This is a genomic window from Leifsonia sp. NPDC056665, from assembly GCF_042791795.1.
Classification (GTDB): domain Bacteria; phylum Actinomycetota; class Actinomycetes; order Actinomycetales; family Microbacteriaceae; genus Leifsonia.
In genome coordinates this window covers 1-107,842 of sequence record NZ_JBHTXK010000013.1, presented here as the reverse complement: position 1 = coordinate 107,842, position 107,842 = coordinate 1, and the positions used below count along the sequence as shown (strand labels likewise).

General features: G+C 66.4%; 102 protein-coding genes and 1 tRNA gene. 79 read left to right on the top strand and 24 right to left on the bottom strand.

The annotated features are described in order from the left end of the window. Positions 1 to 1,317: gamma-glutamyltransferase family protein (locus tag ACFQ9V_RS13615; protein ID WP_382459666.1), on the bottom strand; the 1,317-nt coding region annotated here is incomplete at its 3' end. 55 nt (positions 1,318 to 1,372) lie between these two features. On the opposite strand from ACFQ9V_RS13615, the gene ACFQ9V_RS13610 reads away from it, so the two are divergent. Beyond that, positions 1,373 to 2,077 carry a YoaK family protein gene (locus ACFQ9V_RS13610; RefSeq protein WP_382459665.1) on the top strand — a complete coding sequence of 235 codons (705 nt, stop codon included), beginning with the start codon at positions 1,373 to 1,375 and terminating at the stop codon, positions 2,075 to 2,077. 109 nt (positions 2,078 to 2,186) lie between these two features. Here the strand turns inward: ACFQ9V_RS13610 and ACFQ9V_RS13605 are convergent, their stop codons facing one another. Together ACFQ9V_RS13605 and ACFQ9V_RS13600 are read right to left on the bottom strand one after the other, a co-directional pair. Continuing rightward, entirely contained in the window at positions 2,187 to 2,519 is a 333-nt protein-coding gene (locus ACFQ9V_RS13605; protein WP_370056665.1) for an MmcQ/YjbR family DNA-binding protein, read from the bottom strand. Continuing rightward, positions 2,519 to 2,893: a DUF1844 domain-containing protein gene (locus ACFQ9V_RS13600; RefSeq protein WP_382459664.1), complete on the bottom strand. Its 375-nt coding sequence runs from the start codon at positions 2,891 to 2,893 to the stop codon at positions 2,519 to 2,521. Before ACFQ9V_RS13600 ends, ACFQ9V_RS13605 begins: the two co-directional genes overlap by 1 nt. Before the next feature lie 284 nt (positions 2,894 to 3,177). Here ACFQ9V_RS13600 and infC point away from each other — a divergent pair, with 284 nt between their 5' ends. The 14 genes from infC (at position 3,178) to ACFQ9V_RS13530 (ending at position 17,920) form a co-directional block, all read left to right on the top strand. After that, entirely contained in the window at positions 3,178 to 3,834 is a 657-nt protein-coding gene (gene infC, locus ACFQ9V_RS13595) for a translation initiation factor IF-3 (protein ID WP_382459670.1), read from the top strand. Continuing rightward, the gene (gene rpmI, locus ACFQ9V_RS13590) at positions 3,834 to 4,028 is read left to right on the top strand and encodes a 50S ribosomal protein L35 (RefSeq protein WP_185278178.1); all 195 of its coding nucleotides are present in this window, start codon (positions 3,834 to 3,836) and stop codon (positions 4,026 to 4,028) included. The genes infC and rpmI overlap by 1 nt, the downstream gene beginning before the upstream one ends. A 37-nt stretch (positions 4,029 to 4,065) precedes the next feature. Next, positions 4,066 to 4,449 carry a 50S ribosomal protein L20 gene (gene rplT, locus ACFQ9V_RS13585; RefSeq protein WP_185278177.1) on the top strand — a complete coding sequence of 128 codons (384 nt, stop codon included), beginning with the start codon at positions 4,066 to 4,068 and terminating at the stop codon, positions 4,447 to 4,449. A gap of 83 nt (positions 4,450 to 4,532) precedes the next feature. After that, positions 4,533 to 5,336, top strand: coding sequence for a TrmH family RNA methyltransferase (locus ACFQ9V_RS13580; protein ID WP_382459663.1), 804 nt, complete (start codon positions 4,533 to 4,535; stop codon positions 5,334 to 5,336). A gap of 37 nt (positions 5,337 to 5,373) precedes the next feature. After that, entirely contained in the window at positions 5,374 to 6,408 is a 1,035-nt protein-coding gene (locus ACFQ9V_RS13575; RefSeq protein WP_382459662.1) for an SRPBCC domain-containing protein, read from the top strand. Between the two features lie 53 nt (positions 6,409 to 6,461). Continuing rightward, positions 6,462 to 7,502 carry a phenylalanine--tRNA ligase subunit alpha gene (gene pheS, locus ACFQ9V_RS13570; protein WP_382459661.1) on the top strand — a complete coding sequence of 347 codons (1,041 nt, stop codon included), beginning with the start codon at positions 6,462 to 6,464 and terminating at the stop codon, positions 7,500 to 7,502. Then, positions 7,502 to 10,045 carry a phenylalanine--tRNA ligase subunit beta gene (gene pheT / locus ACFQ9V_RS13565; RefSeq protein ID WP_382459660.1) on the top strand — a complete coding sequence of 848 codons (2,544 nt, stop codon included), beginning with the start codon at positions 7,502 to 7,504 and terminating at the stop codon, positions 10,043 to 10,045. The genes pheS and pheT overlap by 1 nt, the downstream gene beginning before the upstream one ends. 301 nt (positions 10,046 to 10,346) lie before the next feature. Further along, positions 10,347 to 11,396 (top strand): N-acetyl-gamma-glutamyl-phosphate reductase, encoded by a 1,050-nt coding sequence (argC, locus tag ACFQ9V_RS13560; protein ID WP_382459659.1) that lies wholly within the window; start codon positions 10,347 to 10,349, stop codon positions 11,394 to 11,396. Continuing rightward, on the top strand, positions 11,393 to 12,547 hold the full coding sequence (gene argJ, locus ACFQ9V_RS13555; RefSeq protein WP_382459658.1) for a bifunctional glutamate N-acetyltransferase/amino-acid acetyltransferase ArgJ: 1,155 nt from the start codon (positions 11,393 to 11,395) through the stop codon (positions 12,545 to 12,547). The genes argC and argJ overlap by 4 nt, the downstream gene beginning before the upstream one ends. 1 nt (position 12,548) lies before the next feature. Beyond that, complete coding sequence (gene argB, locus ACFQ9V_RS13550) at positions 12,549 to 13,469, top strand: acetylglutamate kinase (RefSeq protein WP_382459657.1); 921 nt, start codon at positions 12,549 to 12,551, stop codon at positions 13,467 to 13,469. After that, positions 13,466 to 14,695, top strand: coding sequence for an acetylornithine transaminase (locus ACFQ9V_RS13545; RefSeq protein WP_382459656.1), 1,230 nt, complete (start codon positions 13,466 to 13,468; stop codon positions 14,693 to 14,695). Before argB ends, ACFQ9V_RS13545 begins: the two co-directional genes overlap by 4 nt. Before the next feature lie 66 nt (positions 14,696 to 14,761). Further along, the gene (argF, locus tag ACFQ9V_RS13540; RefSeq protein ID WP_382459655.1) at positions 14,762 to 15,715 is read left to right on the top strand and encodes an ornithine carbamoyltransferase; all 954 of its coding nucleotides are present in this window, start codon (positions 14,762 to 14,764) and stop codon (positions 15,713 to 15,715) included. Further along, positions 15,712 to 17,169, top strand: a complete 1,458-nt coding sequence (argH, locus tag ACFQ9V_RS13535; RefSeq protein ID WP_382459654.1) for an argininosuccinate lyase — start codon at positions 15,712 to 15,714, stop codon at positions 17,167 to 17,169. Before argF ends, argH begins: the two co-directional genes overlap by 4 nt. Positions 17,170 to 17,290: 121 nt before the next feature. Further along, positions 17,291 to 17,920, top strand: coding sequence for a DNA-3-methyladenine glycosylase (locus ACFQ9V_RS13530; RefSeq protein ID WP_382459653.1), 630 nt, complete (start codon positions 17,291 to 17,293; stop codon positions 17,918 to 17,920). A 109-nt stretch (positions 17,921 to 18,029) separates the two neighbouring features. Here ACFQ9V_RS13530 and ACFQ9V_RS13525 read toward each other — a convergent pair whose 3' ends face one another. Together ACFQ9V_RS13525 and ACFQ9V_RS13520 are read right to left on the bottom strand one after the other, a co-directional pair. Then, on the bottom strand, positions 18,030 to 18,629 hold the full coding sequence (locus ACFQ9V_RS13525) for a hypothetical protein (protein WP_382459652.1): 600 nt from the start codon (positions 18,627 to 18,629) through the stop codon (positions 18,030 to 18,032). Further along, positions 18,626 to 19,303, bottom strand: coding sequence for a DNA-binding protein (locus tag ACFQ9V_RS13520; RefSeq protein ID WP_382459651.1), 678 nt, complete (start codon positions 19,301 to 19,303; stop codon positions 18,626 to 18,628). The genes ACFQ9V_RS13525 and ACFQ9V_RS13520 overlap by 4 nt, the downstream gene beginning before the upstream one ends. 118 nt (positions 19,304 to 19,421) lie before the next feature. On the opposite strand from ACFQ9V_RS13520, the gene tyrS reads away from it, so the two are divergent. Further along, complete coding sequence (gene tyrS / locus ACFQ9V_RS13515; RefSeq protein WP_382459650.1) at positions 19,422 to 20,753, top strand: tyrosine--tRNA ligase; 1,332 nt, start codon at positions 19,422 to 19,424, stop codon at positions 20,751 to 20,753. Here tyrS and ACFQ9V_RS13510 read toward each other — a convergent pair. Both ACFQ9V_RS13510 and ACFQ9V_RS13505 read right to left on the bottom strand, forming a co-directional pair. Next, the gene (locus tag ACFQ9V_RS13510) at positions 20,731 to 21,807 is read right to left on the bottom strand and encodes a glycosyltransferase (protein ID WP_382459649.1); all 1,077 of its coding nucleotides are present in this window, start codon (positions 21,805 to 21,807) and stop codon (positions 20,731 to 20,733) included. The two genes, tyrS and ACFQ9V_RS13510, sit on opposite strands and share 23 nt — an antisense overlap. Before the next feature lie 13 nt (positions 21,808 to 21,820). Then, complete coding sequence (locus tag ACFQ9V_RS13505; protein ID WP_382459648.1) at positions 21,821 to 22,861, bottom strand: glycosyltransferase family 2 protein; 1,041 nt, start codon at positions 22,859 to 22,861, stop codon at positions 21,821 to 21,823. A gap of 111 nt (positions 22,862 to 22,972) precedes the next feature. On the opposite strand from ACFQ9V_RS13505, the gene ACFQ9V_RS13500 reads away from it, so the two are divergent. The 8 genes from ACFQ9V_RS13500 to xerD all read left to right on the top strand — a co-directional run bounded on the left by ACFQ9V_RS13500 (position 22,973) and on the right by xerD (position 31,487). Next, on the top strand, positions 22,973 to 24,328 hold the full coding sequence (locus tag ACFQ9V_RS13500; protein WP_382459647.1) for a hypothetical protein: 1,356 nt from the start codon (positions 22,973 to 22,975) through the stop codon (positions 24,326 to 24,328). 9 nt (positions 24,329 to 24,337) lie between these two features. Then, positions 24,338 to 24,505 carry a hypothetical protein gene (locus ACFQ9V_RS13495; RefSeq protein WP_370056687.1) on the top strand — a complete coding sequence of 56 codons (168 nt, stop codon included), beginning with the start codon at positions 24,338 to 24,340 and terminating at the stop codon, positions 24,503 to 24,505. Then, entirely contained in the window at positions 24,492 to 25,289 is a 798-nt protein-coding gene (locus ACFQ9V_RS13490; protein ID WP_382459646.1) for a TlyA family RNA methyltransferase, read from the top strand. The genes ACFQ9V_RS13495 and ACFQ9V_RS13490 overlap by 14 nt, the downstream gene beginning before the upstream one ends. Positions 25,290 to 25,391: 102 nt before the next feature. Beyond that, positions 25,392 to 26,318, top strand: coding sequence for an NAD kinase (locus ACFQ9V_RS13485; protein ID WP_382459645.1), 927 nt, complete (start codon positions 25,392 to 25,394; stop codon positions 26,316 to 26,318). Between the two features lie 58 nt (positions 26,319 to 26,376). Further along, positions 26,377 to 28,095: a DNA repair protein RecN gene (gene recN / locus ACFQ9V_RS13480; protein ID WP_382459669.1), complete on the top strand. Its 1,719-nt coding sequence runs from the start codon at positions 26,377 to 26,379 to the stop codon at positions 28,093 to 28,095. Between the two features lie 52 nt (positions 28,096 to 28,147). Next, entirely contained in the window at positions 28,148 to 29,920 is a 1,773-nt protein-coding gene (locus ACFQ9V_RS13475; RefSeq protein ID WP_382459668.1) for a CTP synthase, read from the top strand. After that, positions 29,920 to 30,585, top strand: a complete 666-nt coding sequence (locus ACFQ9V_RS13470; RefSeq protein WP_382459644.1) for an NUDIX domain-containing protein — start codon at positions 29,920 to 29,922, stop codon at positions 30,583 to 30,585. The genes ACFQ9V_RS13475 and ACFQ9V_RS13470 overlap by 1 nt, the downstream gene beginning before the upstream one ends. Continuing rightward, the gene (xerD, locus tag ACFQ9V_RS13465) at positions 30,582 to 31,487 is read left to right on the top strand and encodes a site-specific tyrosine recombinase XerD (RefSeq protein WP_382459643.1); all 906 of its coding nucleotides are present in this window, start codon (positions 30,582 to 30,584) and stop codon (positions 31,485 to 31,487) included. The genes ACFQ9V_RS13470 and xerD overlap by 4 nt, the downstream gene beginning before the upstream one ends. On the opposite strand, the gene ACFQ9V_RS13460 is transcribed toward xerD, so the two are convergent. After that, entirely contained in the window at positions 31,469 to 31,990 is a 522-nt protein-coding gene (locus tag ACFQ9V_RS13460) for a GNAT family N-acetyltransferase (RefSeq protein ID WP_382459642.1), read from the bottom strand. The genes xerD and ACFQ9V_RS13460 overlap by 19 nt on opposite strands. A 136-nt stretch (positions 31,991 to 32,126) precedes the next feature. On the opposite strand from ACFQ9V_RS13460, the gene ACFQ9V_RS13455 reads away from it, so the two are divergent. From ACFQ9V_RS13455 to ACFQ9V_RS13410, 10 genes are all read left to right on the top strand, one after another. Next, entirely contained in the window at positions 32,127 to 33,026 is a 900-nt protein-coding gene (locus ACFQ9V_RS13455) for a ParA family protein (protein WP_382459641.1), read from the top strand. A gap of 37 nt (positions 33,027 to 33,063) precedes the next feature. Then, a complete protein-coding gene (locus ACFQ9V_RS13450) occupies positions 33,064 to 33,897 on the top strand; it encodes a segregation and condensation protein A (protein ID WP_382459667.1) in 834 nt (277 codons plus the stop codon). Beyond that, complete coding sequence (locus ACFQ9V_RS13445) at positions 33,887 to 34,501, top strand: SMC-Scp complex subunit ScpB (RefSeq protein WP_382459640.1); 615 nt, start codon at positions 33,887 to 33,889, stop codon at positions 34,499 to 34,501. Before ACFQ9V_RS13450 ends, ACFQ9V_RS13445 begins: the two co-directional genes overlap by 11 nt. Further along, the gene (locus ACFQ9V_RS13440; RefSeq protein WP_382459639.1) at positions 34,491 to 35,237 is read left to right on the top strand and encodes a pseudouridine synthase; all 747 of its coding nucleotides are present in this window, start codon (positions 34,491 to 34,493) and stop codon (positions 35,235 to 35,237) included. The genes ACFQ9V_RS13445 and ACFQ9V_RS13440 overlap by 11 nt, the downstream gene beginning before the upstream one ends. A gap of 30 nt (positions 35,238 to 35,267) precedes the next feature. Beyond that, a complete protein-coding gene (locus ACFQ9V_RS13435; RefSeq protein WP_382459638.1) occupies positions 35,268 to 36,356 on the top strand; it encodes a prephenate dehydrogenase in 1,089 nt (362 codons plus the stop codon). Beyond that, positions 36,353 to 37,030 (top strand): (d)CMP kinase, encoded by a 678-nt coding sequence (gene cmk / locus ACFQ9V_RS13430; RefSeq protein WP_382459637.1) that lies wholly within the window; start codon positions 36,353 to 36,355, stop codon positions 37,028 to 37,030. Before ACFQ9V_RS13435 ends, cmk begins: the two co-directional genes overlap by 4 nt. Beyond that, on the top strand, positions 37,023 to 38,528 hold the full coding sequence (gene der, locus ACFQ9V_RS13425) for a ribosome biogenesis GTPase Der (RefSeq protein ID WP_382459636.1): 1,506 nt from the start codon (positions 37,023 to 37,025) through the stop codon (positions 38,526 to 38,528). Before cmk ends, der begins: the two co-directional genes overlap by 8 nt. A 210-nt stretch (positions 38,529 to 38,738) precedes the next feature. Then, on the top strand, positions 38,739 to 41,060 hold the full coding sequence (locus tag ACFQ9V_RS13420; RefSeq protein WP_382459635.1) for a glycosyltransferase family 2 protein: 2,322 nt from the start codon (positions 38,739 to 38,741) through the stop codon (positions 41,058 to 41,060). Next, positions 41,060 to 42,685, top strand: a complete 1,626-nt coding sequence (locus ACFQ9V_RS13415; RefSeq protein WP_382459634.1) for a chitinase — start codon at positions 41,060 to 41,062, stop codon at positions 42,683 to 42,685. The genes ACFQ9V_RS13420 and ACFQ9V_RS13415 overlap by 1 nt, the downstream gene beginning before the upstream one ends. A gap of 236 nt (positions 42,686 to 42,921) precedes the next feature. Beyond that, positions 42,922 to 42,995 (top strand) — tRNA-Pro (locus tag ACFQ9V_RS13410). A 233-nt stretch (positions 42,996 to 43,228) separates the two neighbouring features. Here ACFQ9V_RS13410 and ACFQ9V_RS13405 read toward each other — a convergent pair. The 3 genes from ACFQ9V_RS13405 to ACFQ9V_RS13395 all read right to left on the bottom strand — a co-directional run bounded on the left by ACFQ9V_RS13405 (position 43,229) and on the right by ACFQ9V_RS13395 (position 47,171). Then, positions 43,229 to 45,178 (bottom strand): hypothetical protein, encoded by a 1,950-nt coding sequence (locus tag ACFQ9V_RS13405; RefSeq protein ID WP_382459633.1) that lies wholly within the window; start codon positions 45,176 to 45,178, stop codon positions 43,229 to 43,231. Beyond that, positions 45,178 to 46,176, bottom strand: a complete 999-nt coding sequence (locus tag ACFQ9V_RS13400; RefSeq protein WP_382459632.1) for a hypothetical protein — start codon at positions 46,174 to 46,176, stop codon at positions 45,178 to 45,180. The genes ACFQ9V_RS13405 and ACFQ9V_RS13400 overlap by 1 nt, the downstream gene beginning before the upstream one ends. A 119-nt stretch (positions 46,177 to 46,295) precedes the next feature. Beyond that, the gene (locus ACFQ9V_RS13395) at positions 46,296 to 47,171 is read right to left on the bottom strand and encodes a hypothetical protein (RefSeq protein ID WP_382459631.1); all 876 of its coding nucleotides are present in this window, start codon (positions 47,169 to 47,171) and stop codon (positions 46,296 to 46,298) included. Positions 47,172 to 47,326: 155 nt separating this feature from the next. On the opposite strand from ACFQ9V_RS13395, the gene ACFQ9V_RS13390 reads away from it, so the two are divergent. The 16 genes from ACFQ9V_RS13390 (at position 47,327) to ACFQ9V_RS13315 (ending at position 65,730) form a co-directional block, all read left to right on the top strand. Next, positions 47,327 to 47,908 carry a hypothetical protein gene (locus ACFQ9V_RS13390; RefSeq protein WP_382459630.1) on the top strand — a complete coding sequence of 194 codons (582 nt, stop codon included), beginning with the start codon at positions 47,327 to 47,329 and terminating at the stop codon, positions 47,906 to 47,908. A 149-nt stretch (positions 47,909 to 48,057) separates the two neighbouring features. Next, on the top strand, positions 48,058 to 49,065 hold the full coding sequence (locus tag ACFQ9V_RS13385) for an ADP-ribosylglycohydrolase family protein (protein ID WP_382459629.1): 1,008 nt from the start codon (positions 48,058 to 48,060) through the stop codon (positions 49,063 to 49,065). Further along, positions 49,062 to 49,841: an NAD-dependent epimerase/dehydratase family protein gene (locus tag ACFQ9V_RS13380; protein ID WP_382459628.1), complete on the top strand. Its 780-nt coding sequence runs from the start codon at positions 49,062 to 49,064 to the stop codon at positions 49,839 to 49,841. Before ACFQ9V_RS13385 ends, ACFQ9V_RS13380 begins: the two co-directional genes overlap by 4 nt. A 174-nt stretch (positions 49,842 to 50,015) precedes the next feature. Next, positions 50,016 to 51,041 carry a LacI family DNA-binding transcriptional regulator gene (locus ACFQ9V_RS13375; protein ID WP_382459627.1) on the top strand — a complete coding sequence of 342 codons (1,026 nt, stop codon included), beginning with the start codon at positions 50,016 to 50,018 and terminating at the stop codon, positions 51,039 to 51,041. A 29-nt stretch (positions 51,042 to 51,070) separates the two neighbouring features. After that, the gene (locus ACFQ9V_RS13370; RefSeq protein ID WP_382459626.1) at positions 51,071 to 52,438 is read left to right on the top strand and encodes an ADP-ribosylglycohydrolase family protein; all 1,368 of its coding nucleotides are present in this window, start codon (positions 51,071 to 51,073) and stop codon (positions 52,436 to 52,438) included. A 28-nt stretch (positions 52,439 to 52,466) separates the two neighbouring features. Beyond that, positions 52,467 to 53,879, top strand: coding sequence for an ABC transporter substrate-binding protein (locus ACFQ9V_RS13365; protein ID WP_382459625.1), 1,413 nt, complete (start codon positions 52,467 to 52,469; stop codon positions 53,877 to 53,879). Positions 53,880 to 53,893: 14 nt separating this feature from the next. After that, positions 53,894 to 54,829: a carbohydrate ABC transporter permease gene (locus ACFQ9V_RS13360; RefSeq protein ID WP_382459624.1), complete on the top strand. Its 936-nt coding sequence runs from the start codon at positions 53,894 to 53,896 to the stop codon at positions 54,827 to 54,829. Continuing rightward, the gene (locus ACFQ9V_RS13355; protein WP_382459623.1) at positions 54,826 to 55,740 is read left to right on the top strand and encodes a carbohydrate ABC transporter permease; all 915 of its coding nucleotides are present in this window, start codon (positions 54,826 to 54,828) and stop codon (positions 55,738 to 55,740) included. Before ACFQ9V_RS13360 ends, ACFQ9V_RS13355 begins: the two co-directional genes overlap by 4 nt. Next, a complete protein-coding gene (locus ACFQ9V_RS13350) occupies positions 55,737 to 56,618 on the top strand; it encodes a ribokinase (protein WP_382459622.1) in 882 nt (293 codons plus the stop codon). Before ACFQ9V_RS13355 ends, ACFQ9V_RS13350 begins: the two co-directional genes overlap by 4 nt. Then, a complete protein-coding gene (locus ACFQ9V_RS13345; RefSeq protein WP_382459621.1) occupies positions 56,618 to 57,619 on the top strand; it encodes an ADP-ribosylglycohydrolase family protein in 1,002 nt (333 codons plus the stop codon). Before ACFQ9V_RS13350 ends, ACFQ9V_RS13345 begins: the two co-directional genes overlap by 1 nt. Then, positions 57,612 to 58,679 (top strand): ADP-ribosylglycohydrolase family protein, encoded by a 1,068-nt coding sequence (locus ACFQ9V_RS13340; RefSeq protein ID WP_382459620.1) that lies wholly within the window; start codon positions 57,612 to 57,614, stop codon positions 58,677 to 58,679. Before ACFQ9V_RS13345 ends, ACFQ9V_RS13340 begins: the two co-directional genes overlap by 8 nt. Before the next feature lie 528 nt (positions 58,680 to 59,207). Next, positions 59,208 to 60,620 carry an ABC transporter substrate-binding protein gene (locus ACFQ9V_RS13335; RefSeq protein ID WP_382459619.1) on the top strand — a complete coding sequence of 471 codons (1,413 nt, stop codon included), beginning with the start codon at positions 59,208 to 59,210 and terminating at the stop codon, positions 60,618 to 60,620. Between the two features lie 373 nt (positions 60,621 to 60,993). Then, the gene (locus ACFQ9V_RS13330) at positions 60,994 to 62,322 is read left to right on the top strand and encodes an alpha-amylase family glycosyl hydrolase (protein WP_382459618.1); all 1,329 of its coding nucleotides are present in this window, start codon (positions 60,994 to 60,996) and stop codon (positions 62,320 to 62,322) included. Positions 62,323 to 62,688: 366 nt separating this feature from the next. Then, entirely contained in the window at positions 62,689 to 64,266 is a 1,578-nt protein-coding gene (locus tag ACFQ9V_RS13325; protein WP_382459617.1) for a CocE/NonD family hydrolase, read from the top strand. A 64-nt stretch (positions 64,267 to 64,330) separates the two neighbouring features. Next, positions 64,331 to 65,104 (top strand): CoA transferase subunit A, encoded by a 774-nt coding sequence (locus ACFQ9V_RS13320; protein WP_382459616.1) that lies wholly within the window; start codon positions 64,331 to 64,333, stop codon positions 65,102 to 65,104. Continuing rightward, entirely contained in the window at positions 65,101 to 65,730 is a 630-nt protein-coding gene (locus ACFQ9V_RS13315; RefSeq protein WP_382459615.1) for a 3-oxoacid CoA-transferase subunit B, read from the top strand. The genes ACFQ9V_RS13320 and ACFQ9V_RS13315 overlap by 4 nt, the downstream gene beginning before the upstream one ends. Here the strand turns inward: ACFQ9V_RS13315 and ACFQ9V_RS13310 are convergent. Then, complete coding sequence (locus ACFQ9V_RS13310; protein WP_382459614.1) at positions 65,720 to 66,640, bottom strand: LysR substrate-binding domain-containing protein; 921 nt, start codon at positions 66,638 to 66,640, stop codon at positions 65,720 to 65,722. The two genes, ACFQ9V_RS13315 and ACFQ9V_RS13310, sit on opposite strands and share 11 nt — an antisense overlap. Positions 66,641 to 66,709: 69 nt before the next feature. On the opposite strand from ACFQ9V_RS13310, the gene ACFQ9V_RS13305 reads away from it, so the two are divergent. Genes ACFQ9V_RS13305 through ACFQ9V_RS13295 form a run of 3 tightly spaced genes read left to right on the top strand, consistent with a single transcriptional unit; the run spans position 66,710 to position 69,185 of the window. Continuing rightward, positions 66,710 to 67,891 (top strand): CaiB/BaiF CoA transferase family protein, encoded by a 1,182-nt coding sequence (locus tag ACFQ9V_RS13305; protein ID WP_382459613.1) that lies wholly within the window; start codon positions 66,710 to 66,712, stop codon positions 67,889 to 67,891. Then, the gene (locus ACFQ9V_RS13300) at positions 67,888 to 68,367 is read left to right on the top strand and encodes a MaoC family dehydratase (RefSeq protein WP_382459612.1); all 480 of its coding nucleotides are present in this window, start codon (positions 67,888 to 67,890) and stop codon (positions 68,365 to 68,367) included. The genes ACFQ9V_RS13305 and ACFQ9V_RS13300 overlap by 4 nt, the downstream gene beginning before the upstream one ends. Continuing rightward, positions 68,364 to 69,185 carry an HpcH/HpaI aldolase/citrate lyase family protein gene (locus ACFQ9V_RS13295; protein WP_382459611.1) on the top strand — a complete coding sequence of 274 codons (822 nt, stop codon included), beginning with the start codon at positions 68,364 to 68,366 and terminating at the stop codon, positions 69,183 to 69,185. The genes ACFQ9V_RS13300 and ACFQ9V_RS13295 overlap by 4 nt, the downstream gene beginning before the upstream one ends. A gap of 20 nt (positions 69,186 to 69,205) precedes the next feature. Here the strand turns inward: ACFQ9V_RS13295 and ACFQ9V_RS13290 are convergent, their stop codons facing one another. From ACFQ9V_RS13290 to ACFQ9V_RS13265, 6 genes are all read right to left on the bottom strand, one after another. After that, positions 69,206 to 69,481 carry a cupin domain-containing protein gene (locus ACFQ9V_RS13290; RefSeq protein WP_382459610.1) on the bottom strand — a complete coding sequence of 92 codons (276 nt, stop codon included), beginning with the start codon at positions 69,479 to 69,481 and terminating at the stop codon, positions 69,206 to 69,208. Positions 69,482 to 69,602: 121 nt separating this feature from the next. Continuing rightward, positions 69,603 to 70,061, bottom strand: a complete 459-nt coding sequence (locus ACFQ9V_RS13285; RefSeq protein WP_382459609.1) for an RbsD/FucU family protein — start codon at positions 70,059 to 70,061, stop codon at positions 69,603 to 69,605. Between the two features lie 222 nt (positions 70,062 to 70,283). Then, a complete protein-coding gene (locus ACFQ9V_RS13280) occupies positions 70,284 to 70,910 on the bottom strand; it encodes a hypothetical protein (protein WP_382459608.1) in 627 nt (208 codons plus the stop codon). A 498-nt stretch (positions 70,911 to 71,408) separates the two neighbouring features. Continuing rightward, on the bottom strand, positions 71,409 to 72,167 hold the full coding sequence (locus ACFQ9V_RS13275; RefSeq protein WP_382459607.1) for a hypothetical protein: 759 nt from the start codon (positions 72,165 to 72,167) through the stop codon (positions 71,409 to 71,411). A 228-nt stretch (positions 72,168 to 72,395) separates the two neighbouring features. Further along, positions 72,396 to 73,079, bottom strand: coding sequence for a hypothetical protein (locus tag ACFQ9V_RS13270; protein ID WP_382459606.1), 684 nt, complete (start codon positions 73,077 to 73,079; stop codon positions 72,396 to 72,398). Further along, positions 73,079 to 73,849, bottom strand: coding sequence for a hypothetical protein (locus ACFQ9V_RS13265; protein WP_382459605.1), 771 nt, complete (start codon positions 73,847 to 73,849; stop codon positions 73,079 to 73,081). The genes ACFQ9V_RS13270 and ACFQ9V_RS13265 overlap by 1 nt, the downstream gene beginning before the upstream one ends. Before the next feature lie 175 nt (positions 73,850 to 74,024). On the opposite strand from ACFQ9V_RS13265, the gene ACFQ9V_RS13260 reads away from it, so the two are divergent. The 4 genes from ACFQ9V_RS13260 (at position 74,025) to ACFQ9V_RS13245 (ending at position 76,123) form a co-directional block, all read left to right on the top strand. Further along, the gene (locus tag ACFQ9V_RS13260; protein ID WP_382459604.1) at positions 74,025 to 74,408 is read left to right on the top strand and encodes a hypothetical protein; all 384 of its coding nucleotides are present in this window, start codon (positions 74,025 to 74,027) and stop codon (positions 74,406 to 74,408) included. Beyond that, positions 74,405 to 74,737, top strand: coding sequence for a hypothetical protein (locus ACFQ9V_RS13255; RefSeq protein ID WP_382459603.1), 333 nt, complete (start codon positions 74,405 to 74,407; stop codon positions 74,735 to 74,737). Before ACFQ9V_RS13260 ends, ACFQ9V_RS13255 begins: the two co-directional genes overlap by 4 nt. 2 nt (positions 74,738 to 74,739) lie before the next feature. Then, complete coding sequence (locus ACFQ9V_RS13250) at positions 74,740 to 75,279, top strand: hypothetical protein (RefSeq protein WP_382459602.1); 540 nt, start codon at positions 74,740 to 74,742, stop codon at positions 75,277 to 75,279. A 565-nt stretch (positions 75,280 to 75,844) separates the two neighbouring features. After that, positions 75,845 to 76,123 (top strand): hypothetical protein, encoded by a 279-nt coding sequence (locus ACFQ9V_RS13245; RefSeq protein WP_382459601.1) that lies wholly within the window; start codon positions 75,845 to 75,847, stop codon positions 76,121 to 76,123. 141 nt (positions 76,124 to 76,264) lie between these two features. Here the strand turns inward: ACFQ9V_RS13245 and ACFQ9V_RS13240 are convergent, their stop codons facing one another. Beyond that, positions 76,265 to 76,663, bottom strand: a complete 399-nt coding sequence (locus tag ACFQ9V_RS13240; protein WP_382459600.1) for a hypothetical protein — start codon at positions 76,661 to 76,663, stop codon at positions 76,265 to 76,267. A gap of 159 nt (positions 76,664 to 76,822) precedes the next feature. On the opposite strand from ACFQ9V_RS13240, the gene ACFQ9V_RS13235 reads away from it, so the two are divergent. Together ACFQ9V_RS13235 and ACFQ9V_RS13230 are read left to right on the top strand one after the other, a co-directional pair. Then, a complete protein-coding gene (locus ACFQ9V_RS13235) occupies positions 76,823 to 77,833 on the top strand; it encodes a hypothetical protein (RefSeq protein WP_382459599.1) in 1,011 nt (336 codons plus the stop codon). 77 nt (positions 77,834 to 77,910) lie between these two features. Beyond that, entirely contained in the window at positions 77,911 to 79,077 is a 1,167-nt protein-coding gene (locus ACFQ9V_RS13230) for a YaaC family protein (RefSeq protein ID WP_382459598.1), read from the top strand. Positions 79,078 to 79,157: 80 nt separating this feature from the next. Here the strand turns inward: ACFQ9V_RS13230 and ACFQ9V_RS13225 are convergent, their stop codons facing one another. After that, the gene (locus ACFQ9V_RS13225) at positions 79,158 to 79,709 is read right to left on the bottom strand and encodes a HEPN domain-containing protein (protein ID WP_382459597.1); all 552 of its coding nucleotides are present in this window, start codon (positions 79,707 to 79,709) and stop codon (positions 79,158 to 79,160) included. Then, entirely contained in the window at positions 79,649 to 80,443 is a 795-nt protein-coding gene (locus ACFQ9V_RS13220) for a GIY-YIG nuclease family protein (protein ID WP_382459596.1), read from the bottom strand. The genes ACFQ9V_RS13225 and ACFQ9V_RS13220 overlap by 61 nt, the downstream gene beginning before the upstream one ends. Positions 80,444 to 80,762: 319 nt before the next feature. On the opposite strand from ACFQ9V_RS13220, the gene ACFQ9V_RS13215 reads away from it, so the two are divergent. The 6 genes from ACFQ9V_RS13215 (at position 80,763) to ACFQ9V_RS13190 (ending at position 88,166) form a co-directional block, all read left to right on the top strand. Beyond that, positions 80,763 to 81,539, top strand: a complete 777-nt coding sequence (locus ACFQ9V_RS13215; RefSeq protein WP_382459595.1) for a hypothetical protein — start codon at positions 80,763 to 80,765, stop codon at positions 81,537 to 81,539. Between the two features lie 146 nt (positions 81,540 to 81,685). Further along, positions 81,686 to 84,502 (top strand): DUF4365 domain-containing protein, encoded by a 2,817-nt coding sequence (locus ACFQ9V_RS13210; protein ID WP_382459594.1) that lies wholly within the window; start codon positions 81,686 to 81,688, stop codon positions 84,500 to 84,502. Positions 84,503 to 84,555: 53 nt separating this feature from the next. Beyond that, complete coding sequence (locus tag ACFQ9V_RS13205) at positions 84,556 to 85,287, top strand: hypothetical protein (RefSeq protein ID WP_382459593.1); 732 nt, start codon at positions 84,556 to 84,558, stop codon at positions 85,285 to 85,287. Between the two features lie 121 nt (positions 85,288 to 85,408). After that, entirely contained in the window at positions 85,409 to 85,930 is a 522-nt protein-coding gene (locus ACFQ9V_RS13200) for a hypothetical protein (protein WP_382459592.1), read from the top strand. An 861-nt stretch (positions 85,931 to 86,791) separates the two neighbouring features. Continuing rightward, the gene (locus ACFQ9V_RS13195) at positions 86,792 to 87,397 is read left to right on the top strand and encodes a DUF1326 domain-containing protein (protein ID WP_382459591.1); all 606 of its coding nucleotides are present in this window, start codon (positions 86,792 to 86,794) and stop codon (positions 87,395 to 87,397) included. Position 87,398: 1 nt separating this feature from the next. Continuing rightward, positions 87,399 to 88,166: a DUF2182 domain-containing protein gene (locus ACFQ9V_RS13190; protein WP_382459590.1), complete on the top strand. Its 768-nt coding sequence runs from the start codon at positions 87,399 to 87,401 to the stop codon at positions 88,164 to 88,166. Positions 88,167 to 88,305: 139 nt separating this feature from the next. Here the strand turns inward: ACFQ9V_RS13190 and ACFQ9V_RS13185 are convergent, their stop codons facing one another. Further along, on the bottom strand, positions 88,306 to 89,499 hold the full coding sequence (locus ACFQ9V_RS13185; protein WP_382459589.1) for an ROK family protein: 1,194 nt from the start codon (positions 89,497 to 89,499) through the stop codon (positions 88,306 to 88,308). A gap of 226 nt (positions 89,500 to 89,725) precedes the next feature. On the opposite strand from ACFQ9V_RS13185, the gene ACFQ9V_RS13180 reads away from it, so the two are divergent. From ACFQ9V_RS13180 to ACFQ9V_RS13140, 9 genes are all read left to right on the top strand, one after another. Next, positions 89,726 to 90,853: a substrate-binding domain-containing protein gene (locus ACFQ9V_RS13180; protein ID WP_382459588.1), complete on the top strand. Its 1,128-nt coding sequence runs from the start codon at positions 89,726 to 89,728 to the stop codon at positions 90,851 to 90,853. Positions 90,854 to 90,870: 17 nt separating this feature from the next. After that, a complete protein-coding gene (locus ACFQ9V_RS13175; RefSeq protein WP_382459587.1) occupies positions 90,871 to 91,959 on the top strand; it encodes a phosphotriesterase in 1,089 nt (362 codons plus the stop codon). Between the two features lie 8 nt (positions 91,960 to 91,967). Then, on the top strand, positions 91,968 to 92,909 hold the full coding sequence (locus ACFQ9V_RS13170) for an ROK family protein (protein WP_382459586.1): 942 nt from the start codon (positions 91,968 to 91,970) through the stop codon (positions 92,907 to 92,909). Beyond that, positions 92,906 to 93,886: an ABC transporter permease gene (locus ACFQ9V_RS13165; RefSeq protein ID WP_382459585.1), complete on the top strand. Its 981-nt coding sequence runs from the start codon at positions 92,906 to 92,908 to the stop codon at positions 93,884 to 93,886. Before ACFQ9V_RS13170 ends, ACFQ9V_RS13165 begins: the two co-directional genes overlap by 4 nt. Before the next feature lie 10 nt (positions 93,887 to 93,896). After that, a complete protein-coding gene (locus tag ACFQ9V_RS13160; protein WP_382459584.1) occupies positions 93,897 to 95,123 on the top strand; it encodes an alanine racemase in 1,227 nt (408 codons plus the stop codon). Beyond that, positions 95,120 to 95,899: an ATP-binding cassette domain-containing protein gene (locus ACFQ9V_RS13155; protein ID WP_382459583.1), complete on the top strand. Its 780-nt coding sequence runs from the start codon at positions 95,120 to 95,122 to the stop codon at positions 95,897 to 95,899. Before ACFQ9V_RS13160 ends, ACFQ9V_RS13155 begins: the two co-directional genes overlap by 4 nt. Further along, on the top strand, positions 95,896 to 96,966 hold the full coding sequence (locus ACFQ9V_RS13150) for an SIS domain-containing protein (RefSeq protein ID WP_382459582.1): 1,071 nt from the start codon (positions 95,896 to 95,898) through the stop codon (positions 96,964 to 96,966). Before ACFQ9V_RS13155 ends, ACFQ9V_RS13150 begins: the two co-directional genes overlap by 4 nt. Before the next feature lie 86 nt (positions 96,967 to 97,052). Then, positions 97,053 to 98,525 (top strand): APC family permease, encoded by a 1,473-nt coding sequence (locus ACFQ9V_RS13145; RefSeq protein WP_382459581.1) that lies wholly within the window; start codon positions 97,053 to 97,055, stop codon positions 98,523 to 98,525. Between the two features lie 492 nt (positions 98,526 to 99,017). Next, positions 99,018 to 99,773: a hypothetical protein gene (locus ACFQ9V_RS13140; RefSeq protein WP_382459580.1), complete on the top strand. Its 756-nt coding sequence runs from the start codon at positions 99,018 to 99,020 to the stop codon at positions 99,771 to 99,773. A gap of 333 nt (positions 99,774 to 100,106) precedes the next feature. Here ACFQ9V_RS13140 and ACFQ9V_RS13135 read toward each other — a convergent pair whose 3' ends face one another. Next, entirely contained in the window at positions 100,107 to 100,355 is a 249-nt protein-coding gene (locus tag ACFQ9V_RS13135; RefSeq protein ID WP_382459579.1) for a tyrosine-type recombinase/integrase, read from the bottom strand. 924 nt (positions 100,356 to 101,279) lie between these two features. On the opposite strand from ACFQ9V_RS13135, the gene ACFQ9V_RS13130 reads away from it, so the two are divergent. After that, entirely contained in the window at positions 101,280 to 103,475 is a 2,196-nt protein-coding gene (locus ACFQ9V_RS13130) for a cell wall-binding repeat-containing protein (RefSeq protein ID WP_382459578.1), read from the top strand. Positions 103,476 to 103,614: 139 nt separating this feature from the next. Here the strand turns inward: ACFQ9V_RS13130 and ACFQ9V_RS13125 are convergent, their stop codons facing one another. Then, positions 103,615 to 104,436: a DUF2690 domain-containing protein gene (locus ACFQ9V_RS13125; RefSeq protein ID WP_382459577.1), complete on the bottom strand. Its 822-nt coding sequence runs from the start codon at positions 104,434 to 104,436 to the stop codon at positions 103,615 to 103,617. A gap of 276 nt (positions 104,437 to 104,712) precedes the next feature. Between ACFQ9V_RS13125 and ACFQ9V_RS13120 the strand changes: the two genes are divergently transcribed. From ACFQ9V_RS13120 to ACFQ9V_RS13105, 4 genes are all read left to right on the top strand, one after another. Beyond that, on the top strand, positions 104,713 to 104,913 hold the full coding sequence (locus ACFQ9V_RS13120) for a hypothetical protein (RefSeq protein ID WP_382459576.1): 201 nt from the start codon (positions 104,713 to 104,715) through the stop codon (positions 104,911 to 104,913). 5 nt (positions 104,914 to 104,918) lie between these two features. Beyond that, positions 104,919 to 105,431, top strand: coding sequence for a hypothetical protein (locus ACFQ9V_RS13115; protein WP_382459575.1), 513 nt, complete (start codon positions 104,919 to 104,921; stop codon positions 105,429 to 105,431). Positions 105,432 to 105,442: 11 nt separating this feature from the next. Beyond that, complete coding sequence (locus tag ACFQ9V_RS13110; protein ID WP_382459574.1) at positions 105,443 to 106,723, top strand: hypothetical protein; 1,281 nt, start codon at positions 105,443 to 105,445, stop codon at positions 106,721 to 106,723. 67 nt (positions 106,724 to 106,790) lie between these two features. Further along, on the top strand, positions 106,791 to 107,435 hold the full coding sequence (locus ACFQ9V_RS13105; RefSeq protein ID WP_382459573.1) for a hypothetical protein: 645 nt from the start codon (positions 106,791 to 106,793) through the stop codon (positions 107,433 to 107,435). The last annotated feature ends 407 nt before the right edge of the window (positions 107,436 to 107,842 follow it).

Sequence of the window (107,842 nt, the reverse complement as noted above, 5' to 3'; positions counted from 1 at the left end):
GCCGAGCGCCGGGATGGTCGGCGACGACTGCAGCCAGCCGCCGGACGGCGTCGCCGAGACGATGTTGCCCCAGCGGTCGACGACGTCGAGGTGGCAGGTGTCGCCACGGGTGGTCCCGTCGCGCGCGACGGTCGGCTCGCCGACGCCGGCGATGGCCTCCGCCAGCGGCGGCTCGTACGCAGTGCGCAGCGGCGGGAGGAACGGCTCGGCCCCGGCCACGCGGCCGGGCCGGAACTCGGCGGACGCCCGGTCGCCGATCAGGGCGCGACGCTCGGCGATGTAGCCGGGCGCCAGCAACTCCGCCACGGGCACGCGCGCGTCACCGAAGTAGGCGTCGCGATCGGCGTAGGCGAGCTTCTGCGCCTCCAGGATCGTGTGCGCGCCCAGCTCCGTGGACGGGTCGAGGCGCTCGTCGCCGAAGCCGTCGAGGATGGCCAGCGTCTCCAGCAATGCGGGACCCTGGCCCCACGCTCCGGTCTTCGCGATCGTGTTCCCGCGGAACTCCAGCGTCGTCGCCGGCTCGTACGTGGCGCGGAACGCGGCGAAGTCGGACTCCGCGATCACGCCCGCGTGGTCGGTGCCGGGGGAGTGCCGGTGCGGGATGCGCGCGAACGCGGACGCCTCCCGCGCGACCAGGCCGGTCGCCCACTCGGTGCGGGCGGTTTCGATGCGATCCTCGCGCGAGGAGGCTGCGTCGCCGGCCGCGATCAGCCCGCGCAGGACACGCGCATACGCAGCGTTGCGGATCAGCTCGCCGGCCTCCGGGACGCGGCCGCCGGGCATCCAGTGCTCGGCCGACGAGGGCCAGTGCTCGGCGAACAACCCGGACACGGTGCGGATCGTGGTGCACACCCGCTCCAGCACGGGATGGCCGTCCTCCGCGTAGCCGATCGCGAACGCGAGGACGTCGGCGAGCTCCCAGGTGCCGTGGTCCTTCAGCAGCAGCAGCCACGCGTCGACCGCGCCGGGCACCGCCGCCGCGAGGGCGCCGGCGCCGGGGACGAGCTCCAGCCCCTCGGCCAGGTAGTGCTCGCGCGTCGCCCCGGCCGGCGCTGGACCCTGCCCGGCGAGCACGACCGGGGTCGGGTCGTCCGCCGTTGCGAACAGTGCAACCAGGTCGCCGCCCGGCCCGTTGAGGTGCGGCTCCACCACGTGCAGCACGAACGCGCCGGCGACCGCGGCGTCGAACGCGTTGCCGCCGCGCTCCAGGACGGCCTGCGCGCTCGCCGTCGCCAGCCAGTGGGTGGAGGCGGACATGCCGAACGTGCCGGTCAGGGTCGGGCGGGACGTGACGGCGGGCGGCGGGGTGAAGGTCATGGTCCCAGTCTGCACCGCGTCCGGCGCCGGCCCGTCTCGCATAGGGTGGACCTCCGTGTCCGTCACTCACCGCCTGGGCCGCGCCGACGCCGATCGGCTGCACCTGGCCCTCATGCTCGCCCTCACGTTCTCGACCGGCGTCGTCGACGCCACCGGCTACCTCGGCCTCGACCGGGTCTTCACCGGCAACATGACCGGCAACGTCGTGCTGCTCGGGATGGCGCTGACCGGGACCACGAACCTCCCGATCCTCCGGCCGCTGCTGGCGCTGGGCGCGTTCCTCGCGGGCGCCGTCGTCGGCAGCAGGCTCGTGCGCCGCGACGACGGCTGGTCGGGGCGCGTCACGGCGACGCTGTGGGTGATCGCCGGTCTGCTGACCGCGATCGCCGTGCTGCTGGCGTTCGCGCTGCACCTCGACCCGGAGCTGGTGGGCACCATCGCCACCTCGGCGCTGGGCTTCGCGATGGGGATGCAGGCAGCGCTCGCCCGCCGCGTCAAGGTCGCCGACGTCACCACCGTGGTCGTGACCTCCACGCTGACCGGACTGGCCGCCGACAGCCGCCTCGCCGGCGGGAACGGCTCGCTCTGGGTGCGGCGCGCGCTCGCCGTTCTGCTGATCACGGCGGGGGCGGCGGCCGGCGCGCTCGCACTGCTCGTGCACGTGTCGCTGGGGGTGCTGCTCTCGGCCGCGATCACGATCGCGGTCGCATCGCTCGGCCACACCGGCCACCGCGCCCGCGCTGCCGTCGCCGAAGCCTGAGCCGTCGCCAACGGAGGACTCCCGGCCCGCCACGCCGCACCAAGTCGGCTACCGGAGGACTTCGGGCCGGGTTAGGCCCGGATGTCCTCCGATGGCGACGCGGTGCGCGTCAGTCCAGCAGGCGGCGGAGGGACACCGGCGCCCGGTTGCGCCACGCGTCGGTGACCAGCTCGCGCAGCAGGCCCGGCTCGATGTCCGAGAAGTCGACGTGCGCCGACGACAGCCGGCCCGCGTACCACTGCTCGGAGCAGTGCTCGGGCCAGGCGGCCGCGGCCTCCCGGATGCCGGCCTCGCCGAGCATCAGGTTGACCGTCAGGGTCTCCGGGTCCAGCATCGTGGCGAACCGCTGGCCGCGGACGCGGAACGCCGGGAGGCCGCCGTGCTCGTACTCCTCGACCTCCGGGAGCCCCAGGGCGAGCGCGTGCACGGCGGCGGCGTCCATCAGTTCACCGGGCCGGTGTACTTCTCGCCGGGGCCCTTGCCGATCTCGTCCGGGAACGGCGATGCCTCGCGGAACGCGAGCTGCAGCGAGCGGAGGCCGTCGCGCAGGCTGCGCGCGTGCTGGTCGCCGAGGTGCGCGGCGCTCGCCGTCACCAGTCCGGCGAGAGCGTCGATCAGCTTGCGGGCCTCGTCCAGGTCGGTCTGGTGCTCCGGGTCGTCGGCCAGCCCGACCTTCACCGCGGCGGCGCTCATCAGGTGCACGGCGGTGGTCGTGATGACCTCCACCGCTGGCACCTCGGCGATGTCGCGGGTGGCGCCGGCGACGGCCTCCTCCTCGTGCGTGTGGCCGTCATGGATCGGGGATGTGTCGCTCACTGCTTTCCTCTGTTAGAATCGTTCGGGCTCCGGGGCATCTGCCTCGGGACGAAAGTGGAGATTCCTCCCACCCGCGCTTGACCGCTTTACAGGTTACCGGGTCGTTGCACTCCGCCGACGTGCGTCAGCACGGAGGTAGCCAGGGTGCTGCACCAGCCCCGCGAAATGAATCCTTCGGGAAAATCGGCTCGTGGGGCTGCGCTGGTGCGTGGAATCCTCACTTTCTCCGAACCGTCCCCGCGACGGCCGAGCACTCGAAGCATCGCTCATCAGAGGAGACTGACATCAGCGAACCCCGTACGAATGACCGTATCCGCGTCCCCGAAGTTCGACTCGTCGGCCCCAGCGGAGAGCAGGTCGGCGTCGTCAAGATCGAGGTCGCCATCCGACTCGCGCAGGAGGCGGATCTCGACCTGGTCGAGGTCGCGCCCAATTCCAAGCCGCCGGTCGCGAAGATCATGGACTACGGCAAGTTCAAGTACGAGGCTGCGCAGAAGGCCAAGGAGGCCCGGCGCAACCAGGCGAACACCATCCTCAAAGAGGTGCGGTTCCGCCTCAAGATCGACAAGCACGACTACGAGACCAAGCGCAAGCGCGCCGAGGGTTTCCTGAAGGCCGGCGACAAGGTCAAGGCCATGATCCTCTTCCGCGGTCGCGAGCAGTCGCGTCCGGAGCAGGGCGTCCGCCTCCTGCAGCGCTTCGCGGAGGACGTCGCCGAGCTCGGTCAGGTCGAGTCCAACCCGACCATCGACGGCCGCAACATGGTGATGATCATCAGCCCGCTCAAGAACAAGGCCGAGGCCAAGGCCGAGGCCAACGCACAACGTGCCGCTACCAAGGCGCGCGCCCAGGGGCGCGACCAGGATGCGGTTGCTGAGTCAGCCGACGCTGCTCAGTCCGAAGAGAGTTCGCCCGCCCAGGCGACGAACGAGGAGAAGTAATGCCCAAGCAGAAGTCCCACTCCGGCGCCAAGAAGCGCTTCAAGATCACCGGCAGCGGCAAGGTCATGAAGCAGCAGGCCGGTATGCGCCACAACCTGGAGCTCAAGTCCAGCCGCCGCACCCGCCGGCTGAACCAGGACCAGGTCGTTCCCGAGGTGGATGCCAAGGTCATCCGCCGGATGATCGGCAAGTAGAGCTCCTCCCCGACACGCACGTAAGGAAAATCGACTAATGGCAAGAGTGAAGAGGGCTGTCAACGCCCACAAGAAGCGTCGGGTCATCCTCGAGCGCGCAGAGGGCTACCGCGGTCAGCGGTCGCGCCTCTACCGCAAGGCGAAGGAGCAGGTCACCCACTCGCTCGTCTACGCGTACCGTGACCGCCGCCAGAAGAAGGGCGACTTCCGCCGCCTCTGGATCCAGCGGATCAACGCCGCGAGCCGCGCGAACGGCCTCACCTACAACCGCCTCATCCAGGGCCTGGGCCTGGCAGGCGTCGAGGTCGACCGTCGCATCCTCGCCGAGCTGGCCGTGAACGAGCCCGCGACCTTCGCGGCTCTCGTGGAGACCGCGAAGAAGGCCCTCCCGGCCGACACGTCGGCCCCGAAGGCCGCCTAAGTAGCGCACCGAGCACCACGAACGGCCCGGCCGACCTCGCGTCGACCGGGCCGTTCGGCGTTCCACGCCGATAGGCTGTGCGCATGCTTGACAACCCGCGCTCCCCGCGCGTCCGCGCCGTTGCGAAGCTGGCGAAGCGTCCCGCCCGCGCCGAGACCGGGCTCTTCCTCCTCGAAGGCCCGCAGGCGGTGTCCGAGGCGCTCACGTACCGGCCCGAGCTGGTCGTCGAGCTGTACGCGACGCCGACCGCGCTGGAGCGTTACCAGGACATCGCGCAGACCGCGGTGGAGGCGGGCGTCGACGTCGAGTTCGTCACCGAGCACGTGCTCGACACGATGGCCGACACCGTTACGCCGCAGGGCTTCGTCGCCGTCTGCCGGCAGTTCCCGACCTCCGTCCGCGACATCTTCGCCGACGAGCCGCGGCTGGTGGCGATCCTGGAGGAGGTGCGCGACCCCGGCAACGCCGGCACGATCATCCGCGCCGCCGACTCCGCGGGCGCCGACGCCGTCGTGCTGACCGGCCGCACCGTCGACCTCTACAACCCCAAGGTCGTCCGCTCCACGACGGGGTCGCTGTTCCACGTGCCTGTCGCGGTCGGCGCCGATCTCGCCGACGTCGTCGGGCGCGCGCACAGCGCCGGCCTGCGGGTTCTCGCCGCGGACATCAAGGGGGAGGACCTCCTCGCCGCCCGCCAGGAGGGCCAGCTCGCCCGGCCGACCGCGTGGGTGTTCGGCAACGAGGCCCACGGGCTCGCCGACGACCTGCTGGGGCTGGTGGACCGGGTGGTGACGGTGCCGATCTACGGCCGCGCCGAGTCGATGAACCTCGCGACCGCGGCGTCGGTCTGCTTGTACGAGTCGGCGTTCGCCCAGCGCTCGGAGTGATCAGACGCAGCGACCACCACACCGGAAAGGCGGCCTCATGACCCTCTGGGGAGAACTCGCTCTCGACGGCCCGCGCCGCTCGGTGACGGTCGAACGGGAGTATCCGGCGACTGCGGCCGAGCTGTGGGCCGCGCTCACCGAGCCGGAGCGGCTGGCCCGCTGGATCGGGCGCTACGAGGAGACCGCCGACGGCTTCCGCCTCGCGATGGGCGCCCCGGACGCCGTGGTGGACGGCCGCGTGCTGGCCTGCGATCCGGGGCAGCGCCTCCTGGTGACCTGGCGGTTCAGCGACGCCGGCCAGGTTGAGGCGCCGACCGAGTTGGAGGCCGTCATCCGGCCCGCGGGGGAGGGCCGCGTCCTCCTCACCCTCACCCACCGGCGCGTGCAGGCGGTCACCGCCTCCGTGTACGGAGCGGGCTGGCAGGATGTCCTCACTCACCTGGCACGCGAGCTCGGCGCGGAGGCGTCGCCGCAGGAGCACGACGGCTACCTCGGCGAGGCGGCCGACCCTGCCGCGTTCGACGCCGCGCTGGACGAGTACCGCCGCGAAGAGGTGGCGCTCGTGGCGGCCACCATGACGCGCGAGGGCGACCGTTCGGCGGTCTCACTTCGACGGCTGCTCGACGCGACTGTGGACGACGTGTGGGACGCCCTCACGCTGCCTGACCGCGTCGGCCGCTGGCTGTGGCCGGTTCTGGACTGGCCGGACGACCCGGTGCGCGAGCGCAGGCTGCGCCTCGGCGACGTGATCCGGCTCGGTGACGAGAACGTCGAGGGCGCCGTCCAGGAGCTGGAGGTGCTCGACCTCCAGGACCGCGCGCACCTGCGCGTCACCTGGGGCGACGCCGCGGTGAGCATCCGCCTGACGGAGACCGGCGACGGCACGCTGCTGTCGCTCGAGCAAGACGGAGTGAAGGACATCGTCGGCGCCGGGCGGCTGCGCTCGGCGCCCGACTTCGCGGCGGGCTGGCACACGCTGGTCGACCAGCTGACACTTCTGCTAGCGGGGCTGACCGTGCCCGCTCCCGACCGGCTGTGGGAGGCCGCGTACCTGGTGTACTCGGCGGAGTAGCGGGTCCACTCGCACGGCTAGCCAGTGTCCCCAGCCGACTAGAATAGGGAACCGTGTCTGAAACCACAGAAATCACCGAGGAGACCGTCGACACGGCCGTCTCCGCGGCGCTCGCCGCGATCGACGCCGCCGGCACCTCGGACGCGCTGAAGGCCGTCCGCCACGACCACACCGCGGAGGGCTCCCCGCTCGCGCGGCTGAACGCCGCCATCCGCTCGCTCCCCGGCGACCAGAAGGCCGCGGCCGGCAAGCTCGTCGGCGGCGCGCGCGCCCGCGTGAACCAGGCGTTCGCCGCGAAGGAGGCCGTGATCGCGGCCGAGGAGGACGCCGCCAGGCTCGCCGCCGAGGCCGTGGACGTCACCGCTCTCCCGACCCGCTGGACGCCCGGCGCCCGGCACCCGCTGAGCCTCCTCCAGGAGCGCATCGCCGACATCTTCGTCGGCATGGGCTGGGAGGTCGCGGAAGGCCCGGAGCTGGAGAGCGAGTGGTACAACTTCGACGCCCTCAACTTCGACGCCGACCACCCGGCGCGCGCCATGCAGGACACCTTCTTCGTCGAGCCCACGAACGCGCACCTGGTGCTGCGCACGCACACCTCCCCGGTGCAGCTGCGCGCCCTGCTCGGCAACGAGCTGCCGGTCTACCGCATCGCGCCCGGCCGGGTGTTCCGCACCGACGAGTTCGACGCGACGCATCTCCCGGTCTTCACCCAGACCGAGGGCATCGCCGTCGACAAGGGCCTGACGATGGCGCACCTGCGCGGCACGCTCGACCACTTCGCCAAGACGCTGTTCGGCGATGGCGCGCGCGTGCGCCTGCGTCCCAACTACTTCCCGTTCACCGAGCCGAGCGCCGAGCTCGACCTCTGGCACCCGACCTTCAAGGGCGGCGCGCGCTGGATCGAGTGGGGCGGCTGCGGCATGGTGAACCCGAACGTGCTGCGCTCGGCGGGCATCGACCCGGAGGTCTACTCCGGGTTCGCGTTCGGGATGGGCGTCGAGCGGGCGCTGATGTTCCGCAACGACGTCAAAGACATGCGCGACATGGCCGAAGGCGATGTCCGGTTCTCCCAGCAGTTCGGAATGGTGGTCTGATGCGCGTCCCCCTGAGTTGGCTCGGCGAGTACGTCGACCTCGAGCCGGGCACCACGGCCGAGGAGGTCCACGCCGCCCTCGTGTCCGTCGGGCTCGAGGAGGAGGACATCCACACCTTCGAGATCAACGGTCCCGTGGTCGTCGGCCAGGTGCTGGACTTCGTGGAGGAGCCGCAGAGCAACGGCAAGACCATCCGCTGGTGCCAGGTGCGCGTCGCGCCCGAAGGCCGGAAAGCGGCCGACGGCGGCGAGGACGTGCACGGCATCGTCTGCGGCGCCCGCAACTTCTTCGTCGGCGACAAGGTCGTTGTGACGCTGCCGGGCTCCGTGCTGCCCGGGCCGTTCCCCATCGCCGCGCGCAAGACCTACGGTCACGTCTCGGACGGCATGATCGCCTCCGCGCGCGAGCTCGGCCTCGGCGACGACCACGAGGGCATCCTGCGCCTTTCGACGCTGGGCCTCGACCCGGAGGTCGGCGCCGACGCGATCTCGCTGCTCGGCCTGGACGACACCGCGGTGGAGGTCAACGTCACCCCCGACCGCGGCTACGCGTTCTCGATCCGCGGCATCGCGCGCGAGTACTCGCACGCGACCGGCGCGGCCTTCCGCGACCCGGCCGACGCAGTGCGCGTGCACTCGACGGGCGCTCACGCGCACGGTTTCAGCGTGACGATCGACGACCGCGCGCCCATCCGCGGGCGCGTCGGCGCGACGGTGTTCGTGACGCGCGTCGTCCGCGACGTCGACGGCTCCCGGCCGACCCCGCCGTGGATGGTGGCGCGCCTGAAGCTCGCCGGCATCCGCTCCATCTCGCTCATCGTGGACATCACCAACTACGTGATGCTCGAACTCGGCCAGCCCATCCACGGTTACGACCTGGACAAGCTGTCCGGCGGCATCGTGGTGCGCCGCGCCCACCCGGGCGAGACGCTCGTCACGCTGGACGACCAGACCCGCGCCCTCGACGCGGAGGACCTCCTGATCACCGACGAGTCCGGCGCGATCGGCCTGGCCGGCGTGATGGGCGGCGCGTCCACCGAGATCGGCGCGGGCACCAGCAACGTGCTCGTGGAGGCCGCCAACTTCGACCCGGTGTCGATCGCCCGCACCGCCCGCCGGCACAAGCTGCCGAGCGAGGCGTCCAAGCGCTTCGAGCGCGGCGTGGACCCGCGGGTCGCCGTCGCGGCTGCGGCGCGCGTCGTGCAGCTCCTGGAGCAGCTCGCGGGCGGCCACGCCGACGAGCTCGGCTCGCTGCTCGACACGGCCGGGGAGGCCGAGGCGATCCGCCTGCCGAGCGAGTACATCCCGAACCTCATCGGCGTGGAGTTCACCGACGATGAGGTGCGCGGCGCGCTCGCGGAGATCGGCGGCACCGTCACCGGCGACGCCTCCGGCCTGCTGGTCGTGCCGCCGAGCTGGCGTCCCGACCTGCGCGACAAGTCGGACCTGGCCGAGGAGGTCGCCCGCATCGTCGGGTTCGACCGCATCCCGTCCGTGCTGCCCGTCGCGCCTCCCGGCCGCGGCCTGTCGCGCGCCCAGAAGCTGCGCCGCGCCGTCGCCCAGATGCTCGCCGACAACGGCGCGACCGAGGTGCTCGCCTTCCCGTTCGTCTCGGAGGCGCAGAACGACCTGTTCGGCTCGCCCGAGGCCGGTTCGGTGCCCGCGGTGCGCCTGGCGAACGCGCTCGACGCGACCGCCCCGTACCTGCGCACGTCCCTGCTCCCCGGCCTGATCGACGTGGCCAAGCGCAACCTCGCGCGCGGCCTGGTCGACCTGCGCGTCTACGAGCTCGGCACGGTGTTCCTGCCCGGCGGAGTCGTGCTCGGCAGCGAGGAGCTGCCGCTCGGCGCGGCCCTCCCGGACGACGACGTGCTGGCCGGCCTGAACGCGGGCATCCCCGCCCAGCCGCGCCACCTGGCCGGTCTGATCGTCGGCAACCCCGTCGAGAAGCAGCCGGGACAGACGCCGGCCGCTGCCGGTCTCGCCGACGCGCTCACGGCCGTCCAGCAGACCGCGACCGCCGTGGGCGTGCGGGTGGAGCCGGTGCAGAGCCGCCACCAGGCGTTCCACCCGGGGCGCACGGCGCAGCTGGTCGCGCACGCCGCGGACGGCGCGCGCGTCGTCGTCGGCTACGCCGGAGAGCTGCTGCCCGCGATCGCGGAGGACCTCGACCTCCCGCGGGTGGTCGCCGTCTACGAGCTCGACCTGGACGCCCTCATCGACGTGGCGCCGGCCGACATCGTCGCGGGAGTGATCGCCGGGTTCCCCGCTGCGACACAGGACCTGTCGCTCGTCGTCCGCGACGAGGTCTCGGCAGGCGAGCTGCTGGCCGCCGTTCAGGAGGGCGCCGGCGCGCTCCTGGAGGACATCCGCCTGGTCGACGACTATCGCGGCGCCGGTCTCCCGGCCGCGCACAAGAGCCTCACCTTCGCGCTGCGGTTCCGCGCGGACGACCGCACGCTCACCGCGGCCGAGGCCAGCGAGGCCAAGCTCGCGGGCGCGGCCCGCGCCGACGAGCTCTTCGGCGCCCACATCCGCGAGTAACCGCCCGCACATTCGTCACGAATGTCGCCTTTCGCGCCGCGAGAGTCGACATTCGTGACGAATGTCGTTTCTCGGGTGGAGCGCGATTCGTGACGAATGTCGCGGTGCGTGACGAGGGCGATTTGGTGACCGACCCGGCCAGGGCGGTAGGGTTGCAGCATGCTTACTGTCGGTGCCCCCTCGATGCGCCGACGCCTGCGCGACCGCCGAATCTAGGCGGCGCTCGGGCGACCCTTCGCGGTCGGACCGGGGCGTCGCCGGATCCTCGGCCCCCTGTCGTCCATCCCATCAAGGAACAAGCATGACTTTCTCGGTTGCCGTCGCCGGTGCCTCCGGGTACGCGGGTGGCGAGGTGCTGCGCATCCTCGCCGACCATCCCGACTTCGAGATCCGCACCGTTACCGCGCACAACAACGCCGGTCACCCGCTCGCCGCGCACCAGCCGCACCTGCGCTCGCTCGCCCACCTCACCCTCACGGAGAACACGAAGGAGAACCTCGCCGGTCACGACGTCGTGTTCCTCGCGCTGCCGCACGGCCGCTCGGGGGAGGTGGCCGCCGACCTCCCGGAGGACACCCTCGTGGTCGACGCGGGCGCCGACCACCGGCTGGACGACCCGGCGGACTGGGCGGCGTTCTACGGCGGCGAGTACTACGGCTCCTGGGCGTACGGCATCCCCGAGCTCATCGTCGGGGCGGACGGCGCCAAGCAGCGCGCGAACCTCGCCGGCGCGAACCGCATCGCCGCCCCCGGCTGCAATGCGAGTGCCGTCTCGCTCGCCCTCGCGCCCGGCATCCACGCCGGCGTGATCGAGGAGGAGGACCTCGTCAGCGTCCTCGCCGTCGGGCCGTCCGGCGCCGGGAAGTCGCTCAAGACGATGTACCTGGCCAGCGAGATCCTCGGCTCGGCCAACCCGTACGCGGTCGGCGGCACCCACCGGCACATCCCGGAGATCCAACAGAACCTGCGCAAGGCCGGGGCCGTCAACCCGACCCTCTCGTTCACCCCGGTGCTCGTGCCGATGTCGCGGGGCATCCTGGCGACCTCCACCGCCCGGGTGAAGCCTGGGGTGACCGCCGCCCACGTCCAGGAGGTCTGGGAGGCCGCCTACGCGGACGAGCCGTTCGTGCACGTCCTCCCCGCCGGAACCGTGCCGCGCACCGCGGACGTGCTGGGCTCGAACACCGTGCTGATCGGGGTCGCCCTCGACCAGGCGGCGGGCCGGGTCGTCACGGTGCTCGCCATCGACAATCTGTACAAGGGAACGGCCGGCGCGGCGATCCAGTCCGCCAACATCGCTCTCGGGCTCCCCGAGACCGCCGGCCTGAGTGTGAACGGAGTCGCGCCATGAGCGTCACCACAGCCAAGGGATTCTCGGCCGCCGGCGTCGTCGCCGGCCTCAAGTCGAGCGGCAAGCGCGACCTCGCGCTCGTCCAGAACCGTGGACCGCTCACCGCGGCCGCCGCGGTCTTCACCACCAACCGCTGCAAGGCGAACCCCGTCCTCTGGAGCGAGCAGGTCGTCGCCGACGGCGTGGTCTCGGCCATCGTCCTCAACTCCGGCGGCGCCAACTGCTACACCGGCGCGCAGGGCTTCCAGACCACGCACGCGACGGCGGAGGCCGTCGGCTCGGCGCTCGGCGTCTCCGCCGGCGACGTGCTGGTCTGCTCCACCGGCCTGATCGGCGACCAGCTCGACCTCGGCAAGCTGACCGCGGGAGTCGCCCAGGCGGCCGCCGCGCTCGCGGGCGACTCCGGGCTGGGCGCCGCCGAGGCGATCATGACCACCGACACGCGGCCGAAGCAGGCCGAGCAGGTCTCCCCGGCCGGCTGGGCGGTCGGCGGGATGGCCAAGGGCGCGGGAATGCTCGCGCCGGGTCTCGCGACCATGCTCGTCGTCATCACCACCGACGCCGTGCTCGACTCCACGCAGCTCGGCGCCGCCCTCCGCGCCGCGACCAGGGTCACCTTCGACCGCCTCGACTCGGACGGCTGCATGTCGACCAACGACACCGTCGCGCTGCTGGGTTCCGGCGCGAGCGGCGTCGCGCCCGACCCGGCGGAGTTCACGCTCGCGCTCACCGAGGTGTGCCGCAGCCTGGCGAAGCAGCTCCAGGAGGACGCCGAGGGGGCATCCCACGATGTGACGATCGAGGTCGTCAACGCCCGCACCGAGGACGACGCCGTTACGGTCGGCCGTGCGGTGTCGCGGTCCAACCTGTTCAAGGCGGCCATCTTCGGCAACGACCCCAACTGGGGTCGCGTGCTCGCCGCGGTCGGCACCACCGACGCCGCGTTCGACCCGTACGGCATCGATGTCGCGATCAACGGCGTGCAGGTGTGCACGGCGGGGGAGCCGGACCGGCCGCGCGACCTCGTCGACCTGACGCCGCGCGCCGTGCACGTGCTCATCGACCTGCACGCGGGCGACGAGACGGCGGCCATCCTCACCAACGACCTGACCCACGACTACGTCCACGAGAACAGTGCCTACTCGAGCTGAGATGACGACAGAGACCGACGACAACGACACCACGGAGGCCGCCGAGCGCGCGGCAGCCGCCGACAAGGCCGCGACCCTCATCGAGTCGCTGCCCTGGCTGAAGACCTTCCACGACCGCATCATCGTGATCAAGTTCGGCGGCAACGCGATGGTGAGCGAGGACCTCCAGCGCACCTTCGCCGAGGACATCGTCTACCTGCGCTACGCGGGCCTGCGCCCGGTGGTCGTGCACGGCGGCGGACCGCAGATCTCGGCGATGCTCGACCGGCTCGGCATCGAGAGCGAGTTCCGCGGCGGCTACCGCGTGACGACGCCGGAGGCGATGGACGTCGTGCGCATGGTGCTGACCGGTCAGATCAACCGCGACATCGTGAGCAACATCAACAAGCACGGCCCGCTCGCGGCCGGGCTGTCCGGGGAGGACGCCGGGCTGTTCCAGGGCCGCAAGCGCGGAGCCGTGGTCGAGGGCGACGAGGTCGACCTCGGCCTGGTCGGCGACGTCATCGGCGTGAACCCGGAGGGCGTGCTCGCCCAGCTCGACGCCGGCCGCATCCCGGTGGTCTCCTCGATCGCGCCGGACATCGACGACCCGGGCCAGGCGCTGAACGTGAACGCCGACGCCGCGGCGGCCGCGCTCGCCGTCGCCCTCGGTGCGGCCAAGCTCGTCATCCTGACCGACGTCGCCGGTCTCTACAGCGACTGGCCGAACCGCGACTCGCTGCTGTCCAAGATCGCCGCCCCGGAGCTGCGCGAGCTGCTCCCGGCGCTGGAGTCGGGCATGATCCCCAAGATGTCGGCCTGCCTGGACGCGGTCGACGGCGGCGTCCCCAAGGCCGCGATCATCGACGGACGCGTGGCGCACTCGATCCTGCTCGAAGTGTTCACGCAGTCCGGAATCGGAACGGAGGTGGTGCCGGCATGACCGCGCAGCTCGCACACAGCACGGACGCGAACACCCGGGGGCGCTGGAAGCCCCGCTTCGGCGACGCCATGATGCGCACGCTGGCGACGCCCAAGCTCATGCTCGTCCGCGGCGAGGGCTGCCGGGTCTGGGACGTCGACGGCAACGAGTACCTCGACTTCCTCGCCGGCATCGCCGTCAACTCGCTGGGCCACGCGCATCCGGCGCTGGTGGAGGCCGTGAGCAGCCAGGTGGCGACGCTCGCGCACGTCTCCAACTACTTCTCCACGCCGCCGCAGCTGGAGCTCGCCGAGCGCCTGCGCGCGATCACCGGCGCGGGCGAGCAAGGCCGCATCCTGTTCGGCAACTCGGGCGCGGAGGCCAACGAGGCCGCGTTCAAGCTGGCGCGGCTCAACCGGGGCCCGCACGGCAGACGAACGCGCGTGCTCGCCCTCCACAACGCCTTCCACGGCCGCACGATGGGTTCGCTCGCCCTCACCGGCAAGCCGCCGATGCGCGAGGCGTTCGAGCCGCTGCCCGGCGGGGTCGAGCACATCGACTCCACCGTCCAGGCCCTGGAGGCCGCGATCGACGACCGCGTCGCCGCGCTGTTCGTGGAGCCGATCAAGGGGGAGGCGGGTGTGCTCGACCTCCCGGAGGGCTTCCTCCAGCGCGCCCGCGAGCTCACCGAGCAGCACGGCGCCCTGCTGATCATCGACGAGATCCAGACCGGGATCGGCCGGACCGGTCGCTGGTTCGCGTACCAGCACGCCGACATCCTGCCGGACGCGATCACGGTCGCGAAGGGCATCGCTGGGGGAGTGCCGATCGGCGCCCTGATCACCTTCGGCCGGGCGTCCGAGCTGTTCAGCCAGGGCCAGCACGGCTCGACCTTCGGCGGCAACCCGCTCGCGACTGCGGCCGGCAACGCGGTGATCGGCGAGATCGAGCGCGCCGACCTGGTCGGTAACGCCGCCCGGCGCGGGGAGGAGCTGCGCGCCATCCTGCGCTCCTACGACTCGCCGCTGATCGGCGACATCCGCGGCGCCGGCCTCCTGATCGGCGTCGGCCTCACCGACGGCGAGGGGCACAGGCTCTCCGACGCGGCGCTCGCCAACGGCCTCATCATCAACGCGCCGAACGAGTCGAGCATCCGCCTCGCTCCGCCGCTGATCGTGGGCGACGCCGAGCTCGCGGAGTTCCGCGAGCGGTTCGGCCGCGCACTCGCCGACGTGCACGCCTCCTGACCTTCCGACCTCCTGACCTTCCGACCTCCTGACGCAGACCCCCGGACGCAGATAAAGGACTTCCCGATGACACGTCATTTCCTCCGCGACGACGACCTGAGCCCGGCCGAGCAGGCCGAGGTGCTCGACCTGGCCGAGCGCCTGAAGGCCGACCGCTTCTCCGCCAAGCCGCTCGCCGGCCCGCAGACCGTCGCCGTCATCTTCGACAAGACCTCGACCCGCACGCGCGTCTCGTTCGCGGCCGGGATCGCGGACCTCGGCGGCAGCCCGCTGATCATCCAGAGCGGCGAGAGCCAGCTCGGCGGCAAGGAGTCGCTGGCCGACACCGCGCGCGTGCTGGAGCGGATGGTCGCCGCGATCGTCTGGCGCACGTTCGCGCAGGCCGGGCTGGAGGAGCTGGCGGAGGGCACGACCGTGCCGGTCGTCAACGCGCTGTCGGACGAGTTCCACCCCTGCCAGATCCTCGCCGACCTGCAGACGGTGCGCGAGCACAAGGGCCGCACCGAGGGGCTGACGCTCGCCTTCTTCGGCGACGGCGCCAGCAACATGTCGCACTCCTATCTGCTCGGCGGCGCGACGGCGGGCATGCACGTCCGCATCGCGGCTCCCGCGGCGTACGCGCCGGACGCCGCCGTGGTGGCCGACGCGGCCGCCATCGCCGAGCGCACCGGCGGCTCCGTCGCCGTCTTCACCGACGCGAGGGAGGCCGCGGCCGGCGCCGACGTCGTCATCACCGACACCTGGGTGTCGATGGGCAAGGAGGACGAGAAGGCCGAGCGCGTCGCCGTCTTCGGCGACTACACGGTGAACGCCGAGCTGATGGGGCTCGCGGCCGACGGCGCGGTGTTCCTGCACTGCCTGCCCGCCTACCGCGGCCTGGAGGTGACGGCCGACGTGATCGACGGGCCGCAGTCGGTGGTCTGGGACGAAGCCGAGAACCGCCTCCACGCCCAGAAGGCGCTGCTGGCCTGGCTGCTTGCGAAGAACGACGCGACGAAGAACGAGGAGGGTGCGGCATGACCGCGGACACCGCAGACGGCGTCGGCAAGACCGACGAGGGCAAGCTCTGGGGCGCGCGCTTCGCGGGCGGACCCTCGCCCGAGCTGGCCGCGCTGAGCAAGTCGACCCACTTCGACTGGGCGCTCGCCTCTTACGACATCGCGGGCTCCCGCGCCCACGCCCGCGCGCTCGCGGCGGCGGGCTATCTCGACGACGTCGAGCTCGCCGGGATGCTCGGCGCTCTCGACGTCCTGGAGGCCGACGTGGTCTCCGGGTCGTTCGCCGCCGCTGAAAGCGACGAGGACGTCCACGGCGCACTGGAGCGCGGCCTGATCGAGCGCGCAGGCGCCGACCTCGGCGGCAAGCTGCGCGCCGGCCGGAGCCGCAACGACCAGATCGCGACGCTCGTCCGCCTCTACCTGCGCGACCACGCCGGCATCATCGCCGAGCGCCTGATCGCACTCATCGACGCGATCGCGGCCCAGGCGGACGCGCATCCCGCCGCGATCATGCCCGGCCGCACCCACCTCCAGCACGCGCAGCCCGTGCTGCTCGCTCACCACCTGCTCGCGCACTGCTGGCCGCTGGTGCGCGACCTGGAGCGGCTGGCGGACTGGGACCGGCGCGCGAACGTCTCGCCCTACGGCTCCGGCGCGCTCGCCGGCTCCACCCTCGGGCTCGACCCGCTGCTGGTCGCCAGGGAGCTCGGCTTCGCCACCAGCTCGGAGAACTCGATCGACGGCACCGCCGCGCGCGACGTCGTGGCCGAGTTCGCCTTCGTCGCGGCGCAGATCGGCGTGGACGTGTCGCGGTTCGCCGAGGAGATCATCCTCTGGAACACGCGCGAGTTCGGCTTCGTGACGCTCGACGACTCCTACTCCACGGGCTCGTCGATCATGCCGCAGAAGAAGAACCCGGACATCGCCGAGCTCGCCCGGGGTAAGGCAGGGCGCCTCATCGGCAACCTGACCGGCCTGCTGACCACTCTCAAAGGCCTCCCGCTGGCGTACAACCGCGACCTCCAGGAGGACAAGGAACCGGTCTTCGACTCGGTGCAGACGCTGGAGGTCGTCCTGCCCGCGTTCGCGGGGATGGTCGCCACGCTCCGCTTCCACACCGACCGGATGGCGGAGCTCGCGCCGCAGGGCTTCTCGCTCGCGACGGATGTGGCCGAGTGGCTGGTCAAGCAGCATGTGCCGTTCCGGAACGCCCACGAGATCACCGGCAGCCTGGTGAAGTTCGCGGAGGACGACGGCCTGGAGCTGAGCGACCTGACCGACGAGCAGCTCGCGGCCGTCTCGCCGCTGCTCACGCCGGAGGTGCGCTCGGTGCTGACCGTCGACGGCTCGGTCGCGAGCCGAGACGGCGCCGGCGGGACCGCTCCCGACCGGGTGGCCGACCAGCTCGCGGCCCTGACCGAGCGCGTCCGCGCACTGACCCGCGCGCTCGTCGCGACGCGGCGGGACCTCGGCTGATGGCGCGCAAGCGGCCGGGCTGGCTCATCCCGCTGATCGTCGTCGTGGCGGTCGCGGTGATCGTGGTCGGGCTGATCGTCACCGTCGCCGCCGGCGGCCGGGTCTTCTGAGCCGAGCGGGCGTGACGCTCTACCGGCCCGGGCGCGACGTGTTCACCGCGTCGGCGCTGGAGGTCGCCCCGAAGCTGCTCGGCGCGGTGCTCCGCCACGAGACGGAGGAGGGCGTCGTCGCCATCCGCATCAGCGAGGTGGAGGCCTACGTCGGAGACGGCGTCGACCCCGGCTCGCACTCCTTCCGCGGCCGCACCAAGCGCAACGCGGTGATGTACGGCCCGTCCGGCCACCTGTACACGTACTTCACGTACGGGATGCATGTCTGCGCGAACGTGGTGTGCTCGCCCGAGGGGGAGTCGTCGGCGGTGCTGCTGCGGGCGGGGGAGGTCGTGGAGGGCGCCGACCTCGCGGCTCACCGGCGCGGCGGCCCGACCGGCCGGACCATCCCGGCGCGCGACCTGGCGCGCGGACCTGCCCGCTTCGTCGTCGCGGCGGGCATCCTGCTGTCCGAGAACGGCTCCGACGTGTTCGCGCCGCCGTTCGACCTCCTGCTGCCCGGCGAGCAGCCGGCCTACGAGACCGGCCCGCGCACGGGCGTCTCCGGCGCCGGAGGCAGCGCCACGTTCCCGTGGCGCTACTGGCTGCCCGGCGACCCCACGGTGTCCCCGTACAAGCGCCACCCCAAATCCCACGCCTGAGCGCACTCCACGCCGCCGAGGGGCACGTCGTTGTCACTTTTCGCGCTCGAAAGTGACATCTACGTGCCCCTCGGCGAGGTGGGAGAGGGTGGGAGAGGGATGTAGGCGGTCAGGCGACGGCGAAGCGGAAGAGGCCGGCGCAGACGCAGGCCCAGATCAGGCTGACGAGGGTGCCGATGATGAACCGCTCGCGCGCCTCCGGGGCCTCCAGCTCGGTGAACCGGCCGACGCCCTTGATCGCGATGATCACGCCGAGCGCCTCGGGGAAGCCCGCCATGATCGAGCCGGTGGTCGCGAAGCGCTCCAGGTAGCCGATCGTCGTCCCTCCGCGCAGCACCTCGCGCGTCTCCTCCAGCCCGCTGACCCGGTCGTGCACGACGATGCCGCCGTGGATGCCGGGCACCGACGTGCTCCGCGTCGCGAGCGCGAGGGCGAGCTGGGCCGCCGGCCCGCCGCCGACGACGCTGAGCGCGAGCGCGACGACGCCGATGAGCACCCGGAAGATCAGCGGAGCGCCGTGCTGCGGGAGCGCGACCAGGAGGAACGCGAGCCCGAGCAGGCCGACAGCGGTGTAGACCAGCGGCCGGCGCGGCGTGCGGAGCGTGGCGATCATGCAGCACACCGCGGCGATGGCGCTGATCAGCGCGAGCGCCCACAGGATGATCGGCAGGACGGCGGCGAGGAGCTGCGGCACGGGCAGGGACGTCATCCATCCTCCGGTCGGTCGGCCGACTGCTGGGCTGCGTCGGCGGTCCCCAACAGCCTAACCAGGGCCGGCTGGGCCGCGAGGTCGGCGCGCAGGCCGGCCGCGCGGGCGCGGTCGTTCGCCGACTGCGGGGTGATGCCGAGCCGCGCGCCGGCCTCCGCCTGGGTCAGCCCGGCGGCGACGAGGTCGTAGAGCTCCCAGCCGGCCTCGCTGCGGGCCGCCCGCAGCGTCAGGAGGAGGCCGACGAGCGCCTCGACGTCGGCGGCGGCCTCCGGCACGGCGACCGCCTCCGCGGCGAAGCGCAGCGGCGTGCGCTTGGCGCGGGTGACCGCGGTCCGCGCGGCGACGAACGCGTCGCCGCTGGCCTCGCGCGTGGCGCCGGGGAGGGGAGAGCGCACGTCGCCGATGCCGAGGCCGACGCTCCAGAGGTCGCCGCGCGCGAGGGTCAGGACGATGTCGAGGGCGGTGGCGGCGTCGGCGGTGAGCGCCTGGAGCTCGTCGCCGGCGTTCCGGTCGGCGGGGAGCGCGAGCCGCTCGCCGTGGCGCTCGTTCAGCGCGGTGAGCGCGGGCGCGACGATGTCGGGCCTGCTGCGGCTGCCGACCTGGTCGGCGGTGACGACGAACACGGGGACCTCCTCGGGCTGCTCTCCGGAACGGGTGAGGCGGAGCGCGAACATCAGGGCTGTGAACCTGATTCGTATCCTATCAGGTCCTGAGACCTGATTCAACCCCGATCAGGCGTGTGGACCTGATCATCGGGCGGGGCGGAAGGACCGCCGCTGCTACTCTGTGGGAGTGCCAGAAACCGCCGCAACAGCAGACCGGAGCAGCGCAGAGCAGAGGCTCGCAGCGCAGACCAACGACCCGTCGTTCGACGACGTCTGGGATGAACTGAAGTGGCGCGGACTCGTCCACGTCTCCACCGACGAGGCCGCGCTCAAGCAGCTCCTGTCCGGTGACCCGATCACGTACTACTGCGGCTTCGACCCGACCGCGCCGAGCCTCCACCTCGGCAATCTCGTGCAGCTCCTGACCATGCGCCGCCTCCAGCTCGCCGGCCACAAGCCGCTCGGCCTCGTCGGCGGCTCCACCGGCCTCATCGGCGACCCGCGGCCCACCGCCGAGCGCACGCTGAACACCAAGGAGACCGTCTCCGAGTGGGTCGGCTACCTCCAGCAGCAGGTCACGCGCTTCCTGTCGTCGGAGGGCGACAACGCCGTCCGCCTGGTCAACAACCTGGACTGGACGGCGCCGCTCTCGGCCATCGACTTCCTGCGCGAGATCGGCAAGCACTTCCGCGTCGGCACGATGCTCAAGAAGGACGCCGTCGCCGCCCGCCTCAACTCCGACGAGGGCATCTCGTACACGGAGTTCAGCTACCAGATCCTGCAGGGCATGGACTTCCTGGAGCTCTACCGGCAGTACGGCTGCGTGCTGCAGACCGGCGGCAGCGACCAGTGGGGCAACCTGACGAGCGGCACCGACCTGATCCGCAAGGTGGAGGGCGCGCACGGTCATGCCATCGGCACACCGCTCATCCTGAACAGCGACGGCACCAAGTTCGGCAAGAGCGAGGGCAACGCGATCTGGCTGGACGCGAGCTTCACCAGCCCGTACCGCATCTACCAGTTCTGGCTCAACGCCGACGACGCCGACGTGATCGACCGCCTGAAGGTATTCACCTTCCTCCACCGCGCCGAGATCGAGCGCCTGGAGCGCGCGGTCGCCGAGGAGCCCTTTCGCCGCGAGGCGCAGCGACGCCTCGCCTACGAGGTGACGGCGCTCATCCACGGCGTGGAGGCGACCGAGGCCGTCATCGCGGCGTCCGAGGCCCTCTTCGGCCAGGGCGACCTGACCGGCCAGGACCGCGGCACGCTGGAGTCGGCACTCCGCGAGCTCCCCAACACGACGACCGCGGCCTCCACCACGATCGCCCAGGCCCTGGTCGACACCGAGCTCACCAAGAGCCTCGGCGAGGCCCGCCGCGCGGTCGCCCAGGGCGGCGTGTACGTGAACAACGCGAAGGTCGAGGACGCGGAGTCGGCGGTCGGGGACCACCTGCTGCCAGGCGGGATGGTCGTGCTGCGACGCGGGAAGAAGACGCTCAGCGGCGTGTTCGTGGAGTAGCGCGGGAGCGGCGTTCGGCGATCACCCCGAGGAACTCGTCGAACCGCGTGCGCACGTAGTCCTCCAGCCGGTCAGCGATCTCCGGGTTGTAGGGCAGCCGATTCCGGCGCACGTGGAGATCCTCGAGCGTCCGGGCGAGGGCGGCCTCGTCATCGATCGCGATGAGGAGTTCGCCCGCGACGCCGACGATCTCGTCCAGCGCGGGACTCGACCGCGTCACGACGGTCCGGCCCGCGGCGAGACCCTGCCAGAGCTTGTTGGCGAGAACGCTCCTGGCCTTCGGGGAGTCCCCGAACACCCCGAGCACCACGTCGTGCCGGTGGACCGTGCGGATCAGCTCCTCGTGCGTCAGCCACGAGACGAAGTGGCAGCGCCCGGTCAGCCCGAGGGCGCCGATGGACGAATGGAGCTCCGCCATCCGCTCCGGAGCGGCCGCGATCACGAGGGTGAGCGTGATCGACGGATCGGTGCGAGCGAGCGCCTTCAGCACGAACGGGACGCCGTGCAGCGGCAGCATTCCGCCCGAGTAGAGCACGCGAAGCCCGTCGCCTGCGGGCGGCGGAGGTTCGGGGAGGACCCACTGCGGCGAGCCGACGGGAAGTGTCATCACCCGCGTGCCCGGCGCCCGGTCCCTGATCGCCTGCGCGCGCTGGTCCGTGTCGATGAGGAACACATCGGAGAGCGTCCGGGCCACCCGATCCACGACCCGGCAGCCGAGCGCGGTGATCGAGCGCGGGGAGGCCTTCGCCCAGTCCTCGATGACCGTCTCGTATTTGCCCACGAACCCGTCGACCACGAGCACGGCTCGGTTCAGACGTGCGACCACCCATGCCGCCGGGACGAACGGCAGGGAGAACTCCGGGACGATGACCACGTCGCTTCCGCGTCCGGCCGTGAGGCTGCGCCAGAGGTCCTGGAGCAGCCGCACCGGTTTCGGGCCGCCGGTCACGCGGTCCACGACGCGGACCTCGTGACCGGCGGCGAGCAGAGCCTCCCGAACGCGCTCGTTCCGCGGGTAGGCGCGATCCTCGACACGCACGTAGGTGATCTTCACTGTGATTCTTCCTTCAGGTGCGGGCCACGAGTGACCGCAGGGAGCGGAGCGCGTCGAGAGTGCCGAGTGCGGTGCGGAGGGCGACGGGGAGCAGGGGAGGGGCGACCTTCAGGAGGCTCATGGCCGCCGCCAGGGGCCGGGACCTGCCGGCGACCGCGCGGAGGTCGAGGGGACGCGCCCAGCCCGAAGCGGCGCGAACGGTCTCGCGCATGACAGGGCGGGGCACTCCCCAGCGGACCGCGGTGTTGACGGCCGCGAGGCAGAGGAATCGTGCGGTGAACGTGTCGCGGCCCGCGGCCGTCGCGAAGGATCCGAGCAGGCCGAGCACGGAGTCGTGTGCGCTCGCGAGCGCGCGGATGTCGGGCGTGCGGGAGCGGGTGATCGACCCCGGCTGGCGACGATAGACGTACACGACATCGGGAATGACGCGGATCGCCCGCGCAGCCTCCACAGCGCGTGCCACCCCCACGATGTCGCTCTGGGAGACCTGGAGGGGGAAGGGATCGACGCCGAGAACGGCCCGGCGGAACAGCTTGGACCACAGGAAGCCGTGGATCGTCCCGTCGATGATCATCCGGGCGCCCGCCTCGCGCGGGATGGTCCGGGGCTCCGCGTCGGCGACGCCGTCCACGAGGCGGCGGTCGCCCGCTCCGGGCCCCCACGCGAAGTCGGCGCGGGCGAAGACGACATCCGCTCCACCGGCGTTGGCGAGCAGGGTGGCCAGCCCTGCGCCGGACCACTCGTCGTCGTGATCGACGAACCAGATCAGCTCGCCTCGCGCCAGACGCAGCGCTTCGTTCCGTCGGGCGGCGATCCCTGCCGACTCGGCATGACGGACCAGGGTGATCGACGGAGATCCGTCGAAGGCGGCCGCGAGCGCCTCGCCGGTTCCGTCGGTCGATCCGTCGTCGATGACGACGGCGTCGACGCCGGAGCCTCCGACTGCCTCCAGCAGGCGGGTGGCCATGCTGTCGACGCCGCATCCGGCGTTCCTGACGCCGATGATGATCGTCGCGGTGGCGGACGGCGTCGGCTTCTCAGCGGAGTTGATCACAGCGGGGGTCCTTTGCATAGCCACAGAGACGCGAGGATGCACGGTATACTACACGACAAATCTGAACGGAAACGTTTCGATGGTCACGTATCTCGATTGGTCAAACTGCCCATGCATTCCCCTCCCGCACGCTCCGGACGGCCCGCAGCCGCCCGGATCCGGTTCCTGGCGGGCGTCATTCTCAGCTACCTCGCGGTGCCGATCCTCAACGCGGTGTCGCCGCTGCTCGCCCTTCCGGCGATAACGGCGTCGTTCGGAAGCACGGCATGGGCGGCCATCGCCATCGGACAGTCGCTCGGCGGCACGGCCGGCGTCATCGTCGAGCTCGGCTGGGGGCTCTCGGGAAGTCAGCGGGTCGCGCGGATGTCGCCCCGCAATCGCGCTCACGCCTACGGCGTCTCGCTCGTCGCGAAGTCGGCGGTGGGAGTGCCGGTTGTCGGGGTGGCGGCTGCGCTCTCGTGGACGCTGGCCCCCGAGGGGTTCCGAGCGGAGACCGCGACCGTCGCCGCGGCCTCCGCGATCGCCATGCTTTCAGCAGGCTGGATCTTCGTGGGCATCTTGAAGCCGAGGCTCTTCCTCTACACCGAAGTCCTCCCGCGCGCGTTCCTCATCGCCGGCTCGGCTATGGCCATCCACCTGGGTGCAGGACTGTGGACGTACGCCGTCGCTCTGCTCGCGGCCGCAGTGACGGCTCCCGTTGTCGGCGCTCTCGTGCTTCGACTGCGGTGGCGCGACCTCGTGTCGCTCGGCCCACGCAGGCTCCTGCTGGTCATCGGATACCAGCGGGCTGCGTTGAACTCGAGCGTGTTCTCCAGCGTCTACATTTCCCTCGGCACCACCGTTGCGACGTTGGGCTCGGCGAACGCCACGCTGCTGTTCGCGTCGGTGGACAGGCTTCAGCGGATGGTCCAGCAAGTGCTGCGCACCCAGAACTTCGTGTTCAAGGGATGGGTCGGCCGTGAGGTCGACCCGGGCAGACGCATTCATCAGGCGTTGCGCGCGACCCGGATCGGCGTCGCAGTCGGAGTGGTCTCCGGCGTCCTGTTCGCGACAGGCGCTCCGTTGATCGCCGAGGCGGTCTTCTCCGGAACCGTCCGCGTGCCACCCCTCGCCGCCGTTCTCGCGGGAACGAGCATCGCGTTCATCTGCACGACGATGTGCACCGGTTTCGTCCTCCTCGTCGCTCTCGGGCGCGTCGCCGCGGTGGCGACGTCGGCGGCGGTCGGTGCGGCCCTCGGACTCCCTGGCATCTTCTTCGGTGCGATGTTCTTCGGGGGCACAGGCGCTCTCGCCGGGCAGCTCGTCGCCGAGACAGCTGTGCTCGTCGTCCAGCTCATCGCCGTGCGTCGACGATTCCGCGAGCTGCGCGCGTCGGGGCGCTGGCCGCTCGCGGCGGCCCCGGCGACGACGGACGAGGGGCCTGCGACTCCCGGCCTCCTCACCGGCCGCGAAGCCGATCCGGTGTAGCGTAATCGCATGCCGGAGAACACCGCCGGCGTCGCGTCGGACGATGGCGACGCCCTCGTCGAACGCCTCGAACTGATCGAGGGTCAGCCCCTCGCGGAGCGCGCGGAGGCGTACGCGCACCTGCACGAATCGCTGCAGGCCCGGCTGGAAGGCAGCGATCGGCGTGGCGGGAACTGAGCGTCTCGACGTCGCCCTGGTCACCCGTGGTCTCGCCTCGTCGCGCACGCGCGCCGCGTCGCTGATCGCCGACGGCCTGGTGACCGTCGACGGCAGGCCGGTGGTGCGTGCGTCCGCCAAGGTGGGCGACGGGCAGGAGCTCGTCGTCGCCGGCGCCGACCACTACGTGAGCCGGGGCGCCCACAAGCTGATCGCGGCGCTCGACGCCTTCGGGGTCCCCGTCGCCGGGCGGGTCGCCCTCGACGCCGGCGCCTCCACGGGCGGGTTCAGCCAGGTGCTGCTGGAGCGCGGAGCGCGGCTCGTGGTCGCGGTGGACGTCGGCCACGGGCAGCTCGATCCGCGCCTCGCCGGGGCGGAGCGGCTGCGGTCGTTCGAGGGCGTGAACGTGCGCTCCCTCGACGCGGCGTCGTTCGCCGCGCTCGTGGGCGACGAGGTCGAGCCTCAGGTCATCGTCGCCGATCTGTCGTTCATCTCGCTTACCCACGTCCTCCCGGCGCTGCGGTCGGTCGCGGCCGACGACGCCGACTTCGTTCTGCTGATCAAGCCGCAGTTCGAGGTGGGCAGGCAGGGCGTGCGCGAGGGGATCGTCACCGACCCCGGGCTGCGCCTGGATGCCGTCGAGCGCGTGCTCTGGGCCGCGCACGATGCGGGTCTCGGCACGGCCGGCCTGATCGCCTCCCCGATCGCCGGCACCCACGGCAACCACGAGTTCCTCGCCTGGTTCCGCGCCGACGCGCCGGATCCGTCGGCGTCGCGCGAAGTTCTCCTCCACCTCTCGCCGTGAGTGAACGTTCTCCACAATCTCCCCGTCTCCAGCACATCCCCGGCCGAAAACCGACAGAATGGTGGGACGGCCCGGAACCGGGCGGACGCAGAGGGAGGCGACGTGGCGGCATCGGGTGACGCGCAGCGATACATTCTGGTCGTCGCGCACACCGGCCGTCAGGACTCCCTCGACGCCGGCGTGCAGGTGTGCAGGCAGCTCATCACCGCTGGCGTGGTGCCGGTGCTCAGCGAGGACGAGCGGCGCGACCTGCTCGCGGCAGAGCCCGGCCTCGACGCTGTCGCCGTGCTCGGCGACGAGGTGCAGGCGAGCGACCTGGAGCTGGTGATCGTGCTCGGCGGCGACGGCACCATCCTGCGCGCGGCCGAGCTCGTGCGCGGCTGCACGGCTCCGCTGCTCGGCGTCAACCTCGGGCACGTGGGCTTCCTCGCCGAGAGCGAGCGCGACGACCTCGAGATCGCCGTCGCGCGCGGGCTCGCGAAGGACTACGAGGTGGAGGAGCGCATGACGCTCTCCGCCCGCGTCAAGGTCGGCAAGGAGGTCGTCTACGAGAGCTGGGCGCTCAACGAGGCGACCGTCGAGAAGGCCAGCAGGGAGCGGATGCTCGAGGTCGTCATCGAGGTCGACGGGCGGCCGATGTCGAGCTTCGGCTGCGACGGTGTCGTGATGTCCACGCCCACCGGGTCCACCGCCTACTCGTTCTCGGCCGGCGGACCGGTGGTCTGGCCCGGCGTCGCCGCGCTGCTGCTCGTGCCGCTCAGCGCGCACGCCCTGTTCTCGCGGCCCCTCGTGGTCGACGCCGACTCGTCGCTCGCCATCGAGCTGCTCGACCGCGCGGGCGGGGAGGGCATCCTCTGGTGCGACGGCCGCCGTCAGTTCGACCTGCCGCGCGGCTCGCGCGTCGTCGTGCGGCGCTCGCCCATCCCGGTGCGGCTGGCGCGCCTGCACCCCGGGCCGTTCACCGACCGGCTCGTGCACAAGTTCGACCTCCCGGTGACGGGATGGCGGGGGCCGGCCGGACGTGACTGAGCGCTCGACCACCCGCGCCGCTGCGGGACGTACCAAGACACCGGCGCCACGCGGCGGCATCGACGAGATCTCCATCCGCGACCTCGGCGTCATCGCGGAGGCCGCGCTGCCGCTCGGGCCGGGATTCACCGCGATCACGGGCGAGACCGGCGCGGGCAAGACGATGGTCGTCTCGGCTCTCGGCCTCCTGCTGGGCGAGCGCGCCGACACCGGCGCCGTCCGGCTCGGCAGCGCCCAGGCCTGGGTCGAGGGCCGCTGGCGCGTCGAGGAGCCGGGGGAGGTCGTGGAGCGCGTCCGCGACGCCGGCGGCGACGTCGACCCGCTCGGCGACGGCGCGGCGGAGCTCGTGCTGAGCCGCTCGGTGTCGGCGGAGGGCCGGTCGCGCGCCGTGGTCGGCGGACGGAGCGCGCCGGTGAGCGTGCTGACCGAGCTCGGGGAGCAGCTCGTCGTCGTGCACGGCCAGTCCGACCAGCTCCGGCTGCGGTCGGCCGTGGCCCAGCGCGAGGCGCTCGACCGCTTCGCCGGGTCCGACCTCGCGAGCGCGCTCGACGGCTACGTGCAGGTGTTCCACCGCTGGCGCGACAACGCGAGCGAGCTGGACGAGCTGCTCGCCGACCGGGACCGGCGCGCGCGGGAGGCCGACGACCTCCGGGTCGCGATGGCCGAGATCGAGGCCGTGGCGCCGCAGCCGGGCGAGGACGCCGAGCTCGGCGAGCGCGCAGAACGGCTGACCAACCTCGAGGAGCTGCGGCTCGCCGCCTCCGGCGCCCGCGAGCTGCTCTCGGCCGAGGAGTCCGACGAGCCCGACGTGGTCGGCCTCCTGGAGGCCGCGCGCCGCCAGGTCGAGCGCGTCGCGCCGCACGACGCCGAGCTCGCCCCGACCGTGGAGGCCGTCGCCAACCTCAGCTACCTGGCCTCCGACATCGCCGCCCAGCTCTCCACCTACCTCGCCACGCTCGACACCGACGGCTCCCGCGAGCTGGAGGCCGTCCAGGAGCGCCGGGCGGAGCTGTCCACGCTCGTCCGCAAGTACGGGCCGAGTTTGGACGATGTGATCAACACCCTGGAGACCGGGAGCCTGCGGCTGCTGGAGCTCGACGGCGACGCTGACCGCATCCAGGAGCTCTCGGACGAGGTGGCGGCCGACAAGGCGCTCGTGATGGAGCTCGCCGCCGGCCTGAGCGAACGTCGCAGGGTCGCCGCCGAGCGGCTCGCCACCGCGGTCTCCGACGAGCTGTCCGCCCTCGCCATGCCGGACGCCCGTGTGGTCGTGGAGGTCACCCAGCGCGACGAGGCCGACCCGCAGAGCTACACGGCCAGCGGCCGCGACCAGGTCGCGATCCTGCTGCGCCCGCACCCGGGCGCCGAGCCGCGGCCGCTCGGCAAGGGCGCGTCCGGCGGCGAGCTCTCGCGCGTCATGCTCGCCATCGAGGTCGTGATCGCCGCGACCGATCCGGTGCCGACCTTCATCTTCGACGAGGTGGACGCCGGCGTCGGCGGCGCCTCGGCCATCGAGATCGGCCGCAGGCTCGCGCGACTCGCCGAGAGCGCGCAGGTGATCGTCGTGACCCACCTCGCCCAGGTGGCGGCGTTCGCGAACAACCACCTCACGGTCGTCAAGGGCAACGACGGGGCGGTCACGGCCTCCAGCGTCCGCCGGCTCGACGGGGAGGAGCGGATCGCGGAGATGGCGCGGCTGCTGTCCGGCCTGCCCGACTCCGAGAGCGGGCTCACGCACGCGCGCGAGCTCGTGGACATGGCGGCGTCCGCACGCTGACCCGCGACACGCGCGGGACTCCCCGCAGCAGGTGATAAGCTGCAAGCCCGTGGTGGATAATTCAGACGCGGCTCAGACCAACAGCAAAAACGGCACTACCAAGCACATCTTCGTGACAGGTGGTGTCGTTTCTTCGTTGGGGAAGGGCCTCACGGCCGCCTCCCTCGGAAACCTCCTGACGGCCCGCGGTCTCCGCGTGGTCATGCAGAAGCTAGACCCCTACCTCAACGTGGACCCTGGGACGATGAACCCGTTCCAGCACGGCGAGGTCTTCGTGACGGACGACGGCGCGGAGACCGACCTCGACATCGGTCACTACGAGCGTTTCCTCGACATCAACCTCTCCCAGTCGGCGAACGTCACCACCGGGCAGATCTACTCCAACGTGATCGCCAAGGAGCGCCGCGGCGAGTACCTGGGCGACACCGTCCAGGTCATCCCGCACATCACCGACGAGATCAAGCGCCGGATGCGCCTCCAGGCGCAGCCGGGACCGGACGGCGAGCCCGCGCCGGACGTCATCATCACCGAGATCGGCGGCACGGTCGGCGACATCGAGTCGCAGCCGTTCATCGAGTCCGCCCGCCAGGTGCGGCACGAGCTCGGCCGCAAGAACTGCTTCTTCGTGCACGTCTCGCTCGTGCCGTTCATGAACGCCTCCGGCGAGCAGAAGACCAAGCCCACCCAGCACTCCGTCGCGGCGCTGCGCTCCATCGGCATCCAGCCGGACGCGCTCGTGCTGCGCAGCGACCGGCCGGTGTCCGAGTCGAACAAGCGCAAGATCGCGCTGATGTGCGACGTGGACGAGCAGGCCGTGGTCAATGCGGTCGACGTGCCCAGCATCTACGACATCCCGACCATGCTGCACGAGCAGGGCCTGGACGCCTACATCATCGACCAGCTCGGCCTGGACAAGGCCGCCGACGTCGACTGGCACGGCTGGGCGCGCCTCCTGGAGGCCGTGCACGACCCCAAGCACGAGGTCACGATCGGCCTGGTCGGCAAGTACATCGACCTCCCCGACGCCTACCTGTCGGTCACCGAGGCGCTGCGCGCGGGCGGCTTCGCCCACCGCACCAAGGTGAAGCTGAAGTGGATCCCGTCCGACGAGTGCCAGACGCCGGAGGGCGCCGCCGCGCAGCTCGGCGACGTCGACGGGATCTGCGTGCCCGGCGGGTTCGGCGTGCGTGGCATCGAGGGCAAGGTGGGCGCGCTGAAGTTCGCCCGCGAGAACGGCATCCCGGCGCTCGGCCTGTGCCTGGGCCTTCAGTGCATGGTCATCGAGTACGCGCGCCACGAGGCGGGCCTCGCCGGCGCGTCGTCGTCGGAGTTCGACCCGGAGACCGAGTTCCCGGTGATCGCCACGATGGCCGAGCAGGTCGAGATCATCGCGGGCGGCGACCTGGGCGGCACCATGCGCCTCGGCCTGTACCCCGCGGTCCTCGCCGAGGGCTCGCTCGCGGCCGACCTGTACGGCGCTCCGGAGGCCAGCGAGCGTCACCGCCACCGCTACGAGGTCAACAACAACTACCGCGAGCAGATCGCCGACGCCGGCCTCTGGTTCTCCGGCACGTCGCCGGACGGCCACCTGGTCGAGTACGTGGAGCTGCCGCGCGACGTGCACCCGTTCTACATCGGCACCCAGGCCCACCCGGAGCTGCGGTCGCGCCCGAACAACGCGCACCCGCTGTTCGCCGGGCTCGTCGGCGCCGCGCTCGACCGGCAGAAGGCCAGCCTCCTGTTCGAGGTCGCCGCTGACGACGAGGTCGGCGACGAGGTCGGCGCCGCGGTCGAGGGCGCGGTCGAAGTCGGCGCGGACGCCTGATGGCGGACGGCGGCGCGTTCCGCGACGAGCCGTTCCGTCCGCAGATCGTGTCGTCGGAGGTCCCCTTCGACGGCAAGATCTGGGACGTACGGCGCGACACCTTCCGCTACAACGGCGAGGAGATCACCCGCGAGTACGTCGACCACACGGGCGCCGTCGCGGTGCTCGCGCTGGACGACCAGGACCGCGTGCTGCTGATCAAGCAGTACCGGCATCCCGTGCGCTACCGCGACTGGGAGGTCCCGGCCGGGCTCCTCGACATCCACGGTGAGGACCCGCTGATCGCGGCGCAGCGCGAGCTGGCCGAGGAGGCCGACCTCGAGGCCGATCGCTGGAACGTGCTGACCGACGTCTTCACGAGTCCCGGCGGCAACGACGAGGCCATCCGCGTCTACCTGGCGCGCGGGGTGCGGGCCACCGCCGAGGCGTTCGAGCGCGAGGCGGAGGAGGCCGACATCGAGGTGGCGTGGGTGCCGCTGGAGGACGCGGTGGATGCGGTGCTCGAGCGGCGCGTCCACAACTCGATCATGATCATCGCGGTGCTCGCCGCGCGGGTCGCCCGCGAGAAGGGCTGGGCGAGCCTCGGCGCCGCCGACGCGCCGTGGCCGAGCCACCCGAAGCTGTCCGGCGAGGCCGAGCTGAGCGAGCAGAGCGCCGCGGGATGACCGTCGCGGCGGACGCGGACGCCTTCCTGAGGCACGTCGCCATCGAGCGCGGCCTCTCGGCGAACACCGTCGCCGCGTACCGGCGCGACCTCACGGTCTACACGGTCTGGCTGGACGGCGAGGGCGTCGGCGACATCCGCGAGGTCCAGTCGGTGACCGTCTCGACCTACCTCGCCCACCTGGGCTCGCGGGAGGAGTCGCCGCTGACCGCGACCTCCCTCGCCCGGATGCTGTCGACCGTGCGCGGCTTCCACCGGTTCCTGCTGGAGGAGGGCCGCGTGGAGGTCGACGCGGCCCGCGACATCCGGCCGCCCAAGCTGCCGAGCACCCTCCCGAAGGCGATCACCGTCGACCAGGTCGCCGCCCTGCTGGCGGCCACCGACGGCGACGAGCTGGACCACCTCCGCGACAAGGCGCTGCTGGAGCTGATGTACGCGACCGGCGCGCGCGTCAGCGAGGCGGTCGGCCTCAACGTGGACGACGTGATCGACACCGACGTGGTGCGCCTCACCGGCAAGGGCGCCAAGCAGCGGATCGTGCCGCTCGGCAGCTTCGCGCAGACCGCGGTCGCCGCCTACCTGGTGCGGGCGCGCCCTGTGCTGTCCGCGCGGGGGAGGGCGACGCCGGCGCTGTTCCTCGGGATGCGCGGCGCGCGGCTGTCGCGGCAGAACGTCTGGCTGATCATCCGGGCCGCCGCCGAGCGCGCCCAGCTCGGCGTCGAGGTCTCGCCGCACACCCTCCGGCACTCATTTGCCACCCACCTGCTGGCGGGCGGCGCGGACGTGCGCGTGGTGCAGGAACTGCTCGGCCACTCGTCGGTGGCGACGACGCAGATCTACACGCTGGTGACGGCGGACGCGCTGCGGGATGTGTACGTGACGGCTCACCCGCGGGCGCGGTGACGCCCCCGCGGCGCCTTCCGGTACAGCCAGACCAGCACCTTCCCGCCCTCGCCCGTCACGCGCGACGGCCGGAAGCCGAGCTTGTCGAGGATGCGGAAGGACGGCGCGTTCCAGCTCCCCACCACCGCCCACAGCACAGGGAACCCCGCGTCGAAGGCCGCGTCGGCGACCGCCGCAGCCGCCTCGGTCGCGTAGCCGCCGCCGACGTGGCGGCGGAGCAGCTCGTACGCGAGCTCGGGCTGCGCGGCGCTCGCCCGTCTAGCGACCAGACCGCAGTAGCCGATCGCCTCGCCGGATTCGGCGAGTTCGACCGCGTACAGCCCGAAGCCGGCGTCCTCGGCGGCGCTGCGCTGCGCGTCCAGCCGGTCGCGCTCCTCCTCGACGGTGCGGGCCTCCTGGGAGGGGTCCTCCGCGATCAGCGCGAGGTTCCATTCCGCGTCGCGCCCGTCGCGGAGACGGAGGCGCAGGCGCTCCGTGGAGAGCTCGGCTGGCATCGTCGGCATCCGCACAGCGTACGCCCCGGACCCGCGCCGTGACCCGCCGCCGTCACGGCCCGCGGAGCGGGGAGCGCGCGGATAGGATGGAGCCCGTGAACAGGCCGTGAACGGCCGACGATCGAGAGGGACGAGGATCAGCCAGGTGACGCGCAACGACGAGGTCAGGACGGAGCTTCCCGGCATGGACACCGCATCCATCGCCGCACCGCTCGGACCCACCGGACGCCCGCTGCGCACATTCCCCGTACCCGCCGAGCTCGCCCAGCACGGGCCCGCCAAGGTCGTGGCGCTGTGCAACCAGAAGGGCGGGGTCGGCAAGACCACGACCTCCATCAACCTGGGCGCGACGCTGGCCGAGTACGGCCGCAAGGTGCTCGCGATCGACTTCGACCCGCAGGGTGCGCTCTCGGCCGGGCTCGGTGCGCAGACCCACGACGTGACGACGATCTACGACCTGCTGCTGAACCGCAACGCGGACGTGCGGGAGGCCATCCAGTCCACCGGCGTCGCGGGGCTGGACATCATCCCCGCGAACATCGACCTCTCGGCCGCCGAAGTGCACCTGGTCAACGAGGTGGCGCGCGAGCAGATCCTCGCCGGCGTGCTGCGCAAGGTGTCGGCGGACTACGACGTCATCCTCATCGACTGCCAGCCGTCGCTCGGCATCCTCACCGTCAACGCGCTGACCGCGAGCCACGGCGTGCTCATCCCGCTGGAGTGCGAGTACTTCGCCCTGCGCGGCGTCGCCCTGCTGATCGAGACCATCGACAAGGTGCGCGAGCGGCTGAACCCGGCGATCGAGCTCGACGGCATCCTCGCGACCATGTACGACTCCCGCACGCTGCACTCGCGCGAGGTGCTGGAGCGGGTCGTCGACGCGTTCGGCGACCGGGTGCTCGAGACGGTGATCTCGCGCACGGTGAAGTTCCCGGACGCCTCCGTCGCGGCGACGCCGATCACGCAGTTCGCGCCCGAGCACCAGGCGGCGGAGGCCTACCGCCAGCTCGCGAGGGAACTGATCTTCCGTGGCGCCGTCGCCTGAGGACGCCTCGAGTGCAGTGACGCCGAAGGGCACGTCGTTGTCACTTCCGGGCGCCGAAAGTGACAACAACGTGCCCCTCGGCGGGCAGGACGGTGGGTTTCGGGTTGCGGTCGGCCAGTTCGAGGGGCCGTTCGACCTCCTGCTGTCCCTCATCTCCAAGCACGAGCTGGACATCACCGAGATCTCGCTGAGCCGGGTCACGGACGAGTTCATCGCCTACCTGCGCCGCCTCGACGCCGACGAGAGCCTGGACGAGGCGAGCGAGTTCCTGCTCGTCGCGGCGACCCTGCTCGACCTCAAGATCGCCGGCCTCCTGCCGCAAGGCGAGCTGGTCGACGCGGAGGACGTCGCGCTGCTGGAGGCGCGCGACCTGCTGTTCGCGCGCCTACTGCAGTACCGCGCGTTCAAGGAGGCGTCGACGTGGTTCGCCGCGCACCTGGACGCCGAGAGCTCCCGGCACGCGCGCACGGTGCGGCTGGAGGATAAGTACCGCCAGCGCACGCCCGAGCTGGTCTGGACGCTGACCGCCGAGGACTTCGCGGCGCTCGCCACGCTGGCGATGACGCCGCGCGAGATCCCGGTCGTCGGACTCGACCACCTGCACGCGCCGCTGGTCAGCATCCGCGAGCAGGCCGCCGTCGTTGTCGGGATGCTGCGGGCCGGGGAGCCGCTGTCGTTCCGGCAGCTCGTGGCCGGCGCGGAGCAGAAGGGCGTCGTGATCGCGCGGTTCCTGGCCGTGCTCGAACTGTACCGGCACGCGGCCATCGCGTTCGAGCAGCTCGAGCCGCTGGGCGAGCTGACGCTCCGCTGGACGGCGGAGCACTGGTCGGAGGAGAACCTGTCGAACTTGGGAGCGGACTATGACGGTTGACGGAACCGAGCTGGAGACGGAGCTGGCCCCGGTCGAGGACGCGCAGATCGAGCGCGCGCTGGAGGCCATCCTCATGGTCGCCGACGAGCCGATGAGCCTGGTGACACTGGCCACCGCCGTGGGAGCGCCGGTCAAGCGCGTCCGTGCCGCGGTCGACGCACTGGTGGCCGACTTCGACGGCGAGAGCGGACCCGACGGCGCACCTGGCGTGCGCCGCGGCTTCGAGCTGCGGGAGGTCGGCGGCGGCTGGCGCGTCTACGTGCGGCCGGATTTCGACGCCGTCGTGTCCGGCTACGTCCTCCAGCAGAACCCGACCCGGCTGTCGCAGGCGGCGCTGGAGACGCTCGCAGTGATCGCCTACAAGCAGCCGATCAGCCGCGGCGCCATCGCCTCCATCCGAGCCGTCAACGTGGACTCGGTCGTGCGCACGCTCGCGGGTCGCGGCCTGATCACCGAGCTCTTCACGGACAGCGAGACCGGCGCGATCAACTACGGCACCACCGACCTGCTGCTCACCCAGCTCGGCATCAACTCCATCGAGGAGCTGCCGAAGATCTCGCCGCTGCTGGCCGATGGCGCGGAAGGGTTCGACGATGTCCGCTGAAGCTGCGCAGGGTGAGCGCCTGCAGAAAGTCATGGCCGCAGCAGGAGTGGCCTCCCGCCGGGTGTCGGAGGACCTGATCGTCGCCGGCCGGGTCACCGTGAACGGCCAGGTGGTCACCGAACTCGGCCGCCGCGTCGACCCGGAGACCGACCGCGTCGCCGTCGACGGCACCGCCGTCCAGCTCGACACGTCGCGGCGCTACGTGATGCTCAACAAGCCGGTCGGCGTGGTGAGCTCGATGCGCGACGAGCAGGGCCGCCCCGACCTGTCGCGGTTCACGGCGGACTACCCGGAGCGGCTGTTCAACGTCGGCCGGCTGGACGCGGAGACCTCCGGCCTCCTCATCCTCACCAACGACGGCGAGCTCGCGCACGTGCTCGCGCATCCCAGCTTCGGCGTGACCAAGACCTACATCGCCCGCGTGCGCGGAACGGTCATGCCGCAGACGATCGCACGGCTGACCAAGGGCGTCGAGCTGGAGGACGGCCCGATCGCCGCCGACAAGGCGCGCCTGCTGCAGTCGCGGTCGGGTGGCGGCGACAGCCTCGTGGAGATCACCCTCCACTCGGGCCGCAACCGCATCGTCCGCCGGATGATGGCGGAGGTCGGCCACCCCGTGATCGAGCTGGTGCGCCGCCAGTTCGGGCCGCTGCACCTCGGCACGCTGAAGATCGGCGCGATGCGCGACCTGACCAAGGAGGAGCTGGGCGCGCTGCTGACGATCTCGCGGCAGTAGCCCGGTTTCCGCCCCGGCTAAGGTTGTTCCGTGACTGATTCCGCCTCCCGCCTCGCCGGACCCGTCCGCGTGGTCGGCGCGGGACTGCTCGGGGCATCCGTCGGCCTCGGCCTGCGCGCCCGCGGCGTGGACGTGCTGCTCGCCGACGCCTCGCCCGCCCACCTGCGCCTCGCCGCCGACTACGGCGCGGGCCGCCCGGACGACGGCGGAGCCGAGCCCGCACTGATCGTGGTGGCCGTGCCGCCTGACCTCGTCTCACGCGTCGTCGCGGAAGAACTCGCCGCGCATCCCGCCGCCGTCGTCACCGACGTCGCGAGCGTGAAGGGCCAGCCGCTCGCCGAGCTGGTCGCGACCGGCGTCGACCTCTCCCGCTACGTCGGATCGCATCCGCTCGCCGGGCGCGAGCGCGGCGGCCCCAGCGCCGCACGCGCGGACCTCTTCATCGGCCGCCCGTGGGTGGTCGCCGCCCGGCCCGAGAACGCGCGCGCCTCCGTCAACCTCGTGGAGGCGCTGATCCTCGACCTCGGCGCGACGCCCGTCGAGATGGCCGCGGCCGACCACGACGCCGCCGTCGCGCTCGTCTCGCACACGCCCCAGATCGTCTCCTCGCTGATGGCGAAGCGGCTCGCGGACTCCACCGCCGCCGCGCTCGGCCTCGCCGGCCAGGGCGTGCGCGACGTGACGCGCATCGCCGGCAGCGAGCCGGAGCTGTGGGTGCAGATCCTCGGCGCCAACGCGCCCGCGATCGTGGCGATCCTGCGCGCCTACCGCGACGACCTCGACCGGGTGCTCGCTGCGCTGGACGACGTGGACGCCGCCGGCTCCCGCCGCACCATCGCGGAGGAGATCGCGGGCGGCAACCTCGGCGTCTCCCGGCTGCCGGGCAAGCACGGCCAGGACAAGCGGTTCTCCAGCCTCGTCGTCATGGTGGACGACCGGCCGGGCGAGCTCGCGCGCCTCCTCGCCGAACTCGGTGAGCTCGACGTCAACCTGGAGGACCTGCGGCTGGAGCACTCGCCGGGTGCAGCCTTCGGCCTGGCGGAGATCGCCGTGCTCCCCGAGGTGTGGCAGCGCACCGTCACCGACCTGACCGACCGCGGCTGGAGGATCGCCGGATGACCGACACCAACCCCATCGTCGTCGCCGTCGACGGACCGGCCGGGAGCGGCAAGTCGTCCGTCTCCAAGGCGACAGCGCGCAAGCTCGGCTGGTCGTACCTCGACACCGGAGCGGCGTACCGCGCGCTGAGCTGGTTCGTCGTGCAGCGCCGGCTCGACCTCACCGACTCCGCGGCGGTGATCGACGCCCTTCCGGACTTCGACTATCGCATCGGCACGGACCCCGACACGTACCACGTGTTCGTCGGCGACCACGACGTCACCGGGGCCATCCGCGAGCCGGAGGTCACGGCCGCGGTCAGCGCGATCGCGCGCGTGCAGGAGGTGCGGGACTTCCTCACCGGGCTGTTCCGCTCCATCGTCGCCCGCACGGAGAAACGCGGCATCGTGGTGGAGGGGCGCGACATCACCACCATCGTCTGTCCGGACGCCCAGGTGCGGATCCTGCTCACTGCCGACGAAGAGGTTAGAATTGCCAGGCGTTCCGCTGAGCTGGCCGATCATTCCGCCTCTCACGTCGGTGAGGCCCTCCGCAGGCGCGACGCAGCCGATTCCCGAGTTGTGGACTTCATGAACGCCGCAGACGGCGTGACCACCGTCGACTCCACCGACCTCGACTTCGACCAGACCGTCGACGCGGTCATCGCGGTCGTACAGAAAGAGACCCATGTCTGACATCGACAACGAGCCGACAGGCGCCGACGACCTGGTCGAGCGCCTCGCGGACCTCGACGAGAACCTCGCGGTGCAGCGCGCCGCCGCCCTCCGCACCGGACTGGAGGAGTACGAGCTCGACGACACCGACCTCGACCTCCTCGGCGCCGTCACCGAGGACCCCGACGCGATCACCTACCTGCCCGCGCTGCCGGTGCTGGCCATCGTCGGCCGCCCGAACGTGGGCAAGTCGGCGCTCGTCAACCGCATCCTCGGCCGCCGCGAGGCCGTCGTGGAGGACACCCCCGGCGTCACGCGCGACCGCGTCTCGTACCAGGCGGAGTGGAACGGCCGGCGGTTCACGCTCGTGGACACCGGCGGCTGGGAGCCCGACGCCCGCGGCATCGACGCCTCCGTCGCCGCGCAGGCCGAAGTCGCGATCGACCTCGCCGACGCCGTGCTCTTCGTCGTGGACGCGACTGTGGGCGCGACCGCCACGGACGAGCACGTGGTCCGGCTGCTCCGCAAGACCGACAAGCCGGTGTTCCTCGCCGCGAACAAGGTGGACGACGCCCGCCAGGAGCCGTACGCGACCGAGCTGTGGTCGCTCGGGCTCGGCGAGCCGTGGCCGGTCTCGGCCCTGCACGGCCGCGGCGTCGCGGATCTGCTGGACCAGCTCCTGAAGGCGCTGCCCGAGGTCTCCAAGGTCGCCAAGCGCGAGGTCGGCGGACCGCGCCGCGTCGCGATCGTCGGCCGCCCGAACGTCGGCAAGTCCTCCCTGCTGAACAAGTCGGCGGGGGAGGAGCGCGTGGTCGTCAACGAGCTCGCCGGCACCACCCGCGACCCCGTGGACGAGCAGGTCGAGCTGGGCGGCAAGGTCTGGCGTTTCGTGGACACCGCCGGCATCCGCCGCCGTGTGCACCTGCAGCAGGGCGCCGACTTCTACGCGTCGCTGCGCACGTCCACCGCGCTGGAGAAGGCGGAGGTCGCCATCGTCGTGCTCGACGTGTCCCAGCCGATCAGCGAGCAGGACGTCCGCATCATCGACCTCGTGCTGGAGTCCGGCCGCGCGCTCGTGCTGGCCTTCAACAAGTGGGACCTGCTGGACGACGACCGCCGCCGCTACCTGGAGCGGGAGATCGAGCAGGACCTCGCGCACGTCTCCTGGGCGCCGCGCGTGAACATCTCCGCCCGTACCGGCCGCCACCTGGAGAAGCTGGTGCCGGCCCTGGAGCTGGCGCTCGAGTCGTGGGACACCCGCATCCCGACCGGCAAGTTCAACGCCTTCCTCGCCGAGCTCACCGCGGCGCACCCGCACCCGGTCCGCGGCGGCAAGCAGCCGCGCATCCTGTTCGGCACCCAGGCGACCAGCCGGCCGCCGACATTCGTGGCGTTCACCACCGGGTTCCTCGACCCGGGCTACCGCCGCTACATCATCCGCCGACTCCGTGAGGTGTACGGCTTCGAGGGCAGCCCGATCGTCCTCAACATGCGCGTCCGCGAGAAGCGCAAGCGCTGACCCCCGATCCATCTCTTCCGGAGTTGTGCACGCCCGTCACCGGCGTGTCGCGTGCACAACTCCGGAAGCGATTGCAGCGGGGCGTGGGCGTGACCCGGTTGGGGGGGTTTGTACCCCGGTTTGTCCTCAGTAGTGTGGACTAACGAGAGAGCTACCCGACTGCGCTACCCGAAGGCGCAGGCTCTCGTCATCGAGGACGCATACCCGAAAATGAGTTCTACAAGTTCATACACGCACGCCCGAAAACGGCAATGGGGCGCCGAGCGCCGCACCGAACCACTGCCCACGGTCCACCCGAAGCCCTCGGACCGGAAAGTCACCTGGAGTCGCGTCGCCATCGTCGCGACCATCGTCTTCTGGGCGATCTACGTCGTCACCACGATCATCCGCCAGTTCCTCGTGCTCGGCACGCAGGACTTCCGCTTCACGATGGAGGCGATCGGCTACACGGTCGTCGTCACCTTCCTCACCTTCTCCGCGCTGATGTACCTGGTCGCCCGGCAGGGCGCGTTGCAGCGCTTCCAGAAGCACGTGCGCGTTCCGCGCGCCGAGCTCGACCGGCACTTCGCCGATCACCAGCCGTCCATCACGGTGCTCGTGCCCTCCTATGCGGAGGAGCCGGAGGTCGTGCGGATGACGCTGCTCTCGGCCGCGTTGCAGGAGTTCCCCTCCATGCGCGTCGTGCTGCTGGTGGACGACAGCCCGAACCCCACCGACCCGGCCGTGACCGAGCGGCTGAACGCCACCCGAGCCCTCGCCGACAGCATCACCGGCCAGCTCGCGGAGCCCCGCTTCCGCTTCTCGGACGCGCTGATGCGCTTCGAGCTGGGCGACGAGCGCGCCTTCGCCGACGACGAGGCCGCGCTCGAGCTGGCCGATCACTACCGCTGGGCCGCCGAGTGGCTGTACGCCCAGGCCGACGCGCACGGGATCGACGACCACGTGGACGTCTTCTTCGCCGACCAGGTGCTCCGCGCCCTCGGCGACGAGCTGGCACTGACCGCGGAGGCCGTGACGGCCGCCGTCGGCGAGGGCGCCGCGCTCACCACCGAGCGCGTGGCCCAGCTCTACCGCCGCCTGGCGTGGACCTTCGACGCCGAGCTGATGATCTTCGAGCGCAAGAAGTGGGCGTCCCTGTCCCACGAGGCCAACAAGGCGATGAACCTCAACGCCTACATCGGCCTGATGGGCGGCACGTACCGCGTCGAGGAGACGCCGGACGGGCCGATCCTGAACGCCGTCCCTGCGGGCTCCCGCCGGCCCGGCGACATCGAGATCCCGGACAGCGACTTCCTGCTGACCCTGGATGCCGACTCCATCCTGCTGCGCGAGTACTGCCTGCGGCTGACGTACTTCCTGCAGCAGCCGGACAACGCCCGCGTCGCCGTGACGCAGACCCCGTACTCGTCGTTCCGCGGCGCGGGCACCCGCATCGAGCGCCTCGCCGGGGCGACGACCGACATCCAGCACATCCTGCACCAGGGCAAGAGCTTCTACGGAGCGACGTTCTGGGTGGGCGCGAACGCGGTGATCCGCAAGCGCGCGCTGGAGGACATCGTCGAGACCGAGTGGGTCGGCGGGTTCGAGGTGCGCCGGTACATCCAGGACCGCACCGTCATCGAGGACACCGAGTCGAGCATCGACCTCGGCACCCACGGCTGGACGCTCGTCAACTACCCGGAGCGGCTCAGCTACTCGGCCACGCCGCCGGACTTCGGCTCGCTGATCGTTCAGCGCCGCCGGTGGGCGAACGGCGGCCTCCTCATCCTGCCGAAGCTGTGGAAGCAGGTCCGCGAGCGCAAGCGCCGCGGCGAGAGCGTGTCGCGCATCGAGCTGCTGCTGCGGGTCAACTACATGGCCTCCATCTGCTGGGCGAGTTTCGGCCTGGTGTTCCTGCTGGCGTACCCGTACGACGGCCGGCTGCTCAGCCCGATGGTGCTGCTGGCCGCGCTGCCGTACTTCATCAGCCAGGCGAGCGACCTCCGCTACGCGGGCTACAAGGCCACCGACATCTTCCGGATCTACGGCTTCAACCTGATCCTGCTGCCGGTGAACCTTGCCGGTGTGCTCAAGTCGATCCAGCAGTCGCTGACCGGCAAGAAGATCCCGTTCGCCCGCACCCCGAAGGTGAAGAACCGCACCGCGTCGCCGCTGCTGTACGTCATCGCGCCGCTGGCGATCATCGGCTTCTCGCTGTTCACCCTGTGGCGGGACTGGAACGCGCACAACTGGGGCAACGCCGCGTTCGCCGCCTTCAACGCCTCGCTGGCGATCTGGGCGCTCGTCGCCTACGTCGGCATCGGCAACACGATCGTGGACATCTGGCTCGGCGTGACGAAGCCGCTGTACGTCGAGAAGAAGCGCAAGCGCTCCGCCCCGGCCTCCGCGCCCGCGACCGCGTCGATCGACTGGCGTTCGGTGCTCTACCACGGCCACGACGGCGGGGACGTGCCGCACATCGAGCGCACGGCGGTGCGGGATGGCGCGCCGCTCGACGCCCCGTCGGTCGACGGCGAGCGGCAGGCCGCCTGATGTCGCGCAAAGACAGGAAGGCCGCCGCCTCCGTCGGGGGCTCGGAGACCGACCGTCTCCAGGCTCCGGAGTCCGACTCCGGCCGCCGCCTCTCGCCGCTGCGTGTGATCGGCGCCGGCCTCGTCGCGGTGGTCGTGGTCTCGGCGGGCGTGGTCGGCTTCCAATGGTGGAGCGCCCGCGCTTCCGTCGACTCGAAGCCGTGGTTCGCCTCCTATGTGGACGTGACCGCTACCCCGAAGTACGCGTTCGAGAACCTGGGCGCGACCTCCACCAAGGACGCCGTGCTGTCGTTCATCGTGTCCGACCTGACGCACCCGTGCACGCCCTCCTGGGGCGGCGCGTACACGATGGACGAGGCGCACGGCGCCCTCGACCTGGACCGCCGGATCGCCCGCCTGCAGCAGCAGGGCGGCACCGTCGCGGTGTCGTTCGGCGGCCAGCGGAACGAGGAGCTCGCGGTCGGCTGCACCGACCCGTCTGCCCTGAAGAACGCGTACGCCTCGGTCGTCGACCGCTACAAGATCGGCACCGTCGACCTCGACCTGGAGGGCGACGGCCTCGTGAACGCGGACGCCGCCGCACGCAGGGCCGCCGCCATCCACGACCTCCAGCAGGAGCGCCGCGCCGCCGGCAAGAGCCTCGCCGTCTGGCTGACCCTCCCGGTGTCGCCGACCGGCCTGACCGTCGACGGCACCAACGCGGTGTCCGCGATGCTGAAGGCGAAGGTGGACGTGTCCGGCGTCAACCTGATGACGATGGACTTCGGCTCCGCGAAGGACGCAGGGAAGTCGATGGCCGCGACCTCCGAGGCCGCGCTCACCGCCACCCAGCGCCAGCTCGGCGTGCTCTACGACCGGGTGGGAACGCACCAGTCCGACCCGAGTCTGTGGGCGAAGATCGGCGCGACACCGATGATCGGCCAGAACGACGACCAGGGCCAGGTGTTCGGCCTCGCCGACGCCAGGACGCTGAACGCGTGGGCGGTCTCCACGGGCATCGGCCGGATGTCGATGTGGTCGGCGAACCGCGACAAGACCTGCGGCTCCAACTACGTCGACACGAGTGTGGTGTCGGACGCGTGCAGCGGGGTGGACCAGGGCAAGGACACCTTCGCCGGGCTCCTCTCGAAGGGCTTCGACGGCCGAATCGTGCTGGGGGAGGGTGCGGTCACCACGGCCGAGCCGACCTCCGTCGCCGCGACCGACGACCCGGCCCACTCGCCGTACCCGATCTGGTCCGGGAGCAACTCGTACCTGAAGGGCACGAAGGTCACCTGGCACCACAACGTGTACCAGGCGAAGTGGTGGACCAAGGGCGACATCCCGGACAACCCCGTGCTGAACCAGTGGGAGACCCCGTGGGATCTGGTCGGACCCGTGCTGCCCGGCGAGACCCCGATCCCGCAGCCGACCCTCCCGCCCGGCACCTACCCGGTTTGGAGTGGTGAGACCGCCTACGACAAGGGCGCCCGCATCCTGTTCGACGGCGTGCCGTTCGAGGCGAAGTGGTGGACGAAGGGCGACAGCCCGGAGGCCGCCAGCGCGAATCCCGACTCGTCCCCCTGGGCCCCGCTCACCCAGGACGAGATCGACACGATCCTGGGCGGTGGTAACACCCAGAAGTGACTCGACGGCGGGATGCTGCCGCTGCGCGCATCCCGCCGCCGAACCCCCCTGGACGCACCGCTGCGGGGCGGGAGGTCCGGGCGCTGCGTCGCGCCTCCCTCGTCGGGAGGAAGGCCGCGCGGCGCCGTGTCGGCGGGGCCAGGTGGCTTTCGGGTTGGTCACGACCGGCCCCGCCGACACGCTAAGATAGACGAGTTGTCCTGCTTGGCGCTCTTGCGGCCTGGGCGGGACAGCAACGGGCTGTGGCGCAGCTTGGTAGCGCACTTGACTGGGGGTCAAGGGGTCGCAGGTTCAAATCCTGTCAGCCCGACGTTCAGGGCCGTTTACAGAACTGTTTACGGAACCAGACAAAAACAGAATCGCCCCGGACTCTTGTCCGGGGCGATTGTCGTTTTATGGTCGTTTGCGGCACATTCGCGCTCCGCATCAGCTGCTCAGCCGCATCAAGACTCGAATCGGTACTTGCGATACTGGTTTCGGGCAGGCTGGCGCCGTCTCTACGCGGGGGGCTGCTCTCTCGAGCGGTGTTTGGGGCCGTGTTGGCTATTCGGGTGGAGGCGGACCGCCGGTTCCGTCACCGGCTTCTGTTCGGCTCCTCTTGCTGGAGGGGCGCTCGACTCCCGGCGGATACGATCCGGTGTAGGGGTTGTAGTGTTCGCGGTCGCGCCTTCGGAGCTTGGGGTCCTTGGCCCCGCCCGTCGTGGCTTCGTGGATCGTGTCGGCGATGAAGCTCACGATCTTGCGCATGTTGAAGGCTGTGACGATCATCGCCATCATCACTTGAGCCGCTGCGAAGCCTCGGACGAGTCGTCGACTGGAATCGTGCAGATTGTGACCGCCGCCGCTCTTGATCTGCGAGTTCAGCGACTCGATTGAGTTGCGGGCGTGCGTGTGGAAGTCCTCCCACTCGTCGGTGCCGTACGGGAACGCCTGAGCTTCACGGCGCAGATCGGCCGGGTCGAACGAGGCACTGTGTTGCGCACAGATCTTGTCCTGCAGCTGCTCGGGCGTGATGTCTTCTTCGTCGATCGTGGGTCGCGACTTGTTGGCGGCCTTCTTCGCCAATTCCCTCAGCGGGCAGATGACAGTCGGCGCATTCCCCAACGCGGGGCAGGCAAGAATGAGCTTGCCGTTCGCTTTGGTCTCCTTCTTGTGGAGTTCGTACGCGAGGCTCTCCTCCTTGCGCTCTCGGAAGGTGACCTTGTCGATCGAGCCATCGTGATACTGCTGAGTGGCATACAGGAGGCGCTCGGGGGTGCTTGGGCAGTAGGCCCGGCCTTCCAGGTATCGGGCTCCGTGGTCGCCGCCGGAGGGCTTGAGTCGATCCACGCGGTAATCGGTGGAGGGTGTGAAGCCAAGCAGGAAGGCAGGCTCGTGCAAGCGCGAGACCAGGCTGTTCGCCCAGTACTGCTTGTCGGCGTCTGCCACTCCGGGCAGCAGACCGAGGCGAAGGCTGTACGTCATGAGGTCGACTGCCTCTTCGGCGACCTCCTTGTTGGGGAGGCTCATAGTTGCCGCGACGATAATTCCAGGAAATCGTCGACGCTTCGGGTTCTCGGAGTCGACTCGAACCGCGAAGTTTCCTTCCCAACCCCACGCGTAGGTGGTGTCGTTCGGGCGGCTCGGCGTCGTCTCGTCTGTTTCCCTCTTGGTGTAGTCGGTCCGGTCGCCGGACTTTACGTGCCAGCCGACGAAGGCATCGACTGGGCCGGGGCCGAAGAGTCGGGGGTCGCCGGCCTTGCGCTCGGCGGCCACCTTCATCTTGAGTTTGCTGCGCGAATAGCCTTTGCGGTTCGGTGACGACATGTAGGTCTGGTCGAACGATATGTCGAGCGATGAAGAGATTCGCCGGATCGATCGGGGTTGCATTCGGTACGTCATCGCGACGAACGCGTTGGTGAAGTCGTTGAGGCGCTGGCGGCGAACGAGTTCGAGTTCTTGATCGTGGCCATTGAGGATCTCCGCGATCTCCGCGTGACTCTTGCTCGTCCAGCGCTGCTGGGGAAACGGGTCCATCACATCCACGATGCGGTGGAACGCGCGCGCCGTATTGGCGTACCAGCGCTTTCGCTGGTGAGTCGGCGCAAGGATCTTAGTTAGCGGAGGTTCCAGCCCGAGAAGCTCACGCGCCGCGGCCGTAAGCTGCCACTGGAAGAGGTCTGCAAGCGCCGAGAGGTGCATGGCCTTCCGCTCAGTCGCGAGGATCAAGAGTCCCGTGAGGATTGCCTCGTCCCTGATGAGTGCCGGCCTGCCCCCGAGAAGGAAGGGATCGCGGTCCTCAGCCCGCCACGAGGAGAGCAATGCGGTGACCCCGGAGTCGTGGACTCGCGCGAGCAGTTTCTGAACGGTCGCGTCCGGGATGGGCGGGCTCTCGTCGCCTCGACGCGCGACCTGTTCGAGTGTGAAGTCGCCGAAGTCGGCATCGATTTCCGAGAACTCGTGGCCGAGTGCTTCCCGAGGCTGCATGGTGCTTCCGAGGTTGCGGGCGGCCATCAGAGGTCGGCTCCGAAGAAGAGGTCGGCGCAGTCGTCGAGGTCGGGCTGATCCGCGAACACGAGGTACTTCTCGAGTCCGCCTGCGTGTGCAAGGCCGGCAGCCTGCACGAGCGCGGCGACGGGAACCCCGGCGTTCAGGTGGCGGACGATCCATGACGTGCGGAGCCGGCTGACGGTCGGACGAACGCGTCCGGGGTGCTCGGTGAGGAAGTTCTGGATGGCACGAGGGGGATACTCCTCGAGGCGGTAGCCCTGGAAGAGCAGATCTTCGGGCGCACGCGCAGCGGCCGCTCGCTGCAGAACCGTTTCCCACGGCGACAGCACAGGAATCCTTCGCGCGTTGGCGCCGTGGACGTGCACCCAGGTCCTCGCGCCGACTGTTTCGACGTCACCCACTCTGGCGGCGGCGATCTCAGCGCTGCTCATTCCAGCACCTGCACCGAGGCTGACGATGGTGCAGGCGTTTCGGATCTTGAGCTCGGTGGAGCGGGAGATCGCCCAGCTGTGGACTGCCGCCAGCTCAGCCTGCTTGAACGGTGGGGTCGCGCCCGCCAGATTCGGCGCCGGATAGCGCTTCACTGCGCTGCCGTTGATGCGCTCGGCCACCACTCCGAGCTGCCGAACGTTGCCCCAGCGGTAGGACTCCGAGTGCCCTCCGAGAGTGCGCTCGACGTAGTACCAGATGTTCGCCTCGCGAAAATAGCGGCGCTGGTCAGGATCGACACCCTTGACGCTCCAGATCCAGGCCGAGAAGCGGCCCGCCATCGACATCAGCCTCCGTGCCTGCTCCCAGGTGGTCGGCTTCGTCTCGAGAGCGACGGTCATCACCATGCGTCGGACTGCTTGCCACTGGACCGTGGGCTTCTGGGGTCGATACCGCGAGATCACCCGCCATGCCCACTTGGGCACGTCGGGGTAGTCGTCTCGGAGATCGGCGTGCTCGAGCGCGTACGTGTCGAGGTTGTCGATGAGTCGGCGATTTTGGTTGTCGGTCATGCAGGGCGTGTGTGCGGCGCGATTTCGAGTTTTTCGCGCCCGATGAAGGCGGAGTGCGGCGCACACGGGTCGGCCCAGGAAATGAAAAGCTGATCAGAAGGAAGAACCGTATGTCGGATTCATGGGTTTGTGACACCTGTTTTGGGGACAAAATTCATCAGTCGATCCAGTGCAGCGAGCTGCTGCAAGCCGGATATTCGCAGGAGCTCTGTCGGTGGCGTGCCGTCGGCAAGGTGCTCGATGAGCCATGTCGTTCGCATCCGGACAGGTCGGATGTCATGTGTCGTGCGAGCCCTGAGGAGGAAGTCGGTTATCTGGCCATCACGTGACGATGTACGGCCCGGTCTAAACGCCCAAGCGCCTCGAACGAGTTGCGGATGCACCGTGCTGAGGCGCTCGCTCCATAAAGGCGAGATCGGGACGGTCCGGGGCCTGTGGTCCCAGACCGTGACTTGCGAGATGCCCCGCTCGAAAATGAGGTCGTCGACCCGGACCGACTGGAGTTCTCTTGAAGTCAGCCCTGCACCAAGTCCCAGAACGAGAAGCATCATCGCGTCGATGCGCCTGCGTTCCGTCCCCTGGCTGATGGCCCATGAGTGAAGCTGGGCTACTTCAGCTCGTGTGTACGGCTCAGTCGGCGCTCTTCGCGGGATGGGGCGTCCAGGCACCCCCGATGAGTCCGTTTCAAGAGCATCGATCACGCGATAAAGCGAGGACCGGTGAGTGGCGCGGCTTCCTGCTAGATACCCGGGCATTCCCCGCTGAACGAAGTCGTCGGCGACGGCCCGGCGGAACACGCGCTCGCGGGTAAGGTGCATTCCTCGCGTGCGCCAGCACCAAAGCACGAACGGAACCACGGCTGGATAAACCTCGTGACGCGAACGGTCGCCCTGAGCGGCGTCGTTCACCGCCTCATCGATGAAGCGGCCGATGCAGTCCCAGTAGGGCAGGGCGTTGATGGGGCGGTAGACGTAACCGTCCTTGAGGTCGTTCATGCACGCCTCCTCGATCGGTGACCACACGGTACGGCGGGCGGCCGAAGCCAAACCACCGACTCATCGACAATGACGAGCCTCCCCATCGGAATGTCGACGTACGCCGCGCATAGACCCCCTGAACGCGCAATCGACTCGAGATCAGAGAGGCAGAAGTGGTACAGCATCCGTACGACCGTCGCGCGATCCATTTCGATGCGGCCACGGCTTTGGCGGAGGAAGGCGAGGCTGATGACGCGTCAATCAGGTACCTTTCCGCGGAAGCCAAGGATCTCGGCCTTCCCGCGAACAACACTCGACCCGGAGCGCGCGCGGAGATCTGGGTGGAACGGCTGTATTCGTATGAACTCCACTGGGTAGCTGAGGGCCGTGCTCCTCGCGAACACACGCGCGACCTCAGCACTCTGCCTGGCTGGGAGCGTCGGTTGGGCGAATGGGCGCGCTACCAGAGGAGGTTCGATCGGGAACTGAGCAAGTTTCAACGGTTGCGCCTCGATCGCTCTCCAGCTTTCGACTGGGATCCGAATGAGGCAGCGTGGGATCGAGCCTTGAACGCGGCCATCCAGATCGTTGTGAGAGAGCAACGCCTGCCCTACCTCAACGGGAACGACCGGTCAGAGTTCGTCGTAGCTCGCTGGCTGGGACGTCAGTTACGGCTGCGGAAGGCGGGTGCGCTGTCGAAACGGCGTGAGACCCTCTTCGACGCCCTATTGTCTCTTGCTAGATCAGCGCGCTGACGGCTCAGGACTGAAGTTGAGCAAGGTTCTTGAACTTGGGCCAAGTTGCTTGCATGATTGCCGCGGTTTCACTCTGACTCGCTTTAGATAAAACGTGCCGAACCCGGGTGAACCGACCACGTCGCCGAAAATACGTCCGAGGAGCGCCCTTGATTGCCACCGCACCATCCGACCGATTCATGAACGTCGTACTCGCGTCCCGGGTGGGTGATGCAATGGGAACACCGACCGAAGGGCTCACGGTCGATGAGATCGACGCTCGGTTCGGATGGGTGGAGACTTTCGAAGGCGACGGCACCGACGACAGTCTGATGGCAACGATTCTGTCCGAAACTCTCGTTGCCGGAGATGGGTACGGAACATCTGACGCGTGGGCCGAGCGGATCGTTCACAGTAAGAACCTGATCTACGAGAAGCGCGACAAGTTCTTCATCTCCATAATGCATCTCCTGGAGAAGCTGGAAGTCGGATACCGTCCGTCGGAGGTCGCTGTTGGAAACATGGCTTCCTCCAGCTCCGCAATGTGCATCTGGCCGGTGGGACTGGTCAACGCTGCACAGCCGGCGCTCGCAGCTCGGCAAGCCTATGAGCTCGCGCAGCTCATCCATACCAACGAAGTCGACTATTGCACCGATGCAGCAGCCGCGGTCGCAGCGGCAGTTGCCGCGACGTTTCTTCCTGGAGCAACCATCGAGACTAGCATCGAGGAAGCGCTCCGCACGCTTCGGCCGATCAGCGGTGACCTTCTACGCAAGACCGTGGCTCGAGCTTGTCAGCTCGCCGAAGATAGCCAGTCTTACCCGGAATTCCGGGACCGTTACCAGGACCTGTTCTCCCGGCGCATTATGTGCGACTCTCTTGAGACGGTGCCGGCCGCGTTCGCCTTATCCCTCCTTTCTGGGGGTGATGCTCGGATTGCTGTCGAGTACGGGGCGAACTTCGGTCATGACACGGACACCATTGCTAGCATCGCCGGTGCTCTCTGCGGTGCGTTGACATCGGAGATGCCTGTGCGGTGGTTCGACATGCTTGGCCCAGCCGCGGTAGCTGACGCGCGCACGGTAGCCGAGCGACTGCTGGCGGTTGCGCGCACGAGGCACAACGTCATGGCTGAGGAACTGACCGTTGCCGCGATCGCGATGGGTACGCCCTTGTGAAACGAGTGCTACTGACGGGTGCGTCTGGACGGCTGGGGACTGTTCTCAGCGCGGGGCTTCCTTCCGCCGATAGGCAGTTGGTGCGGACGGACCGCTTGGCGAAGGCTCCACTCGAAGGGCTTGGAGAGGTGTTGGATTGTGACCTGACGGATCTTAACCGGACAACAGATCTCTTGACCGGGGCTGATGTCGTGGTTCACTGCGCAGGCATCCCCGATGAAGCCACATTTGATGTCCTGCGGGACTCGAACGTCACAGCGACGTACAACGTATTCGAAGCGGCACGAGTCGCAGGCGTCAAGAGAGTGATTTACGCCAGCTCTGCGCATGTGGTCGGCCTTTACTTGCCCGGTAAGCAGCTCGATCCGAACTCGCCGCCCGCCCCTGATTCGGTTTATGCAGCCACAAAACTGTTCGGCGAGTCGGTCGGGTCTGTTTACGCCACTAAGCACAGCATCACCGTCGTGAACGTGCGCATCGGGAGTTTTCGTCCGCGACCTGAGAACTCCCGCCAGCTGAGCACCTGGCTCAGCCCCCGAGATGCGGTCCAGTTGTTCAACCGGGCCATTAGAGCTGAGACAACGGGGGTGGTCACCGTGTATGGCGTATCCGCGAACTCCCGAAGTTGGTGGCCCACCGACGGCGCCGACAGGATCGGCTACTCGCCAGAAGACTCCGCGGACGACTACGACGGTTTGGTGCCAGTGGACCCGGATTCGTTGATGTGGCAGGGCGGTATCTTCGCTCGGACGGATTACGCCGGCGGCGCAGGCTAGCCTCCTCGTCGGCAGATGGGGCCGGCGACAGCTCACGAAGCGGTCGCCCCATTCGCCATTAGTTGCCTGACCCAATCCGCACTTGACACCTCTGTTTCGACCGCTCATAATGATGCGGCTTGAGAGCAAAATCGTTTTATATAAAACGATTCGAAGTTAGGAGACGACGGAGTCATGTCGCTGGAAGTGGGTCTAAAAGACGTCGCGCTTCGTGCGGGTGTGAGCCCGGCGACCGCCTCGAACGCGCTCTCGGGCACTCGCCCGGTCGCCGAGGAAACCAAGCGCCGCGTCTTCGCTGTTGCCGAAGAACTCAACTATCGCCCCAACTTGGTCGCCCGGGGTTTGCGCAGGCAGGAGACCCGCACCATCGCGCTGCTGGTCGCCGACATCGCTAACCCCTATTACCCGGCAGTCGCCCGCGCAATCCACGACAGGATCGGTGCCCACGGCTATGTCTCATTCATCGGCAACACTGATGGCGACCCGAAAGCGGAAGTTCGCGTACTCGAGGAGATGCGTTCCCGTAGCGTCGACGGCGTCATCATGAGCACGATGGCGTTGTCGCCGGAACGCATCCGCGACGTCGTCGGACCGACGACGCCGCTGGTGCTCATCACCGGCGAATGGGTGGAAACCCCGAAACACGAGATCCGAAAGCTCCGCGCGGACGAGGTCGGCACCGACGATGCAATGGGTATCCGAGAGGCCGTCGAACATCTTCGCAGTAACGGCGTCACGGACATCGGCTACGTCAGCGGTCCCCGCGGTTCGGTGCCCGGCGCTGGTCGTCTCGAGCGTTTTCGCGACGCGATGAGAGACCTCGGCCTGCCCGTCAACGATGCCTGGATCGAACACGCAGACGGGTACACGCTCGAAACCGGCTATGACGCAGCTGACCAGCTGCTCTCACGAATTGACCGCCCCACTGCGATCATGTGCGCAAACGACCTCATCGCCATCGGCGTTCTCGAGGCCGCGCGCGACAACCAGTTGGCCGTGCCGGATGATCTGGCCGTGATCGGCTTCGACGATATCCCGACCGCGAAGCACGTGAGCCCCCGACTGACCACGATCATCAACCCGGCCACCCTCGTCGGCTACGCGTGCGCAGATGCGCTCATGCGGCGCATCGATCGGCCTGACACCCCCTACGAGCACACTGCCCTCCCGACCCATCTGGTCGCACGGGGCACGGCATAACCGTCCATCCATAGAAAGAAGCAACCACAGTGACCAACACTGACGTTTCGGCGACCGTTGAACTCAGCTCCGACTACCAGTCGAAGTTCTTCAATGCCCTCTCGCCGACGGACCTTCTCCATGATGAGGTCGTTCAGCGTCGCGAGACCGGCTACGACATCGACGCGTTCGTTGCGGAAGCAAACCAGACGGACCCGAACGACAGCGCCGCCGTCCTTGACATCGTCGACCGGATGGACACCGCCGTGCGGCTTCCCGGATGGAACTACGTCGAACCGGACGGCCTCGAAGAGATCGAAGCCACCCTCGGCCCGCAGGCTAAAGCGAAATCCCTGCCTGAACTCACGCTCCGGGACAAGATCCACGCCGCCTGGCTCGGTCGGATTGCCGGCTGCAACGTCGGTAAGCCGGTCGAATGGGGCAGCCACTGGACGGCCGAGCACATTCGTGAGTACCTGATCCTCGCCGACGCGTATCCGCTTCGCGACTACGTGCCCGTCCTCGACCCCATGCCCGCCGGCTTCCAACTGACCGAATGCTGGCCGGAGACTACTCGTGGCAACGTCAAGGGCTCCGCACGTGACGACGACATCGACTACCCGATCCTTGCGCTGCACCTGCTCGAGCAGCACGGCCGGGCACTGACGCCGGAGCACGTCGGCGCAGCCTGGACGCGGCTGTTCCCGATCGAACAGGTCTTCACCGCAGAACGAGCCGCCTACGTCAACCTGATCGACGGGTTCACCGGCTCCGACATTGCACGGCGCCGAAACCCTTACCGGGAGTGGATCGGCGCGCAGATCCGCGGCGACATGTTCGGCTATGTCTACGCCGGTGACCCGTGGCAGGCTGCCAAGCTGTCCTACAAGGACGCGTCGCTGTCCCACGTTCGCAACGGCGTGTACGGAGAAATGTGGGCCGCCGCCCTCGTGGCCGCCGCGTTCACCGCTTCGTCGGCGCAGGAAGCTGTCGAGCAGTCGCTCGCAGTGGTCCCGCCACAGTCACGACTGGCGGAGGCTCTCCGTCACGTGCTCGAGCTGAAAGCAGCCGGGATCACCTGGGAAGCCGCGCTCGACGAAATTCAGGCAGAGTACGGGCACTACTCGTGGGTTCACACCATCAACAACGCGGCCGCAGTCGCTGCTGCGTTGCTGTGGTCGGACGACGACTTCGTGACAGGCGTCGGCCGCGTGGTTATGAGCGGCTGGGACACCGACTCCAACGGGGCAACAGTCGGCTCCGTCCTCGGAGTGCTCCTAGGAACCAAGAAACTCCCTGAGCACCTCATCGCACCGCTCGAAAACCGAACTCGCTCCGCTCTGTTCGGTTTCGACAACTCCGTGATCTCCGACCTGGCCGATCGGACCGCACGGCTCGCACTCAACGGCCTGAAGTAAACCCGAACCCAAAGAGAAAGAGACGAAGATGCCTCGCATTATCCGCCCGGCGCGCCGCAGCGCATCCCGCCGCCGGCTTCTCAAAGCCAGCGCGATCGCCGTCGCCGTTGCCGCAACCCTCGCTGCGTGCACGACCGGCGCCTCCACCGCGAACAAGAGCGGCGAGCCTAACGGCCAGATTCAATACTGGTTCGCCCCGAACACCCCGGATGCCAAGGGGGTGTCCGACTTCATGAAGTTCAACATCACGCCGTTCCAGAAGCAGAATCCGAACGTGGATCTGCAGGCAGTGCAGAAGAACGTCAACACGATCAACCAGCAGATTCAGGTGGCCCTGTCGGCGAGCAAGGGCCCGGACATCGTGACCGCGTCCGGTATCACGAACCAGATCACCTACTCCAAAGCGGGCTACCTGACGGACCTCACCGACTTCGCAAACCAGAACAAATGGAGCGACACGCTTCTGCCGTGGGCCTCCGAGGTCAGCAAGGTTGGCGGGAAGACGGTGACGCTGCCGCAGGGCTACGAGACGTTGCTCCTGTTCTACAACAAGACGCTGTTCGCGAAGAACGGCTGGACGCCGCCGACCAACCGCCAGGAGGTGGAAGCTCTCGCCGCCAAGATGGAGGCCAAGGGCATCACTCCGTTCGCGGCAGGCAATTCCGACTACCCGGCCGGAACGGAGTGGTACGTCAGTGCCTTCTTCAACGACGTGGCGGGCGCCTCGGCGGTGCACGACGCGCTCACCGGGAAGCTCGACTTCACCGACAAGCGGTTCGCCGACTCGATCAACCTGATGAAGGACTACTGGGACAAGGGGTGGTTCGGCGGAGGCGTGAAGAAGTACTTCTCCACCACAGACCCGCAGAAGTACACGCAGTTCGCCAGCGGTCAGGCAGGAATGTACATCTCCGGCTCCTGGGAGTTCGTGACCCTCCCGGACTACTTCAAGAAGGCAAACAGTGAGTTCGACTGGGCTCCGCTCCCATCGCTGGCTGACGGCGTTCCGGTCACTTACCCGTTGTCCATCGGCAACACGCTCTCGGTCAACAAGAGCACCAAGAACGCGTACGCCGCCGAGAAGTACCTGGACTGGAACCTCAAGGACACCAAGAACATGTGGGCCCAGGTCGCGGCAACAGGCTCCGACGCGATGCCGGTGAACATCAAACCGTCGGACATCCCGTCCAATGTGGACCCTCGCATCGCCCGGCAGTACACCGAGCTCGCCAAGGCGAGTGAGGCAGGCTCCGTCGGCTACACGACGTGGACGTCGTGGGGAGGATCCTCCGACCAATACATCGTTGACAACACCGACAAGGTTCTCAACGGTAGCCTGTCGACGTCTGACTACCTCAAGGGTCTGAGCGCCGCATTCAAGGACGATGTCAAAAAGGGCAACCTCCCGACGGTCTACTCGACAGGAAAGTCGCTGGGCTGATGAGTTCCACTGTAATGACAGGCGCGGCAGCTGAGGCCGCGGGCGAGGCTGAAACCCTCGCCCGCGCGCCCCGGCGTCGCAGCCGACGCGGCATGTGGGTGGGGCTGCTTTTCATGGCTCCCGCACTGGTCCTAAACCTCGTCGTAATCGGCGGTCCGTCGATCTCGAACCTGTACTACGCGTTCACGGATTGGTCCGGACTGGGGCCGGCCAAGTTCAACGGCCTCGACAACGCTGTGCGGCTGGTCCAGGATCAGGCATTCTGGAACGCGCTCGGACACAACTTCACCTACATGGTGTTCTTCCTCACCGTTCCGATCGTGATGGGCTTGTACGGGGCGTTCGCTTTGTCTCGGGTACGCCGGGGAGCAGCCGTATTCCGCGTTCTGTTCTTCGTCCCGTACCTGATCGCCAGTGTCGTCAACGCTGCGATCTGGAAGAACATCCTCGACCCGACAGCTGGCCTTGCCGCAGCTCTAAACAAGATCGGCATCCACTGGCTCGACAATGTCTACTTCTTCGGCGACCCGAACCTGTCGCTCGGCAGTGTGATGTTCGTCGACAACTGGCACTTCTGGGGCTTCCTCGTCGTACTGTTCCTCGCCGCCACCACCAACATCGACGGGTCCCGGTACGAAGCAGCCCGGATTGACGGGGCGAACGCGTGGCAGGAGTTCTGGCACGTTACCCTCCCCGGAATCCGTCCCACGCTGGCGTTCGCGCTCACCATGATTTCGCTGTGGTCGCTGCTCGCGTTCGACTACGCGTACGCGCTCACTGGCGGTGGCCCGGCCGGCTCCAGCGACCTGGTCTCGCTCCTGGTGAACCGGACGGCATTCGGAGCGAATGAGGCTGGATACGCCGCGTTCATGGGCCTGACCATGTCCGCGCTCGGCGGAATCCTCGTGATCATCATCGGACTACTGCGCCGCAAGGGGGACGAATCATGACCTCGGCAACCAACACCTCACATGTGATCGCTCAGACATCGCAGCCACGACGCAAGCGTCGCTCTACGGAGCCACAGGACATGCGGCCCGGCGGTCTCAAACGAGCTCCGATCTCAGTGGTTGTGCTCATCCTGCTGGCGTTGTTTGCGATCCTGCCGGTCCTCGTACTGGTGCTCAACGCATTCAAGTCCGATACCGAACTCGCGACCAATCCGATCGGCCTCCCCGAGACATGGAACTTCTCCAACTTCGAAACGGCCTGGACGGAGGGTCGGCTCGGCCAAGGACTAGGCAACAGCGCAATCTTGGTGGTTGGGACAATCATCGGCGTGTGGATCTGCGCCGGCATGGCGGCGTACGCGCTGGCTCGGCTCCGCGTCCCCTTCAAGCGTGGGATCGCGTTCTATCTGCTGATCGTCATTTCGCTGCCGGCGCAGATGTTCTTGGTGCCACTGTTCTTCCTCTGGACGAACCTCGGCTTGTACGACAACCTCTTCGGGTTGATCCTGATCTACACCGCGTTGAATGTGCCCTTCGCAACTCTGCTGCTCGAAACCTTCTTCGCCGGCATCCCGAAAGAACTGGACGAGGCCGCCCGCCTCGATGGGGCCAACGAGTGGCAGGTCGCCACCAAGATCATGCTTCCGTTGGCGCGCCCCGGTTTCCTTACCGCGGGACTCGTGGTGGGACTTGCCGTCTATGGCGAACTGTTCTTCGCCGTGATCTTCATCTCGTCGCCGAACAACCTGCCCATCTCGACGGCGTTCCTCACATTCCAGCAGGGCTTTACTCGGTTGTACGGTGTCACAGACGCGGCCGGCCTGATCATGATCATCCCTGTGATCCTGCTGTTCCTGTTGATGCAGCGAAACTTCATCAGCGGACTCGCGTCCTCAGGGGTGAAGGGTTGAGCGCTCAGGTCGTCATCGTCGGGAGCGCCAACGTCGACTTGGTCACCCGTGTCGAACGGATCCCCGGCCCGGGGGAGACCGTCACATCCGAATCGTTCAACGTGTTTGCAGGAGGCAAGGGGCTCAACCAGGCAATCGCTTCTCGGCGCGCTGGCGCGGTCACAGCCTTGATCGCCGCGGTCGGGAGCGACGATTACGCACGCGTTCTCGTCGACACAGTGAGGCACGAGGGCATGGACGATGCGCTCCTGCGACGGGAGCCAGGCACGACTGGTACGGCGTTCGTCACCACGGACGCGACCGGAGAGAACAACATCGTCATCGTTCCTGGCGCGAACGGGTTACTCAACCGACTGACCGAGAGCGAACGTGATCAGGTCCGCGAAGCCGACGTCCTCGTCTGCCAGTTGGAGGTGCCTAACAGTGTTGTCGAGGACGCGGTCACCACCGCCCGGGAGGCCGGGACAACCGTGGTACTGAACCCCACGCCGGTGCGTACCGTCCCGGCGGCGATTCTCGCCGCCGTCGACGTCCTTATTGTCAACGAGCATGAAGCGGACCAGCTGCGCGTCGAAGAGCTTCGGGTTCCTTGCGTGGTAACAACCCTCGGCTCGAAGGGGGCGACACTTCAGATTCGGGGCGAGCGAACCGTTCGTGTACCTGCACGGAAGACGATCGCCCTCGACACGACCGGGGCCGGAGACACATTCGTGGGTGCTTTCGCCGCTGAGATCGCGCGAGGCGTCGGCTATGCGCAGGCAGCTACCCGCGCGAACGTTGCCGCATCCCTTTCCGTCGAGGAACACGGTGCGGTCCCATCCATCCCGACCCGGCAAGCCGTTGATGAGGCGCTGGGCCTAGAGAGAGTAGAGAACTAGTGGACGAGGGAACACGGAACCGTATCCGTGGAGCGGTGCTGGGGCAGGCGATCGGAGACGCGCTCGGTGCTCCGACGGAAGGAATGACCCGTGCGGGAATTCGTGAGCAGTTCGACCGTGTGGTCGATTTCCTGTCCGACGATCCGGCAGGAACCGACGACACGGAGTACGCGGCGCTGACTGCGCAGATCCTTCTCAAGTACGGCACTGCTGTCACTCCTGCAGACGTTGCACGCGAATGGACGGCAGCATTGGTCGATCAGGAAACGCCTTTCGACGGAGGCGGGTTCTCCGAGATGGATGCGATCCACAACCTCGCGAAGGGTCTGCTGCCGCCAGCATCCGGGTCTGACAATCACGAGCTCTGGAGTGACGGCTCCGCAATGCGGGTGGCGCCCATTGGCGCATTCGCAGCGGGCGATCCGGCTGAGGCGGCACGTCTTGCAGGCATCGACGCGCAGGTCAGTCACGCGCTCGACGGGATTTGGTGCGGGCAAGCGGTTGCAGCTGCAACCGCAGCTGCCGTCACCGCCAGTAGCTGGCAAGAGGTTGCGAACGCGGGCCTGAACGCCACACCGGAAGACTCCTGGTCTCGACGCATGATCGAGAAGGCGCTGGCGGTCGCGGCCGGGCCCGGAACTGAAGACGAGCGTCTCGACGAACTAGAGCGTCGTGTCGCGATCTTCCACTACCCGTGGGCTGACGTGGCACCGGAGGCGACCGCGCTGGCGTTCGGAGTGTTCGCAATCGCCGAAGGCGACTACGTCGAGGCTGTTCTCGGCGGAGTGAACATTGGTCGCGACGCTGACACTATCGCCGCGATGGCAGGCGCGATGGCTGGCGCACTCAACGGGATCGACGCCATTCCGACCAAGTGGACGAAGCGCCTCGGGCCGCTGCGTGGCAGTTGCATCGCAGCGATGGCCGGAGTTGATCTCTGGAGACTCGCGGACAGCATCGCCGACTCCGTAGACGCACGAAAGGTTCTCACCGATGTCTGATCTTCTCGCTCGCGCTCAAGGCGCGTTCACGGGTTTGGCCGCGGGCGACGCGTCTGGCTTCCCCTCGCGGTATCACCGGATGACTCGTGCCTCGTTCCGCCGTGGATTGTTGTGGAGTCAGGCCGTCGAAATGGACGACCAGCTCATCAACAAGTTCCCGTTGCCGTTCACGCTTTCGGCTCCGCTTGCGGGGGAGACCTTCGCCGCGACGGACGACGCTGAGCAGGCTGCGTTGGGAACGGCGGTGCTCGTTCGTGCCATTCAGAACCGAGTAAGTGTCTCGGAGGCCGTGCCTGAAACGTGGGAGCTCTTCTCGGCGTGGCAGCAAGTTGTTCTGCCGCAGGCGGACGAGTACTGGGGCTCTGTGGCGGATCGCTCAGCGATCCTGAATAGTCTCGCGGGGCTCACTCCGCCAGCAACGGGAACGGACAACCCGCACTTCTACGATGACTCGTCTGTGGCCCGCTCGCTACCCGTTGGTGTTGCCTACGCTGGACGTCCGTCGGACGCTGCAGAGGTTGCTAGACGGTTGGCGTCGATCACGAATGCGGGCGTCGGTATCGATGCGGCAGCGGCGTTTGCCAGCGTGATCTCGTCGGCCGTCGGTGGGAGCACCGTCCGTGACGCGATCGCGCTCGCGGTTACCGAGATCGACTCGGAGACCTGGCTTGGCCGGAAGTTCCAGCTTGCGGAGTCGATCTTCGCCGACGCCGGGTCGCTGATCGGAGCAGTCCCGGCATGGAACGATGAGGTAGCCAACCTCGAGTACAACTTCGGAAATGTCGCGGCAGAGACCCTCCCGCTAGCCTTCATCATCGCTCGCGAATCGCAATCGTTTGCGGAGGCGATCGGGACCGCCAACCTGATTCCGAAGCAGGCTGATACGATGCCGGCGATGGTTGGAGCAATTGTCGGCGCGACTCACGGAGTTTCTGCGATTCCTGTCTCGTGGCGAGAGCGCGTCGAAACGCTTCGTGGCTACTGCGTGCCGTCGACTGCCGGAGTTCGGCTGCGGGACTTGGTTGCCGAGCTCGCTGATTTCGCGAAGGTCGTTTCCTAGAACCCCTTCGACACGGCTCGGCCGACTCGTTTGGCCGTGCCCGATTCCCTCGAGCTGATGTTCGAGACGGAACCGGCGAACTATAAGTAGCGGGTTCCTGCGGTGGAGTCATCGCTACCGCACCCGAGGGGCCGCGCCAGTGTGCGCGGCCCCTCACCATTTCCATGAGACTTGGCGAGCGATCAGGCGCGCCTTGGCGTCCCTCGCGGCAGCGTAAATCGGTGCTTGACAGACGCTCGCGCGCCCCCAATACTTGACCGGCCCTAGCCTGTAAAACGTTTTAGATATAACGTTTTAGGTTGTTTAGAGACAGAGGTGTCATGAGCTTCGCTGCCGGGTCGACCGCGCCACGTCGCGCAGTTTGCCCTTCAGCCAATGGCGGTCTCTCACAAAGCGTGCTGGCTCAGGGGTGTCCGTTGAGAAGCGCACGGCCCGCAGACGCCGGACGCGTCGGAGCATTTCGACGCGGCGGTAGAACCGGCGCGACTGGACACCAACGCAACATCTGACTAAGAGAAAGAGACAACGATGCCTCACTTCAAACAGCGTCGAAACGCACGACCCGGACTCCGTTCACGCGGGATCAGGGCGGCCGCTGTTGCACTCGCGTTCGGCGCCGCGCTCACCGCCTGCACGGGCCAGACAGCCGCAAGCACCTCGGGCGACCCCACCGGCTCGCTTTCCTACTGGTACGCGCCGAACACGCCGGACGCCAAGGGCGTGTCCGATTTCGTCAAGTACAACGTGACGCCGTTCCAGAAGCTGTACCCGAAGGTAGACCTTCAGGCGGTGCAGAAGGATGTCAACAACATCAACCAGAACATTCAGGTCGCACTGGCCGCCGGCAAGGGGCCGGACATCGTCACTGGATCGGGTATCTCGATCGTCTTCCCCTATGCGCAAGCGGGATATCTAGAGGACCTCAGCGCAACAGCGAAGCAGAACGACTGGCAGAACAAGCTCCTGCCGTGGGCGATGGAGTCCTCGAAGGTCGACGGTAAACTCGTCGCTCTCCCTCAGGCATACGAGACCCTGGTGCTGTTCTACAACAAGACGCTGTTCGAGAAGAACGGCTGGACGCCGCCGAAGAACCAGCAGGAACTCGAAGCCCTAGCCAGCAAGATGGTCGCTAAGGGCATCACACCTTTCGCCGCCGGGAACTCCGACTACCCGCCAGCAACTCAGTGGCTGGTCTCAGCATTCATGAACGACGTTGCAGGTCCGCAGAAGATCCACGACGCACTCACCGGCAAGATCAAATGGACCGACCCGGCGTTCGCCAAGACGATGGAACTGCTCAAGGAGTACTTCGACAAGGGCTGGTTCGGCGGCGGAGTGAAGAAGTACTTCTCCACCACCGACCCGCAGAAATACACCCAGCTGGCTAGCGGCCAGGCCGGGATGTACATCTCCGGCTCTTGGGAGTTCGTAACCCTGCCGGAGTACTTCAAGCAGGCGAACAGCGAATTCGATTGGGCTGAGCTGCCGTCGCTGTCTAACGGTGTCGCTCAGAACTTCCCGTTGTCGATTGGGAACACCCTCTCGATCAACAAGAAGACCCAGAACGCGCACGCTGCCGAAACGTACCTCGACTGGCAGCTGAACGACGCGAAAACCATGTGGGCGAACGTCGAGGCCACCGGAGTTGGACCGCTGCCTGTTCACATCAACAAGTCCGACATCCCCTCCGGCGTCGACTCGCGATTCGCCCGGGTGTACACGTCCCTTCAGTCCGCTAGCGAATCCGGGAACGTCGGGTACACGACCTGGACCTCGTGGGGCGGGAAGGCGACGACCTTCATTAGCGCCAACGCCGACAAGGTCCTGAATGGTGATGAGTCCGTGGCCGACTTCCTCAAGGGGATGGATGCCGCGTTCCAGAGCGACATGTCCCGGAACCTGATCCCCACCCCCTACTCCACCGGGGAGGCGACGAAGTAGCTCCCTTCGTCGTCGGAGCGAGTCAGGTCGGCGCGGTCACCGGTCTCCCCGACCTGACTCGTTCGCCAAACGCCGCTCCACTGCGGCGAATCAGAAGTCATCGCACAGCCGAAAGGAGGTGCCCTCCGTCCTCAACACCAGAGCGTCGACCACACGATCAAAGAAGAACGTTCAATAGATTCGAACAACGGAGTGAGATTCAATGTCAAAACTGAAACTGCGGGCAACGCTCGCAACCGCGATGGCCGCGGCGCTTCTCGTCACCGGCGCCGTAACCGTATCCGCACCGGCTGCCGCGTCACCGAAAAGCAGCTCGCTTCAGAGCTCCAAACCGACGCAAACGAGCACGGATTTCCAGAACCTCAACGGCTTCATGTGGTTTTACAACACGTACTTCGACTACAAGTACACGGACATCACCAAGAAGCTCGATCAGTTCAAGGCAAGCGGGATCCGGGTACTGGGATTCTTCAGCCCGTACGACGGTGACAAGACCCTGTGCGCAGGGTGCGACCCGCTCGACTTCTACTCGGTGTCGCCGCAGAACGGGACCATCCAGGACTGGAAGAACCTCGTCGCTCAAGCCCACAAGCGCGGGATGAAGGTCGTCTCCTACTTCGTCAACATCTACATGGACGAGAACTCGCAGTTCTTCCAGAAGGCACAGCAGCAGTACGGGGCAGGGGACCGGACGTCCCGCGAGGTGAGCTCCTTCACCTGGACGAAGAACCCGAACGACCCGCTCCCGTCGCTGAGGATGGGGCCGCCGTGGGCGAGCAGCTGGGAGTGGAGTGCGACTGCGGGCGCCTACTACTGGAAGCTCTGGTTCGGACCGGGCTTCAACTGGGACCAGCCCACGAGCGTCGCCGAGGTGAAGCGTTTCGAGGAGTTCTGGCTCGACACGGGCATTGACGGGTTCATGTGGGACGTCGGCCGACTCGACTCGCGCTTCCAGGAGGCCGCCGTCACTCTGCCCAAGACCTACACGACGAACGACAAGTGGCTGACGTTCGAGACCTCGGGCGCGACCAACGCGCAAGCGTTGCACGCCTTCGGCCTGACCTCGTGGTTCAACTACAGCGATCAAGGCAACTGGACGAACGACTACACGCGCCTGGTCAACGGCCAGATCGACGTGAACGGGCTCGAGACCCAACTCGAGAACTCGGACTACGCTCGATCTGTCGGTGCGACCACCCACGCCTGGACGATCGCAGCCGACGACGACGCCAACCTCGCCAATCACGACTACCCGTCGTATCCGAATGACGAGGTGCAGCGTGTCCAGGAGGCGGCGTTGCTCGCCGGCTCCGGCATCCTCTACGGTTCGCCGATGTACGACCAGTACATCCGCTGGTCGCCGACCCTCCGGGCGAACTGGGATCGCGTGCTGAGCACGGTGAACGACAACAAGGCGCTCCTGCCGGCCGCCAGCCGCGATCGGGTGCCCGCTGGGCCGGCCACGACCGCGTTCGCGGAGCGTCGCACCAGCGAGGACGGCAAACAGACCGCGCTGCTCGTGTACAACTTCAGCCCGACGCCGTCCACGGTGACGGTTGATCTGACCGGTACCGGAATCGATCTCAAGCAGCAGCCGAAGGATCTCTACAACGGTGGCAAGGGCGCGAAGATCGACGGCGCCGCGTACAGCGTCAGCCTGCCCGGATACGGATTCACGATGCTGGACGTGAGGGCGAAGTAGCGCACGGGTGGGCAGCAGGACTGACGATCGTGGACGACTCCTTCCACAGAAGGGAAGACCGGTCCCGCTGCCCACCAACTCCCACCCCGGACAGTGCAACGAAACCGAAGGAACCAGACATGGCAAGGCCGAGTGAGCGGCGAAAAGAAGCAGAGCCCGACGTCCGCGCTACAAGGGCTGTTCTCCAACAAACGAGCCGCTCCCGCGATAGCTGCACACACTCGGCCCAACTGCACCACGGCAGGATCGTACGCATCACCCGTTACACCCCCTGGCACTCCTCATCGGTGACTCTTCGCAACGCCGAGTCGAGCCAAGTCGCCGGCGAGACCGATGGGGCAACTACCCGCGAGGGGGAATGTGCTGATGCTTGACCAACTCACACGCGAAGACCTGAGCCTGATCGAAAAGGTCATCGGCCCAGTAGGTGCGACTCGGCTGGGGCGGGAGGAGGTTACCGTTCGTACCAGCGACGGCGTGACTCTCTACGGCACCGTAACCAGGCCGATCGACGACGGCACGCTCCCCGCCATTTTGATCCGTACACCCTATGGTCGCGCTGAAATGCACGCCGCGGCAGCCTATCTCGCCACTCGTGGCTACGCAGTTGTCATCCAAGACACCCGCACATCCACCTCGTACTTCCACGAAGCGGGCGACGGCAGGACGACCGTCGACTGGATCGAGAAGCAACCCTGGTTCGATGGCAACCTGATGCTGACCGGCTTCAGCTATCTCGGTTTCGCGGCCTGGGCGACAGCGTCTACGCGACCAGCCTCCCTTCGCGCGATGGCAATCGCCGAATACAGTTCGGACCGGGTCACCGCCTGGTACCCCGGCGGCGCCTTCACACTCGACCAAGCCCTGACTTGGTCCGTCGACAACGAACCAGGTGGCTCAGCCACACCGCCGAAAGCGGATGACTTCGCCCACTTGCCCTTGAGTGACGCCGACAAGGCAGCCACCGGCTCCACGCTGTCCTTCTACCAAGAGCGTCTCGAGTTCGGCGCTCGGTCGCCTCACTGGGCGCCGATCGACTATTCCAACATTGCCGAGAACGCCGGCGTCCCCGTCCTTCTCTTCGACGGCTGGTACGACTATCACCGCATCCCCATTCTTCAGGACTTCGAACGTTTGGGGCGCGCCGGAGTGCCCCGCCGGCTCGTTATCGGGCCCTGGACACACCATCCGTTGGACATGCCCAAGTTCTTCGAAGAGGTCGCCGCTTGGTTCGACCTTCATGTCAAAGGCAAAGGACAGCCGCGGCCAGAAGCCTCCCTATACGACACAGGCGCCTGTGAATGGGTCCACTGTGCCGAATGGTCGGACAACGTTCCCTCACATACTCTCTACGCGGCAGCGAGCAACCAGCTGGACGCTGTCCCCTCGCCGCAGCCGACCGACATCGGCTGGACGTACAACCCCTTAGATCCGACGCCCGCGGTCGGTATTACAGCGTTCGGTGGGCTCGACGTCGGTGGTCCACAGGACAATCGAGACCTCATCGGCCGTGACGACGTGGTCACGTTTACCTCGTCCGTCCTAGAGGCGGATCTGCCCACGGCCGGTCGGGTCACCGCGCATGTGGCGGTCCGTGCCGACACCCCCAGTGTCGACCTGTTCATCCGGGTCCTCGACGTCACCGCAGCCGGGGAGGCGTTCAACGTTTGCGAGGCTATTCGACGGATCTCGGACCCGGGGCTGCGAACAACGGGAGGTCTTGTCCTGGACATCGATCTTGGCCCGATTGCGCATCGCTTCGGCAAGGGCCATGCGGTCGCGGTACTTGTGGCCAGCGGTGCGTTCCCGTACTACGACCGCAACCTTGGCTACGGGGAACCGTCGCAGAGCGCGACACGAGCCAGAGCGTCGCATCCAGTGCTTCAGGTTGGCGGCATCGATGGTCTATTAATTACGTTCTCCAACCATCCGGTTTCCGTGTAGTCCCGCGGTGATGACCGCTCGGCGTCAACCTTCAGTCGGCCCCCGAGATCAAGGAGGACCCTCAGTGAACAAGCTGTATTCGACCGCGGCCGCAGCGACCGCGGACCTTCAAAGTGGCCAACGCCTCGCAGTCGGCGGATTCGGTCTGTCCGGTGTGCCGTTCGCGCTCATCGACGCGGTCCTCCGCCTTGGAATCGACGAGCTGGAGATCGTCTCGAACAACTGCGGAACGGATGGACGTGGCCTCGGCGTCCTTCTAGAGGCCGACCGGATCCGAAGAATTGTCGCGTCTTACGTCGGTGAGAACCGAGAGTTTGCGCGACGCTATCTCGCAGGTGAACTCGAGGTCGAGCTGACCCCGCAAGGAACTCTCGCTGAACGGTTGAAAGCGGCCGGCGCCGGGGTTCCCGCGTTCTACACTCCGGCTGGAGTCGGAACGCTGGTTGAATCGGGAGGGCTTCCGTGGCTGTACAACCGTGACGCTGAAGTCCTACGAGCGTCGCCACCTCGAGAGTCACGACAGTTCGAGGTTGGGCGGCTCAGCGGTACCTACCTTCTTGAAACTGCTTTGCCGTGCGACGTTGCTCTCGTCCATGCGTGGCGCGCGGATCGATTCGGGAACCTGACGTTCCGTAAGTCGGCCCGCAACTTCAACCCTTTGTGTGCGATGGCCTCTGCACTTGTCATTGCAGAGGTGGAGGAGTTGTCCGAGACCGCCCTCGATGCTGACGCAATCCACTTGCCTGGTGTGTACGTCGACCGAGTCGTCCAACTCACACCAGAACAAGCTGAGAACAAACCCATCGAGAAGCGAATAGTTGCAGGGGACACCGAATGAGCTGGACCAGGCAGCAGATGGCCCAACGCGCTGCACGCGAGGTGCAGGACGGGTCTTACGTCAATCTCGGAATCGGCATCCCGACGCTGGTCCCGAACTTCATTCCGGATGGTGTGGAGGTCTTCCTGCAAAGTGAGAACGGCATTCTCGGGGTTGGCCCCTACCCCGCCGCCGAAGACGTCGATCCCGATCTCATCAACGCAGGCAAGGAGACGGTGACCATCAGAGAGGGTGCCGCGTTCTTCGACTCCGCAACGAGTTTCGGAATGATCAGAGCTCGTCGCATTGACATCGCCATTCTTGGCGCGATGCAGGTCTCCGCACGCGGCGACATCGCTAACTGGACCGTTCCTGGGGCGATGGTTAAGGGAATGGGCGGGGCAATGGACCTCGTTCACGGCGCGAAACGAATCGTCGTCGTCATGGATCACCAGTCGAAAGACGGTCGAAGCAAGCTCGTAACCGAATGCACGCTTCCGCTGACCGGAGCGGAAGTCGTCGACAGGGTCATCACGAATCTTGGTGTGTTCGACGTCGTTACAAACGGATTCTGTGTCGTCGAACTCGCACCAGGAGTCACCCTCGACCAGGCGCAGTCGGCGTCGGAGGCGACTTTCAGCCGGTGACGATGCCCGCGCGACGCTCCGATTCTCTGCTTGCAGCGAGCACTGACTCCGTGAAGGTGCGCGCAAGTGCAGAAGGCGCCGGCGAGGCCGCCCAGAGCACCGCGAGTTCGCGCGAAACCGTTGGATCACGCAGCGGAATGAAAGTGAAGCTTTCGGCCGCTGCGAACGAACGCGTGGACAATGGAAAAGCAGTGATCCCGAGTCCCCGGGACATCATCGCGACAGCAGTCATGGTCGCATCGACTACGACCACCGACTTCGGAGCGGCGTGCGTCGTACTGAAGCCTTCATCTGTGAGTCGGCGCACACTGGTGCCCGCGGCGAGGGTGATGAAGTCGTAGCGGAGAAGGTCCTTCCATCGTGCGCTTTCGCTTTCGGCAAGCGGATGATCCCGCGGGACAACCACGCACATCGGATCGGAGCCTAGTGGGGTTATCTGGAGCCCCGTCGAGTCAGGCGTTATCTCCGTGATGGCGACATCAGCTTCGCCCCGTCGAAGCCGTTCAAGCACCTGCTGCGCGGAGCCGGTTGTGATGTGAAGCTGAACCTGCGGTCGAGGCGCAAGAAAGTCGGACACGATCGAGGCCAGCAACCCGCTTGCTAGAACCGGTAACGCGGCGACGGTGAGCGTTCCGCGGCTGGACTGCATGAAGGCGTCGAAGCGACCCAAACTGGATTCGAACTCCTCGATGATTGCTGCGGCAACCGACAAGAACTCTGTACCGTCAGCCGTCAGCTCCACCTTCCGGGTGGTCCGTGAGAACAACGAAGTGCCGACCACGCCCTCCACGCTCTGGATCGTCCGGGAGACAGCCGGCTGGGTCAGACGCAGCGCCTGCGCCGCGTCGCTGAACGATGACGCTGCGGCGACTGCCGCAAATACTCGCAGTTGCTCGATCGTCAGATTCATGTTGTGAGTTTATCAATGTAGCAGCAAGAGGCATTTCCGTTTATAACTGCTGGATCTGAGACTGAGAGCGTGGAAGACAAAGCAAATCCTGCCGACGTGGCTCGGGGCCCACTCGCCGGTGTCCGAGTGCTCGACCTCACCAGCACGATGTCCGGACCGTTCTGTACCCTCCTGTTGGCCCAGCTCGGCGCCCAAGTCGACAAGATCGAGCCGCCTACGGGTGATGTGCTCCGCCACGTCCCCGGAGGCAACAATCCGGCCATGTCGCCGTTGTTCCTGGCCTTCAACGCGGGAAAACGGTCCATCTCGCTCGACCTTGGAGTGGATGCGAACCGGGATCTGCTCCAGCGGTCGTTCACCAGCTACGACGTGATCGTCCATAACATGCGCCCATCTGCGGCAGGGAGGATCGGCCTCACGGCAGCGTCATTGACCGCTAACGGATCGAACGCCGTGCTGTGCGAGATCGTCGGCTACGGTCCAGGACCGTTGCAAAATCAGCCCGCGTACGACGACACTATCCAAGCCGCATCCGGGATGGCATGGGTGCAAGGAAATGGGACAAATCCGGAGTACGTGCGTACTGCGATCGCCGACAAGACTGCTGGGATCTACGCAGCCCTCGCTGTTTGTGCGGAACTAGCAGGGCGTGAGCGAGGAGCCGCGGCCCGCTCTGTCAAGATCCCGATGTTGGAGACCCTTGCCGCATTTACGACGCTGGAACAGCTCGGCGGCCTCACATTCGATCCGGCAACCGGGCCAGCACTCTATGCGCGAACCGCGTCGCCCGACCGCCGTCCGTATGCGACCGCGGACGGACACATCAGCGTGATGGTCTACACCGACCGGCATTGGCGGTCCTTCCTTCCTGAGGTCGGCCGGCCGGACCTCATCGCCGACCCCCGATTCGCTACCCTCGCTGGACGTACCTCCAACATCGATGAGGTTTATGCCTTCGTCGCTGATCAGATCATCCAGCGGACAACCGCCGAATGGGTGCAGACGTTACGTCGCATCGACGTCCCCCACGCCAAAGTCAACTCGATCACTGACCTCTTCGTGGACGAGCACCTGGAAGCCGTGAACATGTTTCCCCGCGGCGTGCACCCGATCGAGGGAACTCTACGAATCGCGCGCCCACCCTTCCTTTTTGGTAGTCAAACGCTCGCGAGCCCTGAATTCGCCGAGCAACTGGGGGCATCGACCGACGCGTTCGTCCAGGAGCACACTGCTGCGGCGGTAATCAAATGAAGGGCGACCGCATTGTGCAGCGGGGTTTGTACTTCAACGAGATCGAAGAGGGCGTCACTTACGTGCACGCCCCGGGTCGGACGGTCACCGAAGCGGACAATGTTCTCTTTACGACGTTGACCATGAACACCCAGTCGCTGCACCTCGATCAAGCCTGGTCAGAGCAGACGGAGTTCGGAGAACGCCTTGTGAACAGCATGTTTACGCTGTCGCTCCTTGTTGGGCTCTCCGTTACGCAACTCACCCAAGGAACGATCGTTGCGAACCTGGGGCTCGACAATGTCGAATTCCCCGCACCGGTCCGTGTTGGAGACACCCTTTACGCGGAAACGCACATCGCGCGAAAGCGGACATCTGCCTCTAGGCCAGGCCAAGGAATCGTGACTTTTCAACACACGATGCGTAACCAGCGGGACACCGTTGTTGCATCGGCTCGCCGCGACACGCTCATGCTGACGTCGGGAGCGAAACAATGACGCTAGGCCGCGCGCTTCTGTTCTGCCCCGCTGACCGACCAGATCGATTTGCGAAAGCCGCCGCGGCCGCCGATGCCATCATCCTTGACTTCGAGGACGCCGTCGGAGCTGATCGGAAGACCTTCGCGCACGAATGCGTCACCGCGTCTGACCTGGATCCTGCTTCGGTGATCGTCCGGCTCAACCCCGTCGGCTCGCCTTTCCACCTGCTCGACGTCCTGACCGTAGTGTCCACACCGTATCGAACGGTGATGCTGGCGAAAACGGAGGAGAAGTCGCACCTCGACGCGCTCCATGACGCTGGCTTCAGCGTGATCGCGCTCTGCGAAACGGCGAAAGGCGTCCAGAACGCCGCAACCATTGCACGACATCCCGCCGTTGCGGCGCTGATGTGGGGCGCCGAAGACCTCGTCGCCAGCATGGGCGGACGCTCTAGCAGGAACAGCGCCGGCGCGTACAGGGACGTTGCCCGGGCGGCGCGCTTTCGGGTCCTCCTTGCCGCTCACGCGGCTGGCAAAGACGCGATCGACGCAGTGCACCTCGACATACCCGACTTGGACGGATTGGCGGCAGAGGCAGAGGATGCCGCAGCAAGTGGGTTCTCAGCCACCGCCTGTATTCACCCCTCGCAAGTCGCAACAATCCGAAGGGCATACGCTCCAACCGAAACCGAGATCGCGTGGGCAACCCAGGTCATCCACGCCTCGCGTAACCAGTCAGGCGTCTTTGTGCTCCAAGGCAGCATGATCGACGAACCGCTGTTGCGTCAGGCTCGCGTCATACTCGAGGCGATGATCCAACGCGACCCTGCTCGCTGAGAAGGCAGGCGAACTACGCCTTACCCAACGTTTTGGCGGACCACCTTTGCTGGGTCCTCGCCATAAGGCGGGCTGTAGATCACCAGCAACGAGGCTGGCTCTGCGCTCGTCACGGTGAGGACATGCGGAACGTCGGCGGGGAAGAAGCAAGCCTCTCCGGCGGTCATTTCGAAATGGTCGCCGCCGACCTCGACGGCGGCTGTTCCGCTAAGAAGGAAGCACGCTTGTTCCACTCCCGGGTGAGAGTGGGGGAGAGCCTTCCCGTTCGACTCGAGGGTGCCCAAGAGGACCTCCATCCCGCGGGCTCCGACCTCCGGGCCAATCAGGCGACGGTTCACCGTCCCGAGATGGTTCGTTGGCGAGAATCCTGGCACGTCGCTCGGTCGAATATGGAAACGTGATAACTCGGACAATTGGTCACCGTGCCTTCAGTCTGGGCTCGTCAGCGTCGACGAGAACGCCTTTCGTAAGAATGAAGCACCCGTAAGGTCGCGCTTCGCCCGTTGACACTACCGCGGTCACGGTTCTGGCTCTCGCGTAGAACGCGTGGCGATCCAGCACCTCGACTCCGATGGCCCGATTCTCCACTGCTTCGAGAACCTCGAGCGCTTCAACCGCGACCTCCGGCACTGTCGCTGGTCGGTTGACCACGGCCATTCGCGCGATCGGTAAGGGCTCGAAGGTGTCGATAGGAAGCAACGATGCGATGGCTCGAATAGCTTCGATCGAGTTGATCCCGTCCATACGGACCACTGGAACCCCAGCTGCATAAGCCGGATAATTGCTGTCCACGACGGCCAGCGTGTCCCCGTGTCCCATTCGGGCCAGGACTCCAAGAAGCTCGGGGCCGATCAAGGGGTCAATTGTCTTCAACACGAGTCCTGTGTATCCCTGGGTTTAGGTGGTTTAGGTGGTTTAGGTGGTTTAGGTTGCCGGAACGGCAGGCGGAGTATAACGGCGAAATCGGCGTAGGTTCCAGCGGACTATCCGAAGAACGTTCGCACGGTTTCAACGCAACGCGGGCGCACCTACGGGCCAGCGGCTCGACGAAGAACGGTCGAGCCGCTGGCCCCGTTCGTGTGCTGTTGCGATTCTGCTCTAGCCGGCCAGGGTAAGGATCTTGGTTACCTGGTACGCGCGCGCTCTTCCTCCCTCGGAACGTATCGCGGCCAACGCGATCGCCGCGTCTTCGCTGTTCTCGAACCATTTGTCGAACCACTGAAGTAGTGGCCGATGGTCGTTGGGGTCTCTGGACTCGATCCGATCGATCGTCGCGTTTCGTTCCGCTGCGTTGAAGCGGAGCGCCGCTTCGACCTCCTCGTCCATCGCTTCTGCCAGAGAGGCGCCAGACAGAGTCCAGTACGTGCTCTCGTCGAAGCGATCGTTCGGCCACGCGCGCGCTTCGAGCGCCCTGCCTGCGAGATCTGTCGTGACTCGGACGCGTGTACCGACGATGGTGTAGCGCAGCGTCGGGCCGCCATCTGGTGCGGGCGGGCGCAGGATGAGTTCGCGCTGGTAGCTCTTCAGCGTGTCGTTGCGGATGAGTGCGTCGGAGTAGCACTCCAGTTCTTCAAGGAGTTCAACATCTCGGGCTCGGATGTCGGAGACGGACGGAGATTCGCGAATCACCGCCCATGCAGCGTTGGCGGGGCCGAATGGTGAGACGTGGACGGTGTTCCCGTCGATGACGACGGTCGGTGTGGTCGATGTGGTGACGATAGTCATCGTGCCACCTCGATTCCGCTCCAGGTGCGTCCAGTAGAGCCGGCCTTTGGACTGGACACGCGACGTTCGCCGCTACCCCGCGGGCGGCGGTACCAACCCAGTTCGACTCTTCGGTTGCCAACGGTCTCGCCGTCGACGGTGCACGCGTTCATCGCGGTCAGGTGAATCGCGAGGGACAGCTGGGCGTGCGCGAGACCTCGGGACCTGTGGTGGAGGTGACCGAGGACGTTGGCCTCCACACCACGGGCATGAATGCCCTCGGCGCGCCGTTCGCCAGGGTAGTCGTGGCTCCGAGATCGAGGGGGGCCGGGGATACCGAACGGAGGCTCACCCTTCGGTCCGCCTGGTGCTGTGACATCGGGTGATGTCCGAATCGGCAGGCGCCTCAGGCCCGACCTCCGTGCCGAGTCCAGGACCGCGAGCACAGCATCACTGTCGCTCTGCCCAGGACGCTGAAGCGTTGCACCCGCCACGATCAAGGGAAGTTTCCTGCGAAGTCTAGGGGAGGGTAAGGACTGCGAGGTGCGCCTTCCAGCCCCAGAGCGGCCCGTCCAAGTGCGCTCGGCGGCTTGGGTTCGGAAGTGCGGCTGCGAACGGGTCGCTCACGCCAGCGTTCCCGCCCCGGGCGCCGAGACCGCGCCAACCATTGGCCGGGAGTGCCGGACCCGGGATGATGACCACGTCGGTTGCGACGTAGAGCTCCAGAGACTTGTGGACGGCATGGAGCACGGATGCCGCGATTAGTCGGGTGGTCAGCTCGTCGAGCCGGGCCGATCGTCGAGATTCGAGTTCCTTGTCGTGCTCCTCGATCGCTCGCAGCGCCTCCTCGAAGGTGTGGCGTCTGCTTCGGGATGTCGGGAACGGGTCGATCGGGCTCAGAATCCTGTGGAGCGCGCGACCAACCGCCGCGGTCCGACGCGGAGCCATCAGGAAACCGTCGTCCCGAATGTCCAGCGCCAGCCTGTGCTCGGTGTCGAGTCGCTCGAAGAGGATCTCGGCGAGTACCTGGTGCTGGGGGACGCGACGTTCGATAGCGGCGATAAGCCACGCGGTCAGAACGGCGTAGTCGTTGATCGCTCCACCGACTTCATAGCGTCCAGGCTCACGGTCGTCGTCTCGCCAGCGTCTCAGCACCGACAGGATGCCGCTGATTTCTATTAGCTGGCGGGCGCGGTCGAAGACGTGGTCGACCGGCAGGTTGTTGTTGGTGCGGTGATCTCCGTTGGTGCTGGCGCGGGTAAGAGGGTTTTCGGGCATGACAGTTCGCTCCTATCGAGAGGATGGTTTTGGTTGGGATAGGGCGAGACCGGCGCCACCGGATTTGGTCTCGTAATCGAGCGGCGCCGTAGACCACGCTAGGAGACGGGAATGCCAAGAAAGCAGGTTCGGTCCGGAATTCACCAGACTTGGGGGTAGGTGATGGGGTTGTTTGGCCCCCGAATGAAGTAGGAAATCCATGACCGTCGAGTGAAACTCATATTTGTCTCATGGTCGCCAGGCCCAGGCGGCCTGTCCGGCGTCCCGAATGGCGTCGTCGATTCGGTGTTCGCGGAGGATCTGCCAGATCGCTTTCCCGTTCCGCTTCTCGGTCGGGGTCACGAGATACTGCCACCATGTCCACTCGTCGGTGGTGCCGGACGAGAGTTCAGCGATGACATCGGCGAGACCTGGCAGGAGCGTGTCGTCATTGCCGACCTGGAAGGCGGGGTAGAGCTCTATGCCGTCTGCCGTGATTACGCGTAGTAGTTGATCGGTGAGGACGAGTTGATTCACTTCGCTGGTGGTGAGGTCGAGTCGCGCACAGATGCTTGCTTCGGTCATCGTTGGTCCCAGGAAATGGGTTTCCGGCTCTAGGGGAGTTGGTGGGCTGGCGATGGCAACGATGGAAACGACGTTGCTGGTGATGTACCAGATCAGGCCGTCGTCTGGGTCGTCAGCATTGCGGTGAAGGGTCCACTGCCCTCGTTCACCCACCCGCACCCGATTCAGGGTGCGCAGCCGATGCGCGCCGTCTGAGGGGGTGTCCTCAAGTCGTTTGTACCCGCCCACGCGTTCGACCGTGGCCCCCGCCAGGTCGACGCGATAGATACTCGTGGTCACGGTGGTGACCAAGTACACGCCGGCGTCGCCCAGTCGTATTTCGGCGAGCTGAGCGAGACCCTGAGCCATCACTCTGCCCTCCAGCCGTCAGCGAACCAGCCGACCTCGATAGGGACGGTTTCGTCGCCGAATTCGCCGAGTTCAATGCATCCGTCGCATTGGCCGAGATGAGGGCGTTTGCGAGGGAGAGTTCGGCCGCAGTGGCGACACGAGGCGGCGGTTCCCGTCATGAGCAACACGCGAAGGAGACGGAGCACCGTCTCATCGGCATCCGCGTCGAACTGAACGTGCAAGAAAGTGCGCTGGTCCTCCACCGTCAGCGAGCCGGCCGGGTCGAGGCCACGCAGGTAGCTGAACACCATGAGCACGCGTTGAGCCCAGCCGGCGGGCAAATCGTCGAGCCCGGGACTTCCTTCAAGTTCGTGGGCAGCGTTCCTGGCTGATTCGACGAGCGGAAGTCGCGGCTGGAAAGGTAGCCGATGGCCGGGGTTCTCGATCAAGAAGGCACACGCATCGCAGAGGATGGTCGGCGCCGGCCACGGATGCAGTCGGCCTGGTCGTCCGCAGAGTTCGCACGTGGTCGCGGTGAGTAGGTTCGCCAGCGAATTCGTGAGGTCCTTGGGCTTCGTCGCGGTGTGGTCCAGCCGGGTTCCGCCTCGCGTGCGGATGACCAGCGATCCAGCCGGCCGGTCGAACGTAATATGACGCCCTGGCCTGTTGGTGAGGGCGATTGTGGCGAGCGCTAGCGCGATGAGCGACCACCCGGGACCGATCCTTGCGGTCACGCCGAGGGACTTGAGGATGGGGGTTGCGGCCGCCACATCGGGCAGCGGCGCCAAGCACCTTGGTTGCTTCACATGACACCTCCACTGCGCTATCTGTCGCGTTGCTGACGCTAGGTGGCGCTCGGGCGCTGATTCAGCCGACTCCGCGACAAAGCCGGTCAAACGGGTGTGGCATGGCTCGGCGCGGTGGGTACGGTCTCGTCATTCGAATGGGAGGAGGTGAGGCTCCGTGGATGAGGACGAGATCGCGCCGGTGCCGGTGATTCCCGTGATCTTCTTTGGGGATGAGCTCGATCAGCAGTGGACGGGCAGATTGATAGTGACCACCGAGTCTGGGACGACGTACTTCATCGACGCTTCGCGCAATCGTCTGCAGAGAGTTCGTGGAAGCGAGATGCCGGACGATCCGGAAGTCGGGTTCCCGTCGAGGTTGAGACGAGACGGAGACGAACTGGTCCTCCTTCGAATCGTCCACTTGGAGCTGGGCCAGCGGGCGGTCTTCGACCTCGAGCCCTTAGGCGACCCGACCCAAGTGTCCTTCACCCGCCGCACGACCACGTACGTGACGTCCATCCGCGAACTCGGGTCTGTACCGGATGAGGAGGAGCAGTGAGCGACAACTTTGCCGGGCCAATCGAGCTTCGAGCTCTGCCAGCCCGCGACGGGCTGTTTCTCGTTACAACTTCGAGCGGTACCACCTACGAGTTCGACCTGAAGCGCCTCACGGTGACACGCACGCCCGGTCCTGCCTCACAGCCCGACATCCATGACGGCGTTCGGCGCTTGCGTTCGATCGACTCATGCGAAGTCGGTCGGGCCGGCTATTGGACCATGCGGTCAGACGATCCGAGCGTCGACTTCTACTGGCAACTCAGCAGCCCCGTCGTCCGGATCGTGGAACTCTCGAGACCAAGCGTCGACGGTCCAGCCGAGGACTCGTAGGCGTGACAGACCGCGATGCGTGGGACGAGGTACGTGAATGCGCCCTTGCCGCAAACACGAACCCGGCGATCATCATCACGCAAGCGAAGGCTGATGGCATCGCACCTGAGGTCGTTGTCTCCCGCTTCCACAATGCTTGGGCGATCCGGCACGAGTACCCAGACCAAGCCTTCCTGCCGTTCGGCTTCTTCGCCGCAACGCCCCCGGGGTTCTTCGACATCCGGACGCTCTTCCAGCGCGATGAACCGATCTGGTGGGTGGACATCCTTCGCTCCCCGTTTCAGATCGAGGACACCAAGAACTTCACCGACGCGCGACTGGACGGAGCCATCGCATACCTCCGCGACCACGCCGGCGAACTGCTGAAAGGAGCAATAGCCGCACAGCTAGCACCTGACGACCTAGAAGACGGGCAGAACTGGATCAGACGGACACCGCTCTGGCGCGATCTCCACGACGAGATCGAACGCAGAAGACAAGGCGAAGGGCGGTCCCCGATCGTTGCCATGCAGCATCCTGGCGAGCACATCAGCGACCCCTGACGAAGACGCGACCCGGATTCGCCTCGAACTTCTCGTCGCCGCTCTAGGCAGCCGGAGCGCGACCGCTCAGGCACTCGGTGTCGAACGCAGCCGGCTCGACGCCTGGCTCGACGCGAGTTCCGAGCCGGAACAAGCGACCGTCGCACTCATTCTCAACCTGGACTACGTCGTCGCACGCGCGCGGCTTCTTTGGGCTGGCCCAGCGGCCCGCCCCTGGTTACACGGGGTCGAGCCTTTCCTCAAAGGAGCCTCACCGATCCATGCGATGCGCACGAACTTTTCGGCGGTGGTCATCGCCTTAGATGCCATTGAGGCTGGCAACTTCTCATGACCGTTCGCCGCGGTTGGTGTGATTGTGTACGCCGCCGTCGCAAGTTCGATCGCAGTATCACAGTCATCAGGTGCTGGATTCTTCACCAGTCTGAGGGCTACCGGCGCGTTGTCCGATCGAGAAGGGTTGAGGTATTCGAAGCGACCTAGCTCGAGATGCCATAACCGAAAGCCCCACGGCGGGAGGTTCAGCTGCCTGCAGAACCGCCGCACCCAAGCATCAGAAAGACACACGATGATCGATCCAGACCGCGCACAGACCACGTACGAGTACGAGTTGCTCGCAAGGCTTCGATACCCCAGACTCATCGAGCAGGCCGTCGAAGCCGACTTCGAGAAGGCGGGCGTCGATCTCACAGAAGAAATCACCCGAGCCGAGCTTCTCTACGCCCTCGAGAGCGACAACCACGACTTACGCCGAGCATCCACCGCCTGGTACGCCCGGAACTGCGGCGAGGAAATGACGATCGAGGAACTCACCCATTTCATGGAAGTCGACTTCGAGACCGTATAGACGGGTGAACGAACGGCTCGGAAGACACGGGTCCTCTTCCCCGTTTTGGGGTGCCATCGTCGAACCCATTTCGCCGTAGCCAGCCGTTCGAGGAATGGCCCGGCCAGGTGGCCCCCGGACCCGACGCAGGAAACGACTGAGTTAGCGACCGAAAACTGCGAGAGCCACGGTCGTAATCACCAACGCGATGGTCGCCCCCGCCAGGACCCAGGTAGCGACGGTCAGGCTCCGTGCGATTCTGTCCGATGCGGCCGCACGGGTCTCTGCGGCTGAACGTTCATCGGCCGCCGCTTTTGTTTGCTGGTCGGCAAGCTCCCGTTGGAGCGCTTCCTCCGCACGTGCGCGGCGGTTAGCCTCGTCATTCACGAAAAGCTCAGTATTAGCTCGCTGGATCGAAAGGGCGATCTGGATCCGGAGCTTCTCTGCTTCTACGTGATTCCGATTCGCCCCTGCTGATTCGATCTCTTGTATCGACTGGGCCCACGGTGCGGGGAGTGGCTCTTCGTAGTCGTAGAGGTCGGAGGGCCGGGTTGGTGGCACGATGTGATCCTTTCGACGAGCCGCTGAGTTGCAGGGATCTTACCGATGAGAGGCGATCTGGTGCGTCTGAGTCGCGCGAACGAGGACAATTGCATTCCAGGTTCGGGGCATCGCCGTGCCCATCTTCACCAGGCAGTCGACATCGGCCATTCTGGTCGCATGGTTGATGCTCTCGTGCGAATGCGATTCATTGTTCCCCAGCTTTGGATCGGGCTTGACGTGCTTGGCGCGCGATTCAGCCTCACCTGGGGAGAGTGGTCGGTCGAAATTCGACTGCCTGAGACGGCAGAGGAGTTTTCAGAGCTCCCAGACGCATACTCGAGCCAGTATCTGCCTTCCCTCACTCAAGCCGGCCCGGTGTTCGCTGAGCCAGACAGGGACGTGCGGACCGCAGCGCTTGTCCTCTTCGAGGTAACCGTTGAAACGGTGACCAACTTCCCGTTTCCGAAGCCGGCGGACCTCAGCGAGGATCTTCGTCAGGTTGTCGAGGCTGATCTGCGGGCCGGGATGGATGTCGCTCAGGAAGTCGCCGGACTATTCGTCCGGCATCTCCGCGCTGCTGCCCCGCACCAAACCTGGCTCGGGTTGTCTGCGCACAAACCGCGGCAGTACGGGATCGCTCAGATCGAATACCGTGATTCTGGTGAACGGATGTTTGGCCTCGGGCCAACGCAATCGGTAACAATGCGATCATCCCGTATCCGGGTTGATCTGGATGACGTCGCCGCGATCGTTAGCGAAGTCCGAGCACACGAGGAGCCGCCCATCACGGACTCCCTGATCGCTGATGCATGGCACCTGGACGACGCAGAGACGGCGAACGATCAAGACCGCGCTCTCCTCGTCGCTGCCATCGCAGCCGAGGTCAGGACGAAGCAGGTGATTCGTGACCGGGTCAGCGCAGAGAAGAAGGCACTGGCGGACCTGGTACTCAGCCGCCGCTCGAACCTTCCTGAACTGCTCGACGAGGTGCTATTGGCGACGATCGGAGTGAGTTTGAGGAAGGCGGACGCGGACCTCTACGGACGCGTGAAGGCCCTCTCGGAACAGCGGAACGCCATTGTTCACCGCGGCCGACGTAACCCCCGGCTGAAGCAACCGCAGATGCCTACGCAGGCAGTGTCCAGTTTGTTCGAGTGGCTTGACGGGTTGCCCGACACGTCGGCGTGATAGGCGACGAGAGGCGCTGAAGGTTTTGGCCCGCGTGTCAGGCAGCTGCAGGTCGCCGCGAGACCAGAATGACCTACGTGGCGAAGACCTACTACTCGATGGGCTTACTCACCGCAGATGAGTCCTGGCGGATGATTCGAACAATTCGGGCGGAGCCGTCCGGCGGGATCAACGAGACGCTTGAAGTCTCGGCGGCTCGCCGACGAGATTTTCAGATGGCGCTCGAGCAAGCACAACAGCAATACATTGCCGCGGCTCAGGTTGGCTACGAGAGCCGTCCCCTTAATCTCTTCTATGGGCTCTCCCAAGCAGGTCGCGCCATCGCCGCGGCCAGTCCGAAGCTGGGCGGGAGAACTGGGCGGCATTGGCAAGGCGCTGGGCATGGTCTCCACTTCGACACCGAGATCGGCTCTATGGGCCCACTGATGTCTCGGATCAAGGTCGGCGACGGGAGTGCTGACCTGTTCTCGCGCCTTTCCACAGCGATCGGCTCGCCGTCAGATCTTCGCTCAGTAACCTTCGGAGAGGTCCTCGAGCAGATCCCCGACTACGGCATGGAGTTCCGCGATGAATCTGTCGCAGGCCGAGCAATTCACAACTTCAACCTCTATACGGCGCCAGTCGCGTTTCCACTCGAGCTAGAGGTTCAACTTCCTGGCCTACCTCCTGAGGGACCACTCGATGAGAGCGCCGTCCGCGCGATCGCCGACCACTATCCGGCTCTACGCGCTTTGCAGGTTTCGACGCTGGAGTCGGGACTGGCCAAGCGGAGTCACAATCCAGGCCGCATCATGTTCACAATCGACAACATTGAGCAGCTAACGCGGTCTCCCAGTGGACCCTACGTTCCGTCCGGCGCAATGCTGTATCGGCGCAACCCCGTACTGCTGCCTGAGATTGGTGAAGTGCAACGCGAGGTGCGGCCGCTAGCTTCGTGGTGGATCGTGCTGTTCGCGCTATCGATGCTCGCGAGGTACGCGCCGCACCATTGGACTCGCGCAATGTCGATCTCGGAGAGCCGCATCGCGTCACGCGTCGAATTCATTCTGGACACCGCGCTCCATGCTGTCCCAGAGCTGATCTGGTCTGAACTCGCACTCATCAAGGAGCCAACGCGTCCGGTGCGGAGTAGGTTCATGGTGCGACTGGCTCGCCTGCTAACCAGTCGGAACGATCGGATCTACGGGTGGATACCGATGAGCCAATACGGGGGCACGAATCGAGTTGCTGTTGCCGATGGCTAGCCCCACGGGGACGTGCCCATATCAGCCGCGATGGCGGCCGACGTGTTGGCATCGAGCCGAGTGACAACCGCTCCGAAGAACTAAATCCATGACTCGACGCCGGCTTTGTGAAGCGGCCCCGGTGTAGACCCCTTATGGACTATTTCCCCACGAATGTCATGGACAAAGCGGTCCACCTCAGTGCGCACTTTGATGTTAGATGTCCGTCGCCACTTGATCTCGTGCATCGAATTCGGGTACCCAGCAAGGTTTAGCAGTGACTCCGTGTTGGCAATGTTTGGTGTGTTCAGCCGCGCTGCTTCCTTTTCGACTGCACTACGAGCTTCAGTTCTCCAGCCATCACCAGCCAGCGCCCACGGGTTCTTCAATGTGCTGAGCCGCTCCTTCTGCGCATTCGGTAGAGCGGTGTGCTCAGTCACGTTCGTAAGGAGGAAGGACACAGTTTCGATCGCCAGTTGTTCAACGTAATTTTCCCAAGCGGTGTGAAGCAGAACTATTGTCGACCGAAGAAGCGGTCCTGTGTCGCCGGCGGGCCTTCCGGGACTCCCTTGTTGAGAGGGGTGAAGGGTTATCAGGTTCTGAACGTCCCGCAATAGCGGGTCCCAAGTCCGTTCGTACGCTTGTGAGGGCACTTTCCGAACGTATCCCGTGGCGGTCCTTCGTGCCAGGGAATCGACCGAAAAGGACCGCCGATCAGGAGTTCAACTGGGTTCTGGAAATGTTGTCGCTTAGCCTGGAAAGACTTCCCTGGACTGTGACGGTCGCCCAGGTGGCTCAAGGGATTCGGAATTTGCTGAAGCACCTCGATGGAAATGACCGACTCGTGGACGTCGCCCCAAAGGAGCCGATCGAAATGTTTCGTGCCCGCCCAGTGACCTTTGATCCGCCCCCGGATGTCCGTCGACTGACCGATGTAGCACTGCTTGTAATCGTCGAGCACCATGACGTACAGACCCATAACGCGCCCCCACTTGCGAAGGTCGTTGACCGGCTTTAGGTTCGGGTTGCGCTCCAGCATCGTAGAAAGGGCGGCCTCGAACGCGGCCTGGGGAACCTGGGAGAAGAATGCCCTGTTGAGGTCGAAGTTCTTCAGCGCTCGGGCCCGGTTCTTGACGCAGAACTCGTCCGAAAGTATGCGGTGATCGTCGTCCTCGTATATCGACGAGAGCGCCTCCCACTGGTTCGGGCTCATGTCTTCGCGTGAGAAGTAAATCGAGGGCTTCTTGTTGATGACAGCGTAGGTTTCGCGGCTAAGGGGGTATCCGTACTTTCTGCGGCGAATCCGCTCGCCGAAGTGGTCGAGGACAGCTGGATCTGCCGACGTCCCGGTCGCCCGGCTTCTCATCCGCCCACGTGCCGGTGGCACAGACCAATCCGTACAGATCAATCCATACGGACCCTTCAAAATCGGTGGGCAACCCGCGGACGCCCAGTATTAGGTGTCAAGGTATCGTCTGCAATTGCTGTACCTCTGGCCCCAGATATGGAGTCGACGACTTGGACTCCGACGCGCGATAACGCCGAAGTGCAAAGAGCGGGTCGGTCGGCCGTTGGGTATTCGGAACAACGAGAACAGGTCGAATGTCAGGCGATGGCTGCAGCACCTGGGCATCCTCCGGCTATCCACATGTGTCGGCGGCATCCACCAAGATGAAGATCGAAGCTGCATCAGAAGGGCGGGTCGTATGCCGGAGTGGGTCAACGAGTGGGTGCCGGTCCTGCAACTGGTTCTGAACGCGGGGGCGCTGATTGGCGGTGCGGTCATCTGGAAGCTATACGTGGACAACCTCAAGGCAGCTAGCGCCGTTAAGGACGCGACGATCCAGAGTGTCGAGAAGAGCCGGGACCACTGGCGGGAGAAGGCCGAAGAGCTCGAGAAGCGCAGCCCTGAAGTGGTCGAGAAGAGCCTCGCTGAGCGCATCCAGATTAGAGACGCCGAGATCACGCGGTTCAAGGCGGATCGCGAGTTCGACAAGATTGCGCTTCGTACGCTGGAGATCGACAAGGCTGAGTTGGAGCAGGACTTGTTCCGGACTCGGGGGTTCCGCGCGATGCTTGCCTTGGAAGACGGCTACGAAGACAACGGTGGCCCGAATGATGAGACTGCGTTGTTGCTGGAGGAATCTCCAAAGAGTATTGAGGTCGTATACATCGGCGAGGTCGGCGTTGATAGCGGTCAGCTTATGGTGACCGATCCCTGCTACATCGATCAGGAGTGGAAGCGCGAGTCATTTGCGATCGTGCGTGCCCCGGATCGCTCCGACGATACCGTTTACCCCTATTCGTACAATGGCGCGTGCAATGCAACGCTGAATGGCGGGGGGCACGGCCAGCTTGGGTACGCGCTGGGCCACGCGGGAGCCGGGGTTGCCTTCCAGACCGCTTGGGGTGACGGCGGATACCCGGTCTTTGCGGAGAAACACGACGGGCGAATTGTGAGGGTGTACGTCAACGTTGGCTGACTGTCGGCGTTAGCTCTGAGCGAGTTTCGCCCAATCGACCGGCGCGCGAAGCGAGTCAGGAGCGAGATTCGATTCGGAGCGCCGCTACAAAAGGCTGTAAGTGAGTGCTGCTACTAAGAGTTGACCAAGAGGACGGAGCCGCTGTAATGCCAATGGAGCAGTCGCACCAGGATCAACTCGGGGAGGCTGGGCAAAGTGCGATCGTCCTGTTCTTCAATGATCTGGGATGGGGCCCTCTAACAACTGGAAAACACGACCTCGGCACAGACGTCTTCGTTCAGGTTCGAGAGGAACTGCAGACTGCCGAAGAGAGTCACCTCGTCGACCTTGGGATGTTGCTTGGGGTTCAGGTCAAGACAGGTGACAGCTGGTTCTCAGAACCAGCGAACAGGGACGGCCGCTCTGGCTGGTGGTTTCGAGAGCGGGATCACCGCCACGAGGAGTACTGGGTAAACCACCACATCCCGCACATTTTGATCATGCAAACCGAATCGCGCGACGTACAAGTATGGGCGCGCCTTGATAGGGATTCAATCGAGGACACAGGCGCCGGTATCAGAGTGTTCGTTCCCGCTGATCAGTCGATCGGTAGAGCGGCAGCGCAGCAGTGGGCAGGGCTCGTCGCCGAGGCTCGAAAGTTGCAGTCCTTCGAGGGCTCACGATGGAGCTTCAACATCACACAGGTGCCCCCGAGTGATTGGCCGCGATACGCGCTGCTGGCATCCAGAATCGTCGCGCCTCATCCGAACCGTGGCACAGCAAACGGAATCAACTGGGCGGAGGCCGTCGCGCTGTGTATCCAGGCAACGCCAGAGCGCTGGCTCGAGGCTTCTGAACGAGGTGACGGTGTTCCCACCCCAACCGAAGCTGAGGACAGCAATGAGGCGGGGTGGCGTTTCGCGGGGGCAATTTACCGATGGATCACAGGGTCAGGCCAGGGTCTACAGTCACTAGATCCCGGAGAATTCTCGGACGAATTGCGGGTCGCTCACGCAATCTGTTTGGCCCTGGTGGCCGAAGAGCAAGACGACTACGCCGGCGCAGCTGAGGTGCTGCGGGCAAAAATTCGTAGCGACATCAAGTCGGTCGATCAGGCTTGGTTGCAGATTCAGCTTGGGTGGGTTGAATTTGAGGTTGGAAAGGTTGACTCCGCACGAGCAGCCTTCTCCGAAAGCGTCGCAATGCACGCGGCGTTCCCTTCGAGTCTCGTGAACTCGGCCGTCCGCTCTGCGGGAATTCTTTCGCTGTTCGAGTCCGCGCCAGGACTGTCGGGCGACGTTGAAGCCGCCGTGACCGCAGCGGACAACACCTTGTCTTGGTGGCAGACGCAACAGGTGGAGTCCGCGCTCAACCCTTTTCTCCGGCGGTCCTTTCTCGCATGGGCACGAGATAAGTCGATCTCGTTTGGCGCGGCCGACGCTACGCACAACGAACTCTTTGGCGCTGAACTGAGCGCCCGTCTCATTGGGAATCGTCGCTCGAGCAGATACTCGGCCTACCTTCGAGCGATCGCGAACCTAGCGCTCCCGAGCGGAGATCACACCGGCCCGGAAGAACAACTCGAAGTCCTCCGGGCCGGCGGATATACCAACGAGTTGTCGCTCGCGATACACCGATTCCGCGCCGAAGGGCCCCTTCAAGTAGTGGCGACCTACATGAGCAGCGTGAACATCCACCGCGTCACCACCACCTCTCACGCGGCCGATCTTGAATCATTGAGCTCAGCTGGCTCGTACTTGACGGATGCAAGTGCGCGCGAATGGGTCGACTACTTGTTCGCCGAATTAGGCGACCTGCCCGCCACTATGCGTCGATTCAATTTGCAATTTCCGATCGAACACAAGGCTCTGGAAGCACTTGGAGGACTGCAGCTCTTCTTCAGCGCCGAAGACTGGCACCGCCTAATCGCTTGGGCGCTTCGATTGCCTGGGAAAGCATCACAACTGATAGAAAACCCGTTGCGTGCGCTGTTTCAGCATGTAGACCTGGCGGTCCTGGGCGCCGAACTCGACGTAATCTCATCTCACATCGAGACGCTAGACGCAGACTCCTGGCCCAGAGAGCTGTGGACGAACGCGGTTTCGAGTCTTGACCCGCAGGCTCGCGCCGAAATCAGCGAGCGAATCGCCCGGGGTCAGATTGGTCTCTTGCCATACGGGTTCCGGGTCGATTCACTCTCTGATGTCGAAGCGGCAACAATCCTGACGCACTGCGGCTCCACCTTGGCCTCGTACCGAGGACAAACATCCAGCTTGGGTGTCGGCGCACCGGACGTGTACATGTTTGCGGCTCAGCTAGCGATCTACGGGCCGTCGTCCACACGTGAGGAGGCGTGGGGGATCGTGGTGCCTGCGATCGCGGCGGCCGATGTGGTACAGGAGCGAAAGTCGAATGCCCTAGCGTTTCTGGCTCACCACACTGATCGCATTCCGGTCGCATGGGTTGAACCGTTGCGAGTTGCAGCAGAAGCGTTGCAGGACGTGCCGCCGAGCGTCTTGGGCTTTTTTGGCGCAATCGCTGGGCTCAGCGAAGCAGGCCCCCACTTCAAACGACTGTTGCTCGAGTTGAGCGATGAGAATCAGGGATGGGAGCGAAGCTTGAGTGCATTGCTTACGGGAACTTCCCTGGAACGACGGGAAGCGATTGCGGTCTTGTCACGCCGGCCCGGCCATGAATTGACCCTGGGCGCTCTTGTGAGGGATCTCGATCGGGAGGTTGCTTTTGATGCTGCAAAGGGCCTTGCCCGGCGTGTAGCCGAGGACGCAACGGTATGTCATCAGTGGCTGAGTGAGCTGCTAAGTCTCGTGACGCGCTCGGGAGAACAAGTCGCGATTCACATTGGCAGCGGGATCCTAGATGCACCCAAGCGCGTTCCCGATGTCGAGCCATTGATCGAGGCGCTCAGACAACACGAGTCCAGGCAGATCCGAAGTATTGCGCACCAGCTGGACGACACGAACTGAGGTTACAGATGGCTCCTCCGGGTATGTGCCCCTTGGGCGTCTAGTGTCTAGACATGCCGTACGAGCCCATCGTCCCTGAGGGTCAGCATCTGGGGACTTCGCACCAGGTTGGCGACGCGGTGACGGGGCACTTGTTCGAAGATGGAACGAACGAGCTCAAGGGACACGCGTCCTGGCGTTGGGTCGATGAAGGTGACGACGCATCCTCCACTTATGAGCCTGAACCGCCGCGTCCGCTCACGCAGGAGGAACTCGAACTAGCAGCGCAGGTCGCTGCTTTGGCTGCGGCATTCATTGTCGGCGTGGTGATCGAGGCGACGCCACACATCAAACGTTGGTGGAGTGGGAAGGCCGTTCCTGCGGTGATGGCGAAGTGGAAGCGCATCGCATCGGCAGGAAAGGCGAAGCGCGCGACCGCCGCACCCTCGGCTCCTTCGGAACGTGCGACATTCGTTGGTTCTGCCACAGGTGTCGAACTCGCTGTGTCGGAATCCAAGATCGAGATGACTGGCGACGAGTGGGAGCACCGTTTTCGCGCCATGCTGGCAGCGGGTGCGTTCTCAGCCGAGCAGTACCGAATCCTCTCCACGGCGCGAGTCCAGCAAAACAACTCCGAACTTGAAGCGGTAGAGAATGCGACGCTGATGACGCCACAAGAGTTCGCTGATCAGATCAAAGCGGTTCTCGAAGCGAATCCGGCGCTGCTTAGCAAAGAGACCTCTTCCGAGATGATCAGGATCTTCAGTTCGCCGTCGATGTCCTCGAATCAGCGTGGCCTCGCTTGAACTTGATTGACCCTTCGCCCGCTCGTCCGGGACGAGCCGCTGGGCGACAAATCCACTCGAGGCTGGGTCGATATGAAATCCGAACTGTCCGTAACGTACATTTCAGCGGCTGGAGGCGCAGATGAGTGATGTGTGGATTGGTGCAATCACCACTATTTGCGTGGCGGCAGCAGGCGCGGCGAGCACCATTTATGTGTCGCGAAAGCAGGCCAGATCCCGTGAACGTGAGCTGCGCGCCTTGCGTTATGACCAGGAGGAGAGTCGTCGCCGCGTGGATGAGCAGGCCGTCTTCCTTCAACGCGCTGAAGTAATTGAAGGCATTGCGTCGGCGATAGCTGACTGCATTGAACAGACGACGGAGCGCGGTATACCGGCATCCGACTCCCGTGTGCGGGCGGAACTGGTCAAGCTGACGACCCGGTGCGATGCGGAGCATCTCTCACGACACTGCGCGAATTACCTCGCAGACGCCCGCAAGTCTCCTCACGTGGCGGACTACCTCGAGGCGCTCGATGACATTCAGCGTCGGCTGGAGGGCTGGCATTTGGGCCACTTGTCTGTAGCTCAGGTTGACGCCTACATGGATGAGGGCCGCGAGGCTGTGCGGCGGAGCTTGCGAGAACACGGAGTTGAGTTCGTCTAGAACCATCGCAAGGCGCTCAGGCAGCAGGTTGGAACGCTTCCGCAAGAGAGACGGCCCGGGTCGACAGGGGAGAAGTAGAAGGCCACCTGAGCGACGGTTGACTTTAACTTGCGGCGTGCCCTGTTACTGTGTCGTCGTCCGCTCGTCCTGGTCTGGGTCGGGGTGCTGGTTCGAACCCAGCAACGTGACGCCTGTGACAGTCCTGCTTTGCATGATCGCTCTGCTCTTCACCAACATGCACGCCATCAGAAAGCGCTTGAAGAAGAAGCCATCGATCAAATGGAAGGGGAAGCTCATGAACCTGAGCTCTTCGGTTCTTGCGGTGGCGTCGCTTAGGGAAGCGGTCCCGCTCCAGACCAGGTCGAGCGGACTTTGGACGCGGGCTGGAGGAAAATCTCCTGGGGGTCGGAGGAAACACGATGACGGAATGCCTCTGGCAGTCGGGGGTTGTCAGGTTTCGTAAACGGCCCACGTTCACGTTCACGTTCTGAAAAAGCCGGAGGGGCACGAAGGTCGCACAGCGACCCCGTGCCCCTCCGGCTTTTTCAGAACTCGCTGCTGACTAATGGGGTCCCCGCCCGCGAGGGGCCCCGGGCGCTGGGCCTCGCTCTGCGAGGACCGGCGTTTGGGGGAGCGGGTGGGGCGCAGCCTGGTGACGGGCGTGGAGAACAATGCCATACTGCAGCGTCAGCTTGCGCAGAATGGCTCCTCTTTGCGCGCAGGACGGCTACGGAGCCGGTTTTCCACGGGACGAGGCCGACCCGGGTGAGGTCTACCCGCGAAAGTCGCTGCCTGGATATTGCCACTCGTCTGTCAAGGGAGCACAATTCCGCTGTCAGGTTCCAGCGGGAGGAGTCTGCGATGACTTGGCACATCGAAGGAACGTATTTCGAGAACTGCAGTTGCGACATGATCTGCCCGTGCACGACGTCCGGCCTCTCAGCGCCGGCGGATACCGAGCGTTGCCAGGTGGCCTTGGCGTTCCATGTCGCGACGGGGGAGATCAACGGTGTCGATGTCGGCGGCCTCACCGTCGGGATCGTGGCCGATACTCCGCCCGTGATGGGTGACGGGAACTGGAAGCTCGGGCTTTTGATGGACTCGGCCGCGTCACCTCCCCAGGCCGAAGCCCTCGGCGCCGTCTTCGGCGGACAGCTGGGCGGACCGATGGCCGCGCTGGCTCCGCTGATCGGCGAGATGGCAGGCATGGAGTCGCTGGAGATGGCGTACGCCGACGACGGCAAGAAGCACACGGTCCGCATCGGAAACGCGGTGGAGCTGGCGGTGGAGGACTTCGTTTCGCCGCTGGACGCCACCGGGCTGGGGGTGAGAGTCAGCGGTGTCGGGTTCCCGGCGGACACTCTCGCGACGGGCCATGCAGTGACCGCGAACGTCGACGTGCTCGGGATGACCTGGGACAACGCGGGGAAGAACTCGTTCTCGGCCCCGTTCGCGTGGTCGGCGTGAGGTGGCAGGGCGCAGCTTCGTAGCCGCGAGCAACCGTGTCGCGCTGGCGGCGCTGGTCGGCTGCGCCCTCGTGGCCTGGTACTTCACCATCGTGAGCTTCGCAGGCATGCCTGCCGGCCCGGGGACGATGGGACTGGGGTTGGCGGGCTTCCTGGCGGCATGGACGCTGATGATGGCCGCGATGATGCTGCCCGCGCTGGCTCCTCTCACCTCGATGTACCTCAGGTCCATCCGGGCGGCAGGTAGTCGCTTCGCTCGGACAGCCCGCACTGTGGCTTTGGTGGTCGGCTACCTTCTGGCGTGGGCCGCTTTCGGGGTCCTCGCCTACGGTGCCGCGCTGCTCGGCGCGCAGCTGAGCTCGAGCTCCCCGGCGATCGCGCCCTGGATCGGTGCGGCGCTGATCGTCGCCGCGGGCATCTACCAGCTGACGCCGCTGAAGGATTTCTGCCTCAGGCACTGCCGCTCACCGATGGCGTTCCTCCTGCATGTCTCCGGCTACAAGGGACGGTTCCGGGATGTGCGTGTCGGCGTCTACCACGGCGCGTACTGCATCGGCTGCTGCTGGGGCCTGATGGTCGTCCTCATCGCGGTCGGGGTGATGAATCTGGTGTGGATGGCGGCGCTCACCGCCGCCATCCTCCTGGAGAAGACCTGGAAACACGGTCGGATCTTCAGCCGGGTCACCGGTGCGCTGCTGATCGTGTTCGCGCTCTTCGTGCCCGCGTTCCCGTGGCTTCTACCCGGCCTGTATATGGCTCCCACCATGTGAGGCAGCCGCGACCGCCCGAGCCGGCATCGCATCACGGATCTCGTTGTGGTGGTGGATGGCGTCCTCGGTCTCCTCCTGGGGCGACTCCTTCTCCAGGAGGTCGCGCTGCAGTTTCGCCAGGCGCGGGTAGAACAGCGAGTCACTGCGCGACGCGACTCGGCCGGGCGTTCTGGATGGCGGAGTCGACCAAGGAACCCCCGGTCGGAAGTGCCAGAGCGGCCCCCTCTTCGACGCCCATCTCGACGTACGCGTCCTGGAGTGCGGCGACCACAGCGCCGACCGCCCCGGAGAAGTCGCCGAGCTCGGCGACGGCGAGTCGCGGGGACGCCCGGAGGTTCTGTTGCAGCGCGACCTGATATCGGTCCAGCGTGGAGGCGAGCGACTTCGAGATGCCTCCACCGAGCACGATCACCTGGGGATCGCAGGATACGGTCGCAGCGGCCAGGACGATCAGCAGAGCCTGATCGAAATGGGCGCGGAGTGACTGGACCGCCGGCGGCGCATCCTCTCGGAACAGCCCGGATGGATCATCGAGAACGATGCCGGCCTCCGCCGCGCGCCGAAGGATGCCGCTGCCCGAGACCATGTGTTCGAGGCGCGTCCCGAGCGGGCCGACCGGAAGTTGCCCGAACTCGCCGATGAGTCCGCGGTCGCCCCGGAGGATGCGGCCGTCGATCGCCAGACCGGCGCCCAAACCGGCGCCGACGGTGAGCATCGCGGCGGTGGATGCGGAGCGCGCGGCGCCGAAATGCTGCTCGCCGAGCAAAGCGTAGTTCGCATCGTTGTCGAACCTGATCGGAATTCCGACGAGCGCTTCGACATGGCTGAGGAAGCCGGGGGCTTCGATCTGCGGCATGTTCGGCGCGTTGGACACGCTGCGGTCGGTTTCGCTGACCGCGCCAGGCAACCCCATGCAGATGTGCGAGACGCGATCCCACAGGTCGCCGGCCGCTTCCCGCAGTTGCGAGCCGAGCCAGGAGGCGAGAGCCGATTCGTCCATGCCGGATGGTGTTGAGACTTCCAGCGCGAGGGCCGGATTCGCGAGCAGGTCCGCGACGATCAGTCGGGTGTTCGACGCCCCGACATCGATCCCGATGACGTATTCGCGGTGCGCGACGACATCGAGGTGGATGGCTCGCCGTCCACGGTTGGCGGACACGACTTCGGTGGTCTCGGCGACAATGCCCTGACCGATGAGGATGTCGACCGCGCGAGTGACGGTCGCCGCGGAGATGCCGGATGCCTCCGAGAGCGCCTTGCGGCTGGCCGGCCGGTCGCGCATGAGTTGCGTGAGGACAGCGTTGCGGTTCAACTCCCGCGTATCGAGAACCATGGCCCCCTCCTTTGCGCTCAGCCTGCACTCAAAACTATGCCAGAAGCGGGGTGCATGCGTCACGAAAAGCGGAGCGAAGCGGCTCATCCGGGGTGATCCCCGGAGATCGCACTTGACTTTGATTGCAGAATGAAATCAAAATAGGTCAGTCGACGGTGACGGGACCACGATTCCGGGCCGCCACCGACAATCGCATCCACTCGGTAATCGGGAAGGTCACACCGTCATGAGCTCAGCACCGCTCGTCCACCGCTTCGGTCTCCGCGCCGCTGCGGCGGGCGCTCTCGTCCTCTCACTCGCGCTTGCCGGCTGCTCCGGCGGCGCGGGCGGCAGCACGGTTTCGTCCGCTCCGGCCGCGAAACCGAGCCTCGCCTTCACCGGCCCCAACGGCGAGAAGCCGGGCGCGCTGTCTGAACTGGCCCTGACCAGTGCTGAGCAGGCCAAGGTGAAGGCCGGGAACTACACGGCGGCTTTCGTCTGGCACACCACCTCGGATCTCGTCAACGCCGTCGAGAAGAGCGCTCGGGCGGAATTCCAGAAGCTCGGCATCAAGGTGGTGGCGAGCACCCAGGCCAACTTCAACGCCGCGACGCAGGCGAACAACTTGCAGACCGTGCTGGCGCTGCATCCGTCGATCATCGTCACGATCGCCGTCGACCCCACCTCGGCGGCGAAGGCGTTCCAGCCTGCCGTCGCAGCGGGAACCAAGCTGGTCATCATGACGACGCCGCCGGCCGGTTACACCGCCGGCAAAGAATTCGTGTCGATCGTGACGGAGAACCTCACCGAGGCCGGACGAGACGACGCAGAGATTCTCGGCGACGCCCTGGGCAAGCAAGGTGAAGTCGGTTACTTGTCCTTCAACGCCAACTTCTGGTTCACCAACCAGCGCGACAAGGCTTTCAAGGACTGGCTGGCCTACGAGTACCCGAAGATGTCGATCGTCGACAGCGAGGGCTTCGCCGACGAGAACGCGACGCAGACCATCGCAGCCGCGATGATCGCCAAGCATCCCGACATGAAGGGCATCTACGTCTCGTGGGCCACCGCAGCCCAGGGAGTCCTGGCTGCGATCAAGGCATCCGGTCGCACGGACATCAAGCTCGTCACCAACGACCTCGACACGACGCTCGGCGCCGCGATGGTGTCCGGCAACAACGTCGCCGGCATGGTCGGCAACGGCTCCGTCGGCGTCGGAAAGGGCCTGGCTCTGGCGAGCGCCTACGGGGTGCTGGGCAAGACGGCTCCCGCTCTCGTCGCGTCCGACCCGGCGAAGGTGACCAAGTCCAACCTCGACCAGGGCTGGAAGGCCGACTACGGCACGAAGCCGCCTTCGAGCGTCACCGGCGGCTGAAACACGATTCGAACGGGGTGGCCACCGCATCCGGCGGCCACCCCCACCGGCTCCCCGATACCGGTCATTCCGTACCACCAGCAAGGAGATTCACGATGTCAGGCCACGTCACGACGGTTCTCGGCCCTGTTCCAGCCGATCAGCTGGGCAGAGTCATGCCGCACGAACACCTGCTTTCGCTCACACCCGGGCCATGGCTCACCGGCGGGACGAGGGCCGATGCGGTGGACCGTGCCGTCGAATCTCTCGCCGGACTCCGCGAGCTCGGATTCGGCACCGTCGTGGATCTCAGCCCCTACGGTGTGGCCGGTCGAGACGCCGACGGCGGCAATGTCGGCCTCTTGACAGAGATCTCCCGCCGTTCGGGTCTGCATATCGTCTCGGGGACCTCCATCTACCTCGAGAGCTACTCGCCCGGCTGGACACTCGAGGCCGACCTCGACGCACTCACCGCCCGCCTCATCCGTGACGTGGAGGTCGGGATCGGCGACTCCGGTGTTCGTGCCGGCGTGTTCGGAGAGCAGGCGACCAGCCTCGGCGAGATCACGGCTCACGAGGAGAAGTGCCTGCGAGCCGTCGCGCGAGCCCAGCGCGAGACGGGGCTGTCGATCATGACGCACACCACCCACGGCACGAAGGCGTTCGAACAGCTCGACATCCTCCGGTCCGAGGGCGTCGACTTCGATCGGGTCGTCATCGGCCACATGGACACCCAGTTGAGCCGGGAGCTGGTGCGTGAGGTGATCGACGCAGGCGCGCGCATCGCGATCGACACGGTGGGCAAAGAGAACTGGGACTTCTTCCTCGAGCCGGCGCCCGACCCGCGCCCCGATGGCGAGTTCGTGAAGCGTTCCTTCCACCGCTCCGATGCCGGGCGGGCGGATCTCGTGGCCTGGCTCGTCTCGCTCGGGTACACGGACCGCATCCTCCTGGCCCAAGACCTGACCGGGGCTGAAGTGTGGATGAACCCGGGAACCCACGGGGTCGACGGCTACTCCTACCTGGGTGCGGTGTTCGTCCCGGCGCTCCAGGAACGGGGCGTCTCCGAGGCGGATTGCGAGCGGCTCGTCGCGGAGAACCCTGCGCGCGTTCTGGAGATCCGGTGAACGGGTCCGTGGGCGTCGACGACGGGAGGCTCGCGGTCGGAGTCGACCTCGGAGGAACGAAGATCCGCGCCGGGATCGCCGGGCTCGACGGACGCATCCGATTCGTCCTCACGGAACCGACCGCACCGGAGGGTGGCCGCGCGCTGGTCTCCCAACTGGTGAGGCTGGTGCAGGAGCTGGCGTCGGCAGTCGGGTCGGACCCGTCGAGCGTCGTCAGCACCGCGATCGGCGGCGCCGGCGTCCCGGACAGTGCCGGGGGGCAATTCCACCGTGCCCCCAACCTCGGGGACCTGGATGGTTTCAGTCTCGTCGAGGACGTCGCCGCCGAACTCGGGCACCCCGTCATTCTGGAGAACGACGTCAACATCGCCGCCATCGGAGAGTTGCACGCGGGAATCGGCCTGCACCGCGACAGCTTCGCCTTCGTCTCGGTCGGCACGGGCATCGGAGTCGGCCTGATACTCGGACGCAGGCTCTGGGTCGGCGCTAACGGCGGGGCAGGCGAGATCGGGTACATCCCGATGGGAACAGACCCGCTCGACCCCGCCAATCAGCACCGCGGGCCGCTCGAGGAGGCGGTCGCGGGCGAGATGATCGGCCGCCGTGCCGCGGCTCTCTCCGGAGAGGCCCACCTCGACGCGGCCGACGTGTTCGAACGGGCCGCGAACGGCGACCCGAACGCACTCCATTCCCTTGACGAGGAAGCGAAATGGCTTGCGCACGCGCTGGTCACTGTCGACGCCGTCGTGAACCCCGGGACGTTCGTGCTCGGCGGAGGGATCGGCACGCGTGCCGAACTGCTCGGCCCGATCCGCCAGTGGCTGCACCGGCTGGGCCGCGCAGACCTCGAGGTCTGCATCAGTGAACTCGGCGGGGACGCGCCCATCGTGGGCGCGATCCGCCTCGCCATCGATACCGCACTTCAGCAGAGAGAAAGCGAGACATCATGACAACGACGACGCCTGACACCCGGCGCACGCCGGGTGAGCTCGTGCGCACGATCGACTGGCGCCAATACGTCGTCTACATCGGCTTCGTAGTGGTGTTCGTGTACTTCGCCGTCACGCAGGGCGGCGACTTCCTCAACGCCACGACGCTGGTGAACATCATCACGCAGGCCGCACCGATCACCGTCATGGCGGTGGGCACCGTGTTCGTGCTCTCCATCGGCGAGATCGACCTCTCGATCGGATCCACCGTCGCCCTCGCCGCATTGGGTTCGGCCGTGACCCTCCAGGCCACCCACCAATGGTGGCTCGCGGCGCTGGCCGGCGTCGCCATCGGAGCGGCGATCGGGCTCATCAACGGACTCTTCATCACTCTCGTCCGGCTGCCCTCCTTCCTGGTGACGCTTGCGACGATGGGCCTCGTCACGGGCCTTGCCCAGCAGTCGACCAACCTGCAGTCCGTGCCGGTCACCGAGCCGGTGTTCAGCTGGATCTTCGGTGGCGGCACGCCGCTCGGCATCCCCATCCTGATCTGGTGGACTGCGCTCGTGGTCGCCATCGGCTGGCACGTGCTTCGCCAGCGGGCGTTCGGCGCGCATGTGCTCGCCGTCGGCAACAAGTCGTCGGCCGCCGCCGTCAGCGGAATCCGGGTGAACCGTCTGAAGATGGCCGTGTTCATCCTGAGCGGTGTGTCGGCAGCCCTAGCGGGGCTGCTCTACGCAGGTCGTCTCTCCGGCGCCACCTACACACTGGGCGGCTCGGATCTGATGAGCGTGCTCGCCGCCGTCATCGTGGGCGGGACGGCGCTCACCGGCGGAAAAGGCTCGGTCATCGGCGCCCTCGTCGGCAGTCTGTTCATGAGCATGATCAATTACGGTCTGCTCCTGGGCGGTCTGAATGTGGCGCAGCAGATGATCGTGCGAGGGATCATCATCCTCATCGCCGTCTCCCTCTCCCTCCGCGCAAAGAAGAGCAGTTAGGTCGCACGAAATGTTCCTGGATCTCCTCCGCCGCCGCAATCCGGCCCTCCTGACGGCAGCGGCTCACTTTCACCAGAACGGCCAGCTTCCGCCGAACACCTACGTGATCGACCTGGACGCGGTGAGTCGTAACGCCGCAGCGCTGGCCGCCGAATCCGCCCGGCTGGGACTCACGCCGTTCGCGATGACCAAGCAGATCGGCCGCAACCCTGACGCCTCCCGGGCGATCGGCGCCGGCGGCATCACCCACGCCGTCGGCGTCGACCTCGAATGCGCGATCGCCGCCGCCTCGGGCGGTCTGCAGGCGGGTCACCTCGGCCACCTGGTTCAGATTCCCCGGCATCGCGCAGACGACGCGGCCGCCCTCGAGCCCCTGTACTGGACGGTCTTCTCCGAGACGAAGGCGGCGGAGGCCGGTGCGGCCGCGCTCGCGCGGGGCCGGGTACAGGATGTGCTGCTGCGCATCGCCGCGCCCGGCGACCGCTTCTACCGCGGTCACGAGGGGGGATTCGACGCGGCCGACGTTGTCGCTGCCGCCGACCGTGTGGACGCGATACCCGGCGTGCGCTTCGCGGGTATCACGAGCTTCCCCGCGACGCTCTTCGACGCAACGACCGGCACCGCCCGCTCCACGCCCAACTTGGGCACCCTCACTCGCGCGCGGGAGGCCCTCGAGCGCGCCGGCCGACGCGACATCCAGGTGAACGCCCCGGGAACGACCTCGGTGTCGATCCTGTCGACGCTGGCCGAGGCAGGGGCGACGCAAGTGGAGCCCGGTCACGGACTGACCGGCACGACCCCACTGCACGCCGCGAGAGACCTGATCGAAGAGCCCGCCATCGCCTACGTGTCGGAGGTCTCCCATCTGTGGAACGGCGACGCGTACGTCTTCGGTGGGGGCCTGTACGTCGACCCCGTGCTCGGCGGCGCCGAAACGACAGCACTGTTCTGCGCTCCGGAGACGGACCCGGTGGATGCGCCGGAGCTGCGCGTCGATATGCCGGCCCCAGAAGCGATCGACTACTACGCCACCGTCCCTCTCGATGGCCACACGGCGCAGCCGGGCGACACCGTCCTGTTCGGCTTCCGCCCTCAGGTCTTCGTGACCCGCGGGCTCACAGCCGGGATCTCGGGGATCTCCACCAGCAACCCCGTCGTCGCCGGGATCTGGTCGGCGGACGGCTCCGCGCCGATTTCCCTCTCGGACGCAGCAGCAGGAACAGGAAGGACAGCATGACCATCGCAGAACCGGCCTCCGTGCCGACTCCGGGCACCGAAGGCACCAGGCCCCTCGTCCTCAACGGCATCAGCAAGCACTTCGGCGGGGTCGTCGCCATCAAGCGATTCGACCTGGAGGTCGAGCCGGGCGAGATCGTGGCGCTCGTCGGTGACAACGGCGCAGGCAAGTCCACGTTGGTGAAGATCATCTCCGGCCTCTATCAGCCGACGGAAGGCGAGATCTGGCTGAACGGCGAGCACACCACCTTCCGTGATCCGTCCGACGCGCGTACGAAGGGGGTGGAGGTGGTCTACCAGGATCTCGCTCTCGTGGACCTCCAGCCGGTGTACATGAACCTGTTCCTCGGGCGCGAACTGCGCAAGAAGCCTTTCGGCACCATCGATCGCAAACAGATGGCTGCCCGAACACAGGCGCTCGTCGACGAACTCGACGTGCGCATCCCGTCGGCCAAGGCAGCATTGAGCGACCTGTCCGGTGGTCAGCGCCAGGGCATCGCCATCGCTCGTGCGACCCACTGGGCCAGCAGCCTGGTGCTCATGGACGAACCGACGGCGGCTCTCGGCGTCGCGGAAACGGCCAGGGTCGAGGATGTGATCCTCAAGCTGAAGGCGCGCGGCGCGGCCGTGCTGATCGTCAGCCACAACATGGACCAGGTGTTCAGAATCGCCGACCGTGTCACGGTGCTCCGGCGCGGAACCCAGGTCGGCACCCGGCGGGTCGCCGAAACCTCTCACAACGACATCGTCTCTCTGATCACGGGGCTCAGCTCATGACCGCTCGTCCTTCCAACGCACCGGCTTCCACCGCACCGGGTGCGCACATGCGCGCCGAGATCGCCGAGCAGCCGCAGCGCTGGTCGGAGTTGCTCGGGGGAGAACGTGACGCCATCGACACGGCTGCGTCCGTCATCCGCGAGCAGCGCCCCGAACTGCTGGTGTTCGTGGCGCGCGGTTCCAGCGACCATGCCGCGATGTACGGCCAGTACCTCGTCCACAACGTGCTCGGCATCCCGGCGATGCTCGCGACGCCAGCGACCGTCACGGCGTTCAACAGCACCCTCCGCTACCCGAAGGCCGTCGCGATCGCCGTCTCCCAGTCAGGTGAGTCGCCCGATCTGCTCTCCACCGTCACGGCGATCAGCGACACGGGAGTTCCTGTCATCGCGATCACCAACCACGCGCAAAGCACGCTCGCGGGCCTCGGGCGCGTGCATGTTCCGCTCTCCGCGGGCCCGGAGCTCTCGGTGGCGGCGACGAAGACGTACACGGCCGAGCTGCTCGCCATCGCCCTGATCGTCTTGCGGGCGTCCGGTCTCGGCTGGAACGAACTCGAGCAGCGCGTGGAATCCGCGGCGCAGCTCGCGCAGCGCGCCATCGAAGCATCGATCGACGGGCTCGTCCGTGCGCTCGACGGAGTCGAGCGGGTGCTCGTCGCCGGGCGCGGCTACTCCATGGCCACCGCGAAGGAGGGGGCGCTGAAGCTGATGGAGACCAACTCCATCGCTGCATCCGGCTGGAGCGCGGCCGACGCCACTCACGGACCGCTCGGCCAGGTGATCCCCGGCACCACCGTCGTCGTGCTCACGACGGGGCAGGCCGGCCGGGACTCCGTTGTCGATTTCGCCCGCGCCGCGAACGGTCTCGGCGGTCAGGTGGTCGAAGTCGGCAGCGGTTCTGTCGACGAGGCGCAGGCGCGTTTCCCGCTCTCGACCACCGACGTGGCCTTCGCTCCGCTCGTCGAGATCATTCCCCTCCAGCGGATGGCCCTCGAGCTTGCGCTGCGACGCGGCCTCGACCCCGATTCGCCAGCAGGCCTGAGCAAAGTCACGAAGACCACCTGAATCCGGAACCAGCTCCCGCAGCGGACCACCTGACGCTGCGACTCGGCCGAACCCCCGCCAATTCACCCGAACGAAGGAAACCCGATATGAATGCACCGAAGCCTCCCCAAGGCTCGGCCCAGCACAGCTCGCTGCGCACCGGATCGATCGGCGTGGTCGGCGCCGTCGCCATGTGCATGGCGTTCATGGGCCCGGCCACGTCGATAGCGTTCAACACACAGCCCGCGGCAGGAGGGGCCGGCCTGAACCTTCCGCTGTCCATGCTCATGGCGCTGGTGGCGTGCCTGTTGGTGGCGAACACCATCTCGCAGTTCGCACGCAAGGTTCCGTCGGCGGGTTTCGCGCTCAGCTTCAACGCGCGCGCATTCGGGCCGAAGGGCGGAACCTTCACCGGTCTCCTTCTCCTTCTCGGATACGTGATGGTCGCGCCAATGCTGCTTTCGGCGATCGGGTACTTCACCTCCGACTTCATCGTCACCCTCACCAAGGTGGACATCCCCTGGTGGGTGCTCTCCGTCCTGTATGCCGCCGTCATCTGGTTCATCAACAGCCGCGGCATCGCAGAATCCGCCCGCGCAGCACTGATCTTCCTCGTCATCGAGGTGGGTGTCCTGCTCGGCCTCTTCGGCACGATCCTGGGCCACGGAGGCGACTCAGGACTCTCGGCTGCTCCCTTCATGCCGTCGGCAGGCGGTGTCGGCGTATCCGGACTCAGCGTGGGCATGCTCTGGGGAATCCTGTACTTCATCGGCTTCGAGTCCGCCGCGACTCTCGGTGAGGAGGCCCGGCAGCCCTCCAAGACGATCCCACGCGCACTGTTCACCGGCGTCATCGTGATCGGACTGTTCTACGTCCTCGCCTGCTACGCGATCGTCACTGGTTTCGGCGCCGAGCACATCGGCAAACTGCAAGCGGATGCCACCCCGCTCGTCACTCTCAGCACTCGCTACTGGGGCATCAGCTGGATCATCTCCCTGACGATCCTGGCGAGCCAGTTCGCCAACGTGGTGGCCGGCTCGAACGCGGCTGTGCGCATCATGTTCTCCCTCGGCCGCGCCCGCATCCTTCCATCCGGACTCGGCCGCACCGACCGTAAGGGCATCCCCCAGGCGGCGCTGTGGATCTACATGGCCTTCTCGCTCGCGGTCACCCTTATCGTCGGCGCCATCATCGGCCCCCTCGGCGTCTACGGCCTCGCCGGAACCGTCCTCGGAATCGTGATGGTCATCGTGTACATCCTGATGAATTTCGGCGTCACGCGTTTCTACCGCCGTGATCACCGCGCCGAGTTCTCGTGGCTGAAGCACGCGATCATCCCCTCCGTCGGATCGCTGATCATGCTCGTGCCGCTGTACGGACAGCTTGTGCCCCTGCCACCGATGCCCAACCTCATCGCCCCGTGCCTGATCGGTGCCTGGATCGTCGGATCACTGATCTACGTCGCCTCCATCAACCGCCGCTCACCCGAACGGCTCGCCCACGTGATGCCGCAAGAGGCGTCGCCTGGGGCCGAAGCGGCGCGCTCCGACGAGGATCGGGTTCCGGCTCTCGACGAGTGATCGAGCGAGCGGGTTCCGGCGCCGCGTGCAATGGGCGGACGTGGCGAACCAGCGATGCCCGACCTGCAGCTGGAGGAAAATCGTGACCCTCGCGGAGGAAAGCCCTTCCCTGGGACCCTGGTGAACTGCGTCACCGTGGGTTCTGTAAACAGCCCACCACAAGCCCCGGAACTTCAACGGTTCCGGGGTCTTTCTTTGCCTGGAAAGGGCTTCGAGTGGGCAGGAACTGGGCACATTGGCGTGAGGAGTTTCCGGAACTAAACGGCAACACCAGGGCGGCGGATCTCGGGAGTGTTGTTGCGATGAGGTTCATGTGGATTCCGTTCGGTTGGGAACGGTGCCGGTGTGGCACCACATGAGTTACATGCGGCGAAAGTCTCGCCAGCCGCGCCGGGCCTTCGTCCAAAGCTGATGGGTTCGGCGCCGTCGTCTTTCGATATGGCGTAAGCGAATCCCGGGGGCGTAGACCTGATAGGTCAAGGGAGGCGCGCGATGAAGATCCGTGAGCGCGAGCGGATGCTGGAAGCGGTGAAGCAGGCGCAGGTCGAAGCGGAAACCAACTACGTGGGCGCAGTGCGAGTGCTCGCTCGTTCGAACGTGCGCACCGGGATGGAACTCGTCTCCGTCCTCGACGAGGAGGACAAGCCAGCGAAGCTCGTCGGTAGGAAAGATGGCTTGCGGGCCGCCCTCTCCGTCATCCGTTCCAAAGAATTCTTGGAGCAGCCGACGTCGAGGTTCCATAGGGAGCACGAACGGACCTACTCCCTTTCAGTGGACGACCCGTGCTGGGATTTCTGGGTGGGAGACGACACGGATAGCTTCTTTTACGGCCTGGTCGAACCAGTGAGGTACGCAACGAACTACCTCGTGGAGGCGATGATCCCCGAATGGAGCGCGGAACGGACCCCCGTCCTGTGGGCGCTCGACTTCGGCGATCTCTCGTCGGACACCGTCTACTTCGCGATGAACGACCGAGGCTACGCGTACATGGCTCTCGGGGCGGCTGAACCGGTTGCGAAGAAAGGGTGGGAGCCGCGGCTCAGTGATTTCACCGTCGTCCTGGATCGAACCCGAAAAGCTTTGACCGAGGCGATCGCGGCGGTGGCTCCGGCTCTGGACGCCACGGCTCTGGCGGGCGCTTGCTGGCAGTACTTCATCGAGGTGCACGGCCTCCGAGATGACGGGACCGATCCCCGGTGGGACGCCATCCGGGATGGGGTTACGGGCGGTCGCTCAACGTCTGCTTGATCGAATCTGCGTCCTGCCGGCTGATGCTGAGCCCGTAGCTGCTGAGGACGAAAACGTACGGGGTGACATACTCGCAGCCGTAGCCGGCGTTGTCCGGCAGCGGTCGGCGTCGCCCAAATGGCCACGGCAGCGGGGTGGGCCACGCTCGGTAGCAACGGGTTGGAGGAAAATCTCCTGAGGGTCAGAGGAAACACGATGACGGAATGCCTCTGGCAGTCGGAGGTCGTCAGGTTTCGTAAACAGCCCACGCAGTAAAACACCTGGTAAAGGGCCGTTTTGGAGCAACCCACGGCGGCCCTTTTTCGCGCCCTAGAGGGTTACCACTACCGTTTCTCAGGCGAAGGCGGTGCTCAGGTAGTCCATCGCGGTCGCGGAGACCTCGGGGGAGACGTGGCGGTAGATGTCTCCGGTGATCGAAACCGACGAGTGTCCCAGAATCTCGGATACCACCTTCAGAGGGATGCCACCGGCAAGCATCGTGGACGCCGCCGAGTAGCGGAAGGGTGTGCAGGCCCACGGTGGTAGCCAGCCCCGCCTTCTTTGCCGCCAGCTTGAGGGAGCGCAGGAAGTTGCGGGGATCACGCGGTGTGCCCAGCTCGATGGTGAAAACAAATCCGGTCTGCACTCAGGCCGAGCCGAGCCGCAGGCGCGCCTGGTATTGGTTCGCCATGCCCGGAGGCTATCGCTCCACTGCGACCGTGGCACGTACCCCAATCGGGCAGCGCAGGTGAGACGGGATGTCTCACCTGCTGCGTCGACAGCTTCGCTTCAGAATTCGCCTGGAGGTCGTTCTCACCGAACGAAGCGCCCCACGAGGCGGCGAAGCCCGCCAAGGCTGACCCGGCCGGCACCACCGAGCGGAAGGCCGAGCGCAAGATGGTCGAGAAGCGCCGGGCTGGTGGTGAGTCCCCGTCCTCCATCGCGAAGGACCTGGGCATGAGCCCGAGGACGTCTACTGGCCCATCGGTGGGGTGTTCGTCATTGGCGGGTCGCCAACGGTATCAGCGGGTGCGGTGGCGCCATCGGACATTGGAATTCCTCGGTTGGAACTGCGGATGGGGCGGCCCATTATCTGAGCGGGGGCATATTCCTGGCATGCCGGACAAAGCCGGATGGATGCTATGCCGTCTTCGTGAGACGGAATTTCGTTCGGAAATTCCGACCGGACGTTTCCGGACGCGGGATTCCCCTATAGATGAGACACCTCGCGAGCTCGAATGAGGAGTGCTCATGAAACAGTTCTCAGGCATCCCTGACTGGACCCGAACAGGCCGGGCGGGTGTCCCGCGGCCTGGAAACTGTCGATGAGCGCCCGCAGCGAAGTCGCTCGCCGCGCGGGCATCGTAGAAGTCATCGGTGCGGTCATCACCGCTGATCAAGGGAGAAGAAGTGATTCCGTCGCGAGATAGTGTGGAAGGCCGGACCAGCAGGAATCATCTGCTGCGTCTCGTTCGTTTGTGCGCGATAACAATCGCTGTCGCGACCTCCGCATCCGGCATGCTGGCTATGACTGCACAGGAGGCGTACGCACAGTCGGCTCCGAGCGTCACGCGACTCGCTGGATCAGATCGGTACGAGACTGCGGTAGCCATCGCCCAGTCCGGCTACCCGTCTGGCGCGCCAGTGGTCTACGTTGCTGCAGGCACGAACTATCCCGACGCGTTGGGCGCCGGGCCGGCGGCCGCCAAGCTCGGCGGCCCACTGCTTCTCACTGCCCCGGGCGGACTTCCGAGCGAAGTCTCATCCGAGATCTCGGCGCTAAAGCCCTCCAAAGTTGTCATCGTCGGTGGAAGCAACGCGATCTCGCCTGTTGTTCAAACTCAACTGGAGGCCGCCGCCCCGACGGCGTCGATCACTCGAATCGCCGGAATTGATCGATACGACACCGCCCGGCAGATCGTCGCAGCGGCCTTCCCATCGGCCCAGAAGGTGTACATTGCGACGGGCCAGAATTACCCGGATGCGCTCTCCGCGTCGGCGGCTGCGGGGGCCGGTGGTGTACCCGTTGTCCTTGTCAATGGTGACGCGGACACACTCGATTCGGCATCTCTTTCGCTGCTAATCACGTTGGGCACCCAAAAGGCGACGATCGTGGGCGGACTCAACGCCGTGAGCGCGGGGCTCGCGTCAAGCCTGACGAATCTTCTCGGCGCCTCCAACGTCAATCGCCTTGCCGGAGCGGACCGATTCGCCACCAGTCATCTCATCGCGCAGGCGGCCTTCACCAGCAGCACGTCTGCGTTCCTCGCCACGGGGTATCAGTTCCCAGACGCGCTGGCAGGCGCTGCCTTGGCGGGCTCAAACCACGCCCCGCTGTTCACCGTGCCGCCAGGGTGTGTTCCCTCGGCAACGCTTGCAGACATCGCAACCCTCGGTGTGAGCCGCGTCACCCTATTAGGAGGAGTGAACGTCTTGTCGGACAACATCGCGTCACTCACCTCCTGTGACCCGGAGACATCCCCGCTACCGTTCTCGTCGACTCCAACACCGACGATCAGCGGCACCGCCGCGTATGGAAACACGCTCACCGCGGTTCCCGGTTCGTGGGCGCCGCAAGCGGCCACTTTCGCCTACCAGTGGTACACGAACGGCATCGCTCTCGGTGGTGCCACGTCGCCGACCTACACAGTATCCAGCATCAACATCGGCCAAACGTTGAGCGTGGCAGTCACCGGCTCCGCACCCGGCTACATCTCCGCAACAGTGTCCAGCGCTCCAACAGCTGCCATTGCGACCCCGACGGTCACCGGAACCGTCGCCGCGACCACGCAACGAATGAGCGCATCGAATCTTGATTCGACACAGATCGGTTGGTACCAGGCTGGCACTGTGCTCACATTGATCTGCTACCAACGTGGGCAGTCCGTACAGGGCTACTTCAGTTCGTCCTTTGCCAGCGGCTGGGACAACCTCTGGTATCGGATCAGCGACGGCAGTTACGCTGCCGATGTTGACATCGAGACCGGCACGCTCGACCCCGTTGTCCCAGCCTGCGCAGACCAGCCAGTTGCCGATACGACAAACGCCACAGTGATGGCAACCACGCAGCGCATGTCCAGCGCTACTCTCAACTCGACCCAGAACGGTGTCTACACAGCGGGCTCTAGGCTTACTCTCTCGTGCTACGTCACCGGTCAAGCGGTGAAGGGTTATTTCAGTGGGTCCTTCCCCGGAGGATACGACAGCCTCTGGTACCAGGTGAGTGACGGATACTGGGTCGCGGACGTAGACATTCAGACGGGCAGCAACAACCCGGTCACCCCCGCCTGCGCCGCTCCGCCACCGCCGCCAACGGTGAGTAGCGATGAGATCACACGCGCGAAGTCGTGGATCGATGCGAAAGTCCCTTACAACCAGCGGCTCAGCTACTCAAACCAGTACGGAACCTATCGCGAAGACTGCTCGGGCTTTGTCTCGATGGCACTCGGACTTCCGTCCAGCTATACCACCGTCACCCTTCCACAGGTCATGCATCCCATCAGCAAGGATCAACTCCAGCCCGGTGACTTCATGTTGAATTCCGCCGCCGGCGACAACGGACATGTCGCGATCTTCATGGGCTGGACGGACGCTTCCCACACCAAATACACCTCCTGGGAGGAGAACGGAGCGCAAGGCTACACCTTCATTCAGGTCGTGCCCTATCCGTACTGGCCGAGCTGGTCCGGAGCCTCAAACTATTCGCCCTACCGGCGGAACTAACAGCCGACTGCGCTCGGCGCGTCTCCATATCGTGTTGATCCGGTGAGCGCAGTCCGCGTCGCCACGCCGAATTCTGAGATGAACCCATTGCCGGACGAATAGACCGGCAAGTGTCATCGCCAAGACCACCTTCGGGATGTCAGGTGCAGATCGGGTCGCCGAGGCTGATGGTCTGGGAGCCGACAGTGATGCTGCCGACAGCACACAGCCTGGTCTGAGGAGACGGGCGCACGATCAAGGTCGTGTACGCGCCCTGCACTCCCGGCTCGGTCGCATCCTGCCGGTCCGGTCCCTTCGGGGCCGTCTCGGGATAGATGGAAACCTTGACCTCGTTGCCCTGCTCCAGCCCGTCGTACCGCGCGATTCGCGCCCATCCGGCGTAGCACTTGTTGGACCAGATGATCTGGATGCGCGTGTTGTGCGGGCGGTCTTCGGACGCTGAGACTTTCGCGTCGTTCACGCACGGGGTCATCGCCGGGTCCACCCCGCTGCGCACCTGGATCTGCGCGTGCGGGTTCACCGGGCCTGCGGCCGCGAGCTGCTTCTTCAACGTGTTCACCTGCCCCTGCATGGCCGTGGTGGTGACGACGTTGCTGGTGCCGGCGCCCAGCGCGAACGCGGCGAGTCCGATGAGTACCGCGACGACCCAATGCACACGCTTCGGCTGCCGGCGCACGACCGGCTTCGGGGCTGCCTCCGATGCGATCACTTTCGTGGCGAGATGGTCTCTGCGTCGCAGCCACTCCACCGGGTCGGCCTTGCACGCTCGGACGATGCCGTCCACCGTGCGGGCGGACGGGAGCTGCTTGCCGGTGAACGCGTCTGAGAGGACGGTACGGGAGATCCCGGTGGAGTGTTGCAGGCTCGCGAGCGTGGGGCTGCCTGCGGACACGCGCAGGAGGCGCAGGTCGGCCGCGAACTGCTCGACGGTATCAACGGGTGGGGTGGCGCCATCGGACATTGGAGCTCCTCGGGTTGGAACTACGGCTGGTGCGACCCATGAGCTGGGTCGGTGGCACATTCCTAGCATTCCGGACAAAGCCGGACGGACGGTACGCCGTCTTCGCGGGACAGAACTTCGCTCAGAAATTCCGTCCGGACGTTTCCGGACGCGGTTTCCCCCTATAGATGAGACACCTCTCCACCCCGAATGAGGAGTGCTCATGAAACAGTTCTCAGATTACCCCGACCAGACCCGAACCGGCCGGGCCAGCGCCCCGCGGTCACGAGGCGCTCGATGAGCACCCGAAGCGAAGCCGCCCGCCGCGCCACAATCGTCCAAGTCATCGGCGGGGTCATCGCCGCCGTCGGTGCAATCCTCATGGCGATCGGCACCACCTTGATCGCCTTGTTCATCTTCTACTTCGTCATCTTCGCCGTAGGGCTTGGAACCATTGCCTACGGCCGGAAGTTGTACACCGACTCGCTGAAGGGCTGACCGATATGGATGCCATCTCCGGAATCATCGGCGTACTCGTTCTGTTCGGGATCGGCTGGGTCATCCTGAAAGCGAAGAACGGCGCCTGGAAACAGGCGAACCAGAAGGTCCTCTTCCGCGGCTCACACCAGGAAGGTCAGACCCTTGTCTCAACCGCGTTGAACATCGACACCCTGAGCTCCTCGGCCAAGGTCGCTCATGCAGTCCGCGTCGGAACAGACCTCCCCACAGGTGTTCAATCCGCCGTCATCGCCCAGATGTACATCGAGTCCGCGACCGACGACGGTGTGACGTTCGCGATGGGAAGCAAAGTCGGATCCAGCTTCCGCTCGACACTCCGACTCCAACCGAACGGCGAAGGCACCCTCGGCGTCTACGTCATCACCAACTGGACCCTCTCTGACGGCATCGTCGCCAACATCAAAGAGATGCGGTTCCTGGAAGCACGAATCCGGGAGAGCATCCTCGCGATCGACGCCAACGCTACGTTCACCGAGTCAGCTTCCGCACCCGCGTAGGAGTTAGCCCCATGCCAATTCGCCCGGCCGCCAGGAAGACGCTTACCACCGTCATTTCTGCCGTATTCGTCGTCAGTCTCGCAGCGTGCGCCGGACCAACCACGCTCGGGGCAACCGATCCGTCACCGAGCGCGTCCGCCACCCCGGTGTCCTACCCGGCGCCAACCGGGTGCCCCACGGGGAAAGATCTCGGCAAGTCATTTCTCGACAAACCCGACCAGTACGTCGCCATCGACTTCAAGTTGCTCGCCGGGCAGGTCGCGAAGCCGCTCCCCGACGGTGGCTGCGCCTACATCGACGGGGACGTCCACACATCGAATAATTCCACCAATACCTACCGCCAAATCGCCGTGTGGTACTTCAACGTTGGTTCCCCTGGGAAGCAGAATGCGAAAGAGCTCGCCGCGTGGGCGGTGTCCGCGGGCGGCACACCGGCAGTCACCAGTGACGCCGGCGTCACCCCACAGACGACTGACCAGACCGGACTGAATTTCGACCTCCCGGAGTCTTTCACCGACTGGACCGGCGGCACACTCAGCCAGGTGGACGGCGTCTCGACCAAGTGGGGGTGGAACCCGAAAATCATCCCTGAATACACGCAAGGCGCTCAGGCCCAGATCGAGTTCAACATCTACTCCGAGAAAGCCGACGCCATCCTGAAAGCATCGAAAACTGGCACGGGCGCGCAGGACCCGACGAAGATGCTCTCGCAGGGGCTCGCTGCCACATTCACCACCACGGTGAGCATCACCGACCAGCAGGGATACACCGCCAAAGCCACCATCAACGGAACGCTCCAACCGTGGACGAAAGACGTCGCTAACGCCGCTCCCGGGAAGATGAACCCCGTCTCCGTCGCAGCGCTTAACGCTACGGTGACGAACACGACCGCGCAGCGGAACACGACAACCCCACCCATGACGGTCGTCGCGGTCTACCCGGCGAGCTCGGCGGTCTGCGGGTCCGGCCGCGGGGGCAGTATCTATACCAGGAACGGGAGCACCAGCACGTACTGCGGGGTGGACCTCGGGAGCCTCGACAAAGCGGCCCTCACCCCGGACGGCACCCAGACGCTCGCGATGCCGAACGCGGCGCTGAGGCTCGGAAGCCTCCCGGAAGCAGGTGACGCGCTGACTCAGCTGAACACGCCAACGTCCATCTACGTCTTCTTCGGGGAGTCCATGTACAACGGCGACTGGAAGGGCGATCACGGCTGCCAGACACAGACCGAGTCGTGGAGCGCCCAATGGTTTGTTTCGATGTCCGGCTGGCCTGACGTCATCTGCCAGTGAAAGCACCTCATCGAAGACATCAACGGTGTGGTGGCGGCGCCGACCGGTTTGGATCACCGCGGTTGCCGTGGTCGTCGCGGTTGTGGCCACGGCCGCATTTGCCGGAGTCGCCCAAGCGCAGGCGACCGCTCATGATCAGGCGGTCGCCGCGGCACATCACGCGGCCATCGTGAAAGCGCAGGCTGAGGCCGCGGCGGAGGCGAAGGCCGCGAAGGACGCCGCGGCGAAGGAAGCAGCCGCGAAGGCGGCGGCGAAAGCGCAGGACACTGCCGACAGGGCCACATGGGATCAGAAGGCGCAGGCGGAAGCCGCCGCTTTCGTGACCGCGATCCAGACCCAGGGCGGTGACGGCGAGGTCATCGGCTTCCCTGCTTACGCCACCCCAACATGGGGCACCATCGACGACCTGTACTCCTGCAGCGCCGCTCAATGTGTCCATCACCTTCACCACGACCAGTGTTCAGTCCGCGGGCTCGAAGTGGGGCGGACCGGGCGCATCCCGTGCGTGGTTATCGCCGGCGCGACTGTGTGCTCACAGGCGAACATCCAGGACCCGCCGCTGGACGGTGGTCAGACGATCACCCGGAGCGCCGACATGACCGGACTCGTCACCGCCGGCGCGACCATCAGCCAGTTCTTCCTCGGAGACCCAACCACACACGCGCCGGCGTCACCGCCAGTCCAGACCAGGATCGTCGTCCAGGGGAGCTGAGCCCCATCGCGAGCACCTTCATAGCATCGCCGAATCCTGCTTCTTGCGGCCAACGGTGGCGGAGGTCAACGGTGGGTCAGTTCTCAAACGATGCGAATCCGGCCTAGTAAGCGAGTAGACCACATCTGAAGTGTTGAGAGTCTTCAGTTCGCAGGCGAGGTCATCGAATCCCGAATGCAAAACTAACTGGATGAGTAATGCCACCAGTTCGACCGCGCCGACCCCACGGTCGGGGCAACACAGTCGGCAACAGGACCTTTCGGGTCGATCGGAGGAAAAGGTCTGGCACGGGAAAGGCGAGAACGAAATCTTCCCGCGAAACTAGCCCTGTGGTGGGTTCTGTAAACGGCCCACGTTCTGAAAAAGCCGGAGGGGCACGAAGGTCGCACAGCGCCCCCGTGCCCCTC

Excerpts from the sequence above, each read along its gene's own strand:
- ACFQ9V_RS13605 (WP_370056665.1), bottom strand. The coding sequence starts at position 2,519 with ATGGACGCCGCCGCCGTGCACGCGCTCGCCCTGGGGCTCCCGGAGGTC.
- rpmI (WP_185278178.1), top strand. The coding sequence starts at position 3,834 with ATGCCCAAGCAGAAGTCCCACTCCGGCGCCAAGAAGCGCTTCAAGATC.
- rplT (WP_185278177.1), top strand. The coding sequence starts at position 4,066 with ATGGCAAGAGTGAAGAGGGCTGTCAACGCCCACAAGAAGCGTCGGGTC.
- ACFQ9V_RS13580 (WP_382459663.1), top strand. The coding sequence starts at position 4,533 with ATGCTTGACAACCCGCGCTCCCCGCGCGTCCGCGCCGTTGCGAAGCTG.
- ACFQ9V_RS13575 (WP_382459662.1), top strand. The coding sequence starts at position 5,374 with ATGACCCTCTGGGGAGAACTCGCTCTCGACGGCCCGCGCCGCTCGGTG.
- pheT (WP_382459660.1), top strand. The coding sequence starts at position 7,502 with ATGCGCGTCCCCCTGAGTTGGCTCGGCGAGTACGTCGACCTCGAGCCG.
- argC (WP_382459659.1), top strand. The coding sequence starts at position 10,347 with ATGACTTTCTCGGTTGCCGTCGCCGGTGCCTCCGGGTACGCGGGTGGC.
- argJ (WP_382459658.1), top strand. The coding sequence starts at position 11,393 with ATGAGCGTCACCACAGCCAAGGGATTCTCGGCCGCCGGCGTCGTCGCC.
- argB (WP_382459657.1), top strand. The coding sequence starts at position 12,549 with ATGACGACAGAGACCGACGACAACGACACCACGGAGGCCGCCGAGCGC.
- ACFQ9V_RS13545 (WP_382459656.1), top strand. The coding sequence starts at position 13,466 with ATGACCGCGCAGCTCGCACACAGCACGGACGCGAACACCCGGGGGCGC.
- argF (WP_382459655.1), top strand. The coding sequence starts at position 14,762 with ATGACACGTCATTTCCTCCGCGACGACGACCTGAGCCCGGCCGAGCAG.
- argH (WP_382459654.1), top strand. The coding sequence starts at position 15,712 with ATGACCGCGGACACCGCAGACGGCGTCGGCAAGACCGACGAGGGCAAG.
- ACFQ9V_RS13525 (WP_382459652.1), bottom strand. The coding sequence starts at position 18,629 with ATGACGTCCCTGCCCGTGCCGCAGCTCCTCGCCGCCGTCCTGCCGATC.
- ACFQ9V_RS13520 (WP_382459651.1), bottom strand. The coding sequence starts at position 19,303 with ATGTTCGCGCTCCGCCTCACCCGTTCCGGAGAGCAGCCCGAGGAGGTC.
- ACFQ9V_RS13500 (WP_382459647.1), top strand. The coding sequence starts at position 22,973 with ATGCATTCCCCTCCCGCACGCTCCGGACGGCCCGCAGCCGCCCGGATC.
- ACFQ9V_RS13495 (WP_370056687.1), top strand. The coding sequence starts at position 24,338 with ATGCCGGAGAACACCGCCGGCGTCGCGTCGGACGATGGCGACGCCCTC.
- ACFQ9V_RS13470 (WP_382459644.1), top strand. The coding sequence starts at position 29,920 with ATGGCGGACGGCGGCGCGTTCCGCGACGAGCCGTTCCGTCCGCAGATC.
- xerD (WP_382459643.1), top strand. The coding sequence starts at position 30,582 with ATGACCGTCGCGGCGGACGCGGACGCCTTCCTGAGGCACGTCGCCATC.
- ACFQ9V_RS13460 (WP_382459642.1), bottom strand. The coding sequence starts at position 31,990 with ATGCCGACGATGCCAGCCGAGCTCTCCACGGAGCGCCTGCGCCTCCGT.
- ACFQ9V_RS13445 (WP_382459640.1), top strand. The coding sequence starts at position 33,887 with ATGACGGTTGACGGAACCGAGCTGGAGACGGAGCTGGCCCCGGTCGAG.
- ACFQ9V_RS13440 (WP_382459639.1), top strand. The coding sequence starts at position 34,491 with ATGTCCGCTGAAGCTGCGCAGGGTGAGCGCCTGCAGAAAGTCATGGCC.
- cmk (WP_382459637.1), top strand. The coding sequence starts at position 36,353 with ATGACCGACACCAACCCCATCGTCGTCGCCGTCGACGGACCGGCCGGG.
- der (WP_382459636.1), top strand. The coding sequence starts at position 37,023 with ATGTCTGACATCGACAACGAGCCGACAGGCGCCGACGACCTGGTCGAG.
- ACFQ9V_RS13420 (WP_382459635.1), top strand. The coding sequence starts at position 38,739 with ATGAGTTCTACAAGTTCATACACGCACGCCCGAAAACGGCAATGGGGC.
- ACFQ9V_RS13415 (WP_382459634.1), top strand. The coding sequence starts at position 41,060 with ATGTCGCGCAAAGACAGGAAGGCCGCCGCCTCCGTCGGGGGCTCGGAG.
- ACFQ9V_RS13405 (WP_382459633.1), bottom strand. The coding sequence starts at position 45,178 with ATGGCCGCCCGCAACCTCGGAAGCACCATGCAGCCTCGGGAAGCACTC.
- ACFQ9V_RS13400 (WP_382459632.1), bottom strand. The coding sequence starts at position 46,176 with ATGACCGACAACCAAAATCGCCGACTCATCGACAACCTCGACACGTAC.
- ACFQ9V_RS13395 (WP_382459631.1), bottom strand. The coding sequence starts at position 47,171 with ATGAACGACCTCAAGGACGGTTACGTCTACCGCCCCATCAACGCCCTG.
- ACFQ9V_RS13375 (WP_382459627.1), top strand. The coding sequence starts at position 50,016 with ATGTCGCTGGAAGTGGGTCTAAAAGACGTCGCGCTTCGTGCGGGTGTG.
- ACFQ9V_RS13365 (WP_382459625.1), top strand. The coding sequence starts at position 52,467 with ATGCCTCGCATTATCCGCCCGGCGCGCCGCAGCGCATCCCGCCGCCGG.
- ACFQ9V_RS13360 (WP_382459624.1), top strand. The coding sequence starts at position 53,894 with ATGACAGGCGCGGCAGCTGAGGCCGCGGGCGAGGCTGAAACCCTCGCC.
- ACFQ9V_RS13355 (WP_382459623.1), top strand. The coding sequence starts at position 54,826 with ATGACCTCGGCAACCAACACCTCACATGTGATCGCTCAGACATCGCAG.
- ACFQ9V_RS13340 (WP_382459620.1), top strand. The coding sequence starts at position 57,612 with ATGTCTGATCTTCTCGCTCGCGCTCAAGGCGCGTTCACGGGTTTGGCC.
- ACFQ9V_RS13335 (WP_382459619.1), top strand. The coding sequence starts at position 59,208 with ATGCCTCACTTCAAACAGCGTCGAAACGCACGACCCGGACTCCGTTCA.
- ACFQ9V_RS13330 (WP_382459618.1), top strand. The coding sequence starts at position 60,994 with ATGTGGTTTTACAACACGTACTTCGACTACAAGTACACGGACATCACC.
- ACFQ9V_RS13325 (WP_382459617.1), top strand. The coding sequence starts at position 62,689 with ATGCTTGACCAACTCACACGCGAAGACCTGAGCCTGATCGAAAAGGTC.
- ACFQ9V_RS13315 (WP_382459615.1), top strand. The coding sequence starts at position 65,101 with ATGAGCTGGACCAGGCAGCAGATGGCCCAACGCGCTGCACGCGAGGTG.
- ACFQ9V_RS13310 (WP_382459614.1), bottom strand. The coding sequence starts at position 66,640 with ATGAATCTGACGATCGAGCAACTGCGAGTATTTGCGGCAGTCGCCGCA.
- ACFQ9V_RS13300 (WP_382459612.1), top strand. The coding sequence starts at position 67,888 with ATGAAGGGCGACCGCATTGTGCAGCGGGGTTTGTACTTCAACGAGATC.
- ACFQ9V_RS13295 (WP_382459611.1), top strand. The coding sequence starts at position 68,364 with ATGACGCTAGGCCGCGCGCTTCTGTTCTGCCCCGCTGACCGACCAGAT.
- ACFQ9V_RS13290 (WP_382459610.1), bottom strand. The coding sequence starts at position 69,481 with ATGGAGGTCCTCTTGGGCACCCTCGAGTCGAACGGGAAGGCTCTCCCC.
- ACFQ9V_RS13280 (WP_382459608.1), bottom strand. The coding sequence starts at position 70,910 with ATGACTATCGTCACCACATCGACCACACCGACCGTCGTCATCGACGGG.
- ACFQ9V_RS13275 (WP_382459607.1), bottom strand. The coding sequence starts at position 72,167 with ATGCCCGAAAACCCTCTTACCCGCGCCAGCACCAACGGAGATCACCGC.
- ACFQ9V_RS13270 (WP_382459606.1), bottom strand. The coding sequence starts at position 73,079 with ATGGCTCAGGGTCTCGCTCAGCTCGCCGAAATACGACTGGGCGACGCC.
- ACFQ9V_RS13245 (WP_382459601.1), top strand. The coding sequence starts at position 75,845 with ATGATCGATCCAGACCGCGCACAGACCACGTACGAGTACGAGTTGCTC.
- ACFQ9V_RS13235 (WP_382459599.1), top strand. The coding sequence starts at position 76,823 with ATGGTTGATGCTCTCGTGCGAATGCGATTCATTGTTCCCCAGCTTTGG.
- ACFQ9V_RS13215 (WP_382459595.1), top strand. The coding sequence starts at position 80,763 with ATGCCGGAGTGGGTCAACGAGTGGGTGCCGGTCCTGCAACTGGTTCTG.
- ACFQ9V_RS13210 (WP_382459594.1), top strand. The coding sequence starts at position 81,686 with ATGCCAATGGAGCAGTCGCACCAGGATCAACTCGGGGAGGCTGGGCAA.
- ACFQ9V_RS13205 (WP_382459593.1), top strand. The coding sequence starts at position 84,556 with ATGCCGTACGAGCCCATCGTCCCTGAGGGTCAGCATCTGGGGACTTCG.
- ACFQ9V_RS13200 (WP_382459592.1), top strand. The coding sequence starts at position 85,409 with ATGAGTGATGTGTGGATTGGTGCAATCACCACTATTTGCGTGGCGGCA.
- ACFQ9V_RS13195 (WP_382459591.1), top strand. The coding sequence starts at position 86,792 with ATGACTTGGCACATCGAAGGAACGTATTTCGAGAACTGCAGTTGCGAC.
- ACFQ9V_RS13185 (WP_382459589.1), bottom strand. The coding sequence starts at position 89,499 with ATGGTTCTCGATACGCGGGAGTTGAACCGCAACGCTGTCCTCACGCAA.
- ACFQ9V_RS13180 (WP_382459588.1), top strand. The coding sequence starts at position 89,726 with ATGAGCTCAGCACCGCTCGTCCACCGCTTCGGTCTCCGCGCCGCTGCG.
- ACFQ9V_RS13165 (WP_382459585.1), top strand. The coding sequence starts at position 92,906 with ATGACAACGACGACGCCTGACACCCGGCGCACGCCGGGTGAGCTCGTG.
- ACFQ9V_RS13160 (WP_382459584.1), top strand. The coding sequence starts at position 93,897 with ATGTTCCTGGATCTCCTCCGCCGCCGCAATCCGGCCCTCCTGACGGCA.
- ACFQ9V_RS13155 (WP_382459583.1), top strand. The coding sequence starts at position 95,120 with ATGACCATCGCAGAACCGGCCTCCGTGCCGACTCCGGGCACCGAAGGC.
- ACFQ9V_RS13150 (WP_382459582.1), top strand. The coding sequence starts at position 95,896 with ATGACCGCTCGTCCTTCCAACGCACCGGCTTCCACCGCACCGGGTGCG.
- ACFQ9V_RS13145 (WP_382459581.1), top strand. The coding sequence starts at position 97,053 with ATGAATGCACCGAAGCCTCCCCAAGGCTCGGCCCAGCACAGCTCGCTG.
- ACFQ9V_RS13140 (WP_382459580.1), top strand. The coding sequence starts at position 99,018 with ATGAAGATCCGTGAGCGCGAGCGGATGCTGGAAGCGGTGAAGCAGGCG.
- ACFQ9V_RS13130 (WP_382459578.1), top strand. The coding sequence starts at position 101,280 with ATGACTGCACAGGAGGCGTACGCACAGTCGGCTCCGAGCGTCACGCGA.
- ACFQ9V_RS13125 (WP_382459577.1), bottom strand. The coding sequence starts at position 104,436 with ATGTCCGATGGCGCCACCCCACCCGTTGATACCGTCGAGCAGTTCGCG.
- ACFQ9V_RS13120 (WP_382459576.1), top strand. The coding sequence starts at position 104,713 with ATGAGCACCCGAAGCGAAGCCGCCCGCCGCGCCACAATCGTCCAAGTC.
- ACFQ9V_RS13115 (WP_382459575.1), top strand. The coding sequence starts at position 104,919 with ATGGATGCCATCTCCGGAATCATCGGCGTACTCGTTCTGTTCGGGATC.
- ACFQ9V_RS13110 (WP_382459574.1), top strand. The coding sequence starts at position 105,443 with ATGCCAATTCGCCCGGCCGCCAGGAAGACGCTTACCACCGTCATTTCT.